Origin of the sequence: Marinobacter sp. X15-166B (assembly GCF_001752365.1) — a bacterium.
GTDB lineage: Bacteria > Pseudomonadota > Gammaproteobacteria > Pseudomonadales > Oleiphilaceae > Marinobacter.
In genome coordinates this window covers 2531323-2646665 of sequence record NZ_MEIY01000001.1, presented here as the reverse complement: position 1 = coordinate 2646665, position 115343 = coordinate 2531323, and the positions used below count along the sequence as shown (strand labels likewise).

Below are 115343 nucleotides of genomic sequence, written 5' to 3'. Positions count from 1 at the left end.
GGGTTACGACCGGTGCGCGCAGCACGGTCCTTGACAGAGAAAGTGCCGAAGCCAATCAAGGTAACCTGATCACCGTCTTTCAGGGCGTTGGTTATTGAATTGGTCATAGCATCCAGGGCGCGACCAGCGCTTGCCTTGGAGATATCTGCAGACTCTGCGATTGCATCAATTAGTTCAGACTTATTCACACTAAACCCCTTCGATTTCAGGTTGAAGATGTTATAGGTTGGGTTGTATTTTCAGGACGTTTCCGACTATCGCACAAGCGGTCAGATAATTCCATTCTTCTATATTATTATTCCTTTTCGACTTAAAGCCGACCATGGAAATAGGCATAAACTGCGCGGGAGCCCTTGGTACTGGCTGCTTCACGGCGAAACAGTTATACCAACCGGTTCTCGCGCATGTCAACAAAACTCGCGCCCTTCAGTGTGTATTTATGCGATCTGTGGCGTCGCTCTCATCCTCACGGGGCGCACTTGAGGCCTCGGATTCCGAGCGTGGCTCAGGGGCGTAAGCCAGCGCGATGTCCAACACATCATCAACCCACTTGGCCGGTTTGATCTCCAGAGACTCCTTGATATTATCGGGTATCTCTTTGAGATCTCTAACGTTTTCCTCCGGAATAATGACCGTTGTAATGCCCCCCCGATGGGCCGCCAGCAACTTCTCTTTCAGCCCACCGATGGCCAGCACCCGGCCACGCAAGGTGATCTCACCGGTCATGGCAACGTTGGCGCGTACCGGGATCTTGGTGAGTGCAGACACCAGCGCGGTGCACATACCGATACCGGCGCTGGGGCCGTCTTTGGGGGTCGCGCCCTCCGGCACGTGCACGTGCAGATCGTGCTTTTCATGGAAATCATCGCTGATCCCCAGCCCCAAAGCGCGGCTTCTGACCACGGTTAACGCCGCCTGTATGGACTCTTGCATGACATCGCCCAACGAGCCGGTTTTGACCACCCGGCCCTTGCCTTTGGTCAGCGCGCACTCGATGGTCAGCAACTCGCCGCCCACCTGGGTCCAGGCGAGCCCGGTCACCTGCCCGATCTGGTTGGTTTCTTCGGCCAGTCCGAACTGGAATTTCTGTACGCCGGAATAATCTTCCAGAAGATCGGGCTCAATGACCACGGAGGTCTTCACATTGGCTTCAACGTGTTCGCGCACCACCTTCCGGCAGATTTTGGCAATCTCCCGCTCCAGCCCCCTGACGCCCGCCTCACGGGTGTAATAGCGCACCAGGTCACGCAGGGTCTGCTCGGGCAACTGGATCTCGTCTGCCCGCAGCCCACTGGCCTTGATCTGCTTGGGCAGCAGGTACTTCTGGGCGATTTTCACCTTCTCATCCTCGGTGTACCCGGGAATGCGGATCACCTCCATGCGGTCCAGCAATGCCGGCGGTATATTCATCGAGTTGGAGGTGCACACGAACATCACGTCCGAGAGGTCGTAATCCACTTCAAGGTAATGGTCATTGAAGGTGTGGTTCTGCTCCGGATCCAGCACCTCCAGCAGTGCCGATGCCGGATCTCCCCGGTGATCCATACCCATCTTGTCGATTTCATCGAACAGGAACAGCGGGTTTTTCACGCCCACCTTGGCAAGCTTTTGCAGCAGTTTGCCCGGCAGTGCGCCGATGTATGTTTTACGGTGACCGCGAATTTCGGCTTCGTCCCGCACGCCCCCAAGGGCCATGCGCGTGTACTTGCGGTTAGTCGCACGGGCGATCGACTGCCCCAGGGAGGTCTTGCCCACTCCGGGAGGCCCGACCAGGCACAGTACCGGGCCCTTGACCTTCTTGACGCGGCTCTGCACCGCCAGATATTCAAGGATACGTTTCTTGACCTCATCCAGACCGTAGTGGTCTTCGTCAAGGATCTGGCGGGCCTTCTCGAGGTCGTGGCGGACACGGCTGCGTTTTTTCCAGGGCACGGCCAGCATCCAGTCAATGTAACCGCGGACCACCGTAGCCTCCGCCGACATCGGCGACATCATTTTCAGCTTATTGAGTTCGGACTCGGCTTTCTTGCGGGCTTCTTCCGGCAGACCGGCCTCTTCCAGCTTCTGCTCCAGTTCCTCGAAGTCTCCGCCGCCTTCGCCCATCTGGCCCATCTCTTTCTGGATGGCCTTCATTTGTTCGTTCAGATAGTACTCGCGCTGACTGCGCTCCATCTGCTTTTTGACCCGGCCGCGGATGCGCTTGTCGACTTCAATCAGTTCAATCTCGCCGTCCAGTTTGCCCAGCAACAGATCAACCCGCTGGCTGATGTCCACGGCTTCCAGCAGCTCCTGCTTTTCAGGAATTTGCAGTTCCAGATGGGCAGCCATGGTGTCGACCAGCCGGTCAAGCTCGGTAATACCGGCCAACGCACTGGATACTTCTGCAGGTACCTTTCTGGACAATTTGACGTATTTTTCAAACTCATCCAGCAACGTTTTCATCAATATCTGAGCTTCCCGCTCGGGCAACTCGGGTTCTTCGATGAGCGTGGCGTGCCCGGTCAGGGCTTCGCCTTCGGATACGGCTTCAATCTGAACCCGGGCGTTCCCCTCAACCAGCACCTTGACGGTGCCGTCGGGCAGACGCAGCATCTGCAATACCGTCGCCAGGGTGCCCATGTCAAAGATGTCGTCGGCCCCCGGCTCGTCGGTGCCGGCGTCCCGTTGCGCGACCAGCAGAATCTCCTTACTGCCCTCCATCGCAGCTTCGAGCGCCTGTATTGATTTTTCACGCCCCACAAACAGCGGAACTACCATGTGCGGGAACACCACCACGTCACGCAATGGCAGCATGGGGTATTCTTGTACTGACTCTTCAGGTAGCAGGGTCATAAGGGTTCCTCTGACGTCGTTTCTTTCAGCATACCATCGTTCATTGGGGCGCCGGACTAAATTACAATGCTTGTTTCCGTGAAAAGCCGGCCGGCAAGGCCCCGGACCCAGACAGAAAAAAAGGGCGTTGCCGCCCTTTTTTGTGAAGCCTTTCCATGGGACACGCTTCAGTCGTCCGGCATCGCCTTGGCGCGGTCGGTATTGGCGTAAATTTTGAAGGGTTCGGAATCCCCCAGAATCACGCTTTCGTCGATGACCACCTTGGAGATGTCATTCTCGGATGGGATCTGATACATGGTATCCAGCAAGGTCGCTTCCATGATGGAGCGCAACCCACGGGCGCCGGTCTTGCGCTCCATGGCCTTGCGGGCCACCGCACGCAGCGCCTCTTCGCGGAAATCCAGCTCCACATCTTCCATGTCAAACAGCTTCTGATACTGCTTGGTCAGGGCATTGCGGGGCTGAGTCAGTATCTGCACCAGCGCCTCTTCGTCCAGCTCGGTCAGCGTCGCCACCACCGGCAGGCGTCCGACAAACTCGGGGATCAAACCGTACTTGACCAGATCCTCGGTTTCCACGTCCTTGATGATCTCACCGGTACTCTTGCTGTCATCCTGACTGACCACCGAGGCGGAGAAGCCGATGCTGCTGCGCTCTGAGCGGTCCTGAATAACTTTTTCCAGCCCCGCAAATGCTCCGCCGCAAATGAACAGGATGTTGCTGGTGTCCACCTGCAGGAACTCTTGCTGGGGATGCTTGCGCCCCCCTTGCGGTGGTACCGAGGCGACGGTGCCTTCGATCAGTTTGAGCAGCGCCTGCTGCACACCTTCACCGGAGACGTCCCGGGTGATGGACGGGTTGTCGGATTTACGTGAGATCTTGTCAATCTCATCGATGTACACAATACCGCGCTGCGCCTTTTCCACATCGTAATCACACTTTTGCAGCAGCTTCTGGATGATGTTTTCAACATCCTCGCCCACGTAGCCCGCTTCGGTGAGGGTGGTCGCGTCCGCGATGGTAAAGGGAACGTTCAGCATGCGCGCCAGGGTTTCGGCCAGCAGGGTTTTACCGCTGCCGGTCGGCCCGATCAGCAGAATATTACTTTTGCCAAGCTCAACCTCTGCTTTACCTTCGCCGTAGCGCAACCGCTTGTAATGGTTATAGACAGCAACCGCCAGAACAATTTTCGCTCGATCCTGACCGATCACATACTCGTTGAGGGTGTTGCGGATCTCCTCGGGCGTGGGCAAGCGATCACCAGCATCTTCCTGCGCATTTTCCTGGATTTCCTCACGGATAATGTCATTACACAGATCGACACACTCATCACAGATGAACACCGACGGCCCGGCAATGAGCTTTCGGACTTCATGCTGGCTCTTTCCACAAAACGAGCAGTACAGCAACTTACCATTATCGTCGCTTCTGCCGTTTCTTTCGTCTGCCATTGATTTACCTCTGTTCCGGATTCGCTGACGCAATTATTGATCTGTACGCCAGCTATGGGCGATACGATTAGTTCCAGTATTATTTATTCGAGACGCGCTTATCAAGTATGGAATCGATCAGCCCATACTCTTTAGCCTGTCCCGGATCCATAAAGTAATCGCGCTCGGTATCCCGCTCGATGGTTGCCAGTTCCTGACCGGTATGGTGAGCGAGAATGGTGTTCAGGGTGTTACGGATTTTCAGGATTTCACGGGTGTGAATTTCGATATCCGTTGCCTGTCCCTGGTAACCGCCCAACGGCTGGTGAATCATCACCCGGGAGTTAGGGAGGCAGGCCCGCTTGCCTTCGGCACCGCCGGCCAGCAGAAACGCACCCATACTGGCCGCCTGCCCTACGCACAGGGTGGACACGTCGGGCTTGATAAACTGCATGGTGTCGTAGATAGACATCCCCGCCGTCACCGATCCCCCCGGACTGTTGATATACAGGTGGATGTCTTTGTCGGGGTTTTCAGACTCCAGAAACAGCAGCTGGGCGACGATCAGGTTCGCCATATGGTCTTCGACCTGACCAACCATGAAGATCACCCGCTCTTTGAGCAGGCGCGAGTAAATATCAAACGAACGCTCACCGCGCGCGGTCTGCTCGATAACAATCGGCACCAAACCAGTGTTGGTAATCATTGCGGGACCATCAATGGGTTTCTGCATCATGATGCGCCTGAACTCCTTCTGGACGTGTGTGGCCGTCAGGCCATGTCAGTTGTAATACGCAGGTTGTGTGCGCTGAGCTTACATCAAACACAGATTACAACAACCGCTGCGTGCTACTGTGCCACTCTGAGCCCCAGATGCAAACAGCCGGACATGCCGGCTGTTTGCTTGTTGCCACTCGGGCTCTGCGTCGGTCAACCCTGCTGAGGCTGGGCTGCCTTGATGGCGTCTTCGTACTTCATCTTGGTCTCGGTCACTTTCGCCTGAGCCAGCACGTGATCAACGACGGCATCTTCAAGCACCGTGGATTCGATCTGGGAACGCTGCTCCGGGTTGCTGAAGTGGGCGATCACTTCTTCCGGCTGCTCGTAGGTGGACGCGATTTCCTGTATCTTTTCCTCTACCTGCGCAGGTTCTGCCTTGAGGTCGTTCTGCTTGACGATTTCCTGGAACAACAGGCCGGTTTTGACCCGGCGGGTCGCCTGATCCTGGAAGATTTCTTTCGGCAGCTGCTGGAAATCCACCTGGCCACCAAAGCGCTGTACCGCGTCCTGACGCAGACGGTCGATTTCCTGATCGATCAGTGCCTGCGGGATGTCCAGCTCGGTGGTCTCGAGCAAGCCGTCGACCACGTCGGTCTTGACCTTGGTGGACACTGCCTGCTTCAGTTCGCGCACCATGTTTTTCTGAACTTCGGCACGGAACGCTTCTTCGCTGTCCGCCTCGATACCGAATTTCTTGAAGAGCTCTTCGTCCAGCTCCGGCAACTGAGGCTCTTCGACCTCGTGCACCTTGATTTCAAACTTGGCGGGTTTACCGGCCAAATCTTCGTTCTGGTAATCTTCCGGGAAGGTTACGTCAATTTCCAGCTCTTCGCCGGCTTTGGCGCCTACGATGGCCTTTTCGAAGCCCGGAATCATTTGCCCGGACCCCAGGGTCAGCCGGTGCCCTTCGGCGGCGCCGCCTTCAAACTCTTCACCGTCGATAAATCCTTTGAAGTCGATAACCACTACGTCTTTGTTCTTCGACTTGCGCTTGACCGACTTCATGGTGGCCTGCTGACGACGCAGGTTGTCGATCATGGTGTCGATATCTTTGTCGGTCACCTCGGCGACCGGCTTGTCGACAGAAACCGCGCTCAGATCACCAATGACGATCTCCGGCATAACCTCAAAAATCGCAACGAATTCGAGATCCTTGCCCTCTTCCATGGTCTTGGGCTCAAACTGGGGCCAGCCAGCGGGCGAGATGTCCTGCTCTTCAAGGGCCTTGATGTAGTTATCCCGCATCACCTCACCGACAATTTCCTGACGCACACTGGCTCCGAAACGACGCTTAACGACGCTCATGGGTACTTTGCCAGGACGGAAACCATTCAGGCGTACGGTGCGCGCAGTATCCTGAAGGCGCTTTTGAACTGCAGCGTCTACTTCCTGGGCGGGCACACCAATCGTCATACGTCGTTCGATGTTGGATGTCGTTTCAACAGACACTTGCATGGATGATCCTCAAATTACCGATTCAGTTGGTGAATGAAAATTAAAAGAGGGAGTTTACCACGAGAATAGCCGCCGAGAGAATCACCAACAGCAGGTCTTTTGCAAAATGATTGCGGGATTTCTACGAAGGCTTGACAGGAAGGAAGAAAATGGTGCGAGAGGAGAGACTCGAACTCTCACAGGTTGCCCCGCTGGAACCTAAATCCAGTGCGTCTACCAATTTCGCCACTCTCGCACACGAACCGTAACACTCACCTCGGGCGAGGCTTTGAAGTTTACAGTACCGGAAATCAACTTCCAGGAAATGGGGTGGACGAAGGGGATCGAACCCTCGACCGCAGGAGTCACAATCCTGAGCTCTACCAACTGAGCTACGCCCACCATATCCAGAATTACTACAGAAACACTTTGCTGCTGGCTTGGCACCTGACCCGCGTTTCGAACCAGCCCAGGCACATGGCGCGCCCGGCAGGAGTCGAACCTGCGACCCACGGCTTAGAAGGCCGTTGCTCTATCCAACTGAGCTACGGGCGCTTAACCTTTCGCCCTACACACCAAACAGTGCAGATAAATGGTCGGGGTAGAGAGATTCGAACTCCCGACATCCTGCTCCCAAAGCAGGCGCGCTACCAGACTGCGCTATACCCCGATCAACCTGTGCTGCGTGTGTTCCTCAGCAAAGATGGCGCGCATATTACCGCCTCATTCTCAGTCCGTCAACAAATATTTGATAACTTTATTAAATGAGCCGGCCTTGCCCCAGCCAACGACCGACATGATACCGCTATTACCGCGGAAAAGGCCAGACTCGTTGGAGTGATTTAAAAACCGTGCGACAATAGCCTGCTTGATACCACGCTAATCGAAAAGATGCCGTAATGACCGCCAAACTGATCAATGGAAAAGAAATTGCCGCGCAAGTACGCGCAAAAGTCGCCCAAGGCGTTGAAGCTCGCCGCCAACGAGGGCTGAGAGCCCCGGGGCTCGCCGTCGTACTGGTGGGTGACGACCCTGCCTCTCAGGTGTATGTAGGCAACAAACGCAAAGCCTGCCAAGAGGCTGGCATAGTGTCGTTCTCCTACGACCTGCCCGCAGACACCCCCCAGAGCACTCTGGAAGACCTGATTGACGAACTGAATGAAAATCCCGCAGTTGACGGCATCCTGGTGCAATTGCCGCTGCCGGCCCACCTGGACGCCGATCCGATTCTGGTCAAGATCCGGCCCGATAAGGACGTGGACGGCTTTCATCCCTTCAACATGGGGCGCCTGGCCCAGCGTCGTCCCGAGTTGCGGCCTTGCACACCGGCGGGCATCACCACCCTGCTCGACAGCATCGGCACCCCCTACAAGGGTCAGCACGCAGTCATTGTCGGCGCCTCCAATATCGTGGGCCGGCCAATGGCCATGGAACTGCTGCTGAAAGGTGCGACCACCACCATTACCCACCGGTTCACCGACAGTCTGGAGCAGTTTGTCCGGGAAGCCGACATCGTAATCGCCGCGGCCGGCAAACCCGGCCTGATTAAAGGCGAATGGATCAAACCGGGCGCCACAGTGATCGACGTGGGCATAAACCGGATGGCAGACGGCAAATTGCAGGGGGACGTCGAGTTTGACGCCGCCGCCCAGCGGGCCGCCTACATCACCCCGGTTCCCGGTGGTGTTGGCCCGATGACCATTGCCCACCTGCTGGAAAACACCCTGTACGCGGCGAACAACCTGCACACCGATCAGGACTGAGCCCGGCACCCGGACGCGACTTGCAGCCACAAAAAAATCCCGCCGCAGGCGGGTTTTTTTGTGGCTGTTTGCTTACTGCCCGAATCTGGCTTTGGCTTTCAGACGATACGCATGCAGCAACGGCTCGGTGTAACCGTTCGGCTGCTCACGCCCCTTCAGTACCAGGTCCAGCGCTGCCTGATAGGCAATGCTGTCGTCGAAATCCGGTGCCATATTGCGGTACAGCGGATCGTTGGCGTTCTGGCGGTCGACAACCGCCGCCATGCGCTGCATGGTTTCCACCACCTGCTCTTCGGTGCAAATCCCGTGCAGCAGCCAGTTGGCAATATGCTGGGAGGAGATACGCAAGGTGGCACGATCTTCCATCAGCCCCACATCGTTGATGTCGGGCACCTTGGAACAGCCGACGCCCTGATCAATCCAGCGCACCACATAACCGAGAATCCCCTGGGCGTTGTTGTCCAGCTCTTGCTGGATCTGCTCCGCGGTCAGTGACTGCGGGTCCTTCAGCAGGGGGACCGTGAGGATGTCGTCCAGACTGGCACGCTCGCGCCCCTCCAGCTGTGCCTGCACCTCGGCCACGTTAATCTCGTGGTAATGGAGCGCGTGCAAGGTAGCGGCCGTGGGTGACGGCACCCAGGCGGTGTTGGCGCCCGCTTTCGGGTGGCCAATCTTTGCCTCCATCATGGCCGCCATCAGATCCGGCATGGCCCACATGCCCTTACCGATCTGTGCAACCCCCTTCAGACCGGTCTCCAGACCGATATCCACGTTCCATTGTTCGTACGCCTGAATCCACGGCTCCTGCTTCATCGGTTCTTTACGAATGATCGGGCCCAACTCCATGGAGGTGTGGATTTCGTCCCCGGTGCGATCCAGGAAACCGGTATTGATAAAGACCACCCGGTCTTTGGCTTCAGCGATACAGGCCTTCAGGTTCACAGTGGTGCGACGCTCTTCGTCCATGATCCCGACTTTCAGGGTGAATCGTGGCAAACCCAACGCGTCCTCAACCCGGCCGAAAAACTCATTGGTGAACGCCACTTCTTCCGGGCCGTGCATTTTGGGCTTGACGATATAGACCGAGCCGGTCGCGCTGTTGGTGAACGGACCATTGCCCTTCAGATCGTGAATGGCTATCAGCGAGGTGAGCATTCCATCCAGCAACCCCTCCGGGATCTCGGAACCGTCCTTCAGCAACACCGCGTTGTTGGTCATCAGATGACCCACGTTGCGCACAAACATCAGACTGCGGCCTTTCAACACCAACTCACTGCCATCCACCGCCGTGTACTTGCGATCGGCGTTCATTTTACGGGTAATCTGCTGACCGCCTTTTTCGAAACTTTCCTGCAGATCCCCCTTCATCAGCCCCAGCCAGTTACGGTACACCAACGTTTTGTCGTCCGCGTCCACCGCCGCAATGGAATCTTCACAGTCCATGATGGTGGTCAGGGCCGACTCCACCAGGATGTCCTTGATGCTGGCTCCATCGTCCTTGCCGATGGGATGGGTGGCATCAAACTGAATTTCGAAATGCATGCCATTCTTGACCAGGAGGACGCCATTGGGCGCATCTGCCGCACCGGAGAAGCCCACCAGCGCCGACGGATCTTGCAGCCCGGTGGTGGTGCCATTTTGCAGGGTCACCACCAATTTGCCGCCGTCGACCGCATAGCGGGCGGCGTCTTTATGACTTCCCGACGCCAGCGGTGCAGATGCATCCAGTACCCTCCGGGCATACTCGATCACTCGGGCACCACGCACCGGGTTGTAACCACGCCCCCGCTCCGCGCCGTCCTCTTCCGACAACACATCGGTGCCATACAGGGCGTCGTAGAGACTGCCCCAACGGGCGTTCACTGCGTTAAGGGCAAACCGGGCATTCATCACCGGGACAACCAACTGGGGACCGGCCAGGGTGGCGATTTCAGCGTCAACATTCGCGGTGGACACTTTGAAAGGCGCCGGCTCATCCACCAGGTAACCGATCTCTTTCAGAAACGCCTTGTATTCGTCCATGCTGAAGTCCTGCCCCTTGTGGGCACGGTTCCAGCTGTCGAGTTTTTCCTGGAGGGCTTCACGCTTGGCCAACAATTCCTTATTGCGGGGCGCCAGTTCATGAACAATTTTGTCAAACTCTGCCCAGAACTTGTCAGCATCAACGCCGGTGCCCGGTAGCGCTTCATTGTTCACGAAATCAAACAGGTTTTTTGCGACCTGCAGGCCGCCGGCTTGCACGCGTTCAGTCATTGTTGTGTACCTCAATTGATTATTGTGTGCCCGATGCTTCTTATAACAGACGACCCGCTTATCGCGCCATCACCTGCAGCACCTTATAATTCGAATGCATAAGTCTACGTCATTTTAAGCCAGATTTCATTTATCCATCCGACTTTGGTCCTAACCACGCCGCCAACTGGTGCCCTCCCGGGAATCGTCCAGGATGACACCGTGCGCCAGCAGTTCGTCACGGATACGGTCCGCGCCGGCAAAATCCCTGTTTTTACGGGCCTCTGCACGGGCCTGAATCCGGGCTTCGATCTCGTCCGCAGACAGATCGCCCTCCCCCCCGCCATGGAAGAACGCTTCCGGATCCTGCTGCAGCAGACCCAGCACGTCTCCCAGACGCTTCAGCACGCCGGCCGCCTGCGCCGCCTCTGCGTCGCGCCCCTCGCGGCGATGCTGATTGATGTCGTTGGCAACGCGGTGCAACACGGCAATAGCACCGGCCGTATTGAAGTCATCGTTCATGGCCTCGGCAAACCTCTGGCCCGCCTCACCAAGCGCCTCCGGCGCGACCGGAGCGACGCCCCGCAAGGCATGGTACAGCCGGGTCAGCGAGCGCCCGGCCTCCACCAGACTGTCCTCCGAGTAATCCACCTGACTGCGATAATGACTCGACACCAGAAAATAGCGAACCACTTCCGCCGGGTATTTATCGAGTATTTCGCGGATGGTGAAAAAATTGCCCAGAGACTTGGACATCTTTTCTTTATTCACCCGGATGGCGCCGGCGTGCATCCAGGTGTGCACAAAGGTCTGTCCGCTGGCGCATTCGGATTGGGCGATTTCGTTTTCATGGTGAGGGAACAACAGATCCGGGCCGCCCCCGTGGATGTCGAAGGTGTCCCCCAGGCAGCTGGCCGACATGGCCGAGCACTCGATGTGCCAGCCGGGCCGTCCGGGCCCCCAGGGGGACTCCCAGCTCACCTCGTCGGCGGCAGCCGCCTTCCACAGAGCGAAATCCGCCGGGCTGCGCTTGGCCTGCTGCACGTCCACGCGGGCCCCGGCCACCAGATCTTCCAGCTTTTTTTTGCTCAGCTTGCCGTACTCGGGGAACGTGTCGACCGCAAAATAAACGTCGCCACCGTCGACGGCGTAAGCGTGGCCCTTGTCGATCAGCACGTCGATCAGGCGGATGATGTCGGCAATGTGCGCCGTGGCACGGGGTTCCTCCGTCGGCGGCAGCACCCCGAGTCGGGCAGCATCTTCATGCATGGCGACTATCATGCGCTCGGTGAGGTCGGTGTACACTTCGCCGTTTTCATCCGCCCGGCGCAGAATCTTGTCGTCGATGTCGGTGATGTTCCTGACATAGTGCACCTCATACCCGCAATGCCGCAGGTACCGGGTAATCACATCGAACGCAACCAGCACCCGCGCATGGCCGAGATGACAATAATCATAAACGGTCATCCCGCACACATACATGCCCACCTTCCCGGGCGTGATGGGTTTAAACTCTTCTTTGCGCTGAGTCAGGGTGTTATGAATTCTGATCACGTTTCTATGGTTCCTTTCTGACAGATGTCCACTGGGCTGACAAACCTATGCCGGGCGGCGAGGCGGATCGCATCCTGCCCCGCCGCCCGGGCCTTCAGGATTTGGCTTTACTCCAGGAATCCCGGAGGGTAACCGTCCGGTTAAACACCGGGCGGCCATTGGCACTGGCACTGGCTTGCGCATCGAAGAAGAAGTAACCCTCCCGTTCGAACTGGTAGGGCAGATCCTGCCGCGGCTGGGCCAGACTTTTTTCCACCCGCACCCCGGTCAGCCGCTTGAGCGACTCCGGGTTGATGTGATCAAGCAGATCGCCATCCTTGTCACTGTCCGGAAACTCATGATTGAACAGCCGATCATAGAGGTTGACGTCGGCTGCCACGCTGTCGGAGGCGGAGACCCAGTGAATCACACCGTTGGCTTTATAGCCTTCAGGGTTCACGCCAAGGGTGTTGGCATCGTACTCGCATTTGAGTTCGACAATCTCGCCGGACGCGTCTTTCACCACTTCGCGACAGGTGATGACGTAGCCACCGCGCAGACGCACCGCCTGACCGGTGGCCAGACGCTTCCATTTACGGGGGGCCTCTTCCACAAAGTCTTCCCGGTCGATAAACAGCGTACGAGTCCAGGGCACTTCACGGGTGCCCATATCCGGGTTCTGCGGGTGCACCGGCAAGGTCAGGGTTTCCTGCTGCCCTTGCGGGTAGTTTTCCAGCGTCACTTTCAGCGGGCGCAGCACGCACATGGCCCGCGGGGCCCGGGCGTTCAGATCCTCCCGTACCGCAAACTCCAGCATGCCCACGTCCACCGTGCCGCTGGCCCGATTGACGCCAACCATGTCGCAGAAGGCACGAACCGACTCGGGGGTATAACCGCGCCGACGCATACCGGATATGGTGGGCATGCGCGGGTCATCCCAGCCGTCCACAAATCCTTCATCCACCAGGCGCTTCAGTTTGCGTTTGCTGGTCACGGTGTAATTGAGGTTCAGCCGGGAGAATTCGGTCTGCACCGGCTGGCAGGGGGCGGAGATGTTGTCCAGCACCCAGTCGTAGAGTGGGCGGTGATCCTCAAACTCAAGCGTGCACAACGAGTGGGTAATGCCTTCCATCGCATCGGAGATGGGATGGGTGAAATCGTACATTGGGTAGATGCACCACTTGTTGCCGGTCTGGTGGTGTTCGGCATAGCGGATGCGGTACAGAATGGGGTCCCGCATATTCATATTCGGCGACGCCATATCGATTTTCGCCCGCAGCACCAGCTCCCCGCTCTGATACTTGCCGTCTTTCATGTCGCTGAACATTTGCAGATTTTCAGCGACCGGCCGGTCGCGATCGGGGCTGTTTCGGCCCGGCTCGGTCAGCGTGCCGCGGTAGGCCGTCATTTCCTCAGCGCTCAGCGCACACACATAGGCCTTGCCTTGCTCGATCAGCTCCACGGCAAAGTTGTACAGGTCGTCGAAGTAATCCGATGCGTAACGGATCTCACCCTGCCACTGGAACCCCAACCACTGCACATCCTTGCAGATGGCATCGATATACTCCTGAGATTCTTTCTCCGGGTTGGTATCGTCAAAACGCAGGTTGCACTCGCCCTGAAAGGTTTCAGCGATGCCGAAATTCAGGCAAATGGATTTGGCGTGACCGATATGCAGATACCCGTTTGGCTCAGGCGGAAAACGGGTTACTACTTTTCCGGTGTGCTTGCCATCACGAATCTGGTCTTCAATCAGGCTTTCAATAAAGTTGTGGGCTTTCTTGGCATCAACGCTCATACGGTCTCGATCAAGTAAAAAGATGTGACTTAAACGGGGCATTATACGCATTCAGGAAACCATCGTCGCTTTAATCATGCACGCAGGCAAACTCTTACGTACAATGGGCGAAAATCTTGGTCCATTCACCCTGACGGAATACCCCTATGATCCAGCTAACCACCAACCTCGGCGACATTTTCATCGAACTCGATTACGACAAGGCGCCGGAAACAGCGAAGAACTTCGAACAGTATGTACGTGACGGCTTCTTTGACGGCCTGATCTTCCACCGGGTGATCAGCAACTTCATGATCCAGGGGGGCGGCTTTGAACCGGGCATGCAACCCCGCAAAACCCGCGAACCGATCAGAAACGAAGCCAACAACGGCCTGAGCAACATGGCCGGCACCCTGGCCATGGCCCGCACCATGGATCCGCACTCAGCCACCGCCCAGTTTTTCATCAACGTTGAAAACAACGGCTTCCTGGACCACACCGCCGAGACGGCCGAGGGCTGGGGTTACACCGTATTCGGCAAGGTCGTTGACGGCATGGACACGGTCAACGCCATACGCGCGGTCCGCACCACCACCCGCGCCGGCCATCAGGACGTGCCGGTGGATGACGTGATCATCGAAAAGGCGGTGGTAACCGAGGACGGAGGCGCAGCGTGAGCAGAACGCTGTTTATCTCCGATCTGCATCTGGAGGAAAACCGCCCGGACATTACCCGGGCGTTTTTTGAGTTTTTGCAACAACAGGCACCCGGCGCCGAACGCCTTTATATCCTGGGGGACTTCTTTGAAGCCTGGATCGGGGATGACGAACAGACGCCGCTGCAAAATCAGGTGGCGGACGCCCTGCACGCCCTGGCGACGTCCGGCACCGAGGTGTTCCTGATGCACGGCAACCGGGATTTCCTGATCGGCGAGACCTATTGCCAGCGTGCCGGCGCCACGCTGCTGCCCGACCCCACGGTGATCGATCTGTACGGCACGCCCACATTGCTGATGCACGGTGACAGCCTGTGCACCGCCGATGTGGAATACCAGAAGTTTCGCGCCACCATGCGCAACACCCAGTGGCAGGACATGTTCCTGCAACGTCCCCTCGAAGATCGCCAGACCACGGCTCGCCAGCTGCGGGAAATCAGCATGGCGAAAAACCAGGGCAAGGCGGAATTCATCATGGATGTGACACCGGAAGAAGTGATCCGGGTCATGGAAGCCCACGATGTGCAGCACCTCATTCACGGTCACACCCACCGTCCGGCCATTCACCGGCTGGAGGTCAACGGGACCGACGCCACACGCATTGTGCTCGGGGACTGGGATCAGCATGCGTGGTGGCTGGAAACCGGACCGGACCGGCAAGCGCAACTGCTGTCCCACCCCTTGGGATGACGCCGCACCGCCCCCCAAGGGTTAACCGCCGATCGGCGCAATCCGGTATTCGATGACCGAGCCATTTTTCTGCAGCGTCTCCGCCAGCTGGGAGGCGCTGTTCCGATCCAGCGTCCACAGCACCATTTTGTGGCGGCGCACCCTCTTCTCGGCGTACAACCGATAACTGAAGTTGGCCACGCTGAAACCGTGGCGGGCTATAAACTCCCGCAACAGGGCCTCGGTCATGTCGGTGGCGGGGACAAACTGTACGTCAAAATGGTAAAAAATCTGCGACGGCACCCGGCTTTCCACCCACCGGAAGATCGACAACACCACAAACACCAGCACCACCGAGATCGTCAACGGAAAATAGAAGCCGATACCCGCCAGTATGCCGATGGCCGCGGTAACCCAGATGGACGCCGAGGTGGTCAGACCTTTTACCGAGACGCCCTCTTTCACGATCACCCCGGCGCCGAGAAACCCGATTCCGGTCATGATGCCCTGCGCCATGCGCGTGGGGTCCAGACGGATCACACCATCCGGCGCACTCATCCAGTGGGATTGATACACCGTGACCAGCATCAGCATGGCTGACGCCAGACACACCAGCATGTGCGTGCGAAAGCCGGCAGGCCGGCCGTGAAAGGAGCGCTCATAACCAATGATCGCGCCGGCCATCAGCGCGGCGAGCAACCGCATCACAATTTCCTGCTGTTCTCCGGTGATCAGCCCCACTTCTGCACCTCCCAGGCAAACCGAACCGCCCTTGGTTCCGCCGACCGGTTTTAAAGCGGTGGCGCACTCTGGCCCGCAACCTCCGGTGTGCGTGTGAACCAACTCAAGCGCACATCCACCGTGACCTGCAGTGACTGGAGGGCTGCGGCTTTGGCGCGCCCCTCTGCACTGGCCCGGTACAGATGCGGCGTCATCGCCAGCAAATCGGCAATCGACTGCGCGTCGTCAAGGGCCAGCGAATAACACACGCGCTCAACCCCTTCCGGTGAAAATCCTGCGGGCACCGCCGCTTCACCGGTTCGGGCGGCCTTTATTGAAGGGTAGATGATTTCTCTGAGCTCGCGCAGGTGATCCGGCCCGGCATCCACCTGGATCAACACCCCGCCCGCGCGCAGCACCCGGGCGAACTCGGCGTAGACGGGAAACCCGAACACGCACAGAATCCGATCAACGCTCGCCGGCTGCACCGGCAGATTAGCGTTACTGCCGACCACCCAGCGGGCCTGCCGGCTCTGTTTCGCCGCCGCCACGATCGCCCACTTGGAAATGTCCAGGCCGAGCATTTGCCACACGGGCTGCGCATCGGTTGCGCCCATCAGTTCACGCAGGTAGTAGCCCTCACCACAGCCGGCATCCAGGCAACTGACGGTTTCGGCGGGCGGCAGACCCAGCGTTGCCAGGCGGGTGACCGCCCGGGCGATGGGCTGGTACCAACCGGCGTTGAGGAATCGCTGGCGGGCGGCAACCATCTCCTTGCTGTCACCCGGATCACGGGTGCGCTTGTTCTGCACCGGCAACAAATGGAGATACCCTTGCCGGGCCACATCAAAATTGTGGCCGCCGGTGCAGCGCCACGACGCCCCCACCGGCTCCAGGGGGTGACCGTCTAGGGGGCAGACCAGGGCCTGAAACGGTGTAACAGTCATTATGCAAGGGTCCTGAGTGAGATCGGTGTGAGCCATGGACTATAAGATATTGTCTGCCCGTACAAAACAAAAACCCCGGAAATTGTCATTCCGGGGTAGTGGGCCGGTGCGGCCGCTTGCATGGGGAGGCGGGGGGGGGTTACTTTTCCACAAACGCCCGCTCGATCACGTAGTGGCCCAGATCACCGTGACGGGCTTCCTTGAAACCCATGCCGTCGAGAATGGCGCAGGTGTCTTTCAGCATGCTGGGACTGCCGCACACCATGAACCGGTCACGCTCCAGATCCACTTCGGGCAACCCCAGATCCGCACTCAGTTTACCACTGGTCAACAAATCGGTTACCCGTCCCTGATTACGGAACGGTTCCCGGGTGACGGTGGGGTAATACAGCAGCTTGCCTTTCACCATCTCGCCGAAGTATTCGTTCTCCGGCAGGTTGCTGATGTCCTGCTGATAGGCCAGCTCAGACACATAACGTACCCCGTGGGTGAGGATGACCTTATCAAAGGCTTCATAGATCTCGGGATCTTTGATGATGCTCAGAAAAGGCGCCAATCCGGTACCGGTGCTGATCAACCAGAGGTGTTTCCCCGGCAGCAGGTTTTCCTGGATCAGGGTACCGGTCGGTTTGCGACTGACCAGGATTTCATCACCCACTTCAATTTTTTGCAGGCGCGAGGTCAGCGGGCCGTCTTCCACCTTGATGGAAAAGAACTCCAGTTCTTCCTCGTAATTGGCACTGGCCATGCTGTAGGCACGCATCAACGGCTTGCCGTCCGTTTCGAGTCCGATCATGGTGAAATGACCGTTTTTGAAGCGAAACCCCGGGTCACGGCTGGTGGTAAAACTGAACAAGGTGTCGTTCCAGTGACGAACACTGGTAACACGCTCCACATTTAGATTGCTCATACAATTCCCTACAAACGGTGCGGTCTCAAGCTATACCTGTCGATTTTATTGTACCTATAATAACTTAACGCCAACCTATCGATGAAATAGTTTGTTTTTATATCCTTATTCGGAATTACAGATTATGCGATACAGTTTCCGTCAGTTAGAGGTGTTCCAGGCGGCGGCCCGGTTCGAGAACATTACCCGCGCGGCCGAATCGCTGGGCATGTCGCAATCCGCCGCCAGCAGCGCACTCAAAGAGCTGGAAAACCAGTTTGCGATTCAGCTGTTTGACCGTGTTGGCAAGCGCCTGCAACTTAATGAGTTGGGCCGGCTGTACCGCCCCAAAGTGGAAGCGTTGCTCGCCCAGGCGTGTGAACTCGAACAAGCCCTGAGCCTGCACACGGACGTGGGGGCACTGAAAGTGGGCGCCACCCTCACCATAGGTAACTATCTCGCAGTGGGGGTCATGGCCCAATACATGAATACCGCAACCCGCCCGCGGGTTTCTCTGGAAGTCGCCAACACCAGCAACATTGCCCGGCGCGTGCGTGACTTTGAACTGGATATCGGCCTGATCGAAGGTGAATTACAAGCTCCGGAGCTGGAAATCATCCCCTGGCGACGGGATGAACTGGTGATTTTCTGCGCCCCCGATCACCCGTTGGCCCGGCAACCCGCCCTGAGCGACGACGACCTGCTGCAAGCCACCTGGATCATGCGGGAACCCGGCTCCGGCACCCGCCAGACCTTCGACCGCAGTATGCACGGTTTGCTGCCCGAGCTGGAAATCCTGTTGGAGCTTGAACATACCGAGGCCATCAAACGCGCGGTGGAGGCCGGTCTGGGGATTGGCTGCCTGTCGCAGGTCTGTCTGGCCGATGCCTTCCGCAGGGGCAATCTGGTGCCCTTAAGCGCCCCCGCGCACCGCTCCCTGGACCGGCAATTTTATTTTATCTTGCACAAACAGAAGTATCGCAGCGCCGCGATCGAGCGCTGGATAAGCCTGTGTCAGGATCTGTGAGCCACATCGGTGGCGCGGTTAACCAAGTGGACCGCTGTGAAAACGAAACTCGCGGTCGGGTCGCTCGATCAGTCCCTGCTCGATCGCCAGGAACACCTCCAGGCGATCGCCCACGTCGCCGCCGGCGGCGGTTTCCGCCAGGGTTAAGTAGTCGCGGTAATGGCGGGCTTCGGATTTCAGCAGGCCGGTGTAAAAATCCCGCAACTCATCGTCCAGATGCGGTGCCAGCGCCGCAAAGCGCTCGCAAGAGCGGGCCTCGATAATGGCCCCCACCACCATGACATCGACCAGGCGGCCGGGATCCTCGTCCCTGATTGCCTTGCGCAAGCCGGCGGCGTAGCGCGCCGGCGTCAGGTGACAGTACTGCACCCCCCGATTTTTTGATGATCGCCAGGACCTGCTCAAAATGGCGCAGTTCTTCCCGCGCCAGGCGGGACATTTTATTGAGCAGGGCGTAATTGTCGACGTACCGGTACATCAGGCTCAGAGCGGTGGACGCCGCCATTTTTTTCACAGTGGGCGTGATCAATGAGCATCAGATCCTGATTCTCCAGCGCGTTTTCAATCCAGCGGTCCGGCGTCCGGCAGGGTAAAAAATCGTGAATCTCAGCAAGCGCAGCTTTCATAGGGATGTTCAACCATAAAAATCAGCAAGGCCGCTGATTATACACAACTCCATTGCCCGTACCGATCTCCGCCCAGCTTAACTTTTAAGGGGGATTGCTATAGAATGCAGCGCCAGTTCGCGGCCTTTTCCGCCAAAAACAACTCCCGTAAGGCATCGTTGCTACCAAAAGCGGGACATTCCAACTGATGAGGGTCCATATCGTGTTAGAAGCCTATCGTGAACACGTCGCAGAACGTGCGGCTCAGGGCATTCCACCCAAGCCCCTGAACGCCGAACAAACGGCTGCTTTGGTAGAATTACTGAAAGCACCGCCTGCAGGAGAAGAAGAAACCCTGGTAGATCTGCTTGAAAACCGTATCCCACCGGGGGTCGACGAAGCCGCTTATGTAAAAGCCGCTTTCCTGACCGCCATTTTAAAGGACGAAGCAAGCTCCCCCCTGATCGACAAGCCCAAAGCCATTCAACTGCTGGGCATGATGCAGGGTGGCTACAACATCACCACGCTGGTGGAATTGCTTGATGACGCCGAACTGGCCGAACTGGCCGGAACCGAACTGAAGCACACCCTTTTGATGTTTGACGCGTTCAACGACGTCAAGGCAAAAATGGACGCCGGCAATGCCGTCGCCAAAGCGGTCATCGAATCCTGGGCGGCGGCCGAGTGGTTCACCAAGCGCGACAAGGTTGCCGAAAGCATTAAGATGACCGTCTTCAAGGTCACCGGTGAAACCAACACTGACGACCTGTCGCCGGCCCCGGATGCCTGGTCACGGCCGGACATTCCCCTGCACGCCCTCGCCGCCTACAAGATGGAGCGCGATGGTCTGCAGCCTGACGAGCCGGGCGTGAAAGGGCCGATGGCCCAGATCGACGAAATCAAGGCCAAGGGTTTACCGGTCGCCTTCGTCGGTGATGTGGTGGGCACCGGCTCTTCCCGGAAATCGGCCACCAACTCGGTCTTGTGGTTCTTCGGCGATGACATCCCCGGGGTACCCAACAAACGCGGCGGCGGTGTCTGCATCGGCAGCAAGGTTGCACCAATCTTTTTCAACACCATGGAAGACGCGGGTGCACTGGTCTTTGAGGCACCGGTCGACAACCTGAACATGGGGGATGTCATCGACATCCGTCCGTACGAAGGCAAGATTCTGAACGAGAATGGCGACGTCATTTCCGAGTTCGAATTCAAATCCGACGTCATCCTTGACGAAGTACAGGCCGGGGGTCGTATACCGCTGATCATCGGCCGCGGCCTGACCAACCGGGCCCGCGAAACTCTGGGGCTGGGCGCCACCGACACCTTCCGCCTGCCCGCCGATCCCGAAGCCGGCACCAAGGGCTTCACCCTGGCCCAGAAAATGGTCGGTAAGGCTTGCGGTCTCGAAGAAGGTCAAGGCGTGCGCCCGGGAACCTACTGTGAACCGAAGATGACCACCGTCGGTTCGCAGGACACCACCGGCCCCATGACCCGCGACGAACTGAAAGATCTGGCGTGTCTGGGCTTTCAGGCCGATCTGGTGATGCAGTCGTTCTGTCACACCGCGGCCTACCCGAAGCCGGTCGATGTGGAAATGCAGCACACCATGCCGGATTTCATCCAGACCCGCGGCGGTGTATCGCTGCGCCCGGGTGACGGTATTATCCACTCCTGGTTGAACCGCATGCTGTTGCCGGATACCGTGGGCACCGGTGGTGACTCCCACACCCGTTTCCCCATGGGTATTTCCTTCCCGGCGGGTTCTGGTCTGGTGGCCTTCGCCGCCGCAACCGGAGTCATGCCGCTGGACATGCCGGAATCGGTGCTGGTGCGCTTCAAAGGCAAAATGCAGCCGGGCATCACCCTGCGTGACCTGGTACACGCCATCCCGCTGTATGGCATCAAGAACGGCATGCTGACGGTCGAGAAGAAGGGCAAGATCAACGAGTTCTCCGGTCGGGTACTGGAAATCGAAGGCCTGGAGCACCTCACCGTTGAGCAGGCGTTTGAGTTGTCAGACGCGTCGGCCGAGCGCTCTGCCGCGGGTTGTACCATCAACCTGTCGGAAGAGTCGGTGGCCGAGTATCTGCGCTCCAACATCACCATGCTGCGCTGGATGATCGCCGAAGGTTATGGCGACCCCCGCACTCTGGAGCGTCGTGCCCAGGGCATGGAAGAGTGGCTGGCCAACCCGCGTCTGATGCGTGCGGACAAAGACGCCGAGTACGCCCACGTCATTGAAATCGATCTGGCCGACATCAAGGAGCCGATCGTGTGCTGCCCGAACGATCCGGACGACGCCCGCTTCCTCTCGGAAGTGGCCGGCGACAAGGTCGACGAAGTGTTCATCGGGTCCTGCATGACCAACATCGGTCACTTCCGTGCGGCGGGTAAACTGCTCGAGCAGAACAAAGAGCCCCTGAAAACCCGTTTGTGGATGTCACCGCCGACCAAGATGGACCAGGCGCAGCTGATGGAGGAAGGGTACTACAACACCTACGGCACGGCGGGTGTACGCACCGAAATGCCGGGCTGCTCCCTGTGCATGGGTAACCAGGCGCGGGTGGCACCCAAGTCGACGGTGCTGTCCACCTCCACCCGTAACTTCCCCAACCGTCTGGGTGATGGTGCCAACGTGTACCTGACCTCAGCGGAACTGGCGGCGGTGGGCGCGGTTCTGGGCAAACTGCCCACGCCGGAGGAATACATGGAGTACGCCAAAGACCTGGACAGCATGTCCGCCGAGATCTACAAGTATCTCAACTTTGACGAGATGGAGAACTACACCAGCAAGGCAGCGGAAGCGACCGTCGCTTAAGCGCTGACCTGCAAGGTTCAGTTCCACCAAAACGCCAGCCTCCGGGCTGGCGCTTTTTTGTTGCGGTTCCCTGCAAGCAGCGTTGCTTACCGGGTGATGTGCTGGTACTCGCCGGCATCCTCGGTGGCCAGACTCACCACGACAATGGCGACCCAGGCTGCGATGAAACCGGGAATGATCTCATAGACACCCGGCCCCCCCATGAAGGTGCCGTTCCAGCCCAGTGAAATCCACACGATGACCGTGACGGCGCCCGCAATCATGCCGGCGATGGCTCCCGCCCCGTTGGTGCGCGACCACATCAACGACAGGATGATCAGCGGACCGAAGGCTGCCCCAAAACCGGCCCAGGCGTTACTGACCAGGCCCAGCACCTGGGAATCCGGATCGGAGGCGATCACCGCCGCCACCAGCCCCACCAGAACCACACACACCCGCCCGATATTGACGCACTCCCGATCCGACGCCTGCTTGCGCAGGAACAAACGATAGAAGTCTTCCGTCAGGGAAGACGAAGACACCAGCAACTGACTGGAGATGGTGCTCATCACCGCAGCCAGCAACGCCGCATACAGGAAGCCGGTAATCAGCGGGTGGAACAGCAGATCCGCAAGAATGATGAAAATGGTTTCCGGATCCGCCACATCGAGGCCATTGCGCACTGCGTAAGCGCGGCCGAACACCCCGAGGGCAATCGCCCCGGCCAGGGAAATACCCATCCAGCTCATACCAATATTGCGGGCAATGGGCACATCTTTCAGGGTGCGAATGGCCATGAAGCGCACGATGATGTGCGGCTGGCCAAAATAACCCAGCCCCCAGGTCACCGCAGACAGCCAGCCGATAAAGGTCAGCCCTTCGGTCCAGGACAACAGGGTGGGATCCACCTCATTCAGGGTCTGCGAGGCCTGCGCAAAACCACCGCCGCCTTCACCGAACAGGACCACGGCCGGCATGATGACCAGTGCCAGCATCATGATGCACCCCTGGACAAAGTCGGTCATGCTCACTGCCAGAAACCCGCCCACTACGGTGTAGGCCAGCACCACCCCCAGGGTGATCACGATACCCACCGCGTAGTCGCTGAGCCCGCCGAAGTTGAACAGGCCGGCAAACGCACTTTCAAACAGCTTGCCGCCCGCTACCAGGCCCGATGCGGTGTACACCGCGAAGAACACCACGATCACGATCGCGGATACGGTGCGCAACGACAACGACTGGGTCGGGAACCGGTTCGCCAGAAACGACGGGATGGTGATGGCGTTACCGTAATGCACGGTCTGCTCACGGAGCCGGGGGGCCACCAACAGCCAGTTAAAAAACGCCCCCACAAACAGCCCGATGCCGATCCAGGCCGACGCCAGGCCGGTCACATAGAGGGCCCCCGGTAGCCCCAGCAACAACCAGCCACTCATATCCGAGGCACCCGCCGAGAGCGCCGCCACCTTGGGACTGAGGGCTCGCCCGCCCAGCATATAGTCCTCCGAGGAAGACGTAGACCTGCGCATCGCATAAATGCCAATGGCAATCATGAGCGCAAAATAGGCAAACAGACTGATCCAAACACCAATGGCCATAAGGCTCCTCCGGTTCCCTGAGTCGGCCAGGGGCCGCTCGTTGTTATTGTTACCTGTTGTACTTAACTATCTGATTATGCATAACTATGCCACACAAATCCCGGCGTTGCGTCCGCCAGCCTCTCCGACCCGCTGCCCGCCAGCCACTCACCGTCCCACCTCTTCCACCCCCAGGGACAGTAGCGAGGCATTCCCGCCCACCGCGGTGGTGTTGATGGTGCGGGTGCGTTCGGTGCCGAATCGCAACAGATAATGGGGGCCGCCGGCTTTCGGCCCCGTGCCGGACAGCCCCCGGCCACCAAAGGGTTGCACCCCAACAACCGCGCCAATCTGATTGCGGTTGATGTAGGCATTGCCTACTTTGACCCGCTGTTCGATATAGGCGGCGGTCGCCTCACTGCGACTGTGGATACCGAGGGTGAGCCCGTAGCCGGCGCTGTTGATCGCGTCGATGACCTCATCCAGACGCTCGGCGGCGTAGCGCACCACATGGAGTACCGGCCCGAAATGTTCCTTTTTCAGCTGGTTGATACCGTCGATGCCAAAGGCGGTGGGCGCCACAAAAAACCCTTTCTGGCAGGAGGCGGGCAAGGGTGTCTCGGCAATTTTCCGGGCCGAAGCGGCCAGCCGTTCGAGATGGGTCTGCAACCCCTGGCGTGCCTCTTCGTCAATCACCGGACCCACATCGGTGCTGAGTAACGCGGGATCGCCCACCGACAGCTCCTGCATCGCCCCCGCCAACAAAGCTTCCACCCGGTCCGCCACGTCTTGCTGGATATACAGCACCCGCAGGGCAGAACACCGCTGCCCGGCGCTGGCGAACGACGAGGCCAGCACATCGCTGATCACCTGCTCGGGCAAGGCACTGCTGTCCACGATCATCGCGTTCTGCCCACCGGTTTCCGCAATCAGGGGCACGATTGCACCTTCGCGGGCCGCGAGGGCGCGATTGAGGATGTGCGCAACCTGGGTGGAGCCGGTGAACACCACGCCGGCAATGCGCGGGTCGGGCACCAGCTGATCACCGATGCCCGCACCGTCCCCGGGCAACAACTGGATCACCTCCGGCGGGAATCCCGCTTCCAGCATCAACTGCACCGCCCGGTGGGCCACCAGACTGGTCTGTTCGGCCGGCTTGGCCAGCACCGTGTTGCCGGCCACCAGCGCAGCCATGATCTGGCCGGTAAAGATTGCCAGCGGAAAGTTCCAGGGGCTGATGCACAGGAACACCCCGCGCCCCTCCAGATACAGCTCATTGCTTTCTCCCGTGGGACCGGGGAGCAGCTCGGCAGCCCCAAAACGGGCCCGCCCCTGGATGGCGTAATAGCGACAGAAATCGACGGCCTCGCGTATTTCATCGATGCCATCCTGCATGGTTTTGCCGGCCTCCCGACAGCAAATCGCCATCAGCTCTTCCATATTCGCTTCCAGCAAATCTGCAAAACGTTCAAGGCAGCTTGCACGCTCTTCCACCGGGCGTTCGTTCCACGTCGGGAAGCCTTCCGTCGCAGCAGCCAGGGCGTGCTCAACGTGGTGCGCGTTCGACCAGACCACCTGGCCGACCGTGCGGGTCTGATCCTGGGGGGAACGGATGTCGCTGCGCTTGCCATCCCGCTGGGTCTGTCCGCGGATAACCGGCCCCGCTTCCCAGGTGGTGTCCGCCCAGCGGCCAAGCTGGCTCTTCAGGGGATCCAGATCCGCGTCCACATGAATATTCATCCCCCGGGAGTTTTTGCGCGCGGTGCCGTAGATATTGGACGGCAGGGGAATGCGCTCGTTGGGGAGCGTGGGGTAATTCAGCAGCTCCTTGACCGGGTTGCGCACCAGATCCTCCACCGGCGTCGCCGCATCGACCAGCCGATGGACGAACGACGAGTTGGCACCGTTCTCCAGCAACCGCCGCACCAGATACGGCAGCAGATCCTTGTGGGCGCCCACCGGCGCATAGATGCGCACCGGGTAATCGTATTGCTGCAACACCGTGTTATACAACGCATCCCCCATGCCGTGCAGACGCTGGAACTCCAGTTTGCGGGGGTTGTTGTTGGCCATCGCCAGCGCCGACGCCACCGTGTGGGCGTTGTGACTGGCGAGCTGCGGATACAGGGCACCGCGGGTGTAATCACTGAGCAGAAATCGCAAACAGGCCAGATAGGAAGTGTCCGTGGCTTCCTTGCGCGTAAAGACCGGGTAGCCGTCCACACCCAGTTGCTGACAGATTTTGATCTCGGTATCCCAGTAGGCGCCTTTCACCAACCGGACAGGAATTTCATCGCCCTGTTCACGAGCCAGCTTGTTCAGCCAGCAAAGCACCGGCAAGGCGCGTTTGGAATAGGCCTGGACCACCAGACCCAGCCCGCCCCACCCCTGTACTGCGGAGGATGTATAGATTTTTTCAAACAGCCGTAACGACAGCTCGAGCCGGTCCATTTCTTCAGCGTCGATGGTGATGGCGACACCTTGCGCCCGGGCCGTCTTCATCAAGCCGATCAGGGTCTCGTACAACTCTGCCAGCACCCGCTCTTCCTGTGCCACCTCATACCGGGGGTGCAACGCGGACAGTTTGATGGAGATTGAAGGCGCCGGGGCGTCTGTGGCGGGAAACGTGTCCCCGCCCACGGCGTTGATGGCGTGCACGTAGTCCTTGAGGTAGCGGCGGGCATCGTCTGCGGTCATCGCTGCCTCGCCAAGCATATCGTAAGAATAGGTGTAACCTTTTTTACGGTAGTCGTTGCCGTTTTTAAGCGCCTCCCCGATATCCCGACCGAGCACAAACTGCTTCCCCATGATACCCATCGCCCGGTACATGGCACTGCGAATCACCGGCTCGCCACTGCGTTTGACCAGACGTTTCCAGACGCTGGACGGCGAACCGTCCAGACGCCGGTCCATCTGTACCACATGGCCGGTCAATAACAGTCCCCAGGTGGAAGCATTCACCAGGGTTGATTCACTGCGTCCCACGTGCTTTTGCCAATCCGCCACCGACATCTTGTCGTGAATCAATGCGTCTGCTGTCTGTTTATCGGGAATCCGCATCAAAGCTTCAGCCAGACACATCAGCAGGATCCCCTCCTGGGTGTCGAGGCTGTATTCCTGCAAGAGCGCGTCCACCATGTGCACCGAGTCGTCCTGTTTGCGTACCTGCCGGATCAACCGGGTGGCGGTGTCCGTCACCTCACGCAACTCTGTCGGGTCACTCTGGGCCAGGGGTATCAGTTCCTGGAGGTAGGCCGCCTCATCGACAGCGTAGTTGCCGGTAATGGCCTGCCAGAAGAACGGCCGCGACTGTTCCTGAAACGCGGGCTCCAGTACCTTGCTTGCCTTGAACATGGCGTGCCTCCTGACGCGTGATCAGAGTGAGGGGGTATGCACAGTTCCCCTAAAGATAGACCCAAAACCTGGGTTTTACCTCCATAAAACAGAGTTTTATTGGAGTTTTTAAGGTCGGGGCGCGAAGGGGATGAAGGAAAAAAAATAGACCGCGCCGGGCCGACGGAAGAATTTCCCGCCGGCGCGGATGGGTGTTTTCAGAAAGAGGAATACCGCGACAGGAGTTAGCGACGATCCAGCATGGCGTGCAGGTGTCGGCGGATATCCGCAGCCACCTGCTCCAGGGGTCGGGCGGCGTCAATGAGTTGGTAGCGGTCGGGCTGCAATGCAGCGCGCACACGATAACACTCCCGTACCCGCTGGAAAAACGTCACTGCTTCTTGTTCAAACCGATCCAATGCGCCGCGGCTTCTGGCCCGCGCCATTCCGGTCTCGACGGGGGCGTCCAGCAAGAACACCTGGTCCGGACGGACATCGTCCTGAACCAACTGCTCCAGAACCGCAATGCGCTCCCGGCTTACCCCACGCCCCCCACCCTGATACGCAAAGGTGGCATCGGTGAAGCGGTCGCACAGCACCCATTGCCCGGCATCCAGAGCAGGCAGGATGCGGGTGTGCAGATGCTGCGCGCGGGCGGCAAACATAAGCAGCAGTTCGGTCAGCTCATGCACCGGCTCATCGCGGGGTTCCAGCAACAGGGCCCGTATCGCCTCAGCCATGGGCGTGCCGCCCGGTTCCCGGGTCACCAGCACGCTGACACCGCGGGCTTGCAGGGCTGCTGCGGCCCGGGCGATCTGGGTGCTCTTGCCCACTCCCTCGGTGCCTTCGAAGGTAATAAACTGCCCGCGGGTCACTGTGTCCCTCCTTCGGTGGTCACCGGCGCCGCCGGCGATGAACGGTAATCGGCGCGGCGGTTCAGCTGGAACTCGCGCACGGCGCGCTGGTGTTCGCGCAGGGTGCGTGAAAACTTGTGGGACCCGTCACCCCGGGCGACAAAATACAGGCTGTTGCCGTCCGCCGGATGCAGCGCTGCATGGATAGCCTCGCGGCCCGACAGCGCAATCGGTGTGGGCGGCAAGCCGCTGATCGTGTAGGTGTTATAAGGCGTAGGGGTGCGCAGATCCTGGCGCGTTATGCGCCCCTTGTACGCGTCTCCCATACCGTAAATGACGGTGGGGTCGGTCTGCAAGCGCATCCCTTTTTGCAAGCGCCTTACAAATACACCGGCAATTTCCCCGCGTTCGTGGGGCACGCCGGTTTCCCGCTCGATAATCGACGCCATGATCAAGGCTTCATAGGGCGTTTTGTAGGGAGCGTCCGGGGATTTGTTGGCCCACTCCTCGGCGAGCACCTGTTCCATGCGCGCGAACGAGCGCCGCAGCAGATCCAGATCGCTGTCTTTGCTGGTAAACAGATAGGTATCGGGGAAAAACAACCCTTCCGGATGTTGCCCGTGGGCTCCCAAGGCCTCCATGATCCGGGCGTCGCTCCAGTCGACGGTGGTCTGCCGGAGCCGCTCGTTGCTGGCAAGCGCGGCGCGCACATCCTTGAAGGTCCAGCCTTCGATGAAACGGATCACCCAGTGCTTCACCTCGCCGGCTACCATGCTGGCGAGCATGTCTTTGGCGGTCATACCACTGGTCAGCTCGTATTCTCCGGCCTTGATGCGGGCCTGTTCAGGGTGCAGCCGGCCATAAAGCCTCAGCCACAGACTGCGCTCAATCAGCCCCAGCGCCTCCATCTCTCCGGCCACCCGACTCAACCCGGACCCAGGCGGGACATCAAACAGTACCGGTGCAGCCAGGGTCCGGGGCTGATCCAGTGTCTGCAACCCCTGCCAGACCCACAAGCCGGTGCCAGCACCCGCCAACACCACCAAACCGATTACCGTTAAAAAAAGAGTGCGCATCAAGCTGATGATTTCCCAATTGTTTCAAGGGGGCAGATTGTCGCAAGCCGATCAGTCAATGGCAATTCAAAACAGCCGATATTGCGCACCGGCACGGCCCCGATCACACTGTTGAGCAGATAAAGCCCCTGACACACCGGGCTCCGCAGGTGGGCAAGGCTGACCGGCCGTTCGCGAACGCGCTCCCCCGCGCGGTCCAGAGCATCGCTCACGGCCGCGAGCATTACCCCGCGCACCGCCAGTTGCGCCTGCGGAGGAGTTACCCAGACAGAGCCCAGATCGAGCAGCAGATTGGTTCTGGTTCCTTCCACCAGCCGCCCTGCCCCGTCGGTCAGAATGGATTCATACACCCCCCGGGGATGGGTCAAAGTGGCCATCACCTGATCCAGACGGTTGAGGGTCTTCAGACCGGCAAGCTGCGGGGACACATGAACCTGGCTGGGGGACAGGGCCGCGGACACCCCCTCCCGGCCGGGCACGGCCGGCTTGGGATGGGCGGACAGGATCAGCCGCGGGGCAGCAACCACCGGGACGCCATACCCCCGACCGCCGCTGCCGCGGGTCAGGATCAGCTTCAGGATCCACTCCCCTTCCCGGGCATAGCGGTCCAGGGCCCTGGCTACCGCCGCGTGCAACAGATCACCACCGACGGGGATGCCGAGGCGACGCGCTCCTTCCTGCATCCGGCGCACGTGGCGGTCGAGCAACAAGGGTTGCTGCGCACAGACACGGATGGTCTCAAACAACCCATCCCCGTAGGCCAGGCCGCGATCACTCGCCGGCACCCCGTTCTGCTCGGACCAGATCAACTGTGCCACGGCAGCCTCACTCCCCGAACCGGCGGAAGATCAGGGTGCCGTTGGTACCACCAAAGCCGAAGGAATTGGACAGTGCCACGTTGATGGCTGCCGTGCGACTGGTGTGGGCCACAAAGTCGAGGTCACAACCCGTGTCCGGGTGATCCAGATTGATGGTGGGCGGCAGCACCCCCTCCTGCAAGGCCAGCAGACAAAAGATCGCTTCCACCGCCCCCGCCGCCCCGAGCAAATGCCCGGTCATGGATTTGGTGCTGCTCATGGCCAACTGGTAGGCATGGTCACCAAACACCTGTTTCACCGCCTCCACCTCCATGACATCCCCCGCCTGGGTCGAGGTGCCATGGGCGTTGATGTAGTCAATGTCGGCGGGCTGAATAGCGGCATCACGAATCGCATTGGCCATTGATTTGGCGGCACCCACACCGGATGGCGAGGTGATGTGGTGGGCGTCGTCACTCATGCCAAAACCGATGACTTCACCATAAATTGGCGCCCCACGTTGCCGGGCATGGGTCAATTCTTCCAGCACCAGCACACCGGCACCATCGCTGAGAACGAAACCGTCCCGGTCCCGATCCCAGGGGCGACTGGCCTGCTGTGGCTCGTCATTTCGGGTCGACAGTGCCCGGGCGGCCGAAAACGCCGCAATACCGGTGCGGGTGGTGGCCATTTCGGCACCACCAGCCAGCATCACATCGGCGTCGCCGTAGGCGATGGTGCGGGCGGCGTACCCGATGTTGTGGGTGCCGGTGGTGCAGGCGGTTGCAATGGCAATATTGGGCCCCTGAAAACCGAACCTGATGGCCACGTTACCGGAAACCATGTTGATGACCGAAGCGGGCACAAAAAACGGCGAAACTTTACGGGGGCCGCCCTCGTGCAACGCCACAACGCTCTTTTCGATGAACTCCAACCCGCCAATGCCGGACCCGATGGCCACGCCAACGCGATCCTTATCCAGTTGACTTGCCTGCTCCAGGCCACTGTCCGCGACGGCTTGCTGGGCGGCGATCAGGCCGTAGTGGATGAAGGCGTCTGTTTTACGCGCATCCTTCGCCGGCAGGTACCGCTCCAGATCGAGGTTGCGCACGGCGCCACCGATGCGGGTGTTGTAGGCGGTCGCATCGAACCGGTCAATGGGGCCGATACCGCTGCGCCCCGCCTTGACTGCTGCCCAGGATGAGTCGGTATCGTTGCCCAACGGGCTGAGCATCCCCAGCCCGGTAATTACCACACGCCGTTTCGCCATAACGCACCCCATCTGGATTCTGGTTGGTTGCACCACCTGATAAACGCCAACAAAAAAGCCGTCCGGGATCAGATCGCGGGACGGCTTTTGCTTGGCAAAAATTCAGTCTGAAGTATCAGCTATTTGCGACGATGTAGTCGATCGCGTTCTGAACACTGGCCAGCTTCTCTGCTTCTTCGTCAGGAATCTCGGTTTCGAACTCTTCTTCCAGCGCCATGACCAGCTCAACGGTGTCCAGTGAGTCAGCGCCAAGGTCCTCTACAAAAGAAGATGAATTCTGAACTTCGGACTCTTTAACGCCCAACTGCTCACACACGATCTTCTTTACGCGCTCTTCAACTGTACTCATAATTTCCTCACTTTCGTATTAACCAAGCAATTTTGGGATTGCCAGTTTAGTTTAAAGTCTAGCGGCAAACAAGCCGCAGACGGTCTAAGAACTTGCCGGGAAAAGGCTTGCCTTCTTGCCCCGAAAGGGTTACCCCATGTACATTCCACCGTTCACGTTGATGGTGTCACCCGTCACGTAAGCGGCAGCATCAGAGGCCAGGAACGCCACCACCGCTGCGACTTCTTCTGGCTCCCCCAAACGACCCGCGGGGATGATCTCGGTCATCGCCTCGCGCTGCTTGTCGTCCAGTTGTTTGGTCATATCCGTATCGATGAACCCTGGCGCAACACAGTTGGCGGTAATGCCACGATTGGACATTTCTTTTGCCAGGCTGCGGGTAAAGCCCTCCACGCCGGCCTTGGCCGCACAGTAGTTGGCCTGACCGGGATTCCCCATGCCCGCCACCACGGAACTGACGTTAATAATGCGCCCCCAGCGAGCCTTCGCCATACCCCGCAGCACCGCCTTGCTGAGGCGATAGACGCTGGCCAGGTTGGTCTCGATAACGCTCGACCAGTCGTCCTCTTTCAGCCGCATCAGCAGGTTGTCGCGAGTGATTCCGGCGTTATTGACCAGAATCGTCAACACACCTGCCTGCTCTGCGATCTGCTTCAGACCTTGCTCGATGCTCTCGGGATCAGACACGTTCATTACGATGCCGAAGCCGTTAAGCCCGGCGCTGCTGAAATCGTCTGAAATGCTCTGGGCCCCCGCTTCGCTGGTTGCTGTTCCAACCACCTGAGCGCCCTGTTCCGCCAGCGCACGTGCGATGGCTTTGCCAATTCCACGGGTTGCACCGGTTACCAGCGCAACTTTACCCTCAAGTGACATGAATCACTCCCATACCTGCAATCGGAGATCAGGAAGCCTTGACATCAGCTACAGCCGCCGCGAGGGCCTCCTGGGTTTCAATCGTGTGTACCGGCAAACCGCGCTCGATGCGCTTGATCAGTCCCGCCAGCACATTGCCGGAACCGCACTCGACCGCAACCTGTACATCGTTTGCAATCAGCGTCTTGACACAGTCCGTCCACAGCACCGGCGAGTATAACTGGCGCACCAGATTCGCCTTGATGACGTCACGATCCTGCTCGGCGGTGGCCGTCACGTTCTGCACCACCGGAATGACTGCGTCATTGAAGGTGACTTCGTTCAGGGCTTCCGCCAATTCTTCGGCAGCCCCGGTCATCAACGCACAATGCGAGGGCACGCTGACCGGAAGCGGTATGGCCTTGCGGGCACCCCGCTCCTTGCACAGCTCGATGGCCCGGTCGACCGCGGCGGTATTGCCGGCAATGACCACCTGACCCGGGGCATTGAAGTTGGCGGCGGCGGCGACTTCAGTCCCGGAGGCTTCCGCACAGGCGGCAATGACCGCGGCGTCGTCCAGCCCCAGAATAGCGGCCATGCGGCCAACGCCCTTGGGCACTGCCGACTGCATCAACTCACCGCGCAAACGTACCAGTTTGACCGCATCAAAAAAGTTCAGGCTTTCGGCGGCCACCAGGGCACTGTATTCGCCCAGACTGTGACCGGCGAGAAATTGCGGCGCCTCGCCGCCGGCCACGAACCATTCGCGCCACAGGGCGACACTGGCGGTGAGCAGCGCGGGCTGGGTGACGGCCGTCTGATTCAGTTCTTCAGCCGGACCCTGCTGACATAGTTTCCAAAGATCGAAGCCGAGCAGGTCCGAGGCTTCCGCAAATGTTTGTTCGACAATAGGCCAGTTACCTGCAGCACCACTGAGCATGCCAACAGACTGCGAACCTTGTCCGGGGAATATAAAGGCTGATTTCATAGCGGGAATCTTACCGTGATTGTGTATTATTGAAGATTAGCCAATAGTACAAGGTAGGCCGAAAATCGTGCAGCGCCAAGCTTGTCAGACCATTAAATCGTCCAGACGCTCGTTAATGCGGCTGGGCACTTCCAGCTGGACCTCAAGCACAGCCTGCCGGATGGCCGCCAGCATGGCACGCTCATTGGCGTTGCCGTGACTCTTGATTACCACACCCTGCAAACCCAAAAAACTGGCACCGTTATGCCGGGAGGGATCCACCTGCCGCAACACCCGGCTGAGCACCGGCCTCGCCAGCCAGCCAACGAGGCGACCGTACACACTTTTGGAGAAAGCCTTGTCGAGCACCTCGATCAGCAATCCGGCAACCCCTTCGCCGGTTTTGAGCGCAATGTTGCCGACAAAACCATCACAAACCACCACATCGGCAACATCGGCGAACAGATCACTGCCCTCGACATACCCGATGTAATTAATGGTGTCGCTCTGCGCCAGCAGGTGGGAAGCGAGCCTCACCTGCTCATTACCCTTGATCTCTTCCTCACCCACGTTCAGCAGCGCCACCCTCGGCTCAGCAAGGTTACTGACCGCGGTCGCCATCAGCGAACCCATCAGCGCATACTGATACAGGTTTTCGGCGCTGGCATCCACATTGGCGCCCAGATCCAGAACGTGACAGTGGCCCCGCAGGGAGGGGATCAACTTGGTGATCGCCGGACGCTCAATACCCGGATACATGCGGATGGTCGAACGACCGAAGGCCATCAGGGCGCCGGTGTTTCCGGCACTGACGCACCCTTGAGCCTTACCATCCCGCACCAGCCGCAAGGTCACCGCCATGGACGAGTTTTGCTTGTGACGCAGCGCGTGGGACGGCCGCTCGCTCATGCGCACCACATCGGCCGCTTCCACCACGGAAACCCGCGGGTGCCCGGAAGACAACAAAGCCTCGAGTTCACGCCGGAATCCCACCAGAATGATACTCAAGGCTTTGTTTTCTTTAACCGCCGCAAGAGCCGCGCAGACCACGACGGCCGGACCGCGGTCCCCGCTCATAGCGTCAACGGCAATGGTGATTGAGTTCACCCCTGGCGCATCCGACATGAGCACGACCTCAGCAGCAAAAATTACTCGTCGCGTGCTTCGATGACCTGCTTGCCACGGTAGAAACCATCTGGCGACACGTGGTGACGACGATGAACTTCACCGGTAGTGGAATCGACTGACAGGGTTGCAGCAGTCAATGAGTCGTGGGCACGACGCATACCGCGCTTTGAGCGGGTTTTTCGGTTTTTCTGTACAGCCATGATTACTCTCCTGACCTGTAAAACTAACGTTCCCAAAGAACGTGCGTTTGTATAAGCGGCTTGCCGGTTTCGCTTGTGAAGGCCACACCGACGCCTGCGTGATTAATGCTTCTTCTTCAGGTTCGCAAGAACACTGAATGGGTTTTCCCGCTGCTGCTCTTCGGGCTCAGGCTCTGTTTCGCCCGGCTCAAACGCTTCCAGCTGCTCCCTTGCGGGGCACTCACTGCGGTCGTGTAGCGGAAATGGTGGCAGCACAAGCAAGAGTTCGTCCTCCACCAGCGTCCACAAATCTGCGCTAAACTCATCTGTCAAAAACGGCTCGAGTTCCCGTGGTAAATTCTGGGCCTGCTCATCCGTGGTGACCAGCCCCAGCGTGAAGCTTGACGCCAACTCCGCAGTCATCGGCGTCAGACAACGCTGACACTGCAGGGTCACACTGGTTTTCAGCTCACCCGACACCAGTCGCCGACGCATGTCATCCATGTAGAATGACAAACGCACCTGACAGCTCTCCTGTTCCGCAGCCCCCAGGATGCTTTCATAAAACCGGCGCATTTTATGCACAGGGAGTTCCCCGTCCACAATGACGCTTTGGGCCGCGAGCCGGTAGGGATCGACGGTCTTTGGTAACTCGGTGTTTGACATAAGCGCGCAATTTTAGGGGGCGGACACGCCCCTGTCAAAGATTTCGTTGCGTTTTGTCCGCAATTGTTGCTGAATCCGTATCTTTACACGGGTATTTCTCCATTCCCCCTCTGCACAGGAGCCGCTGCATGCCAACCCCCCGACTTGTCCTCGCCTCCTCCTCCAAATACCGGCGCCGACTGCTCGAAACTCTGGGGCTGCCGTTTGTGCATGCGTCTCCCGATATCGACGAAACCCCCCGACCGAACGAACCCGCGCAGACGCTGACCATGCGTCTGGCACAAGCAAAGGCCCGCGCCCTGACCGAGCGTTTCCCTGATCACTGGATCATCGGCTCGGACCAGGTGGCCACCCTGAGCGATGGCAGCTTGCTGAGCAAACCGGGCACCCACCGTCGCGCGGTCGAGCAACTCAGTCGCTGCAGCGGCCAATGCGTGACCTTCCATACCGGCCTGGCGCTGCTGGACGCGGCAACCGGCGTATGCGTGCGCCACTGCGAACCCTTCGAGGTGCACTTCCGCGAGCTGACACCACAGGCCATTGAGCGGTACCTGAGAACCGAGCAACCCTACGACTGCGCCGGCAGTTTCAAAATGGAAGGTCTGGGCATCGCCCTCTTTGCGGCCCTGCAAGGCCGCGACCCCAACAGCCTCATCGGCCTCCCGCTGATTGCCCTTACCAGCCTGCTGTCGAACTGGAAGTACGACGTGTTGGAACAGGCTTACCGCAACTCCAGCCGCGACTGAAACACGCTGCGGGCAATACCGGCCCCCACGGACACCCCCAGGCGGTCGATCAACTCCCGGAACGGGGAAACGCCGCGACTGTAGTCTATAAGATTTTCCTGACCGACAATGTTGCGCGCTACATAGGAAGTACTGCCGAGACCGTCTACCAGACCCAGCTCCAGCGCCTGCTCGCCGGTCCAGATCAACCCTGAAAACACCCGCTCGTCCTCGGCCAGGCGGTCCCCGCGCCCCTTGCGGACCTGATCAATAAACTGCTGATGCGTGGTCGCCAGCACCTGCTCCCAGAAAGCCACCTCGTCCGCCCGCTCGGGCGAGAAGGGATCCAGGAACCCCTTGTTCTCGCCGGCGGTATACAGCCGGCGCTCAATGCCGAGCTTGTCCAGCGCGCCGGTGAACCCGAAGCCGCCACCGACCACGCCGATTGAGCCCACCAGACTGGCCTTGTCGGCGTATATTTCATCCGCCGCAGCGGCGATGTAATAAGCGCCGGACGCGCCTATGTCGGCAATCACCGCGTACACTTTCTTGTCGGGGTACTCGGCCCGCAAGCGAACGATTTCATCGTACACATAACCCGCCTGAACCGGACTGCCCCCCGGACTATTGATGCGCAGAACCACGGCCTTGGCGGCAGGCTCTGCAAACGCCTCCCGCAAGGCGCCGACAATGCTATCGGCGCTGGCATACTCCTCGGCGGAAATCTCGCCACTGACCTCCACAACCGCAGTATGATCCCCCACCACGGTGCCGAAGCTGTCCAGCGTGGGCAGCACGAACAGGTACAGCAGGACAAACAGATAGGCAAACCCCATCAGCTTGAAAAAAATCCCCCAGCGCCGGCTTTTGCGCTGTTCCGCCTGCACCGACAACACCAGCTTCTCGATCAGCTTCCAGTCCCGTTCGTGCCCGGCCTCTTTCGATACACCCTTGGCTGGCGTGCCCCATCCGGCTTTGCCCTGTGGCTCCCACTCTGACATGTAACCTTCCTGTTTCCGTTTGTTCGCAGCTGCCTGTCGGGCTGCAATTAAAGCGCCAGTGCCTGGCGCAGATCCGCCACACTGTTGACCACCGCCCGGGGCGCGTACTGCCCGAGAATGTCGCGGCAATGCACCCCCCGACTCCACCCCGATAGACGGCATCCCCAGACGCTGCGCCATCTCCAGGTCGTAACGGGTATCACCAATCATGACCGCATCCTCCGGACCCACCTGGTAAAAGTCGAGAATTTCAACCAGCATCGTCGGATCGGGCTTTGAGCGGGTCTCATCCGCACACCGGGTCACGCCAAAGTGCGCCCCCAGCTCGCTGCTGATCAGCGCAGCGTCCAGACCACGACGGCTCTTCCCCGTCGCCACCGCACAATCGCGTCCGGCGGCGCGCAAATCCGTGAGCAAATCATGAATCCCGGCAAACACGTTTTGTGGTGTGGTCAGTTGCGCGAAGAAATAACGGGCGTACCCGTCCCGGATCCCCTCCCTCTCCTCCGCACTGAGCCCCGGATACAACACCTCCAGCGCCTCCATCATCCCCAACCCGATGATGTCCCGGTAGGCACTCCGCTCCAGCGCCGGAAAGCCCAACTCGGTCGCCGCCTGATGCAGGCTGTCGGTAATGTGGTCCACCGAATCCACCAAGGTTCCGTCCCAATCAAAGATCACAACTTTCTGACTCATGCGCCCTCCCGGAGCTACCGAATCTGGTTACTGCTATTACCCTGCACCCTTGCGCCCGCCCAGCCTGTTCAGGAGCGACGCGAAGGCGTCATCGTACGGCGCCTCCAGCCGTACCGGATCGCCACTGGCGGGCAAACGGAATTCCAGCGCCTGAGCATGCAGCATCAACCGCTCGCCGCCCACCGCCCGGAATGCCTTGAAACTGGAGCTGTCCATGTATTTATCGTCGCCGGCAATGGGATGCCCGGCAAAGGCACAGTGGACCCGAATCTGATGCGTGCGCCCGGTAACCGGAGAGGCCTGCACCAATGAATACCCCTGGTAAACACCGAGCACCCGATACAGAGTGAGGGACTCCTTGCCGGCTTCATCCACTTTCACCCGCCGCTCCCCCGACTGCAATTCGTAGCGCAACAAGGGCGCGGTGACCCGATCCACACTGGCGGGCCACTGCCCCGCCACCAGGGCATGGTAATGCTTGCGCACGCGCCTTTGCCGTAATTCATCCTGCAAAAAACGCAAGGCCGAGCGATTTTTTCGCAATCATGACCAGCCCGGACGTGTCCCGGTCCAGCCGGTGCACCAATTCCAAAAAATGCGTCTGGGGCCGGGCCGCCCGCAAAACTTCAATCAACCCGAAACTCAGCCCGCTGCCACCGTGCACAGCAATGCCCGCTGGCTTATTCACCACCAGCATGTGCTCATTCTCGAACACCACCGCGCCTTCCATCACCCCCTGCACACGGGTACCGGGCACGACCCCGGCCGGCCGGGCCTTCCGGGCGACCGGGGGAATCCGCACCTGATCCCCGGCGTTGAGACGCGTATCGGGGCGCACCCGCCCTTTATTAACGCGCACTTCGCCCTTGCGAACAATGCGATAGACCACGCTTTTGGGAACACCCCTGAGCTGTGCCAGTAAAAAATTGTCGACCCGCTGACCGTGATTGTCGTCGGTGATGGTTACCCAGCGAATTTCGCTGCGGACCTCCGTCGCTGCGCCCGCGCCGGAGCGCCCGGCGGGTGACGTTGACTCCGCTTGCGGGCCTGGAGGTGTACGTTTACGAGCTGAAGCCATGAGACCCTTTGCAACAAGACAGGACTGGTGGATTGATGGGCTTGAAGAATGCTGTTATATTCCGACGAGTTCTACCGTTTGTCTACGGCCTGGCAATACTGCCAACCGCCGGAGCGGTAGAAGTATACCGATACTATTAAAGAGTTTGAACGCCAACGGGCCAATCGTATCTGCCCGAGGCGCGCAAAACAGCTTCCGGAAGTACCCTGCACATCTGATGTACGATGGCGCACATACACCGGAACCAGATGGCAACCGTACGGAAAACCGACGGGCAACATCGCGAAGAATCTTTACCAGCATGCAGGGCCGGGCCGTCCAGAACACGGATATGACGTGAGACCCAGGCACCCGTATGAACTTGAATTTGGATGACATGCGCCAACAGACACCAAATCTGCAAGGTCACCCGCCGTCTCAGGACAGCCGGAGCGCCTACGGTTTATTTCAGCCGAGCGGAGCCTCATAGCGCCCCGATCTGATTCGTCTGACTGTCAGCGTGTTCGCTGAAAGTACGCAAGTTTTACTTCGCACTGTTTCGTCTGCGGTTTTCTGTCCCACTTAAACGACAGGAAACAATTCTTTCCATGAAAAGAATGCTGATAAATGCAACTCACCCCGAAGAGTTGCGCGTTGCATTAGTTGATGGCCAACGCCTTTTTGATCTCGACATCGAATCCAGCTCCCGCGAGCAGAAGAAGGCCAACATCTATAAAGGACGTATAACCCGCGTTGAACCCAGTCTCGAAGCTGCGTTTGTCGATTTCGGCGCCGACCGCCACGGATTCCTTCCCTTAAAAGAAATTTCCAAAGAATACTTCAAGAAGTCACCCGGCCAGATCGAAGGCAAGATCAACATCAAAGAGGTGGTTTCCGAAGGTCAGGAAATAATCGTTCAGGTTGACAAGGAAGAGCGCGGCAACAAAGGCGCAGCCCTGACCACCTTTGTCTCCCTGGCTGGACGCTATCTGGTACTGATGCCCAACAATGCCCGGGCCGGTGGTATTTCCCGCCGTATCGAAGGGGAAGAGCGCGCCCAACTGCGCGAGGCAATGAGCAACGTAAATGTGCCCAAGAACATGGGCATCATTGTACGCACCGCCGGGATTGGCCGCACTTCCGAAGAGCTGCAATGGGATCTGGACTACCTGGTGCAGTTCTGGGAAGCCATTACCCAGGCCGCCGGCGAACGTAAAGCGCCCTTCCTGATTCATCAGGAAAGTAACGTTATCATCCGTGCCGTGCGTGACTACCTGCGGCAGGATATCGGCGAAGTGCTAATTGACGCAGCCAATGTGCATGAAGACGTACTGAACTTTGTACGCGCCGTGATGCCGTCCTTCGAAAACAAGATCAAGCTGTACAAGGATGAAATCCCCCTGTTCAGCCGCTATCAGATCGAAGGCCAGATCGAAACGGCGTTCCAACGCGAAGTCAAACTGCCTTCCGGCGGCTCCATCGTGATCGACCCGACGGAAGCCCTGGTGTCTATCGACATCAACTCGTCCCGCGCCACCAAAGGCCAGGACATCGAAGAGACGGCTCTGCAGACCAACCTGGAAGCCGCCGAAGAGATTGCCCGTCAGTTGCGCCTGCGTGACATGGGCGGACTGATTGTTATCGACTTTATTGACATGACGCCGGCAAAACACCAGCGGGAAGTCGAGCAGAAGATGCGCGAGGCTCTGGAAATCGACCGCGCCCGCGTTCAGGTTGGCAAGATTTCCCGCTTTGGTCTGCTGGAAATGTCCCGCCAGCGCCTGCGCCCCTCGCTGGGCGAAACCCGCAGCGAAGTCTGCCCCCGCTGTGAAGGCCAGGGCACCATCCGCGGCATTGAATCCCTCGCGCTGAGCATTATGCGCCTCATCTATGAAGAGGCCTCCAAAGATAAGACCAATGAAGTGCATGCGGTTGTACCAATCGCCGTAGCGACTTTCCTGTTGAACGAAAAGCGCAAACAACTGGCCGACATCGAAGCCCGTCAGGAAGTCACCATCCTGGTGGTACCGGCCCCGCACCTGGAAACGCCCCACTACGAGATTGTCCGGGTCCGTGACGACGAAAACGGCACCGAACGGATATCCAGTGTCGACGTCGCGGAAAGCTACACTCCACGGGAGGAAGAAACGGTTGACAGCCCTGCCGCCCGCGAGCCGGTTCGTCAGGAAGCTGCGGTCAAATCCTTGCGGCCGGTAGCGCCGCCACGCCCGCCGGCACCGGCAAAGAGCACAGAACCGGCCTCGGACAGCGGCCTGTTCAGCAAACTCTCGCGCAAGATTTCCAGTTTCTTCAGCCCTGAAGAGCCGGCACCGGCCAGCGCCAAACGCCCGGAACCGGCAACCAACAAGCGCCGCCCGCAAGAGCGCCAGGAGCGCCGCAAATCCCGCGTGGCCCGGGATAACGCGCGCACGGACAACCGCGGTGGCGCCGATAGCCGCCGGACACCGCAAAGACGCAACGACGACGAACCGAACCGGAACCGGAGCAACCGCGATACCGCACGGTCCGATAACGGCGGCAACCGCAATCGCGGACGCAACCAGGCGAATGACGGCCGCCGCGAAGCAGGCCGTACGGCATCAACCGCGCGCACTCAGGAACGAAGCCAGGAACGGGGTCAGGAACGAAAGCCCCAGAGACAAGCCCCGGCGGCCTCCGAGCCGCAGGCCACCAATGGCAACGGCAGCGGCCAGAGCACCAGTGAAGAAAGGCGGCGCAAACCCCGCCGGCCCCGCAACCGCGACGGCTCGCCAACGTCCACACCGGCCAGTAATCCAGCGGATCGCAAAGCGGTACGCAGCGAAAAGCACCAGAAGGACACGCAGCCGGAGCAAGTGCAGGAAACCGCCGCTGCCCAGCAAACCGCGACCGTAAAGGCTGCCGAAACCGGAACTCAGAATAGCGCAGCGGCTGCAAGCAAGGCCCCGGAATCCCGGGCCGCCGAAACCAAAGCGCCGCAGCCCAAGACTGCAGGAACCAAGACCTCCGAGTCGAGAGCCGCTGCAACTGAAACGGCCGAGCCCCAGACTGCCGAAACCAGGACGCCGGCGTCCAAACGCAACGAGTCCAAAACGCCCGAGACCACCGCTGCCGACGCCAAATCAGCGGCGCCCAAGGTGACAGAAGCCAAGACCGACGACGCCCAGCCCAAGGCCACCGAGGCCAGGCCGGTCGAGCCCCAAGTCGCTGACGCCAAGGCCCCTGAAGCCAAGGCGACCAAACCCAAGTCGGAAGGGACCAAGGCGTCTGCAACCAAGGCACCGCAACCCAAACCTGCCGAAAAAGCAGACAGCAAACCTGACAGCCAGGTGACCGACGCCAAACCGGCGAAAGCCGATGCGCGCGCACCCAAGACCGATCAGTCCGGGGCGACACCGGCCAGCGCACCGGAGCAACCGGCCTCCGCGAGAGCGGCGGAAGACAAACCCGCCACTGAAGGGCCTGCAGCGGCTTCAACCCCGCCCAAAGCGGACGCAGGTGAATCGCAACAACAGCCGGCCGCCAAACCTGCTGCCAAAGCAGTCAGGAGCAAGGCATCCGGCGGTGCGAAAGCCGCACCCAAGCAAGAGGCAGACACCTCGGCCAATGCCGGCGCCGGCGACACGCCCAAAGCTGTTGCAGAACCTAAGCCAAAAACCAAGCCTGCCGGCAGTGAGCCCAAGGCGGCCACCCCGGTGCCGCCGGTGACGCCGGGCCGCGCGTATAACGACCCGAGGGAAGTGCGCAAACGCCAGAAAGCGGCGGAAGCGGCCAAAAAGGCGGAAGGAAACTAAACCATGCTGTCCAGCAATGAAATTGAAGCGCTAGAAGACGTTCTGTTCGCCGCCCCCTGGGGGGACGATGCGCTGGATTTCTTTGGCTTGCATGGGGTGGTCTGTGCCAGCGTGGTAGGCCCGGTGTCCCAATCAGTTGATGAGATTTTTCAGCTGGCCACCGGTGTCGAGGAGTTGCCCGCCAGCGGCACTCCTGCCGCGTTTGCGCAAGCGGTAGAACGCCTGCGCAAACACCTGGCGGGGTCACTCGATCTGGGCCAGCCCCTGCAATTGCCGGAGCCGGAAGACGGCGACCCCATGCACGCCCTGGAAAACTGGTGCGCCGGGTTCATTGATGCGTTCATGGAACATGAAAGCGAATGGCTCACGGTCAGCGAACAGGAGATTGGCGAGCTGCTGGTGCCCATGCTGACCCTGTCGGGGCTGTTTGAAGACGAGGACTTCCAGAAGGTGCGGGACAGCGCCAGGTTGTCAGCCACCATGGCCGATGCGATACCCGACGCCCTCACCGACCTCTACCTGTTGTATCACGCTCCGGACTGATCGCCGGTTGCCGCAATGGGTTGGCGAAAATAATGCCAGACCGGCGCAAGCCCGTCTGGCAGTTTACTGATACGCCCCAGCTCACTCCAGGCCGCGCCCGGAAAATGGAAGTCGCTGCCCTGGGAGGCCCACAGATTTTCTTTCTTGCAGAGTTCCGCCAGAAAGGCCATATCCGTTGCCGTTTGCCCCGAGGTGGACACTTCCAGTGCCTGCCCTCCCGCGCGCCGGAAATCGGCCACCAGCTGGCGTAATTTCGTCGCCGTCAGCCGATATTTCTTCGGGTGCGCCAGCACCGCGATGCCGCCGGCCTCCACCAGCCAGCGGACCACCTCATCCAGTTCCGGCCAAAAAGCCTTTACATCGCCGGGCTTACCAGCCCCCAGATGCCGTTTGAAGGCCTGATTGATATCTTTGACAACGCCTTGCTCCACCAATGCCCTGGCGAAGTGTGGCCGCCCCGGTACATCATCGCCTGCGTGGGCCGTGGCCAGTGCCAGCAAGGCGTCGGGGTTGCGCCGGGACAGTTTGCCGGCGATGGTGCGCGCACGGCGCCAGCGGTTCTCATGCTGACCGTCCAACGCCGCAAGAAAGCGTACGTCCTGGTGGTCAAAGTCGAGACCGACAATGTGAATGGTGTGGCTGCGCCACACGCACGACAGCTCCACCCCGTTGATCAGGGCTACCCCCAACTGGTGCGCCGCATCGCGGGCCTCGGCGAGCCCCGCCAGGGTGTCGTGGTCGGTGACTGCCAGGTGGGTGACCCCCATCTCGCTGGCACGTTCCAGCAGCGCCCGGGGCGACAAGGCTCCGTCAGACGCGGTGGAATGACAATGAAGATCAATACACAGAGGTAAGGCTTGCGGTATAGTCACTCGGTTACTCGATGATAGTACGGTGTGTAAACACTAGGTGTATCATAGCTTACCATCAAACAACAGGAGCTCGAATGTACTACGCCATTATCAGTGACGACGTGGACAACAGCCTGCCCTTGCGCAAATCGGCACGCCCGGCCCACATCGCCCGCCTGGAACACCTCAAACAGGAAGGCCGCTTGCTGGTTGCCGGCCCCCACCCTGCATTGGACACCCTCGAACCCGGCGACGCAGGCTTTAGCGGCAGTCTGGTGATCGCCGAGTTCAACTCACTGGAGGAAGCGCAGGCCTGGGCCGACGCCGATCCCTACGTGGACGCCGGCGTTTACCGCGCGGTAACGGTGAAACCGTTCAACCCGGTATTGCCATAGCACCACCGCACCATCCACCATGAGCGGATTGTAATAAAGCCCTGCTTGATTGCGGGGTTATCTGTGACAAAATTGCCGTTTTACCATTCGAATCAGGAAACAATATTCGTGACTCCACATCGCCTGTTTGCCGGCTTGTTGCTGCTCATGATGGCCAGCACTGGCCTCCATGCGCAAACCGTATACATTGACGACACCCTACTTGCGCCGATTCGCAGCGGCGAAGGTCTCCAGTATCGCATCCTCCACAAAGGGGTGCGCAGCGGTACCCCGGTGGAACTGATCACCAGCAACCGCGAATCGGGTTACAGCAAGGTACGGACCCGTGAAGGGATTGAAGGCTGGATACCCACCCGGTTCCTGACCAACACCCCCATCGCCCGCGACCGGCTGGCCAAAGCCACCCAGGAACTGGAGCGGGCCAAAACTCAGTTGGCAACCCTGCAGGAAGAACTCAACACTCTCAAAAGTGAGCGCAATGAGCTGGCTTCCAGCGAACAGGACCTGGAGAGCAAAAACGCTGCGCTGAGCGAGGAGCTGAGAAACATCAAGTCGATTTCTGCCAACGCACTCAATCTGGATCGTCGCAACAGCGAGTTGCGGGAGGAAAACCAGAAGATCAGAAACGAGCTGGAAGTATTGTCCGCGGAAAAAGAACGGCTGGAAGCAAAAAGCGAATCGGATTTCATGCTCCTGGGGGCCGGGCTGGTGTTGCTGGGTATCTTACTGGCGGTCCTGATTCCGTGGCTCAAGCCGACCAAGAAGAGCGACAACTGGGTGTGACGTGCCACTCGCCCCCGGTTCCGGAGGACGCTATCAACCATTTCGCCGATAGCGTCTATACTCCAGGAACAACCATCAGGGAGCGACGGCGATATTTATGAAGGACTATACCGAAAAACGCAGCTTTTATCGCATGCGGGTCAACTCCGAGATCACCCTTACCGACAAGCACGGCTACACCCGTACTGGAATATGCCGTGACCTCAGTGGCACCGGTATGCAGCTGCAGGTCAGCCGCGCGTTTGCGGAAGGCACCGAGCTGCACACCTCATTGCCGGCCGCCAGCGATCAGTTTTCACCGTTTCAGACCGTCTGTACGGTGTTGCGCTGCACCGCCGCCAACGACGGCTATGTGCTTGGTCTGGCTATCAACAAGGTCAAGCACGGACCCGGGTAATCGAAGCCGCTGTTAAGTGCCGGTTAACGGCCGCTCCGACAGGATAATGCCGTTGTTATCGGCGTACACGAACTGCCCCGGTCGGAAGGTCACGCCGCCAAAGGTCACCGGCACATCCAGATCCCCCTGGTTGCGTTTTTCGGTCCTGCGCGGGTGGGTGCCCAGCGCCTGGACACCCAACTGGGTCTGCCCGATAACGTCCACATCACGAATGCAGCCGTTGATGATCAGGCCGGCCCAGCCATTGCTGGCAGCCTGCGCCGCCAGCATGTCGCCCAGCAGGGCCGCCCGCCTGGAACCACCACCGTCGACCACCAGCACCCGCCCCTTCCCGGGCAGCCCGACCTGGGCTCGCACCACGGAGTTGTCTTCGAAACATTTGACGGTGACCACCTCACCGCCAAAAGCACTGACCCCGCCATAATTGCGAAAGCCCGGTTCAACCACGACAACGTCCGGGAATTGATCACACAAATCAGGTGTTACCACTGGCACTTGAGAAGCCTCCCAAAGGGTCATTCAATTTTTTCGTCGGCGAGGAAGAACCAGGTATCGAGCACTGAATCCGGGTTCAGAGACACCGAATCAATCCCCTGATCCATCAGCCACTTGGCCAGATCCGGGTGATCCGATGGCCCCTGACCACAAATACCGACGTATTTTCCTGCCCGCTTGCACGCCTGGATGGCGTTCGCCAACAACACTTTCACGGCCTCGTTCCGTTCATCAAACAGGTGGGCAATGATGCCGGAATCGCGATCAAGTCCCAGGGTCAACTGGGTCAGGTCGTTAGAGCCGATGGAAAAGCCGTCAAAATGCTCCAGGAACTGATCCGCCAACAGCGCGTTGGCCGGTAACTCACACATCATGATCAGGCGCAGCCCGTTCTCGCCGCGGTGCAGACCATTCTCAGCCAGCAGGTCAACCACCTGACTGGCTTCTCCCACCGTGCGCACGAACGGCACCATGATCTCCACGTTGGTAAAGCCCATCTCGTCCCGGACGCGTTTGAGGGCCCGGCATTCCAGTTCGAAGCAGTCCCGGAAGGTCTCGGAGATATAGCGGGATGCGCCCCGGAAACCCAGCATGGGATTCTCTTCGTCGGGCTCGTACAGGGTCCCGCCAATCAGGTTGGCGTATTCGTTGGACTTGAAATCCGACAAGCGCACAATCACCTTCTTCGGGGTAAACGCCGCGGCCAGGGTGGAAATCCCTTCAACCAGCTTGTCAACGTAAAAGTCCACCGGCGACTGATAACCGGAAATACGTTTCTCCACAGCCTGGCGAACATCCCCCGGCAGGCCGTCAAAGTTGAGCAGTGCCTTGGGGTGCACACCGATCATCCGGTTGATAATGAACTCCAGCCGGGCCAGACCAACGCCCTCATTGGGCAGCGACTGGAAATCAAACGCCCGGTCCGGGTTGCCCACATTCATCATGATCTGGAAGGGAATGTTGGGCATCGAATCGACGGTATTCTCTTTCAGCTCAAAATCCAGACTGCCGTCGTAGATTAAACCGGTGTCGCCTTCGGCGCAGGAGACGGTCACCAGCTGTCCTTCTTTGAGCCGCTCGGTCGCGTCACCGCAACCTACAACCGCCGGTATGCCAAGTTCCCGGGCGATGATGGCTGCGTGACAGGTACGTCCGCCACGATCGGTGACAATAGCCGACGCCCGTTTCATCACCGGCTCCCAGTCCGGATCGGTCATATCGGTCACCAGCACGTCGCCCGGGTTGACCCGGTCCATCTCGCTGATGCTGGTCACCAGCTTGACCGGACCACTGCCGATTTTGTGACCGATGCTGCGCCCTTCCACCAGCACTGTACCCTGCTCGTTCAGCAGGTAACGCTCCATGACGTTGGCCGACGCACGGCTTTTGACGGTTTCCGGCCGTGCCTGGACGATATAAATCCGGCCGTCGTCGCCGTCTTTCGCCCACTCTATATCCATAGCGCGGCCGTAATGCTGCTCGATGATCATGGCCTGCTTGGCCAACTCCGACACCTCGGCGTCATCGATGCTGAAGCGATTGCGCTCCGCCGGATCCACTTTGACGGTTTCGACAAAGGCGTCGGCGTCGCTGGCGTACACCATCTTGATGGCCTTGCTGCCCAGATTGCGGCGTAACACCGCCGGGCGCCCAGCCGACAAGGTAGGTTTGTGCACGTAAAACTCATCGGGGTTGACCGCCCCCTGCACCACCGTTTCGCCCAGCCCGTAGGACGAGGTGATGAACACCACATCCCGGAAGCCGGACTCGGTGTCCAGGGTGAACATGACCCCGCTGGCGGCGGTCTCGCTGCGCACCATCTTCTGGATACCGGCCGACAGGGCGACATTTTTGTGGTCGTACCCCTGGTGCACCCGATAGGAAATGGCCCGGTCGTTAAACAAGGACGCGAACACTTCCTTGACCGCGGTTTTGACCTGCTCCAGTCCGACCACGTTCAGAAACGTCTCCTGCTGTCCGGCGAAGGACGCATCCGGCAGATCTTCGGCGGTGGCGGAGGAACGCACCGCCACCGCCATGTTGTCGTTACCGCTCTTCAGTTGGCCGTACGCCTCTTCCAGCGCAGTTTCCAATGGCGCCGGCAGGGGGGTCTCGGTGACCCAGCGACGAATCTGGGAACCAACCCGGGCCAGTTCGTTGACGTCGTTGATGTCCAGAGCGTTTAACGCGGTATCAATACGCTCATCAAGTCCGTCTTTGGCCAGAAATTCCCGGTAGGCGTGGGAGGTGGTTGCAAAACCGCCGGGTACCGAAACACCTGCGTTGGCGAGATTACTGATCATTTCACCGAGGGACGCATTTTTCCCCCCGACCCGGTCGACATCAGACATTCCCAGGTTTTCAAACCAGATAATGTAATCTTCCAAAACGCCTCTCCCCTGAATCGAAAAATCAAAGAGTTGACCATCGGCAATACGGCACGACCCACTGCAAGTCACCCCGAAAGACCGCGCAGACTCTCGAACTTGCCCCGTATCATACTGTAACCTTCGTGGATTACCTAGGGGGAGAGGTTCATGAAACGTACTGCTTTTTTCATTTCAGACGGCACCGGACTCACCGCGGAAGCCTTGGGGCACAGCCTTCTGACCCAATTCGAGAAGATTCATTTTGAGCGCATCACGGTGCCTTATGTAGACGACATCGACAAGGCGAACGAATTGGTTCAGCGTATCAATGCGGCCGCCGATCGGGACGATGCCAAGCCCCTGGTGTTCGATACGATCGTCAATTCCGACATCAGGGCGGTCATCAGCCAAGCCAATGGGTTCATGGTGGATATCTTCGGTACCTTCCTGCACCCGCTTGAAAAGGAACTGCAGGCCTCGTCCTCCTATACCGTAGGGAAAACCCACTCCATCAGTAACGACAGCAGCTACGAGCGGCGCATTCACGCGGTCAACTTTGCCCTGGACAATGATGATGGCGCCCGCACCCGGCAATACCATGAAGCGGAGCTGATTCTGGTGGGCGCCTCCCGCAGCGGTAAAACCCCCACCTGTCTCTACCTCGCCCTGCAATATGGGGTCAAAGCGGCGAATTACCCGATCACCGAAGAGGATCTGCTGGACCAGCAGTTGCCCGGGGTGCTGCGCCCCCACAAGGAAAAAATTTTCGGTCTGACCATCGAGCCTGAACGGCTGGCCACCATCCGCAACGAACGGCGCCGCAACTCGCGCTATGCCTCCATCAATCAATGCATGCACGAGATTGAAGAAATCGAATTGATGTATCGCCGCGAGCGTATACCCTACCTGAACACCACGGCCTACTCGGTGGAAGAAATTTCCACCCGCATCATGGTGGCGACCGGTCTGGAGCGTAACCGCTGAGTGCGGCTACGCCCTGTCAACACGACCTGGGTTACAGCTCTTCGATGCTGAACCCCAGAGACTCGGCCAGCGCGCGGTTCTCCTGACTGGTCACCACCGCCAGGCTGGCGCGCTCAGGCAACAGCCAGTGCGTGGCAACCCGCTTGAGATCGTCAAGGGTGACTTCCAGCACTCGTTTGCGGAACCGGGCCTGCTGCTCTGCTGAACGGCCAAACAAGCGGTTATGAAACGCATGGCGGGCTTCCCCGGCCGGGGACCGTGGCTTATCCAGCTGACCGATCACCCCGAGAATGGACTCTTCCAGATCCTGGGGGGCATGGTCGGTGGTCTGCAGCCATTGCAGGGCCTGATCGAAATCGTCCAGGGTTTCTGCGAAGCGCGGATCCCGGTATGAGAAAAACCGGAAGCTGCCGTTGACGCTGTCCTGTCCGGCACCGCCACCGTAGGCACCGCCTTGCTCCCGGATGGCGCGGTGCAGATACCCGTTCCGTAAAAACCCGCCGAGCACGGTCAGGGCCGCCGCATCGGGATGATCCACCGCAACCGTGGGGTAGGCTTTGGCGCAGAAGTTGACCTGGGTGGTTGTCAGCCAGGCCTGGCGGGTCTGATAGTCGACCGGCGCCACCGCCCAGGCCTCAGCGGACGGTTCGGGCAGCGCACCAGCCTCCGCGGCCTGCAGGTGGGTCAGCAGGGGATCCAGTTCGGCCTCTTCCGCAATCAGCAGGTATTGACGGTGCTGTTGCTGGATGCGCGCGTGCAGATCAGCCAGGCGCTTGCAGAAGCGCGCCAGTTCCGCCGGTTCCTGCAGGGCATCATCCAGCGCCTTGATTCCCCGGATGGCGTCCAGCCCACCCAAGCGGAAAGCCAGCCAGGCTCCGGCGCTGTGTCCCTGGGAGGCGGCATTCATTGCCAGCGCATGACCGCTGCCGGTGACCGCTTGCTCCCGACGCGCGCGCATTTGCGCCACCAGCTCCCGGATGCGCCCGGTTTCATCAAAACGGGCATGCGCCAGCACGTCCTCAAGCAACGCAACCAACGCGCCCTGATGGCGCACCAGCGCCTTGCCGTTCAGTAACAGGTACCCCGACAGATTCTGCACATCATCAACCCGCCCACGGGCCGACGTGCTGGCCGCGATGCCCCCGGACACGGCCGAAATGCGATTCTGCATTTGCAGATAATCCAGCTCGCCACACCCCACCTCGGTGAGGCAGGCGGTGTACAGGGGCAACAGCAGCAATTCGTCGTCCGTCATGGGTGGCAAGGGCACCACCACCTGCTCGTAGACCAGACCGTTGGTTCCCTGGGCGTAGAGCGTGGCCGGCAGATCATGGGCCTGACGGGCCTCGGGTTCCGGTAATTGCAGCGGAACGTCGCTCAGATCAACCTTGGGCAAGATGGAATCGTCGTCCTGTTGTTGCTGGCGGCGGGCCAGTGCCGCGGCCTGGTCCACAATCGCCTGTTGCTGTGCCGCAGTGAGCTGCGCCTTGCGTTCCGCCAGCGCCTCGCGGATGGCCGCCTGCCGGCGCCCCTCAAGTTGCTCGTCGGGGCGCAGCACCAGTGTGACCCGGTGGGGGTTATCAAGCAGCATCCGGCGCAACAAACCGGGCACATAGTCCGGATCGGCAATTTTTTCCCGCAGGGTAGCCAACACCGGTTCAAGGTCGAGCAGAGCGACCGGATCCCCCCCGTGCACCATGGGTGCAATCGAACTCATGATCAATTGCAGCCCGTAAGGGAACTGGCCACCGGTGATCTCCCGCTGGTGCAATTCGAGCTGGTGCAGAATGGCCTCGAGACGCTCCTGGCTGACGCCCTCCTCGGCCACCCTGGCAATCACTCCCTCCACCAGGCGCTCCAGATCCGGCCGTTTGTCGGGCTCGCTGCCTTCGATGCCGCACACCAGAGTCATTTCCCGATTCGAGTCTTCCAGCCCGCACAGGGGCGAAGGCGACTGACCGATATCGCTGGTTTCCAGCGCATGCATCAGTGGCGAGGCGCTGTTTTCCATCAGCACATTGGTCAGCAGGTGCGCCTCCAGATTCTCCATCAGATCGAAGCTGTGGCCCAGCAGCCAGCCCATCACGATGTGGGTCTTGCTGGTGGTGGGCTCACCCTCCGCAACGGCATACGCCTGCTCCACACTGATCGGTGCAAACATGCGTTTCTCATCCCGTACCGGCAACCTGATGTCCTGCCGTTCAAACCGGCCGAGGGCCAGTTGCTCGAATTTCTGATGGTGCTCATGGGCCGGGATATTGCCATAGGTGGCAAAAATGGCATTACTCGGATGATAATGGTGCCGGTAAAACTCCACCAGATCGTCATAGCTCAGATCAACGATGTGTTCGGGCTCACCACCGCTGTTGTGGTGGTAGGTGGTGGTGGGAAACAAATAGCTCGACAGGTGCTGCCACAACTGGGAGGTCGGCGCACTCATGGCCCCCTTCATCTCGTTATACACAACGCCCCGATAGACCAGCGGTGTTTGCGGGTCGTCCGGGGTTTCAAATTCAAGCCGGTGCCCTTCCTGGGCGAAATCCAGCGGATCCAGCTTGGAGAAAAACACCGAATCCAGATAGACAGCCAACAGATTATCAAAATCCTTGCGGTTCTTGCTGGCGAACGGGTACGCGGTCCAGTCACTGCTGGTAAAGGCGTTCATGAAGGTATTCAGGGAGCGCCGGATCATCATGAAAAACGGGTCGCGCACCGGGTACTTTTCGCTGCCACACAGCGCCGTATGTTCCAGTATGTGGGCAACCCCCGTGGAATCCATGGGAAAGGTCCGCAAGGCCACAAAGAACACATTCTCATCGTTGTCGGTCGCCAGATGCAGATGGCGGGCGCCGGTTTTCCGGTGACGGTACTCTTCAACCGTCAGATTCAGCGTATCAATACGATGACTGCGCAACGGCTCGAACGCCGGATGAGTGACATTTTCTGTAACTGCCGTCATTTAACTTTCCTGTCATTCACATAAAGGGGTATGTAGGGTAGCACGTAGTATGAACTATGATGCAGGTTAACACCCGCTGCACGGGTATGCTCACGAAGCCTGACACAGGCACAACCGACCGGAGTTTATAGTTGCTGACCATGATCGATCAAACAACCACGACCACCTCCGAACCAACCTCCCCGGTGATGCGGACCTCGGCCACCCTGTCGGCCGCGGAGGTCGCGGCCTACTGGGCCGAGCGCCGGAATTACCTGAAACAGCTGCGCACGTCCCCGGAACTGAAGCAGCAGTACCGGAACGCGGTGCTGGCCTATCTGCTCAGACGCCTGCTCTGGTCATTTGGTTTCTTTCCCGTGGCCCTGGCGTTCTGGCTGCCACTGGTGTTTGCCAGCTTTAACCCCGTCGTTATGGTGGGCAACCTGATGCCAATGCTGCAGTCGTTCCTGGATGCCAATCCGGAGGTACAGGCCACCACCATCAGTAACCTGACCCTCGCGTGGCTGTCAATCGGGCTGTTTTTCCTGGTATTTGACCTGATTCTTACCCCCTTCAAATCTCCCTACCAGTACGAGGCCGACGTTCACATGCGTTCCTGGGAACTGCTCAATCAGGACAAACTTGCCGACAAAGTGTGACCTGTTCAGCAATCCCGCAAAACATCCCTGACTTGGGCTCCCTGCCGCCAATACAACCCGCTACTATTTTGGCTCAGGCCCATCCGGACAGTCACCCGGTCAAAGCTGCACACCCCAGGATTACCGCAACTGGCTAAGGGTTATGTAATGGCGATCAAGAACGCACTTTTGGTGGATGACTCAAAAGTAGCCCGCTTCGCACTGAGCAAACTGCTGGAAGGTCATGATATATCGGTCGACATGGCTGCATCTGCAGAAGAAGCGCTGCGTTTTCTGGCTCAGCAGCGCCGCCCCGACGTCATTTTTCTGGATCACCTGATGCCTGGCATGAATGGCCTGGAAGCGGCCCGGGCCATCAAAAACGATCCGGACACGGCGGACATTCCCATCATCATGTGCACCTCGCACAAGGCCCAGCCCTTTCTGGACGAGGCCCGCGCCACTGGCGTGCACAGCATCCTGAGCAAACCGACGCACGCTGACAGCCTGACCGCGGCCCTCGATCAATTGGCCCGCGACATCACGGAAGGCAAACTGCCGGTGATGCCGGCCGCGGCAGGCAGCGCCGCGCCGGCGGTCGACCAGCCACCCTATGACCACACCCTTGCGGAGCAGCTCAATGATCGCCTGCATGAGTTGCTGAACTCGGTGTTTGATGAACAGTTTGCGCACCTCAATCGCGCGCTGGACGAGTCCGGGCAGAAACTGCAGTTGGCCTGCCAGGAACAACTTGAATCCCTGTCGACACTGGTGCGCGAGCTTACCCGGCACTTGCCGAACGACCCGTCCACCGAGGTCGATTCCAGCGTCGCGGATGAAATCGAGGTCATCAAAAAAGACCTGGCGGCCAGCCGTGCGTTCACCCGTGAACACATGTCCGAGCTGAAGGATCACATCACCACGGTACAGACCCTCGATATGGAAATCTGGCAAAGGCTGCAGTCGGAAGCCCTGCAACAGGCCCACGCGATCTTCCAGGAGACGGCCGAAGATCTTGCCCAACGCACCCTCGACCTGTACGTATCCCGGCAGCGGGCCGCTGCCTCACGCCTCTACAAACTGGGGCTTGGCATCAGCCTGGGGTTCGCCACGTTCGGAGTCGCCTGGCTGGCGGGTTTATTCGGCTAGCAAATCCCCTTACTGCTTGCCGAGCTGGTTTTTGTTAAACTTCCGGGGCCATTCAGCTCAGTTTTAACCGGAACCAGTCAATGAACCACCTTTTTGTAGACAACCTTACTGTGATCGATTTCGCCTATCTGGACCCGTCGCGGGGCCTGGTCGGGGAAAGCTGGATCGCCGATGTGATCTTAAGCGGCGAGCTGGATGATCAGGGTATGGTGTTTGACTTCAGTGACGTCAAACGCACCATCAAGCGGGTGATTGATGACCAGGTCGATCACTGCCTGTTGATACCTTCCCGGTATGCCGGCCTGACACGTCTGGAAGGTCACCAGGACACCTTTGAGTGGCAACTTGAGGATGGCAGCACCATTCACCACAGCTCGCCTCAGCAAGCCGTCGTCTGGCTCGACAGCGACCACATCACCACTTCGGACGTGTCCGCCCTGCTCGCCGCGGAACTGAAAGCCGCACTGCCCGACAACGTGACCGGCATCCAGCTGGAGTTGCGGGAGGAGGAAATCAGCGGGGCCTTCTACCACTACGTACACGGCCTGAAGAAGCACGACGGCAACTGCCAGAGAATCGCCCACGGTCACCGCTCCCCCATTCGCATTGACCGCAATGGTCATCGCGACCTTGAACTGGAACGACAGTGGGCCCAGCTATGGCGGGACATTTACATAGGTACAGAAGAAGACGTCAGCCGCCGCTTTGTCGGCGAGGACGGTGTGCATTACATCCGCTTTGACTACCAGGCCAATCAGGGCGCGTTCAGTCTGACCCTGCCGGAAAACCGGGTTTACATGCTGACAACCGACACCACCGTGGAGCTGATCGCCGCGCACATCGCCGATGAATGCAAGGCCGTGTACCCGAACGACCGTATTCGGGTGAAAGCCTATGAGGGCGTCGGCAAGGGCGCCATCGCCGAGCGTTAAACTCCGACCAAGCGGCGCCGCCGCTTTTTTTACGCCAGAATTATTGCAGACACAAAAAAATCCGCCCGAAGGCGGTTTTTTTGATGGCTGGCCGGTGGACTAAACCGACAAGCCGTATTGGCGTCCCCTAGGGGGTTCGAACCCCTGTTGCCGCCGTGAAAGGGCGGAGTCCTAGGCCACTAGACGAAGGGGACTAGAAATTGGTGGAGCCAAGCGGGATCGAACCGCTGACCTCAACACTGCCAGTGTTGCGCTCTCCCAGCTGAGCTATGGCCCCCAACGGATGCGTATACTAAGGATCCGCCCCCCCGCCGTCAACCCTTTATTTCAACTTTTTCAATATAATGGCAAAACCGTACACAAAGCGAGCAACTCGACCGAAAAACGATCAATCGAGCGCCAGCGCGGCGAATTCTTTTTCCACCCGCCTGGTTTCTTTCTTGGAAAAACCGCCCAACACTTCCAGGGCGTGGCGCAAACGTGAGCGGGTCATATCCGGCCCCAGCGCGGCCATGGAGTCCATCACCGACCAGGAGTTGGGGGTGCCCGCGATGGCCACAAACACGGGGAACATGAACTCGCCCATTTTGAGCCCCATCGCCTTGGCCAGCGCTTTCACATCGGCAAAGATGGTTTCCTTGCTCCAGTGGCGCTGGGCTTCCAGGCGCCAGAGGGCAAACTGCAGGACCCGTTTCACCTGCGCCTCGTCCAGTTTGTTGTGCGCAAACTGCTCCGGCGTCAGTGGCAACATGCCCGCGAACATGAACGCGGCCATGGGCGCCACATCGCTGAACACTTCCGCACGTCCCTTAATGTGGGGGATCAGCGCCGCCAGATCCTGTTCGTTGAACCACCAGTCGCGCAACCGGCTGACAAACTCGTCGTCGCTCAGGTCTTCCCGCAACCACAGGCCGTTCAGCCAGCGCAGTTTCTCTATGTCAAAGATGGGGCCACCCAGTGACACCCGCTGGATATCAAAGTGTTCAATCATGTCACTGACCGAAAACTTTTCACGCTCATCGGGCATGGACCAGCCCATGCGACCCAGATAGTTGATCACCGCTTCCGGCAAAAAGCCCATACGCTCATAAAAATTGATGCTGGTGGGGTTCTTGCGCTTGGACAATTTGCTGCGATCCGGGTTGCGCAGTAACGGCAAGTGACACAACACCGGCATGTCCCAGCCAAAGTACTCATACAGCAGTTGGTGCTTGGGGGCCGAGTTGATCCACTCTTCCCCACGCAGCACGTGGGTAATGCCCATGAGATGATCGTCCACCACGTTGGCCAGATGGTAGGTGGGCATGCCATCCGATTTCAGCAAAATCTGACAATCCACCTGTGCCCAATCGATTTCAATACGGCCCCGCAGCATGTCGTCAATGACGCAGACTCCGTCGTTGGGGACCTTCATGCGAATCACATGGGGCTCGCCTGCGGCCAGCCGCTGTTGCACTTCGTCTGCCGGCAACTCCAGATCGCCCTTGATGCCGGTGTTCAAACCGGCGGCCCGGCGTTCTTCCCGGATGGCGTCCAGCTCTTCCGGGGTGCGGAAACAATAAAAGGCGTGTCCTTTGTCAACCAGGTCCAGGGCGTACTGGCGATAGTCGGCTTTGCGCTCCGACTGGCGGTAGGGGCCGTGGGGGCCACCTACGTCCGGCCCCTCGTCCCACTCTAATCCCAGCCAGCGCAGGGCGTTGAGAATATCCTGCTCGGATTCCGGCGTACTGCGCGCCTGATCCGTGTCTTCAATTCTGAGAATAAACTGACCGCCGTGCTGGCGCGCAAAACAGAGGTTGAATAACGCGACATAAGCGGTGCCGACGTGGGGATCACCGGTGGGTGACGGCGCAATACGGGTACGTACGGTCATGTAGGACATCCTGGTTGACGGCTGCGCAACCGCAGCCAGTGTGTGTAATGGCGGGCATTATACCGGCCCGGTGCAAAATTCGCATAAGCAACATCAGTAACACAAACCGCTTTTACCCGGACCCGAGCTGTTATATTATAACGTACCAACAGAACCTTAAGAGACCTGGACACCATGTTGATTTTACGCCGTATACTGCTGGCATTCAGCCTATTGCTTCTGAGTGCCGGCGCCGCCTCCGGTTATGCCGCTACCCCGGCTAAAGTGGCGACCTCGATCAAACCCATTGCCCTGCTCGTGGCGGCCATTGCTCCTGCCGACACGCAGATAGAAATCCTGGTGCCCCCGGGTGGCAGCCCGCACACCTACCAGCTGCGCCCTTCCCAGCGGCAAATGCTGGAAGGGGCCGATGTGATTTTCTGGGTGGGGCCGGACATGGAAACCTTTTTGGTCAGGCTGTTTGCGATGCCCGGGTTGCGTGATAAAGCTGTCACCCTGGCCCCCACCGACGCCCAAACGGACGGGGACGAACACCAGGATACCGGACACCACGACCACGACCACCACCATCATGCCGGTGAAGACCCGCACATCTGGCTGGACCCGGGCATGGCACGGGTGATGGCCCGGAAGATTCATGGGGCGCTGAGCGCACGGCCCGATGCGGATCAGGCCCTGCTGGACGCCAACCTGCGCGCGTTTGAACAAGCTCTGGGCCACCAGGAAGCACAACTCCTGCAGACGCTGGCGCCAGCCAAGTCGTTGAGTCTGTTCAGCTACCACGACGCCTTCCGGGGCTTTGCCGAGCATTACGGCCTGCATATGGCGGGCGTGCTGACCCTCAACCCGGAACGCAGCCCCGGCGCCCGTCACATCGCGCAGACGCAGCAGCGTCTGCGGGCGGCGGAGCGGGTGTGCTTGATGATTGAACCGCAATTCAGTCGCCAGTGGTGGACCTCGATCACCGAAGGCCTGGACCTGAAGATCAGCACCTGGGATCCGCTGGCAACCGAGGCCCCGATGGACCGGTCCGGCTACCTTGAGTTTCAACAATCCCTGGCTGACGCAGTGCTGCAATGCCTACCAGAGCCAGCCCAGCACTAACGGCAGCGTGATCACCGCCAGCAGGGTCTGGCCGCTGATGATGCCCGCCATCAGGGGGGCATCACCACCCAGCTGGCGGGCCAGAATATACGCCGAGGTCGCAGTCGGCAGAGCTGCCAGCAACACCGCAACCTGCGCCAGAATCCCGTCAATCCCCAACGCCAGCACCAGCCCGGCGGTCATCAACGGAAACGCCACCAGTTTGGCGGCGGACGACACCACAAATGCACCGGACGCACCCTTCAGAGCCTTCATCTGCAGCCCTGCCCCGACGGTCATCAAACCGAGAGGCAGCGCCAGATTACTCAGGGGCTCCAGAATGCCCGCGAAGATGGGGTGAAAGCCGATGCGGAAGTAACTCCAGATAATCCCGATCAACGAGCCGATGATCAGCGGGTTGGTGATGATCGTCCGAACGACGGGCCACAGCCGCAGACTGCCATCGCCGACTGCCAGCGAGAACATCACAATACAAAACAAATTGACCAACGGCACCATGACCGCCACGCAGACCGCCATCAAGGCCAGCCCGGTGTCGCCCAGCAACATGCCGGTGGCCGCCAGGGCTACGTAGGTGTTAAAACGCAGCCCCCCCTGGTACACCGAGGAAAACACCGGCCCCGGCCAGCGCCCAATCAGCTGGGCCAGCAGCAGCAGCAGGGTCATACCCGCCAGCATCAGCGCCACCAGCATCAGGATTTCACTGTAGGCCTCCCCATCGAGCCGGGCCTGCCCCAGCTTGAACACCAGCATGACGGGGAACAGCACAAAATAGGTCAAGCGTTCTGCCTGCTGCCAAAAGCCCGCGCCGGGGAACTGCCAGCGCTGCATCAGATGCCCCAGAATGATCAACGCAAAAACGGGCGCTAACGCCTGCACCATCATCGACATAGCAAGGTTCCGGTCAATTTAAAACGGGCAGTTTATCAGCACAGCTAAAACAAGGCACTGGCAACTCTGGAGTCGATTGACCAGGCGTAGTGGCAATATCGATAAGCCCACAGGGTTGCTCAGGGCAGCAGTCAAAACCCGGCTGTTCGAACACATCAAAGCGGGCTGCCGATACAAGAGCAAGGGATTCACGGCATATGCCTCATAGCTGGAACCGGGACACCAGCGTCCGCAATTCGCTGCCGAGTGTGGCCAGTTCCGCACTGGAACGGGCTATCTGATCGGAAGAAACCGCAGAGTGCGCGGTCACATCGCGAATGCCACTGACGTTCTGATTTATCTCCTCCGCCACCGACGTTTGTTGTTCTGAGGCAGTTGCAATCTGGTTGTTATACTGACTGATTTCGTCTACCGACCGGGCGATGCGTTCAATCGAGGCGCCTGTTGCGGTGGCGCGCGCGAGGGTGTCGGTTGCGAGCGTGGCGCTGGACTCCATCGCGGCTACGGATTCTCCGGCACTGTTTTGCAAAGAAGTCACCAGCGACTCGATTTCCTCAGCTGAACTCTGGGTTCGCTGCGCCAGCGAGCGCACTTCGTCCGCAACGACGGCGAAGCCGCGCCCCTGATCACCGGCCCGGGCCGCTTCAATCGCAGCGTTCAACGCCAGCAGATTGGTCTGTTCGGCGACCGATTTGATGACATCCAGAACGGTTCCTATGTCGGTTGTTTCCTGCTGCAGACGCTGAATGATGGCCATACTTTGATTGACCTCCAGCGACAGGCTGTTTACCTGGTTCACCGTTTCGGTAACCTCTTGCTCCCCTTCGGTGGCCTGATTGGCCGCATCGGAAGCAACCGTAAATGCCTGCTCCGCGTTGCGGGCAATGTCAGTGACAGTTGCCGTCATCTGGTTCATCGCAGTGGCTACCTGATCGGTTTCCCGTTGCTGGCGATGAATTCCTTCGCTGGTCTGGCTGGTAACCACGGACAGTTCTTCTGCAGACGCCGCAATGTTCGTCGCGCCGGATTCGATACGTCGGACCAGGTCCCGCAGACCGCCAACCATGGAGGCCAGGGCCGCCATCAGCCGACCGATCTCGTCGCTGCGGTCGGTGGCGATGTCACCCGCCAGATTCCCGGAAGCCACTGCCGTGGCAATGGCCACGGCCTGGTTGAGACGCGCCGTGATCGCCCTGGTGATCAGATACGCCATCAACACACCCAAAAACACCGCTACGCCGGTTGCACCAAAAATCAACGTTGTGGCGTGTTGGCGGTCCGTTTCCATCGCACCCGCCTGCCGTGCGCGCAGGCCGTTTGCCAGATCGATCACCCGGCTGGCCGTTGCGACCATATCCTCAGACAGCTGTTCACTGGATTCGATCAACCTCACGACTTGCTGGAATTCGCCCGTGTAGGCTTCCAGTGCCTCGGTAATGGGGGTCTTGTCCTCCGCGCTGATAGCGGCGGAGGCCAGGGTACCCCGCAACCGTTTTGCGTCCTCAAAATAACCGTCAATGCTGCTGGCATCCCGCGCCACCAGGAATCTTCGTTCCGCGCGGCGCATGTCTTCATACATCGCCGAGGCAAAAAACAGTGAGCTGTGTGCATTGAGGGACGATCCCAACACTCGGGATTTTGTTTCCAGTCCGGCGAGCGCGTCCTCCCGTTGGCTGGCGTTCGCTTCCACCTCACTCAACAGGGTCTGGTATCGTTCAATATCGGTGCGAATATTTTCCAGCGTATTGAGATCTGCACTGACCGTAATCAATGGTTCAAGGCGACGGATAATTTCGAGAACTTCATCGCCATAGGTGCGCGAGACGAGGACGTGGTCCGCCTCCCCCGTCAGTACAAAATTTTTTTCTTCAACGCGGGCTTCGGTCAGGCCAGTGTGCACCAGGCCCAGCTGGGACACTATGTGAGAACGATGGCTGTAGGTCTCCAGGGCCCGGTTGCCGATGAGCCCCACCACCAGGGTGAGCAGCAACAGCAAAGTAAAGCCGGCTGTCAATTTGCTGCGGATGGGCAGGTTGTCAAAGAAGGTTGCAAAACTCATAGGGTTTCTCAGACTCAATTGAGGACCGTCTGCGCCGTATCGGTGATTGGACAGGGGGTCAACGAGGGTCCAGAGCCGAACAGGCAGAGGTCGGTATTGTAGTTATGTCTGCATTAAGGCGAATTTCAGAGCGGGATACCAGTGGCTTCTCGTAACGATTGATTGCTGGACGTTCACATACGCCATGATGCGGATAACACACCGCACTGGCGGCGGTGCACCTGGATGATATTGAGGTGACCACAATCTTCGCCAATGCCCTACAGCCACGCCCCCTGTCTTCCTGATAAACTGGTGCCGAATCCTTTTTGAACTTGAGCACGTAATGACCGAGCAAGCCCACTCAGCCGATACTCCTGTCCCAGCCCTGCCGAACACTATAGAGCCCTCGCGCCGCTTCTGTGTGGCACCGATGATGGACTGGACCACCAGCCATTACCGCTACCTGGCTCGCCAGCTCAGCCGCCACACCTTGCTGTACACCGAGATGATCACCACCGGCGCGTTGATTCACGGCGATACCGCCCGGTTTTTGCGCCACAACGAGGCGGAATACCCGCTGGCGTTGCAGCTGGGGGGCAGCAATCCGGCGGAATTGGCCCAGTGCGCCCGGCTGGCGGAGCAGTATGGGTTCGACGAGGTCAACCTGAACGTGGGTTGCCCCAGTGACCGGGTGCAGAACAATATGATTGGTGCCTGCCTGATGGCCCACCCTGACCTGGTCGCCGAGGGCGTGCGGGCCATGCGCGACTCCACCGCCCTACCGGTGACGGTCAAGCACCGCATTGGCATCAACGGGCGCGAATCCTGGGATCAGTTGTGTGAATTTGTCGAGAAAGTGGCCGCCGCCGGCTGCCGCACCTTTGTGGTGCACGCCCGCATCGCCATCCTTGAAGGCCTGAGCCCGAAAGAGAACCGGGACGTGCCACCGCTCAAGTACGATTGGGTCTACCGTCTCAAGACGCGCTACCCCCACCTGGAAATCATCATCAACGGCGGCATCAAAAGCATGGAAGAGTGCCATCAACATCTGCTGCATACCGACGGTGTGATGCTGGGGCGTGAGGCCTATCACAACCCCTGGTTGCTGACCCGGGTCGACCCGCAGCTGTTCGGCGAGCCGGCCCCTGTGGCCAGTCGCCATGAAGCCCTGCGGAGGATGATGCCGTTTATTGAATCCGAGCTGGCACGGGGGGTGTATCTGGGGCACATCAGCCGCCACCTCCTGGGGTTGTTTCACGGTCGCCCCGGGGGCCGGCAATACCGGCGCCACATCAGCGAGAACGCTTACCGGCCCGGCGCCGGCGTTGAAGTGATCGAAGCCGCGCTGGCGTTGGTGCCGGAACAACCGCCGGAACGCGCACCGGCGGAGTGAGATTGCCATCGTTCTTGTCCCGGTCCCGGTCGCCGGTTATGGTAGAAGCAGGCCTTGCAGCGGCCAGACCCTATCATTCAATTCAATCCGATCAGGACGACAGGACGCATGACCAACAAGCTTGAACAGCTCAAATCCATGACCACCGTGGTTGCCGATACCGGCGATCTGGACGCAATCGCCCAGTGGCGCCCACAGGACGCCACCACCAACCCCTCCCTGTTGCTGAAAGCCGCTGCCTCTGACCGCTACCGTCCCATGCTGGACGCGGCAATCAGCGACGCCCTGTCAACCGCCGGCTCCAGCGCCGAACAACTGGCCTACGCCACCGACATGCTGGCGGTGCGGGCCGGAGAAGAAATACTGCAGCTGATTCCCGGAGTGGTGTCCACTGAAGTGGACGCACGGCTGTCGTTCGATACCGAGGCCACCCTGAGCCGGGCGCGCCGGCTGATTGAACTCTATGACCAGCGCGGCATGGATACCAGCCGGGTGCTGATCAAGATCGCCTCTACCTGGGAAGGCATCCGCGCCGCCGAGCAGCTGGAGAAAGAAGGCATCCGCTGCAATCTGACGCTGCTGTTTTCCTTCGTTCAGGCGGCGGCCTGTGCCGAGGCCGGGGTGTTCCTGATTTCCCCCTTCGTGGGCCGGATTCTGGACTGGCACCTGGCCAACAGCGGACGCTCCTCCTACCCCGCGGCGGAAGATCCGGGTGTGCAATCCGTGACCCGCATCTATAATTTTTACAAGGCCAACGGGTTCGATACGGTGGTGATGGGCGCCAGTTTTCGGAATCTGGGCGAGATCGAAATGCTGGCGGGCTGTGACCGGCTGACCATCAGCCCGGACTTATTGGCAGAGTTGCAGAACGACCGTGGTTCGCTGCGCCGCCGCCTGTCCGCGGAACAGGCCAGCAGTGCGGATCAACCCTTCGAGGTCAGCGAAGCCCGATTCCGCTGGGAATCCAATGCAGACGCCATGGCCACCGAGAAACTGGCCGAAGGTATTCGCCGGTTCGCAGCCGATCAGGTCTCCCTGGAAAAGCAGCTCCAGCGCATGGCCAAAATGGGCTGACGAACGAGTTATCGAGAGCGGTTTGGGACGGTATGCTGAAACAACTGAAAGCATTGTTTGATCAACGCGCAGGGGCAAACGCCCCCGCTGCGGCGCCCGACAAGCATCAGATTGCCGTCGCCGCCACGGCGCTGATGGTACAACTCGCGTACATCGACCAACAGGCGGACCCCAGGGAGTTGGCCACCATTGTGGAGTGTGCGACCAAAATCCACCAGGTGACCGCCGCTGAGGCCAAAGCCATTCTCGACGACGCCATGGCCGGGGCCCGGGACGCCACCTCGCTCTACCAGTTTACCGGCCTGATCAACGAGCACTTTGATCAGGCCGCCAAGCTGACCCTGCTGACCCATATCTGGCAGGTCGCTTTTGCCGACGGCCGCATCGACAAATACGAGGAACATCTTATTCGCAGAATTGCCGAATTACTGCATCTTAACCACCGGGAATACATCCTCGCCCGCCACAACGCCGGGCAGGCCGGAACCGTCTGAAGGAGCCGCTGATGCTAGCCATTCTTCACCCCAACACCTCGCTAGAGAGTGAAGCCTACCGCCACACCCTGGATTTTCTCGAAAACCTGCCCGGGGTATCCATCCGCATTCACGAGGTTCAGGGCGTCAGTCAGAGGTTGACCGAAATCTATCTGCTGGGGGACACCAAACCGGTCGATGAGAATGAAATTGCGGCGCTGCCAGCGGTGGAGCGTGTGGTGCGCATTTCCGAAGACTATCGGATTCTTGGCCGTCACCACGACACCATGCGCCAGAACGGATTCACCTACAACGGTGTCACCTTTGATCAGCACAACCTCAACGTGTTTGCCGGCCTGTGCGCCGTCGATGTGCCCGAGCATGTGGAAACCATGATGAAGGCGTTGCAGGCCCACGGCCAGCAATGCACCCGCATGGGCGCGTACAAGCCCCGCACCAACCCCTATTCGTTTCAGGGGCACGGCAAAGGCTGCCTGCCGTGGGTGTTCGAAAAAGCGGGCAAGTACGGGCTCAAGGTGATCGCCATGGAAATCACCCATGAATGTCACATCGAAGAAATCGACGAATGCCTGGAAAAACTCGGACGGCCTACCGGGGTCATGTTGCAAGTGGGCACCCGCAACACCCAGAACTTTGAACTGCTCAAAGCCATTGGCCGTCAGCGCACTTACCCGGTACTGCTCAAGCGTGGCTTTGGCATTACCCTGAACGAGTCCCTGAACGCCGCCGAATACCTGGCGAGTGAAGGCAACGCCAACGTCATTTTCTGCCTGCGGGGCATGAAGACCGAAGCCGGCCAGCCGCACCGCAACATGGTGGACTTCGCCCACGTGCCCGTGGTCAAACGTCTGACCCGCATGCCGGTATGTGTCGACCCTTCCCACTCGGTCGGCACCCGCGCCGGGGCCCCGGATGGCATTCTGGATGTCATGCACACCACCGCGCAAGGGGTGATTGCCGGCGCCAACATGGTGCTGGTCGACTTTCACCCCCAACCCGAAAAGGCGCTGGTGGATGGCCCCCAGGCGCTGCTGATGGAGGAGTTGCCCGCCTATCTGGAGGACATCCAGTTATGCCACGACACCTGGAAGAAACGCCAGCAAATCTACAACCGCCAACACCCCCGTCAGGAACCGCACGCTAAATGATTATATACGGACACCGTGGCGCCAAGGGTGAAGCCCCGGAGAACACTCTGGCCGGTTTCGAGCATGCCTATCGCCACGGCATTCGCCATTTCGAACTGGACCTGGTGCTGTCGAAGGACGGCGTGCCGATGGTGCTGCACGATCTGACTCTGGAACGCACCACCGGTCAGGCCGGCAAAGCCGCCGACTACACCGCCGCAGAACTCCGCGGCATGGACGCCCGGCGCAACACCACCACCTGGCCCCGGGTGACCACCATACCAAGCCTCACGGATGTGCTGGCGGCCTGCCCGGACTGCGAAAGCCTGCAACTGGAGGTGAAAACCGACAGCCGGGCCCGCCTCAACGTACTGGGCAACCGCGTGACCGAACTGATCCAGCGGGAAAACCTGTACGACCGCGTGGTGGTGACCTCAAGCGATGCCTGGTTTTTGCAGGAGATCCAGCGCCGGGATCGCCGAATCCGCCGGGGTCTGGTGGTCGAGCGGCGCTTTCCAAAAGCCACCACGGCCGCCATCCGGCTGCAGTGCGACTACCTGTGCCTGAACTGGAAAATCTGCTCCGCCGCCCTGGTGGAAGAGGCCCACCGGCGCGGGATGCATGTGTCGGTGTGGACCGTCAACCGCATCCACGACATGCTGGAGCTGGAACGTCAGGGCGTCGACAGCATCATTACCGACTTCCCTACCAGCACAAAGATGTATTTCGACAACCGCGCCCGGGCACCCCAATTGCCACGTCCTGCGGACGACCCCGGATTGAGTGCGGCGGAAATTGCCGCCGCCACCCGGCAGGAATAATACCGTGCGCGGCGACCGCCCGCAGTGTGCGGGCGGCACACCGGGTCTCAGAAAATACGGTTCAGACCGTTAAGAGCCGCCACCCGATAGGCTTCCGCCATGGTGGGGTAATTGAACGTGGTGTTGATAAAGTAATTGAGGGAGTTCGCCTCACCCGGCTGATTCATGATGGCCTGGCCGATGTGCACGATTTCAGCCGCCTGGTCACCAAAGCAATGGATCCCCAGAATTTCGCGGGTTTCCCGGTGGAACAAAATCTTCAGCATGCCCACCGCTTCGTTGGTAATCTGGGCGCGCGCCAGATCCTTGAAAAACGCCTGCCCGACTTCATAAGGCACCTTGGCTTCGGTCAGTTCCCGTTCGGTGCGACCGACCGAACTGATCTCAGGAATGGTATAAATACCGGTTGGCACATCCGACACAAACCGGAAATAGTCATCACTGACAATATCCGAGGCCGCAGAACGCCCCTGATCGTAGGCCGCACTGGCCAGGCTGGGCCAGCCGATGACGTCACCCACCGCGTAGATATTGGGCACTTCGGTGCGGTAATGCTCGTCCACGGGCAACTGCCCCCGGCTGTTGGGCTCCAGCCCCACGTTTTCCAGGCCAAGACTGTCCGTATTGCCGGTCCGGCCGTTACACCACAAAAAGGCGTCGGCACGAATCTTTTTACCCGAACGCAACGACAGCACCACCCCATGGTCGTCGCCCACTACCGATTCGTATTCCTCATTGTGGCGCACCAGCACCCCATTGTTCCTGAGATGGTAACTGAGGGCATCGGAAATCTCGTCATCCAGAAACGACAGCAGACGGCTGCCGGGGTTGATCAAATCCACTTTGACCCCCAGGCCCGAAAAGATCGACGCGTATTCGGACCCGATGACCCCCGCGCCGTAGATGATCAGAGTCCGCGGAGTGTGGGACAAGTTGAGGATGGTGTCGCTGTTATAGATCCGCCGATGGCGAAAGTTGACGTCGGCGGGTTGGTACGGCCGGGAACCGGTCGCCACCACAATGGTCTTGGCGTGCAGGATATCGTCGGTTTTTCCGCCGCGGACTTCGATCCGGTTGGCGTCCAGAAAATGGGCGCGGCCACGGATCAGATCCACCCGGTTACGGGCGTAAAACTGGGTACGCAGCTTGACCTGCTTGCCGATGACCTTCTGCGCACTTTGCAGCACCTGGGGAAACGAGAACCACCGTGGTTCGCCGATGTCCCGGAACATCTGATTGGTGTTGAAGGTAATGATCTGTTTGACGGAGTGGCGCAGTGCCTTGGACGGAATGGTGCCCCAATGGGTGCAGTTGCCGCCAACGGTCGGCTTGTCCTCAATAATGGCCACACGCTTGCCACTTTTGGTCGCATTCATGGCTGCGCCCTCGCCGGAGGGGCCAGCCCCTATCACGACCACGTCGTAATGATGTTCTGCCATGCCTGCAGTAACTCCCTATCTGCGTCATTGGACGACTACACAGTGACTTGCCGGGCAGGAATGCCACCATTCCTGCCGGATTAACGGATCGGCCTAGCGACGATCTGCCGCGGTTGCATCATAAGCCAGCAGTTCTGCAGTCTTGCCCTCGCCGGCAAGGCGCTGATTTTCTTCTTCACACTTGCGGGTATCACCGCCACAAATGTCGCAGGCTCCGTCCAGCCCCAGCGCGCCGATGCCACCGCAGGTTCCGGCGATCGGCTTGCCACCGAAGATAACGCCAATGGACATGGCGGCCAGCAACACGCCGACAATCACAAACACCAATAAAAAGACACCCATTTGTCTGTCTCCCGTTCGCTTTACTATTCGGTCAAAAAAGAGGAAAACGCCGGTGTGTGGTAAGCAGCAAACCCGTCCTCTTCGCGCACAATAAAATAAACCGCCATGTTTTCCCTGGTCGCCAGGGCCCGAGATTGTTCGTAGCCGAGCACCGTAAAGGCGGTGGCGTACCCATCGGCCAGCATGGCGCTCTCCGCAATAACGGTCACCGAGGCGAGCGTGTGACTGACGGGTTTTCCAGTCGATGGATCTATTGTATGGGAATAACGCTTGCCTTCCGATTCGTAATAGTTCCGATAGTCACCCGAGGTGGCCATGGCCTGACCATCCAGGGCCACGATGCGGTTGATCCGGCGTGCATCGCTTACCGGCTCCTCAATCGCCAGTCGCCAGGCGTCACCACCGGGCTTGCGCCCGCGAGCGCTGATTTCGCCCCCCACTTCCACCAGAAAGGATTCGATACCCGCGTCGGTTAGATAGCGCGCCACCGCATCGGTTCCATACCCCTTGGCGATGGCCGACAGGTCCAGATACTGCGGCACGCTGGTACGAACCGCGGGCGGATCGGCCCGCAACTCAATATGGCGGTAGCCGGTTTGCGCCATACGTTCGGCCAGCAGCGCCGGCTCGGGCACCGTCTCGGGTGTCGCCTCGGGCCCGAAGCCCCACAGGTTGACCACCGGACCGACGGTGATATCAAAGCTGCCGCCACTGAACTCCGACAACTGCAAGGATGCGCTCAGCACCTCGTACAGGGGCGTTGATATGGCGAACCACTGGCTTTGGTCGGCGGCATTGTTGAAACGGGACAGTTCGGAATCCGGACGCCAGGTCGACATGGACGCGTCGACCCGTGCCAGTGCCGCGTCAATTCCTTCAGCCAGTGCTGCCAGCTGATCGGTGTCCTCCGGCAGCACCACTTTAACATGGTAGCTGGTGCCAAAAACCGGCCCGGAGATCTCCCAGATTTGTTGTTCTGGCTCAAACGAACAACCCGCCAGGGCTGCAATCACCAGCGCCATCACGGCGCTGGTGATCACTGCCCGGGCGGGCCGTAACATGCAGGATGTCATCTGGACCGATTACCCTCCAAAGTCATCCAGCATGATATTTTCATCTTCCACGCCAAGATCTTTCAGCATCTTGATGACCGAGGCGTTCATCATGGGCGGTCCGCACATGTAGAACTCACAATCTTCCGGAGCCGGATGATCTTTCAGGTAGTTTTCGTACAACACGTTGTGGATGAATCCGGTCGGCCCTTCCCAGTTATCACTCGGCAGGGCGTCCGACAGAGCAACGTGCCACTCAAAGTTGTCGTTTTCCCGGGCCAGCATGTCGAAATCTTCGACGTAGAACATTTCACGGACACTGCGGGCACCGTACCAGAAGCTGACCTTGCGGTTGGTCTTCAGCCGCTTCATCTGGTCGAAAATATGGGACCGCATCGGCGCCATACCGGCACCGCCGCCCACAAACACCATTTCGGCGTCGGTATCCTTGGCAAAGAACTCACCAAACGGCCCCATAACCGTTACCTTGTCACCCGGTTTCAGGTTAAACACGTAACTGGACATGATCCCAGGCGGGTAGTCCGTGCCCGGCGGCGGCGTGGCGATCCGGATGTTGAACTTGAGGGTACCTTTCTCTTCCGGGTAGTTCGCCATGGAGTAGGCGCGCACGGTTTCTTCTTTGTTGATGGCCTTATAGCGCCAGATGTCGTGCTTGTCCCAGTCTTCGTGGAACTCTTCTTCAATATCGAATTCCTTGAAATCGATTTCGAAGGGGCCACACTCCAGCTGCACATAACCACCCGCGCGGAAATCTACTTCTTCCCCTTCGGGCAGCTTCAGCACCAGTTCCTTGATGAAGGTCGCCACGTTGTGGTTGGACAGGACCTCGCACTCCCACTTCTTCACCCCGAAGAACTCTTCCGGCACTTCCACCTGCATGTCCTGTTTTACCGGGACCTGACAGGCCAGCCGCCAGCCTTCTTTCTCTTCACGGTTGGTAAAGTGAGTGCGCTCGGTGGCCAGCATGGCGCCGCCACCGTCCAGCACCTTGCACTTGCACTGGGCACAGGTGCCCCCGCCGCCACAGGCGGAGGACAGAAAGATACCGCTATTCGCCAGAGTACCCAGCAGTTTGCCACCGGCTTCGGCGACCACTGTGTGCTCGGGGTCATCATTGATTTCAATAGTCACGTTTCCGGTACTGACCAGTTTCGAGCGTGCCGCCAGGATAACTGCTACCAGCGACAGCACGATAACGGTGAACATGACCACGCCGAGAATAATTTCAGTATTCATGATCTCGCCTTTTCGTTAGTCCGATACACCGGGTTGGTTAGAGTGAAATGCCTGAGAACGACATAAAGCCCAAGGACATCAAACCAACCGTAATGAAGGTGATACCCAGCCCCTGAAGGCCGTCGGGAACATCGCTGTACTTCAGTTTTTCACGGATTCCGGCCAATGCTACGATCGCCAGCGCCCAGCCCAGTCCGGCTCCGAAGCCGTACACCACACTCTCGCCAAACGTGTAATCACGCTCGACCATGAACAGTGAAGCCCCGAGGATGGCACAGTTCACTGTTATCAGTGGCAAAAACACACCCAGGGCGGAATAGAGTGCGGGGATGTATTTATCCAGCACCATTTCCATGATCTGCACCAGCGCTGCGATCACACCGATGTAGGTCAGCAGCCCCAGGAAGCTCAAATCAATGTTGGGCAGGCCCGCCCATGACAAGGCGCCTTCCCGCAAAACATTGTTGTAAATCAGGTTGTTAACCGGCACGGTTACCATCAGCACGACGATAACGGCAATGCCCAACCCGACGGCGGCTTCAATTTTTTTCGAAATCGCCAAAAACGTACACATGCCCAGAAAGAAGGCCAGCGCCATGTTTTCAACGAACACGGCCTTCAGGAGCAGGCTGATATAGTGTTCCATCAGAACGCCTCCTTGGTGGTATGACGGGACATTTTGTACTCCGGCGCCTCAACCTGCTCAGGTTTCCACGCGCGCAGTGCCCAGATCGCCAGACCAATGATGAAAAACGCACTGGGTGGCAACAGCAGCAGGCCATTGGGGACATACCAGCCGCCCTCATTCACCACCGGCATCAGGGCATACCCGAACAGGGAACCCGCACCCAGCAGCTCGCGGAAGAAGGCCACCAGAATCAGCATGACCGAATAGCCCAGGCCGTTGCCGATGCCATCCAGAAAACTCAGCCAGGGGCCGTTCTGCATGGCAAATCCTTCGGCGCGCCCCATCACGATACAGTTGGTGATGATCAGCCCGACGAAGACCGACAGCTGTTTGCTGATTTCGTAGGCAAAGGCTTTGAGCAGCTGGTCGACCACAATAACCAGCGACGCAATAATGGTCATCTGTACGATGATCCGGATACTGTTGGGGATCTGGGCACGCACCAGCGAGACCGCCAGGTTAGAACAGGCGGTAACCGCAATGACCGAGAGGCACATAACCAGCGTCACGCTCATGCTGGTGGTGACCGCCAGGGCCGAGCATATGCCCAGTATCTGCAGTGCGATCGGGTTGTTCTTGAATATCGGTTCGAAAAGAACCTGTTTGGCTGAAGCCGCTTCTGACATGATCAGACCTCCCCTTGACGCAGTTTTTTCAGATACGTGGCGAAGCCGCGGTCACCCAGCCAGTAATTCACCAGCTGCTCAACGCCCCGACTGGTGATGGTCGCTCCGGACAGTGCATCGACCTTATGCTCCTTATCCGCTGCATTGGCATCAACACCGCCCTTGACCAGGCGTATGCCGGGTTCGGTCAGATCGTCACCGTAGACTTCTTTGCCTACCCACTGTTGTTTCCAGCGCGGATTGTCCACCTCTCCGCCCAGTCCCGGGGTTTCACCATGATCGTAAAAGCCCAGCCCTTCGATGGTGTTGACGTCGCCTTCGAGGGACACAAAGCCGTACAGGGTGGACCAGAGGCCATAACCGCTGATCGGCAAGACCACCCGTTCAAGCTGGTCGCCCGAGTTCAGAATGAACACCCGGGCCACGTTTGGACGCCGCTTGATTCCGGCGGGGTCCTCGGTGGGTGGAATCCGGGTCGACATGGCGGGGTCCGACGCGGCCTTGTACATATCGTATTTCATCGGGTCTTCCACCCCGACACTGGCCGGATCGACGTATTCGCCGGTGTCCAGATCGACCAGGCGCACGTCGAATTGCTGGAACGTTTCCTCGATTTGGTTGGCACTTGCACCGGGTTCCAGCATGCCGGCTGCCGCCAGTATGTTGGATTTGATATCCAGCGTCTGGTTGACCACCTGTGCCGGCCTCAGCATCACGGCGGCGGTCGACACGACCACCGAGCACGCGATACACAGAGCCAGTGCGACCATAAGGGTCCTGGAGACGGTTTCCTTGGGTTTAGACACGGGCAAGCCTCCGTTTGATATTAGCCTGAACCACATAGTGGTCGATCAGCGGCGCAAAAAGGTTGGCAAACAATATGGCCAGCATGATGCCCTCCGGGAACGCAGGGTTGATGACCCGGATCAACACCGTCATCACACCCACCAGAATACCGAAGCACCAGCGGCCGGTATTGGTCATGGAGGCGGACACCGGGTCGGTCGCCATGAACATCATGCCGAACGCAAACCCGCCCATCACCAGATGCCAGTGAGCCGGCACGGCGAACATGGGGTTGGTGTCGGAGCCGATGACGTTCAGCAGCAGGGTCATGGCGATCATGCCGATCATCACCCCACCGACGATGCGGTAGGAGGCAATTTTCATGACCAGCAGCACCAGACCACCGATGAGCACCGCCAGGGTGGAGGTTTCACCGACGGACCCCTGGATGGTACCCAGAAACGCGCTCATCCAGCCGATGTGCTGTTCCAGCGCTTCCACACCGCCACTGGCGGCCCAGCTCAGCGCGGTCGCGCCGCTGAAGCCATCCACCGCAGTCCACACTGCGTCACCGGAAATTTGCGCCGGATAGGCAAAGTACAGAAAGGCACGACCAGTCAGAGCCGGGTTCAGGAAGTTCTTGCCTGTGCCACCAAACACTTCCTTGCCGATCACCACACCAAAGCTGATTCCCAGAGCCACCTGCCACAGCGGGATGGACGGGGGGCAGATCAGGGCGAACAGAATGGAGGTGACGAAGAAGCCTTCGTTCACTTCGTGACGGCGCACCGTTGCAAACAGGACTTCCCAGAACCCGCCCACAGCAAAGGTTACGAAATAGATGGGTACAAAGTACGCCAATCCGTAGACGAAATTGTCCCACACACCGGCCCCGGCGCCGGTCACCGCCAGAGCTTGAATAAAGGCCGTTCGCAGCCCGCCGTCCGCCACCAGCGCATCCGGGTTGGCCGCCAGAAAGCTGTTGGCGTGGTAACCGATGTTCCACATTCCGAAGAACATGGCGGGAAACGCACACAACCACACGGTGATCATGATGCGCTTGAGGTCAATACCGTCGCGCACATGGGAGGTTGTGGAAGTGACATAAGGCGGCGTGAAGAACATGGTGTCCGCCGCTTCATAGAGCGCGTACCAGCGCTCGTACTTACCACCTTTCTCAAAGTGGTGCTCGATGCCATCGAGAAATTGCCGAATTCCCATCGTAGTTTAGCCCTCGATCTCGATTCGGGTCAGATTCTCACGGAGAATCGGACCATACTCGTATTTACCCGGGCACACAAACGTGCACAGTGCCAGATCTTCTTCGTCCAACTCCAGTGCACCCAGCTGTTGTGCCGACTCGGTGTCTCCCACAATCAGCGCACGCAAGAGCTGCGTGGGCAGGATATCCAGCGGCATCACCTCTTCGTACGCGCCGATCGGAACCATGGCCCGCTCACTGCCGTTGGTGGTGGTGGTGAAATCGAACAATTTGTTGCGCTTCAACTTCGACAGATAGATATTCATCACCGAGAAGCGGTTGACGCCCGGTGTCAGGTACCCGAGCAGATTGCGTTTACGATTCTCTTCCAGGACGCTGACCTGGTTGGCAAAACGGCCCAGATAGGCGCAGGTGCCGGAACCGCGGCGCCCACCAAATACCGACCCGGAAATCAGCCGGACATCGCAATCGGTGGCGATTTCGCCGTCGCACAATTCGGTCAGGCTGGCGCCAACACGGGTGCGCACCAGGCGTGGCTTGAGCGCCTTGGGACCACCAATGGCGACGATCCGCTCGACCGGCAGTTCACCGGTTTCAAACAGTTTGGCAATATCGATGACGTCCTGATAACCGATCGTCCACACCACCTTGGCGCCGACCACCGGATCCAGATAGTGAATGTGGGTCCCCACATTACCGGCGGGGTGCACGCCATCAAACTGGTGCACTTCGATGTCGTCGGACTTGGGTACGGGAATGTCCGTACCGGGTTTGCCGGTTACAAACACCTTGCCGTTGGTCAGTTTGGCGAGAAGGGTCAATCCCCTGCTGAAGGCGGCGCTGTTTTCACGGATGATGACGGCGGGATCGGCGGCCAGAGGATTCGTGTCCATAACGGACACGAAAATGGAATGGGGGGTAGTGTCTATTTCCGGGACCTTGCTGTAAGGACGTGTGCGCAAGGTTGTCCACAGTCCGGATTCGACCAGATTATCAACAACTTGCTGACGCTCCAGACTGGCAAACTCGGACTCACTGTACCGGGCAAATGTTTCCGCCTCATCGCCATCTATCTCGATAACAATCGACTGAAACACACGGCGTTCACCCCGGTTTACCTCTTTCACCACGCCGGCGGCAGGTGATGTATAACGTACGCCCTCGGTCTTCTTATCCGTAAACAGCAGCGTACCCCGCTTAACGCGGTCTCCCTCTTTGACAACCATGGTCGGCTTCATGCCGTTGTAGTCAAAGCCGATCAGTGCCACATGGCGAACGGTATTGCCGTCGGTGATGGTCTGTTCGGGAGCGCCACTGATGGGAAGATCCAGGCCTTTTTTGATCGTGATCATTAGCCTCGCCCATTCATCAGGTTCTTTCGATGGATTTGCCACGCCTGCCACTGTACAGCCAAAACCAACAACAGAATTGCACTCCAACGCAGAGTTTCACCGTCATCAGCACGTATCTTTTGGACGCGAAGTGTCAAACGTACCTAAAATCGCGCCAATTATAGAGACTCGAAGCCATCATTGCCACCGGATCCAGCCAAACTTTGTAGCTATACGTAATCTGGTCAGACACGAAAAAACCCCGACAGTTTCCACTGCCGGGGTTTCTTCAGAATGATGACGCTGTTAACCGCTACCGGTCAACCATGCCCCCTATCAGCGTACCCGTTCCGGGAACACCGGGTGGGACACCGCAGCCATCTGATTCACCATGCGAATGACCTGGGCGCTGTAGCCAAATTCGTTATCGTACCAGACATACAGGATCAGACGCTTGCCGCCGGCAATGGTGGCCTGAGCATCGACCACACCGGCGTGACGGGACCCGACAAAGTCCGTGGACACCACCTCCGGCGAATTGACGAAGTCGATCTGCTTTTGCAGTTCGGAGTGCAGCGCCATCTCGCGCAGGTACTCGTTGACCCCTTCCACCGTTACTTCTTTGTCGAGGTTCAGATTAAGGATGGCCATGGACACGTTCGGTGTGGGCACGCGAATCGCGTTACCGGTCAGCTTGCCTGCCAGCTCCGGCAGCGCTTTTGAGACCGCCTTCGCCGCACCGGTCTCGGTAATCACCATATTGAGCGGCGCACTGCGACCCCGGCGGCTGCCCTTGTGATAGTTGTCGATCAGATTCTGGTCGTTGGTGTAGGAGTGCACAGTCTCCACATGCCCGTCTTCAATGCCGTACTCGTCGTTAATGGCCTTCAGAACCGGCGTGATAGCGTTGGTGGTGCAGGACGCCGCGGACAGAATTCTGTCCTCGTCGGTGATCCAGTCGTTGTTGACCCCGAACACCACGTTCTTGATCTCACCCTTGCCCGGCGCAGTCAGCAGCACCCGGCTCACCCCTTTGGACTTCAGGTGCAGCCCCAGACCCTGCTCGTCGCGCCAGATACCGGTGTTATCCACCACGATGGCGTTGTCAATGTCGTACTGGGTATAGTCCACCTGGTCCGGACCATCCGAGTAGATCACCTGAATGTAATTGCCGTTGGCAATGATGGCCGAGCGCTCTTCGTCCACCTTGATGGTGCCATTGAAGGGACCATGGACAGAATCCCGTCGCAGCAAACTGGCGCGCTTTTCGAGATCGTTGTCGGCACCGCCCTTACGCACCACAATCGCGCGCAAACGCAGATTGTTCCCGCCGCCGGCTTTTTCAATCAAGATACGCGCCAGCAAACGGCCGATACGACCGAAGCCATAGAGCACCACATCTTTGGTACCGTTGGCGGCATTTTCTTCCGACTCCGCGCCGTACTGACCGACGATCGGCCCGATTTCACGCTTGAGGAAGTCCTCAATGGGCTCTGCCTTACCTGCCAGCTCGCGCTTAACTGCGAGCTTGCCGATATCGACGTGACCACAACCCAGCTCGAGTTTGTCCATGGCTTCCAGAAACGGCAGCGTGTCGTGCACAGATAACTCGCTGTCTTCAACCTGACGCACATAACGGTGCGCGCGCAGAATATCGATCACTGACTGGTTGATAATGGGGCGACCGTAGACGGACGTCACCACGTTATTTTTACGATAAAGACGACCAATCAACGGGATCATCGCCTCGGCAATAGACTCCCGTTCCGTCCAGTCCGACAGGTGCTCATTAATCTGTTCGTGACTCACGCTTCAACCTCTGCAGTTTGCACTCGAAATTTGGGGGCGCACATTATCCATCTTAATACATCGGATCGCAAATGCGCCCGCCCTGGCCGCCCCCGCGCGTATGGTTCATGACAGCACCGTACGGGACCGGTAGAATAGCCCTCCTTTCCCGGAACACCGCAGCACAGCCCAACGCTAGGAGTACCAGTTTCCCATGTTCCCAGGCTCATCCTCAACCCCCGCACAACCCTCGCTGCTGGCGCCGCCCTTCCCCGGCAAAGCGGCCGATCACCGTATCTGGAGCGGGCTGTCTGGCACCAGCAGTGCCCTGGCCATTTGCGAGAGCGCACGCCAGCATGACGGATTGACGCTGGTCATCACCGAAGACACCGAACAAGCCATCCGCATCGAACAGGGCATCTGCTTTTTCCTCGGCCTGCCTTACGACGACCACCAGGTCGCCGTGTCTGCGGACGGACTGGAACTGTTGTCGCTGCCAGACTGGGAAACCCTCCCTTACGATCTGTTTTCACCCCATCAGGACATTACCTCGCGGCGCCTGCGCACCCTGCACCGTCTGCCGACCACCCGGCGCGGCATCCTGGTGGTCCCGGCCCGCACCCTGATGCACCGCCTGCCACCGGTCAGCTACCTGCAGGGCAACACCCTGCTCCTGGAAGTCGGCCAAACCCTGCTGATTGAACAATGGCGACAGCAACTCGAATCCGCCGGCTACCGCCACGTGGACAATGTCTACGAGCACGGCGAATACGCCACCCGGGGGGCCATACTGGACATTTTCCCCATGGGCTCGCCATTGCCCTACCGGATCGATCTGTTTGACAACGAGATAGAGACGCTGCGCACCTTCGACCCGGAAACCCAGCGCTCCCTCGACCGCATCGAGCGTATCGAGCTGTTGCCCGCCAACGAATTCCCCTGGGACAAAGCGGCCCGCTCGGAGTTTCGTAACCGCTGGTTCGAGCAGTTCCCCGGCGCCGACAAAAGCGCACCGGTCTACGCGGACGTGACCCAGGGCATCGCCACCCCCGGTATTGAGTATTATTTGCCGCTGTTTTTCGATCACACCGCCACCCTGTTTGATTATCTGCCGGCGCAGACCCGGGTATTCACCTCCCACAACCTCCACGCGGCGGTAACCCAGTTTCAGGATGACGCTCAGGCCCGGTACGAGGAGCGCCGTCACGACCGGTTGCGCCCGATACTGCCTCCGAAACGCCTGTTTCTGTTAACCGAAGAGCTGTTCAGCAACCTCAAACCCTTGCCCCGAGTGACCCCGGCTGCCTCCGTCCCTGACGGCGCCAATGCCAACAAAGTGGTGAGCTGTGACAGCGCGCCCTTACCGGACGTCTCCTTTGAGGGTCGCAGCAGCGAACCCGCCGCACGCCTGAGTCAGTTTGCCGACGGTTTTAACGGCCGAATTCTGATTTGTGCGGAATCCTCAGGGCGCCGTGAAGCGCTGATCAGCCAACTCCACGAGCACGGCCTGCGGGCGGTGGAAACCGCCGGCTGGGAGGCCTTTCTCGCCGACCCGGACTGTGCCCTGGGGATCACCGTAGCGCCGCTTGAAGACGGCATGAACCTGCCGGAACACGGCATTGCCCTGATCACCGAAGCGGCGCTGTTTGGCGAACGGGTGTTGCAACGGCGCCGCCGCGGCCCAACCACCCAATTGGATGACGATGGCTTTCGCGACCTGTCGGAACTGCGACTGGACGCTCCGGTGGTGCACATCGATCATGGCGTGGGGCGCTACAAGGGGTTGGAAACGCTGGATATTGACGGCGACCAGGCGGAGTTTCTGCTGCTGGAGTACGCCGACAACGCCAAACTCTACGTGCCCGTCTCCAGCCTGCACCTCATCTCCCGCTATGCGGGCGCGGATGCCGAACACGCCCCCTTACACAAGCTCGGCAACGATCGCTGGAACCAGGCCAAACAAAAAGCGCTGGAAAAAATCCGCGATACTGCGGCCGAACTGCTCGACACCTATGCACGCCGGGAAGCACGCACCGGATTCAGTTTTGACGACCCGGGCGAACACTACCGTGCGTTTGCGGCCGGATTTCCCTTTGAAGAAACCCCTGACCAGCAAGCCGCGATCGAAGCTGTGCTTGCCGACATGACCGGCACGCGCCCCATGGATCGCCTGGTGTGCGGGGACGTCGGTTTTGGCAAAACAGAAGTCGCCATGCGGGCCGCGTTTATCGCCACTTATTCGGGTAAACAGGTCGCCGTGCTGGTGCCCACCACCCTGCTGGCCCAACAACATTTTGAATCCTTCCGCGACCGGTTCTCCGACACTGCGGTCACCGTGGAGGTGCTGAGCCGGTTCCGCAGCGCCCGCGAGTCAGGTGCCACCCTGGACAAGATCGCCGGTGGCCAGGCCGACATAGTAATCGGCACCCATAAGCTGTTGCAGGGCGATATCCGCTTCAAAAATCTGGGCCTGGTGATTATAGACGAGGAACACCGGTTCGGGGTCCAGCAAAAAGAGAAACTGAAAGCCCTGCGGGCCGAAGTCGATATGTTGACGTTAACCGCCACCCCCATTCCCCGCACGCTGAATCTGGCCATGGGCCACTTGCGGGATCTGTCCATTATCGCCACCCCTCCGGCCCGGCGCTTGTCGGTGAAAACCTTTGTGCGCCAGCGGGATGCAGCGCTGATCAAAGAAGCGGTGCTGCGGGAAATTCTCCGTGGCGGTCAGGTCTACCTGCTCCACAACGACGTCAGCAGCATTCAGCGTGCCGCCGAGGAACTCAATGCGCTGGTTCCGGAAGCCCGGGTGGCGGTCGCCCACGGCCAGATGCGCGAGCGCGAACTGGAACAGATCATGTCTGATTTCTATCACAAACGCTTCAATGTGCTGGTGTGCACGACCATCATCGAGACCGGTATCGACATCCCCACGGCGAACACCATCCTCATTGAACGCGCCGACAAATTCGGTCTGGCCCAGTTGCACCAACTCCGGGGCCGGGTGGGCCGCTCGCACCACCAGGCCTACGCCTATCTGTTGACGCCGCCGCCCAAAGCCATCAGTCGCGACGCCCAGAAACGTCTGCAGGCCATCTCCGAAGCCCAGGACCTGGGATCCGGGTTCATGCTGGCCACCCACGACCTGGAAATCCGCGGGGCCGGCGAATTACTGGGCGAGGAACAGAGCGGGCAGATCGAGAGCATTGGCTTCACCCTGTACATGCAACTTCTGGATGAAGCCGTCAAGGCCATTCGCGAAGGCCGGACACCAAACGCCGAGCTGCCGCTGGGTCATGGCTCCGATATCAACCTGCGCATTCCCGCGTTGATACCCGACGAATACCTGCCTGACGTGCACAACCGGTTGATGCTGTACAAGCGCATTGCCAGCTGCAACACCCAGGACGCATTAAAAGAACTTCAGGTGGAGATGATCGACCGCTTTGGTTTGTTACCGGAGCCGGTCAAAAACCTGGTGCGACAAACCGAGTTGCGGTTGCAGGCTGAGGCCCTTGGCATCACTAAAATTGACGCCGGTAACCAATGGGCGCGGTTCGAATTCGGCGCCACTACGCCGATTGACCCGCTGGTGCTGGTTAACAAAGTGCAACACGCGCCGGACCGCTATCGCCTGGAAGGGGCGAATAGTTTCCGCTTCCGGCTGAAGGACACAACGACCGATGGTAAACTCAACGGCGTTGCTGACATGCTGGGCCAACTTGCCGGCTGATGCTGCTCAGCCACCGGCGTTATGGGTGAACACTTGATGAATCTGGAGACTATCTTGCAACCAATCAGACGGATGCTGTTATTGCGGCACTGGCTCGGCGTTTCTGCAACCCTGCTGGCCATGACCGCCACCCTGTCCCCGGCTGCGGCCCAGCCTGCAGCCGACACCTACCGGGCCGAGATAGTGGTGATCGAACGCAAGGTCAGCCCGGACAGCGTGATCGAGCAAATGGCGTCACGGGCGCCGGCACCGGCAACCGGTCTGCCCGAGCAGTTGTGGGTGGAAGACGCCAATGGAAGCCGCGTCTCCAGTGTCAACCTGGCCCCCCGATCGCAGATGCATCTGCACTCAGCGGCCACCAGGCTGGAAAACAGCGGCCGTTACCGGGTATTGATGAGCGCGGCCTGGTACCAGTCGTTCCCACCGGACTACAGCGGTCAGCCCATGCACGTCAGCATCGGCGACTGGCTGCCCGCAGCGGCGCACCGGGCCGTGGAAGGCCAGATCACCATCGACCGCAAGCGCTACCTGCATGTCAATGTGGCCCTCAATCACTGGCGGCCGGTTACCACTGCGTCGACTGCCGTGACAACGCCCCCTTCGGGTGACCCGGCTGATATCACCACCGCGCTGGCGGCGGACGGAAGCCCGGTTGCAGAACCTCGTGCACAGCTCCTGACGTGGATTCGTGAAACCCGCAGAATGCGCAGTGAAGAAGTCCATTTTCTGGACTCCCCCACCATCGGTGTGTTGGTGTTTTTCAAAAAGATGGGAGACTGAAGCGCGCGGGCTCAGTGCGCCGCTTTGAGCCGACTGAGCCCGGCGATGGAGGCTTTGAGAATGGCGGTGACATCCGCCATCCCTTCCGCGAGGGCGGCTTCGATTTCTGCCATGGTAATGATGCAGTCGGTTTTGCCGGCCGCCCAGTTCACCACCAAAGCCAGGCACGCGTAATTCAGCCCGGCCTCCGCCGCCAGTGCGGCTTCCGGCATCCCGGTCATGCCCACCAGATGACAGCCGTCCCGTTCCAGGCGCGCGATTTCCGCCGCCGTCTCCAGGCGTGGCCCCTGGGTGGCGGCGTACACGCCAAAATCCACCGCCGCAATCTGTTCCTGCCCCGCCGCCTCAAGCAGCACCTGACGCGCCGCCTCCGCATAGGGAAAACTGAAATCGATGTGGGTCACGGCGTCCAGTTCTCCCTCGAAGAACGTCCCCGCACGCCCCCAGGTGTAATCGATCAACTGATCGGGAATGACCACCTGGGCAGGCCCCATGGCTTTATGTATACCACCCACCGCATTGACCCCCACCAGGGTGATGACCCCCGCATCTTTCAGCGCCTGGATGTTGGCGCGGTAATTCACCTGGTGGGGCGGGATGCAGTGGGGATTACCGTGGCGCGCCAGAAACACCACCGCGACGCCATCAAGGACCCCGAACACCAGCGGTGCCGAGGGCGCCCCCCAGACCGTCGTCACTTCCTTCGTGGCGGTGATTGCCAGACCCGGTAACTCGGTCAGTCCGGTGCCGCCGAGAATACCAACCAGGCCAGTTTGCGACTGTGTTGATGTCATTGATGCATCCCCATGGAAGGTGTTGTTAAATTTGCTCCTGCTCGGGCTTGCGCTGGCGCGACTCCTTGGCGCCCCTATCCCCGTCGTGGGCGCCCCTATCCCCGTCGTGGTTGCCGTTGTTCGCCGTTTGCGCCGCCGGCCCGGCCACCCTGACCTCGTCGGCCAGATGCAAGGTGCGTGTCGGGAAGGCAATCTCCGCGTCGTAACTCTGGATGATATCGCTGATTTTCAACAGCACATCCTGCTTTATCCCGTGAAACTTTACCCACTGGGTGGTCTTGGTGAAGGTATACACCATGATATCGAGGGTGGAGTCACCAAAGGCCAGAAAATTGACCATCAAGGTCTGGTCCGTATCTATCTCGTCGTGCTCTTCCAGCATGGTGCGGATATCCGCCACTATGGCGTCCATCTGCCGGACGTCGGCGTAGCGGATACCAAACACTTCATAGATCCGCCGGTTGGTCATCCGCGACGGATTTTCCACCGCAATGGTGGTAAAGGCAGCATTGGGCACATACAGCGGGCGCTTGTCGAACGTGCGGATGGTGGTCAGGCGCCAGCCGATCTTTTCAACCGTGCCTTCGATGCTGCGATCGGGGGAGCGTATCCAGTCCCCGACTTTGAACGGACGGTCGAAATATATGATGAACCCGCCGAAGAAGTTCGCCAGCAGGTCCTTGGCGGCGAACCCCACCGCAATGCCCCCGACTCCGCCGAACGCCAGCACCCCGGAAATGCTGTATCCCAGTGACTGCATCACGATCAACACCGCCGTGATAATGACCACCGCACGAGTCAGCTTGCTGACCGCCGAAATGGTGGTTTTATCCACCGGACGGCGCATCTTGGCGGGCGACGCCAGGGTCTCTTCCGCTTCCTTGATGACCCCCAGCAAGGTCCACACCAGCAACCCGATGAAGCCCAGTTTCAGCAGGTACTCATTGGCGGTAAAAATCTCGGCTTCAGAGTAGCTATGCGCCGCTTCTGCAGCCCAGTAGACCCCCTGCAACCAAACAAACGCAATGGCGGGTTTGCGCACGGCATGCAGCAGTGCATCATCCCAGAAGTTGTCGGTGGCTTCACAGCGGCGCTCCACCATCAGAATGATACGGCTGACCACAAAGGCAACGATCGCGGTCGCCGCCACCAGGATAAAAATGGCGACGGTCACCCGCCAGCCTTCATTCAGCATGCTCCAGCCGTTTATCCAGCGGACCAGCATTCCCGATACATCGTCACCCATTGTTACTCTCTCACTTGATTAGAACCCGTGTCCCCGGCGCAATCAGGCCGAACAACTCGATGAGATCTGCGTTTCTCATGCGCACACAGCCATGGGAGCGTGGCACCCCCATAGGCTCGGAATCCGGCGTACCGTGGATGTAGATAAAACGCCGGAAACTGTCCACCCCCGCGCCGCGGTTGCGGCCACTTTCGAGGCCGCACAACCACAAAATACGGCTCAGTATCCAGTCCCGGCCGGGAAACTGCGCCGCCAGCTGCGGGGTGTAGAGTTCACCGGTTGGCCGGCGTCCGACGAATACCGTATTGGCGGGCAGGCCTGCGCCGATGGCAGCGCGGATGTAATGCCGGCCCCGGGGGGTACAGCCGCTGTCAGCGCGCTCGCCGGCTCCGTTCAAGGCCGTCGATACCGGGTAGGACCGGCTGAGCCCGGGCGAACCGAAGTTCGCCCGCAAAAGCTGACCGGCGAGGTCTATTTCCAGGTCGGTGGCCATCTCGGCCCGGGGGGTTACCACAAATTACTCACTGTCTGGTCGCGGAATTTAGTCAGTGAGGGTAGCTGATCAGGCGTCCTTCAGGCAACAGAGGTTTTGGAAGACGGGAGTACGGCTGGCTCGGCCTGCATGCCGGCGGCCAGAAACGGCACCAGCCGGGCGGCGATTTCCTGGATGGTGGTTTCGACTTCCAGCTTGTTATACAGGATATCCCGCAGGGCATCGCTGCTGGACATGGTGAAGGCAGTGGCACCCAGCATGAACTGGATACGCCAGTAACGCTCGACCGCAGATAATTCGGGGGTAGCCTCCTTCAAAAAGGCCATGAACCGGCCGAAGGAGTGACTGTACTCTTGCTCCAGGTACTTGCGCAGGTGGCCTTGCGACTGGGTGTACGCCAGACCCAGCAGACGCATGAAAATCGACATGCCCTCTTCGTTTCGTTGGGGCATGCGCACCGCACTTTCAATCAGCGCCCAGAGAATCTGATCCAGAGCCGGTGGCTGGCCGGCACATTGCTGCTGCAAGTCGTCAAACGCACCATCCAGGGTCGCGGCAAACGGCGTCAGAAAGCGGGCAAAGACCGCCTGTATGAGCGCGTTTTTGGAACCGAAGTGATAATTAACCGCGGCCAGATTGACTTTCGCCTTGCCGGTGATCATCCGCAGCGATGTCTCTGCGAAGCCCCGCTCAGCGAACAACTCCTCCGCTGCGTCCAGAATGCGATCAACGGTATCAGATTGCGCCATACTCAAACCCATGCCACCAACAAACGTTCGTTTAAAACATACGTTTGACGCTTTGGGTTGTCAAGAATTTCCCGAGGTCTTGGTGACAACCTCCGACCAGCCCTGATCGATGGCGGCCTGATTGGCGTCAAAGAACGCTTGTTGTAACCGATCATACGCTTTTTCCGCCTCAAGCATAAACACCAGGTACAACCGTACATGCTCCCGCCGGGTAAGCGCGCCACTTAAGGCGTGGCGCGCCGAGAGTTCAACCAGTTCGCGAAACCGCGGAGACTTCAAGGCCGGATTGAACTCGCTCATCCGGGCGCATTGCCACGCAAGCCCCACCTCGCCCTCCAGATGCGCGATGTGCTTGCGGGCATCCCGCAGCAGCTGCCGGCGCCGCGCCAGCAGGTCCAGATAGGACGGGCGATCCGTATACAGGGTCCGGACCAGGGGTACCCCCAACAACACAATCACCGCAAAAGCGCCAAAGCCGCCCCCGGCTAGCCAGGCCGGCACACTGCCAGTCAACCCACTCAGAAACACGGCCGCCGAGAGGCACGCCCCGAGCAGCCAGAAGTCCCGTTTTTTGCGTGCCAAGGCCAGGGCGTAATTGTCCGGCCACTCGGGCATGGCCAACAATTGGAAATCCAGCAGCACCACCCGGTCGCACTGCCGCATCATCAGGCGCCATTTGCGTTGACGGAGCCGCGCCATGTCGGCGTCGGAGGCGACGGCATCCGGGGTGTCTTCGCGATCGGCCAGATCGTCCGGAATTGCTGCTGTTTGCGCTTCAATCGTCACCGGTTCCTCCCCGGCGCTGGCCCCTGCAGGTTTGTCTGCGGGACGCCCGGGGTTCAACGTCGGCCCCATCTGGGGCCCCTGCCTCGCGTCCGGCTTGTCATTCCGTTCTACCATGCCCACGTACCTGCCACCTCTGTATACCGGTTATCGACCAACGGCGGTGCATCTTGAACGCACCGGACGGTTTCACTCTTCCCCTCTTGGCACCCACCCCTGCCGCCCGTTATGCTTGCGCCAAACAACCCGACTGTGGAGACCCTATGTTTACCGGTATTGTGCAAGGTATTGCCCGCATCGACGAGGTGGTAAGCCTGACCGGCCTCAGCACCCTGCGAATCGAGTTTCCCGATAAGCACCTCCATCGGGTGCAGATCGGTGCCTCCGTTGCCATTGACGGCGCCTGCATGACGGTCACCCGTCAGGAGGGCAGCTGTCTGCTGTTTGATGCCATGCAGGAAACCCTGGATCTGACCACGCTCGGCGAACTCAAATCGGGCCACAAGGTCAATTTCGAACGGGCGGCGCGGTTCGGCGATGAGATTGGCGGCCATATGTTGTCCGGCCATATCCATACGACCGCCCGAGTTGTCGGCATCGAGCGGCCCGAAAACAACTGCACCCTGACGTTTGAACTGCCGGAACAGTGGTTGCGCTACATTTTTCCGAAAGGATTCATAGCCATCAATGGCGCCAGTCTCACCGTGGGTACAGTGAGCGATACCGGGTTCAACGTTCACCTGATTCCGGAAACCCTGCGGGCCACCACCTTCGCAGACCTCGTCGTCGGCGACCGGGTCAATATTGAAGTGGACAGCCAGACTCAGACCATTGTCGACACCCTCGACCGACTGGGCTACACCCGGCCGGCCGGTTGAGCCTCGAACACCACAAATTTCGGATCAGCGGCGCACTGGGTAACCCGGGGGAAGTAGCGTTTCAGGGTCTTGTGATAGCCCAGATGGCGATTACCGACCACCAACAGACGGCCCGCGGGCCCCAGATGATGACTCGCCTCCCGGAACAGGCGCAGCGCTATGTGATCTCCCACGGTGCCGCCTTCATGGAAGGGCGGGTTGAGCAGGATCAGATCGAACAGCCCGGCATCCGCAGGCACTCCGTCGCTGTGATGAAACCGAGCCGCCAATGCAGGGTTGAAGGTCTGCACATTGTGCCGGGCACTCAACACCGCCTGACTCGATACGTCCGTGAAAGTGACGGCCACATCCGGCCGCTGCGCCAGCACTGAAACACCGACCACCCCATTACCGCACGCCAGATCCAGCACCCGTGCCTCTGGTGGCAGGTGTGCCACCAGACGCTGTACCTGGGGAAGAAACAAAGCGGTGCCCCGGTCCAGCCGGTCACGGGAAAACACCGCCGGCAAGGCGGTGATCGGGTCCGGCAGAGCCGCCAGCTTGTAGCCCTGCCATTCCCCCTGCCACCCGGCCAGCGTGGCTTCCCCCGCCGCGCACACTACCACCCGGGCTTTTTTACGGGCAGGCAAAACCTGCCGGGTCACTACCAGGCGCTCGAACGTCGCCGCACAGCGATCCGGCAGGTGTTTGATCATGCCCCCGGCGAGCACCTGCCCGCCCGGTCGCAATGCGCTGTTGGCCCAGCGCAGGAGGTACTCCAGATAACCCAGCTGACGGGGGATGCGCAGAACAATCAAATCGTAGCGGCCGGCACCGACGGTGGCCCAGTTGCCGGGCACCGGGGCGGCGCGACCGTTGTCGGTTGCGTTGCTCCGCAGCGCAGCAACCAGAGTGGCGCTGTCGGCAAGCACATCCGGCTTCAGCGGCTCCAGGGCCAGCGTCAGGGCCCCAAAATTATCATCCACAATCAGCACCCTGTGCTCCGGTGCTGCGTACGCCTGGGCGCTCTCGATCAGCAATTCATCCGCCGCATCCCAGGCCCGCAGACTGCGCCCCTGACTGCCGGGGCGTCGCAAGGCCAGTTTGCCGGCCGCGGTCGGCAACATCTCTGGTTCCACCGTCATCTTCCTCGGATCCTCCCCCGTCTGTCAGCGTCTGGCACGGTATACAGTAAACCGTTTGTCCTGAAACAGGACGTCGACGGGGCCGATGTGGGTGGCGATGGCATTCTGGTACGGCAAGAAGGTGTTGGCCACCAGCCGCAGTTCGCCCCCCGGTAACAGGTGACGCTTTGCCTGCTGCAAGAACCGGGTGGTCATCGAGGTGTCGGTGCGCACGCCGGCGTGAAACGGTGGGTTGGTGACGATGGTGCGGTAGCAGCCCTGCAGTTCTGCCAGCCCGTCGCCCGCAATGATGGTCCCCTGGGCCTGGGCTTGCTGGTAGCTTTTGCGGGCACAGGTGACCGCCTGGGCCTGTACGTCGATGCCGTCTACCACAAGGCCGTGCTCGCTGGTTTGTCGGGCGCGACTTTCCAGCCAGGCGCCAACCACGCCCGCGCCACAGGCAAAATCAAGCACCGGCCCTTTGACCGGATGCGACGCGAGGGTATCGAGCAGGTGGCCGGTGCCTTCATCCAGCCGGCCATCACTGAAGATGCCGGGCAGTCCCGCCACGCGGATGTCGAGGCCGGCAACACTAACGGTGTGCCAACTGAGCCAGTCGCTCACTTCCAGCGCGCGGCCGGTCTGGGCCGGGTAGCCGGCCCAGACCTGACAATGTCGGGCGCTGTCCACCTTGAGGGGCGTCGGTGCAATCGTTGCCAACACCCGGGAGGCGCTCGCGATGCCCTCTTTCTTCTCCCCGATCACCAGCACCTTGCCACCAGCGGCCAGCAACGAGGCCGCCAGCGCCAGACGCAAGGCCAGCTCAGCTTTCGCTTTGGGCATGAACACCGCCACGGTATCCAGCGTACCCAGTGCGGCCGCGGGTTCCAGATACCCGAAGACCGGCGTCCACTGGCTGGCGGCGGGCTGTTGCGCCAGTTGCTCAATCTCGCGGAAGCATCCGAAATGGTCAGTGAATACCAGCCCGCCGGGGCTCAGCCGGGGCAACACCGCCGCAGCGGTGACGCCGATCAGTGCCACACGGCCCTGCAGCTGCGCCTGGTTTTTCAGCAAGGCGGCGTGGGAGTTTGGTATCGCGGTCATCAATGGCAATATCCCGTCAGTCAAATTAATCGGGCTACTTTAACGGGATTCTGCCCCAGAGTCTCGCGGTGCCGTTACCGGTCCGGGTTACAACCGCTCAGTTGCCTCCAGCGACCGTCCCCACCAGGGGTACGTCTTCCGCCGACGGTGCACAACTGCCCTGCTCCGACGAGGCGCGCAAGGCACTCTGGGCCAGATCCGTCAACTCCCGCAGGGCCACCGAAAACATGGGGTACTCCGGTTCACGCACCCCTTTCAGTTCGGTCAGCATGACCCGCCAGCGCTCAATCATGGGCTGGAAATCCGCAAGCCAGCGAGCCACACAGGCGTCGATGTTTTCCACTTGACCCGCCCGGTTCAGCACCGCGGTGGTCAGCGCGCTCTGCTGCCAGTCCAGATCTTCCTTGAAGCTTTCCCGCGCCAGCGCCTGCCAGTGGGAACTGGGCGCCAGTTTGGTAATGGCGTCGGCAAACCAGTCCAGTTCCAGCCGATCCGCCAAACTGTAGTAGAGGTTGGCGACGTTCTTCAACGGCATGCCGGTGGTCTGATGGGCCTCGATGATGCCCAGCGCCGAGTACAGGTGGGTGGTGCCCGCCGCAACGGCCGCCAGATCCTCCGGCAGCCCCAGTTTGACCAGCACGTCATTTTGCTTCTGCCAGTCTTTCCGGGCATCGCCTTCGAGATAATCCGGCAAGTCCGCGGAGACCTCAAGAATGCTGCCCGCAAAACGGTCCAGACACCCCTGAACGTCAAGCTCGCCCCGCCGGTTGCGGATCAGCCACCGTACCGAGCGACGGATCAGACGCTTGAAATCGTTCATCAACGACATCTGCACATCGGCGGGCACTTTGAAGTCAAGCGCCTCGATTTTTCGCCACCACAGATCCAGCTGAAAGATATCGCGGGCCACAATCCAGGCTATCGCCACCGCCGCAGAGGTCGCGCCCGTCGACTGGACCAGCCGGTCCACAAAAGTGATGCCCATGTGATTCACCATGTCATTGGCAACCTGGGTGGCAATAATTTCGCGACGCAACTGGTGATTGCCCAGCTCTTTACTGAACTTTTTGGTCAGCACCGTGGGGAACCCTTTGAACAGTTCGGCCGCCAGCATGGGCTCGTCGGGCAGATCACTTTCAATGAAGGTTTGTTTCAGATCCGCTTTTACATAGGCCATCAGAATGGCCAGCTCGGGGCGGGTCAGGCCTTTTTTATCCAGTTTGCGCTCCGACAGGGTCTCATCATCAGGCAGATACTCCAGCGGCCGGTTGAGTTTCTCCTGTGCCTCGAGACTGATCATCAGACGACGATATTCTTCCGTTGATTCAGCCGCCTCCGCCTTGGCTACGCTCAAGGCCTGGGTCTGGCGATAGTTGTTGCGCAACACCAGAGCGGCCACCTCGGCGGTCATGTCTTCCAGCAACAAATTGCGCTGTTTCTGCGTCAAATCGCCACTGGCCACGGCATTATTGAGCAGGATTTTGATGTTGACTTCGTGGTCAGAGCAGTCAACCCCACCGGAATTATCAATGAAATCGGTGTTCAGTCGTCCGCCTGCCAGAGCGTATTCGATCCGGCCCAGCTGGGTCATTCCCAGGTTGCCGCCTTCACCGATGACGCGGCTGCGCACGTCACTGCCGTTTACCCGCAAAGCGTCGTTGGCCTTGTCACCGACATCGTTGTGGCTTTCATGGGTGGCTTTGATGTAGGTGCCAATGCCGCCAAACCACAACAGGTCTACCTTGGCTTTGAGGATGGCAGATATGAGCGTATTGGGCGGCACCCGATCTGCCTTGAGCTGCAACAGCGTTTTCATTTCGGGGGTGAGGGTGATGGATTTGGACGAACGGCTGAACACCCCGCCCCCCTTGGAAATCAGTTTGGTGTCGTAGTCGGACCAGGCCGACCGGGGCAGTTCGAACAAGCGCTGCCGTTCCGCGTAGCTTTGCGCCGGATCAGGGTTGGGGTCAATGAAAATATGCTGGTGATTGAAGGCCGCGACCAGCCTGGCGTTGGCGGAGCGCAACAAACCGTTGCCAAACACGTCGCCGCCCATATCCCCCACACCGACCACCGTAAACTCATCTTCCGCCGGGTTGAGCCCCAATTCCCGGAAGTGGCGTTCCACCGACACCCAGGCGCCTCTGGCGGTGATACCCACTTTTTTTGTGGTCGTAGCCATTGCTGCCGCCCGAGGCAAACGCATCACCCATCCAGAAACCGTACTCCGCCGCCAAGCCGTTGGCGATGTCGGAAAATGTGGCCGTTCCTTTATCCGCCGCGACGACCAGGTAGTGGTCGTCGCCATCATGACGTACCACCTGCTCCGGCGGCTGTATGCCGGCGTCGGTCAGATTGTCGGTGATGTCCAGCAAACCACGAATAAAGGTTTTATAGGCCGCCACACCCTCCTGCTGCCAGGCTTCACGGTCCGATGGGTCCGGCAATTGCTTGGCAACAAACCCTCCTTTGGCACCCACCGGTACAATGACCGCATTTTTGACTTGCTGCGCCTTCACCAGCCCCAGAATCTCGGTACGGTAGTCCTCGTAACGGTCCGACCAGCGCAAGCCGCCCCGGGCCACACGGCCGCCGCGCAGGTGCACGCCCTCCACCCTCGGTGAGTAGACATAAATTTCAAACATCGGCGCGGGCAGCGGCATGTCCGGGATACCCGCCGGGTCAAACTTGATGCTGATGTAGCTTTTATTTGCGCCCTCGGCATCGGTCTGATAGCAGTTGGTGCGTAACGTCGACCGCATCAGCTCCAGATACAGCCGCAGCACCCGGTCTTCACTGAGGTTCGCGACACTTTCCAGAGCGGTGTGGAACCCGGCTTCCAGCTTTTGTTCGGCGGCGCGGCGATTGTCATGGTCCGGGTAGCGGTCCGGATTAAAACGAACATCGAAAAACCTGAGCAACAGCCGCGCCAACTCCACGTGGTTTACCAGTGTGTTGGAGATAAACGTCTGGCTGTTGGAAAAACGAATTTGCCGCATGTACCGGGCGTAAGCCCGCAGCAGCGCGATCTGGCGCCAATCCATATAGGCAGACAACAGCAACCGGTTAAAACTGTCGTTTTCGGCTTCGCTGTACCACACCCGTCGGAACAGGTCTTCGAAGATGGGTTTGATGCGATGCAGATCCACCACCACCCCGCTGCCCGCATGCAGCGAGAAATCGTGGATCCACACCCGCTGACCGTTACGGTTATTGACCTCGAACGGGTGCTCCCCCAGGACCCGGAAGCCGAGATTGTCGAAGATCGGCATGATGTCGGACAGGGGCAGCGGTTCATCTGGATGGAACAGCTTGAAATGGAGCGTGTTTTCACTCTCTTCCAGAGCGCGATAAAAACTCATGGCCAATTGGTTGCGTTCCGTAGCTTCGGCAATGTGTTCCAGGTCAATGGCGGCACGGCGGGGTGAAAACATTTCCTGGTAACCCGCCGGGAAACCCTGCCGGTAGAGCCGGTACAGCTCGTTCCCGTATTCTTCTCCGTAGGCTTCATTGAGCGATTCAGCGAGGCCGTCAAACCAGGACTGGGCGAGTCCGATCATGCGTTCCTGCAGTTCGTCCACCGGCAGTTCACGGTGCTCGACCTGACGCACCCGGATCGTGAACTGCACCCGTGCCAGTACGGATTCGGAAAAGTGGGTTACGAACTCGATGTCTTCCGCCTCAAGGCGCTCAAGCAGCATTTGCTCGACACGCAGCCGCAGCTCCGTGGTGTAGATATCCCTGGGGAAGTACGCGAGGCAGGTCACAAACTGGCCGTAGACATCCTCCCGCATGAACAGCTTCATGCGGCGCCGTTCCTGGATATGCAGAATGTCCAATGCATTGGCCAGCAGTTCCTGCTCACCGATCTGAAACAGATCGTCGCGGGGGTACACATTAAGAATCTGCTCAAGCTCCTTACCCGAATAATCGTCGCGCAGGAAGCCGGACTGCTCCATGACCGCTTCAAACTTGCGCCGCAGCAGTGGTATGTCGGTCAACCGTTCGTTGTACGCCCGCGAGGTGTACAGTCCGAGCAGGCGCCGTTCGCCGACCACCTCGCCCTGGTCATTGAACTTTTTCACGGCGATATAGTCCGGGTAGGCGGGCCGGTGCACCCGGGAGCGCTGGGACGATTTGGCAAAAATGAAGATATTGTCGGTGCGGGTCATTTCATAACGGGTGCGCTGGGGCAGTTCATTCAGCAATACCTTGGCGGGTCGTTCGTTGTTCACCCGTAAAATGCCCAGCTCGGATTTGGCCACCCGGCGCACGACCGTGTCGTCCGGGGAGGTCAGAAAATCGTATTCGTCGTACCCCAGAAACGTAAAGTGGTCACTGACCAGCCATTCGAGAAAAGCCTGAGCTTCGCTCCGGTCCTCATCGCTGATCTTGGCCACGGTGGTGTTCAGCTCCTCCAGCATGCCAGCCACCTTGTCCTTCACCAGCGGGAAGTCTTCCACCGCAATGCGCACTTCGTGGAGTACCCGGCTCAGCTCCTCTTCAAGAACTTTCCGATCCTGCGGATCACTGTGACGGTCGATTTCCAGTACAATGAAGGCCTCGTAATCAGGCTTGGAACTCTTGAGCTTGCCGCCGCGCAGTTTCTTGAGCTGGCCGGTCCGGTCCCGGTCTGCCTGTACGATGCAGTGATTGATGGAATGGGTACGCACTTCCCGTTGATTGATGGCAATGCGCAGCGAATCAATCAGAAAGGGAATATTGGGGTGCAGGATAAAGATAATGGTGTGAGGTGACTGCCAGCCGTCGCTTTCCAGGTCCGGATTGAACACCGCCACCGGCGCTTCATCCGGCTGGCGTTTTTGCAGAAACTGCCAGGCAGCCAGAACCGCCCCGTAGGTGTCCGAAAAGTGCCTGGTCAAGAGTTCGTCCAAGGGCACATGATCGAGCAGCCGAACGGCAAAATCATTGATCCGTTTTGCTTCCTTCGCTTCGATTTTTTGCTCGACCGCCGTCCTCAGCTGCTCAAAAAACTGATCTTTGCTGGCCACCGTGCGCACATTCATAGTCAACCTCTGAATAGTGTGAAAGGACCGTAATAAAACCGGCGAACATCGTGGCTGATGAGCAACCACGCGCTGTTACTGCAGAGCGCTTTTCTGCACAGGCTCCAAAAAACAACACGACTGTCACACAAGCATAGTCAAGCCCTTGATTTTTGCAGCTCTTGCCCACAAAACTAGTGCTGCTTCGTCATCAACCTATTCGGGCCAAGAGGCATCTATTGTCCATGTCGTTACAGCCAACCTTCAGTGAGTTGCAAGCTCAGCTCAAACAACGTGTCATCGGTCAGGAGCGCCTGGTTGAGCGCTTGTTGATAACCCTTCTGGCGGACGGCCACCTGCTGGTTGAGGGAGCACCGGGTCTGGCCAAAACAACCGCGGTAAAAGCCCTGGCCGATCACCTGCAGGGTGATTTCCACCGGATCCAGTTCACCCCGGACCTGTTGCCCTCTGACGTGACCGGCAGCGAGATATACCGTCCCGAAACCGGACAGTTCGAGTTCCAGCGTGGCCCCATCTTCCACAACCTGGTGCTGGCCGATGAAATCAACCGGGCACCCGCCAAGGTTCAGTCGGCGCTGCTGGAAGCCATGGGGGAGCGACAGGTCAGTGTGGGCCTCCGTACCTTCGCGCTTGATCGTCTGTTTATGGTTATGGCGACCCAAAACCCCATCGAACAGGAAGGCACCTACCCCCTGCCGGAAGCCCAGCTGGACCGGTTCATGATGCAGGTGTTGATTGGCTACCCCGATGCCGCTTCCGAACGGGCCATTCTTCAGCTGGCACGCAACGATTACCGGATGGGCCAGCCGCAAGCGACCGTCCGGATCAGCGCTGAGCAGGTGTTTGCAGCGCGTCAGGCGGTGGCGGACGTGTACATGGCGGAGGCCGTTGAAGACTATGTGCTGGCGCTGATTCTCGCCAGTCGCGATGCGGCGGCACTCGATCCGGAGCTGGCCCGCTGGATTGCCTACGGGTCCAGCCCCCGGGGAACCATTGCGCTGGACCGGTGTGCCCGCGCGCTGGCCTGGTTGCAGGGCCGGGATTATGTCACCCCCGACGATGTGCGCGCGATGGCGTTTGATGTGCTGCGCCACCGGCTGCTGCTGACCTTCGAGGCGGAGGCCGAAGGGGTCACTACCGATCAGGTCATTCAGCGGCTGATTGAGCACCTGCCGGTAGCCGCGTGAGTCTGACATGCCCGCCCTGATCGCCACCGACCAGTCCACCCGCATCGGTCTCACCAGACTGATCAGCCTGCAGGCCGACGCGCGGGCGTTACGCCTGCCCCCGGCCAGCAGCGTCCGCCGCCAGGCCGGTGCCCGCCGGTCACCCCACCGGGGCCGGGGCATGGTGTTTTCGGAAGTCCGTCCCTATCAGCCCGGTGACGACATCCGCAGCATTGACTGGCGGGTGACAGCACGGCGTCAGGCTCCCCACACCAAACTCTTTGAAGAAGAAAAAGAACGGCCGGTGTTGCTGATCTGCGATCTCGGACCCAGCATGTTTTTCAGCAGCACCGGGGCCTACAAACAGGTTCGCGCGGCACAGCTGACCGGCATTCTGGCGTGGCTGACCCTCTGGTCCGGTGACCAGGTGGGCGGCATCGTCTTCAATCAGGATCAGATTGTGACCCAGCGTCCGGCACGCCGGAAGAAGTCGGTGCTGGAGTTGCTCGGCACCCTGGCTGCCTTGCAACAAGACGGGACCGACACGGGCCGGTCGCGGTCCGCTCTGGCCCTCGACACCGCGTTGCAGGAGGCACGGAGGGTCAGCCATACCGGCAGCCGGGTCTTTGTGATCAGTGATTTTATGCGCGTCACGGATGACACCCCCAGTCTGCTGGGTGCGCTGTCGCAACACAACGACGTTACGGCTGTTCGCATCGTCGATCCGCTGGAGCGCCACCTGCCCGACAAGGGGCGGTTTGCCGTCGCAAGCCCCGAGGGTCCCGTGTGGTTCGATGGCGCCAACCCTGAATTCCAACGGGCCTTCCAGCACCGGGTACGCACACACGAAGCCCGTTTGACGCGGTGTTTTTCGGCGACCGCGACCCACCATCACACCGTATTTACCGACGAGGACCCGGCCCCGGCGCTGCAACAACTGCTGGGCCCACGGGGAACCATCGGGTAGCCGGGAGCCGCATGATGACACCAGACCCCCTCAGCCAGCTGCGAGACATCCACCTGCCCATGCCCGGCGGCGTCTGGCCGCCCGCCCCCGGCTGGTGGTTGTTGGCCGCTGTGCTGCTTGTGATTATCTGGGTCCTGGTCGTGCGGTTGAGGCGCCACTACCGCCGTAATCGCTGGCTCAAAGCGGCGAAGGCTGAACTTAACCGCCTGCATGAGGCACAGGTTTTCGACACTGCCTGGTTTGGCGAGCTCAACGGTCTGCTCAAACGCTGCGCCCGCACCCGCTACCCCGAGCGTCAACCGCACAGCCTCAGTGGCCGGGCCTGGGGGGAGTTTCTGCTGCAAACCGGCGGGCACACCCCTCCTCTGTGCACCGCGGTCATTGACGCGATGGTGGCCGCCAGCTGGCAAGCCACGCCTGAGTGTGATCCGCAGCAGGCGCTTGCCCAGGCGCGTCTCTGGCTCCGGAGACAGCGATGTTGACGCTGGCTTATCCCTGGTTGTTGCTGCTGCTGTTGCTGCCGCTGCCCTTGCTGTACAAACGTCGGTCGATCCGACCGGTGGCGGCACCCGCCATGCCGGTCGGTCACTGGCTGGCCGATTTGCCCGGGGTCAGCAAAACCGGCCACCGCAGCCCCCGCTGGCAACAATTGATGCTGCTGACTGCCTGGGGCCTGCTGGTAGTGGCCATAGCCCGGCCACAGCAGGTGGGCGATGCTGTCGACCTGCCGGTGAGCGGGCGTGACTTGTTGCTGGCGGTGGATTTGTCGCCCAGCATGCAGGAGCGGGACATGGTCTGGCAGGGGCGCAGCATTAATCGTTTACACGCGGTGAAAGCGGTGGTCAACGATTTCATCAGCCAGCGCGAAGGCGACCGCTTGGGTTTACTGTTATTTGCCACCGAGGCCCATATGCATGTCCCCCTGTCGTTCGACCACGCCACCCTCGCCACCCTGCTGGACGAGGCGGAAATCGGCATGGCCGGGCGCGCCACCGCGATCGGCGATGCCATCGGCCTGGCGGTCAAACATCTCCGTGACCGTCCCCAGGAGCAACGGGTGGTAATTTTGCTCACCGACGGGGCCAACACCGCCGGGGCAGTGACCCCCGACAAAGCCACCGAAATCGCCGCCGCGACGGGCGTGCGCCTCTACACCATCGGCATAGGCGCTGAAACCATGATCCAGCGTGGCTTGCTGGGACCGAGACGCGTCAATCCGTCCGCTGACCTCGACGAACCGCTGCTGATACGCATGGCGGAACAGACCGGGGGCCGCTACTTCCGGGCACGCAATCTGGCGGAACTGGAAAGTATCTACGCCAGCATCAACCAGCTGGAGCCCATTGAACTGGAGGGTCAATCCTACCGCCCGACCGATGAGCTGTATGTCTGGCCGGTGGCCGGGGCATCGCTGTTATGGCTGCTGTCCCTGTTGCTGCGCAGCATCGGTCACGTTGCATGGAGGCGAACCCGTGACTGAGTTTCATTTCCTGCGGCCCTGGTGGTTGCTGGCGTTGATGTTCCTGCCGCTGCTGCCTTGGTTGTTACGCCACGGGCTCAGACAGGACAGTGGCTGGCGCCGGATCATTCCACCCCACCTGCTGGCCCCGCTGGTCGGCGCCCGGGGCCAGCCCGCCGCTACCGGCCGTGTCGCCGGGGTGCTCCCGGTCTTGATGATCGCCTTGGGTGCTGTCACCCTGGCGGGACCGGCCTGGCGCGAGGCACCCACGCCTCTGCAGCAGCAAAACGACAACCTGGTGATCGTCCTCGACTTGTCGCTGTCCATGCTGGCAACCGACGTCAGCCCCGACCGCCTGACCCTGGCCAAACGCAAAATTCGGGATCTTCTCGAAGCCCGGCCGGGCAGCCTGACTGCGCTGGTGGTGTACGCAGCTGATGGCCATGTGGTCACCCCCCTGACCGACGACCGGCGCACCATCGAAGGCATGCTCGTGGCACTGGATCCGTTCACTATGCCCGCTGCGGGTAACCGTGCGGATCTCGGTGTCGCCCGGGCCGTCACCTTGCTGGATCAGGGCGCTCGCGGCCAGGGGCGTATTGTTCTGATCGCCGATGACCTTGCGGACACCTACGCCCAGCGGATTGAGCGGCAGCTTGCCAAAACACCCTATACCTTGAGTACGCTGGTGGTAGGCACTGAAGAGGGCGGCCCCATGCCCCTGCCGAAACACGGCTTCATCCGTGACAACGACCGGATTGTGATGGCGCAGGCCCGCCCCGCCGCACTGGCGGCCCTGGCCCGTGCCAGCGGGGGAGCCAGTCATGCCCTGACACTGGATGACCGCGATATCCGTGCACTCCGGTTGCGTTCGGCCGACAGCGACAACTGGCAACAGACCGAACGCCAACTGACCGTAAGCCGCTGGCAGGATGACGGTTATTGGCTGCTCTGGCTGTTGCTGCCGCTGACCCTGTGGAGTTGGCGCCGAGGCACACTGCTACTTCTGTTGGTTGTGCTGCTACCGGCGCTGCCACGGCCCTCCCTGGCCCTGGATTGGGCCGGTCTGTGGGCACGACCCGACCAACGCGGCTCGGACCTCATCGAACAGGATCCGGAACAGGCGGCCCGCCGGTTTACGGATCCCGCATGGAAAGGAAGCGCGCTCTACCGGGCCGGCGAGTACGCGGCCGCCGCCGAGCAATTCGGCTTGCAAGACCATGCCGATGCGCACTATAACCGGGGTAATGCGCTCGCCCGGGCGAACCGTCTGGAAGAAGCCCTGCGCGCCTATCAGACTGCTCTGAAAAAGGAGCCGCGTCATGCCGACGCCCGGGCCAATGCAGAGCTCGTGCAATCACTGCTTGAACAGCAACAGGACCAACAGGGCCAGGAGGGCCAGGAGGGCGAACCCCAGCCGGGGGACGCCAGTCAGGCCGGGCAGGACAATCAGCGGTCCACAAACGGTGACTCTGAATCACAGCCAGGCCAGTCACCTGCCCCGTCGGCGCCCGACAGCCCGGCAGGTTCCCCCCCCGATGTGGCAGAAGGCGATGCCCCCGGCAGTTCCGACGAGCCTGATGGCGTGCCTGCCAAGCCCCCCGCCGCAGACTCCCCTCGGGGCGGCGACGCAGGGGCAGCAGACCAGCCGGCTGACCTGACCCCCTCGCCACTCAACCAGGAACAGGAGCAATGGCTGCGCCGGATACCGGACCACCCCGGCAGTCTGTTGCAACGCAAATTTCTGCAGCAGTACCAGTCCCGCAAGACGCAACCAGACGAGAGTGATACACCATGGTAATACGGCAGTTGTTAACCCTGGCGCTCGTGTTGTTGTGGGCCTCGGCGACCCTCGCCCAGACCACCCTGACCGTGGAGCCCAGCCGCACCGAATTGCATGAAACCGAAACCCTGACCCTTACGGTCACCGGCACGCTGGCACTGTCACGGAATCCCGGCGGCGTGTTCGACCTGAACCTGGCCGAGTTGCCGTCACCCGACCTCAGCGGGCTGGAACACCACTTCAAAATCCTGTCCCGCAATCAGCAATACAGCATGCGCACCGTCAATGGCCAGTCAAGTGGCGAGCTTGTCTGGACCTATCACCTGGCCCCCCTCAGCAGCGGCGAGTTGCTGATTCCTCCGCTCACCTTCAAAGGGGCCACCTCCAGCGCCCACACCATTTCGGTCAAACCCGGCGCGCCTGCCACCGGCGGCGCACCGGGGGAGCGTCAGGCGTTTATTGAATTGGTTGCAGATAAAGACTCGGTCTATGTGCAGGAGCAGCTCCGGCTCACCGTACGTCTGTATTTCAGCGGTAATCTGCTGCAGGGAGAACTCAGCGAGCCCTCCCATGCCAGTGCGTTGATTGAACCCCTGGGCAAGCAGCGTGAATTCCGCCGTTTTCGGGATGGGCGTGAGTACCGCGTGGTCGAGCGTCGCTACGCGGTGTTCCCACAGCAGGTCGGGGAGTTCTCGCTCGCTCCCATTGAATTTCAGGGCCAGGTGAGAGACCCGTCCGGACGGCTCCAGTTCCTTCGGGACAGCGCCCGGTTTTTCGATGTGCCGGTCAAAGCCCCCCCGGGCAGCTTCAGCGGGGACACCTGGTTACCGGCCCGCAGCCTGACTCTCACCGAGTCCGGCATTCCCGATGGCCTGTCGCTGCAGCAAGGCGACAGTCTGACCCGGACGCTGACCCTGAGGGCCGAGGGTCTGACCGCGGAAGTGCTCGCCGTGCCCGAAACCGGCGGCACCGCCGGGCTGAAGAGCTACCCGGAGCAGCCCCGGCGCGTGACCGATCGCGACCTTGACGGCCTCACTGGCACCCTGATTACTGAGTCCGCCCTGGTCGGCGTGACGGCGGGCACCACCACCCTGCCGGAAATCCGCATTCCCTGGTGGGACACCACCACCGATAGTGAACAGCTGGCGATTCTGCCTGCCAAAACCATCACCATTGTCGCGGCTCCCCCAACCCCCACCGCAGCGCCACAACCCACCGACGGCAGCGGCGCCGGCGAACTGCCATCCGGGAGCACGGCGGACAACGGGGTGCCGGCGGTATCCCATCGATGGCTCTGGCTTGCGGCCATCATGGGCGCCGGCTGGCTGGTTACCCTGTTGTTGTGGGCACGACAGGTCCGGCGTCCGGCACCCGTCCGTACGGCCCTGATGGACGACCGCGAGCCGCAGCTGTACGCGGAATTGACTGCGGCGGCGAAAAGCGGGGAAGCCCGGGTGTTCAGTCTCCTGCCCGCATGGATGGGCCTGCGGGTAGCGGGAGCAACCTTTACCAGCGTCAATGACGTGCTTGCCTGGGCGGACGATCCGCAGCTGAGGACAGCGATCCAGCGGCTGGAACGGCGGGTGTTCGGGGCGCACCAGCAACCCGCTGCCGGCCCGTGGGACGGTCAAGAATTGGTGAACGGGTTGCAACGGTTGCGGGCACACCAGCCGGCGGCCCGCGCGCAATCGTCCGGGCTGCTGCCACCGCTGTACCCGCCGGCGCTCACCGACCGGCGCTGAACCGGCCGGCCGAGAGGGACCGGGTTAGCGCAGACGCTGATCGATCACGATGCGAGTGTCCGGCCCGGAGTCGTCCGTCACCTCCAGCAAGTCGGCCGCTTGTCCCTGCCAGTCGCCCGGTTGTGCCGACGGGTTGCCCGACCGGCTTAGGCGAGCCACCACCCGCACTCGCTCCGCGTCCGACAGGCGGGCGCTCGGGGTCATGTTGTAACGGTCATCCAGGCGCAGGGTGTGCGGCAAGTCGGCTGCGGTCAACCGGGCGACCGCCAACGGGGGGGCACTGCTATTTCCCGGCTGGCGGGCGAACACAAACAAGACCGTATCATCGGGTACTTCCGCCGCAAACGCATCCGCCAGCTCAATAGTGACGGTGACGCCGGCTGCGCTGACCGCGTCCGGGCGATCCACCGCTGCATCCGGCATCGCCCGGCCAAGATTCGCATACGCCTGTTTGATACCCTCGCGAATGGATTCCAGTTGTGGATGATCCGGCGCCACGGCAACGATGCGCTCCCAGTACTGGATGGCGTCCTCATAGCGCTGCTCGCCGAATGACCGGATACCTAAAAGTCCCAGTGCATTCACTTCGTCCGGATTGAGAGCCCGGGCTGTGTCCACCGCACCGTTCACCGCGGCGGTCCACTCGCCCCGACTGTCGAAAAACCGGGCCTGGGCCACCAGCCCCCAGGCCGCTGCCCGGGCGCCGGCTTCATCCACCTGCTCCGCCAGGCGTTCAAAAGCCCAGGCGGCGTCGGCGTATTGTTCAATGCGCATGTAGGAGCGCGCCAGCATGGCCCAGCCGTCCGGGTTGGCGGGACTGGCTTCCAGGCGCTGTCGCAACTGCTGGGTCAGTTCCACCATCTGCGCCATGCGGCCAGCCCCGGTGGCCGACATCTCGGTCATCGTCTGCCACTGCTCCAGCCGTTCCATGGCCCCCCATTGCTGGTACAGATACACCGCCGCGGCCGGCACCAGCAACACACTCGCCAGTACCACCACTATGGCTGCGGTGCGGCGCGAATCCACCGCACGGGGGGCGGTTTCCAGTCCGGACACGTCGTCCAGCAAGCCCCCCGCCAGCTCGTCTTTCAGTTGCTGGTAGTTGTCGTCATCCACCAGGCCGGCGGCATACTCGGTATCCAGTTCCGCCAGCCGGGAGCGGTAGGCCATCAGGTTGTGGTTGCGCAAATCGGACTGGGCCCGTTTTGCCGCGCGGTTAAAGAACAACGGGTAGAGAATGAACGCCAGTGCCAGTGCCACCAGCAAAGTTGCGGTAAGCCAAAACGTGGTTGTCATAAAAAGCCATTGGTTGATCAGTAAAGCGGGTGAACTTACGGCTTCGGATTGCCGTCTTCCAGTATCTGTTGCGCCCGTTGACGCTCTTCATCCGTCAGGGTAGCCGTCGCTTGGGGTTGACGTTTAGCGCGCACCACCGTGCCGATGACCACCAGCAAGCCGATCAACACCACGATGATGGGAGTGGTCCACAGCAAGGCGGTGCGGCGGTCAAACTGGGGTTTGTAGCGGACAAACTCACCGAAACGGGCGATCAGGGCTTCAAAGACTTCTTCATTGCTGGCGCCGTCGCGCACCATCCGATAGGTCTCGTCACGCATATCCTGCGCAATGGGGGCGTCCGAATCGGCAATGTTCTGGTTCTGGCACTTGGGGCAACGCAACTCCGCCAGCAGCCCCTGGAAGCGCTCCCGTTCCTCCGCCGTGGCTAACGGATAGACTTCCGTCGCGGCCAGCAGACTGCTCGGCAGGAGGGCCACCAGAATGAATAAAAAGATGAGATTACGCATCAACCTTGCTCCTGATATTGGCGTACCACCGGTTCCAGCAGCTCCCGCCAGACCTGCTCTGTCACCACGCCCACATGACGAAAGCGCACAATGCCGTCACCGTCGATCACGTAGGTTTCCGGGGCACCGTACACCCCCAGATCAAACCCCACCCGGCCTGCCGGGTCATACAGGGTAACCGCGTAGGGGTTACCCAGACCGCTCAGCCACTGCAACGCCAGATCCCGTTGATCCTTGTAGTTGAGCCCGACAATGCGCACCCCTTCGCTGCGAGCCAGACGTACCAGCTCGCCATGCTCGTCCCGGCAGGCCGGACACCAGGTACCCCAGACGTTCAGCAAAGATACCTGGCCCTTGAATACTTGCTCGTCCAGCTGTTCCCCGGGCGCCAGCAAATTGGTCAACTCGAAGGCCGGTACCGGCTTGCCGATCAAGGCCGACTCGAGATGACTGGGGTCTTTACCGATGCCGGCAAACAACACCATCCCAAGGGTGACCGCCAAAATGACCGGAATGAACAGTAATAAGCGCTTCACGACCGCGCCTCCACAACCGGGCCGCCAGCTGCGAGTGTCCCCGGCTGGCCGGCGGTGACCGGTGCTGTTTGCCCGGCCCGGTCGCGAATCCGGTACCGCCGATCGGCAACCGCCAGGCAACCGCCCAGCGCCATCAACAGCGCCCCCAACCAGAGCCAGCGAATCAACGGCTTGTATTGCACCCGTACCGCCCAGGCGTCATCGGCCACCTGCTCGCCTACGGCGATGAACAAATCGCGGAACAGGCCCGCATCTATGCCCGCTTCAGTCATGGTGCTGCGCTGCACCAGATACTGGCGTTTCTCGGGATACAGGGTGGCCACCCTGCGGCCATCGGCGGTGATCTCAAAGCGGCCGTACTGAGCGGTGAAGTTGGCCCCCTGGCGTTGCCCCACCTCGGTGAAGGTGAACTGATAACCCGCCAGTTCGTAACTGTCGCCCACAGACATGCGCACATCCCGCTCAATCCCGTAATTGGACACCACCGTGGCACCGGCCATGGTCAGAGCCAGCCCGATATGGCCGAGTACCATGCCGTAGTAACTTCTGGACTGACGGCGCAGACCGTGCCAACGCCCCTTGCGGGAAACCGACTTCTGCCACAGATCGGCCAGCGTGGCCACCACCACCCAGGAGGCAGACAGGCAACCGAAGAAGGCCCAGGGGTTGAAATCACCGTGGGCCAGCATCACCGCGGTAGCCACAATCACACTGATCGCCGCGGGCCACAGCAGCTTGCGCCCCAGCCAGCCACCGTCGGTTTTTTTCCAGCGGGAGAAAATACCGGCCCCTACCAAAAAGCCGACTGCGATGGCCAGGGGACTGAAGGTCAGGTTGAAAAACGGTTCGCCGATGGACAGGCGCCCCATGTCCAGATAATCCAGCACCAGCGGATACAGGGTGCCCACCAGCACCAGCAAGGTGGCTGCCACCAGCAACACGTTGTTGAGCAACAGGAATACTTCCCGCGACAGAGCCTCGTACTGGGTGCGGGCGTGCACCACCGGGGCACGGAACGCATACAGCGCCAGGCTGGACACCACGGTAATGGCCAGCAGCGCCAACAGGAAGGTCCCGCGCGTGGGGTCGGAGGCAAACGAATGCACCGACGTCAGTACTCCCGAACGCACCAGAAACGCGCCCAGCAGACTCAGAGAAAAGGTGACAATGGCCAGCAATACGGTCCAACTCTTGAACACGCCGCGTTTTTCGGTCACCGCCAGAGAGTGCATCAGTGCGGTCCCCGCCAGCCAGGGCAACAGGGAAGCGTTTTCCACCGGATCCCAGAACCACCAGCCCCCCAGCCCAGCTCGTAGTAGGCCCACCAGCTGCCCAGCGCAATCCCCATGGACAGGAACGCCCAGGCCACGGTGGTCCAGGGGCGGGTCCAGCGCGCCCAGGCCGCATCCAGACGTCCATTGATCAATGCCGCAATGGCGAACGCGAACGCCACCGAAAAACCCACATAGCCCATATAAAGCATGGGCGGGTGCACGATCAGGCCAAAATCCTGCAACAGCGGGTTCAGATCGGCGCCATCAGCGGGCACATTGGGGAGGAGCCGATCAAACGGATTCGACGTGAGCAGAATAAACAACAGGAAACCCACGCTGACGATGCCGAGCACCGCCAGGACCTGAGCAATCATCACCGCAGGCAGGCGCCGGCTGAACACCGAAACCGCCAGGGTCCACCCGGCCAGCATCAACATCCACAACAGCAAGGAGCCCTCATGGCCCCCCCAGACCGCACTGAATTTATAATACCAGGGCAGCAGGCTGTTGCTGTTGTTGGCCACGTACGCCACGGAAAAATCGTCGGTCATGAACGCATGGGTCAGAAACACAAAGGATATGGCGACAAACACAAACTGCCCCGCAGCCAGTGGACGGGCGAACGCCTGCAGACTGTCACGGCCGCTGAGCGCCCCAACCAAAGGCACGACCGCCAGCAACACGGCGATCAACAGTGCCAGAATCAGCGCGAAATGACCTACTTCCGGATACATAATTCCCCCTTGCTAAAGCCTCGTCGTGGCTGCGCTCAGTAGCCCGCGCTGGATGTGGTGGCGGCCGCCGCTTTTTTGGCTTCGGCACGCTGGATCGCCTCGTGCACTTCCGGTGGCATATAGTTCTCGTCGTGCTTGGCCAGTACCTGATCCGCCACAAAGGTGCCGTCGGCGCGCAGCCGCCCCATGGCCACTATGCCCTGCCCTTCGGCAAACAGATCCGGCAATATGCCTTCGTATTCCATGGCCACGGACGAGCTGAAATCGGTGACCCGGAAGCGCACCAGCAAGCTGTCTTCATCCCGGCTCACCGAGCCGTCTTCCACCATGCCCCCCGCCCGTATGCGCACGTCATGGGGTGCCTCACCGGAGGCTATCTGGCTGGGATCGTAAAACAGATTGATATTCTGTCGAAACGCATAGGTGGCCAGTCCCACGGCCAGCCCCAGTCCTGCGACCAGAAAAAGGATGATGGTTAACCGTTTTTTTCGTACCGGATGCATGTAAAAAATCACTCTGCGTCAAGATGGATGAATGCGTGAAAAGCTTGCGGCGGGAGTTCCGCTCCCGTCGGTTGCCGTGTGAGCGTCAGCGCTGGCCTGCCGGCGCTCGGCGCGCAGCTGGGCATGGTACTGCTGGCGAATGACCGCAGTGCGTTGCTTCAGCGACCACCACGCCAACCCCACCAGGGCCAGGGTGAACACGGCGTAACAGGTCCATACATAGGGCCCATGCCCTTCCATAAACAGAAAGGCCGCGAACGAGTCAAACTGCATAACCTTTAAACCCCTTGAGACCTGACCAGTGCTCGGACCCAACTGGTGCGGTGTTCACGCACCAGAATCCCGGTTTGCATGCGCACACAGGTCAGCCAGCCAAACAACAAATACAACCCGACAACCGACAGCAACAATGGCGCCCACATTTCCACCGGCATGCTGGGACGTTTCGTCAACGTAAAGGTGGCCGGTTGGTGCAGGGTGTTCCACCAGTCAACGGAATACTTGATGATCGGAATGTTCACGACCCCGACCAGTACCAGCACGGCAACCGCCCGCGCCGACGACTTTTCGTCGGCAATGGCCCGTCCGAGAACGATTACGCCGCAATACAGAAACAGCAGTATCAGCATGGAGGTCAGGCGTGCGTCCCACACCCACCAGGTGCCCCAGGTCGGCTTGCCCCACACGGCGCCGGTAAACAGGGCCAGGAACGTCAACAGCGCGCCAACCGGTGCCATGGTCTGCACGAACACATCCGCCAGTTTCATTTTCCACACCAACGTGACCACCGCCGCCGACGCCATCATCAGATACACCGACTGGGCCAGAAACGCACTGGGAACGTGAATGAAAATAATGCGGTAGCTGTTGCCCTGCAGATAATCCTGGGGTGCAAAGGCCAGCCCCCAGACCAGCCCGGTCAGCAACAGGACCAGGCCCGTGCCCAGCAGCCAGGGGATCAGCCGGGAGGCTATGTCAAAAAACCATTTCGGGGAACCGAATTTATGAAACCATCGCCACATGGACATGAGGCCACTACCCTCTTCTTAACTGTTCGACAGACTGATGCGCAACGCGGCCGCTGACGCAAACGGCGCCAAGGTAACCGACAGCACCAGAAATGCCCCCATGAGTGCCAGATAGGCCCCCACCGAGGCACCTCCGGCGGCCGCCGCTACGGTGCCGGTACCAAAAATCAGCACCGGGATGTACAGAGGAATGATGAGCAGCGATAACAATACACCGCCCGACCTCAGTCCCAGAGTCAGCGCCGCACCTACCGAACCGATAAAACTCAACACCGGTGTGCCGATCAGCAACGTTAGACATAATATCGCTATGGAGTTCCCCTCAAGGTGCAGCATCACCGCCAGCACCGGGGCGAGCAGCACCAGTGGCAAGCCGGTCACCAGCCAATGGGCCAGAGTCTTCGCCAGCACCAGCAAGTAGAGTGGCTGTGGCTGCAGCACCAGTTGTTCCAGGGTACCGTTGTCAAAATCATGACGGAACAGGTGATCCAGCGACAGCAGCGTCGACAACAGCGCCGCCACCCAGAGAATCCCGCTGCCGGACTGGCGCAAAAAAGATTCCTCCGGACTGACCCCGAGGGGAAACAGGGTCACCACCATCATAAAAAACAGCAGCGGGTTCAATAAATCCTGCGGTTGGCGGAAACTGGCCTGCAAATCCCGCCGCACCACCCCGCCCATGGCAGCCACCACCCCCACGGGTACGGTGGTTGCAGCCTGCAACTTTGCGGTCATACAGCCACCTTGTCCGGAACCAGCCGGATTCTCTGCATGCCGGGCACCTCCAGATCGTGGTGAGTGGTCACCACCACGGCACCGCCTCGCTGGGCATGATCGCTCAGTAACCGTTCCAGCGCCGCGACGCCATGGGTATCCAGCGCGGTAAACGCTTCATCCAGAATCCACAGGGGCTCGTCCGAGATCAACAGTCGGGCCAGGGCCACGCGCCGCTGCTGGCCCGCCGACAACTGGCTGCAGGGGACGTCCTCGTAGCCCGCCAACCCGGTTCCCGCCAGGGCGGCACGCAGCGTGGCAGCCGACACGGCGTGACGGCCCGCCATCAGCGCGGCCAGGTTTTCCTGTGCGGTCAAGGCGGCTTTAATACCCGTCCGGTGGCCGATGTACAACAGATTGCGCTGAAACATTTCCCGCTGTGCGGCTCTGGGGGCGCCCAGCCAGTGCACCTCGCCGCTGTAGTTTTCGTTGAGCCCGGCCAATATTCGCAACAGTGTGGTTTTTCCCGCGCCATTCGGACCCTCGACACGGGTCAGGGTCGCGGGCATTATGGTCAGGGACAGGTCATCAAACAGAACCCGTCCGTCACGTTCACATTGTAGATTGGTCGCCTGTAATAGCGGCTTGGACATCAGCGCCTCAAAGCATGCGGTCTGACCACACCAGCAGACCAGAAATTGACAACACAGCAGACAGCCCCGTCTGGACCGGGCCGGCTGGACAACACGTTTTCCAGCGCGGCACAGTATAACGAAAGCGCGACAAGATTACTCTTTTCTGACATCGATTCGACACCATGAAACTACCGGACACACAGCCACCCCCGCCTGCCGGGCTTCATACGGAACGCGGTACGCGCAGTGCGGCCCCGCCGGCAGCCAATGCCGAGCTGCTGGCGGTCGCCCGCCGGCAGCTGGACCAGCTTGACCTGGTGCACCAGCAGACGGTAACGGCCCGGGTTACCGAGGTGTTGGTCACCCGCAAGGGCTTGCCGGAACAGCTCACTCTGGATATTCAGGGGCGCAGTCTCAGGGTGCAGGCCGCGCTTGGCGACACCGCCCTTGAAGCCGGTGATCTGGTCAGACTGATGCGTTCCCACAATGAGCTGCAGCTGATTGGCAAGCTGGCCGCAACCAGCCACCAGCAAGTGGCACAGGCGCTGGCCCAAAGATTAGCCTGGCAGCACCGGCCGGACACTGCGCTGGCCCAGCTGCTCGCCGCTGTGGATCAGGGGGTCAGAACGCCAACGTCGGCGCCGGGCACGCCACCACAAGCTTTGCCCGTCGAGGTTCGGCAAGCAATTCAGGGGTTGCTGGCCCTGGTGCCCGGCAGCACGGAGTTGACGTCCGAGGCGGGCAATACGGGGACCCGATCGGGGCTGATTAAACAATGGCTGAAGGGCAGCGGGTTGTTCGCCGAGTCGCAGCTGGTGCGCACACCCGAGACAGCAACCACGGACACCAAGTTCGCCATAGGGCGTATTATCACCGCGTTGCTTGCCAGCCAGCAGGCGCCCCCGACAGAGTTCAACCGCCTCACGCCCCTGGCCAGCCACGAGCTGGTCCAGGCCCCCCTGCAATTTCCCAACACCCTGCCAGCGCCCGCGCCGATGGCCTCACACCCGCCCCCCACTGCAGGGCAACTGCTCAAACTGATGGCGGGCGTGCTGAACCGGCTCACCGTCAATCAGTTACACAGCCAGATTCTGAGTACCCGTGGAAGCAGTGACGGCCCCGCCCAAGCCACCTGGCTATTCGATTTGCCCTGGCTGTCCCCTCTGGGGGAACCGAAGCTGGCACAGATCCGCATTGAGCACCAGGACCACCGCGGACCGCAGACGTCCGCAGCCCGCGCCACAGTGACCGAGTGGTACCTGAACCTGGCCCTGGAACCGGACCATACCGGCCCGCTGCATTTCGAGGTGAGACTTCGACAGGAATCGGTGTCTGCCCGGGTGTGGGCGGAGCGGCCGGCGACCCTCAGACGCATCCACGACGGGTTACCGGCGTTGCGTCAGGGGCTTGGTGCGCTTGGTCTGGAGGTGGGAGAGGTGGACTGTAAACAGGGTAGCCCGCACAACCGACGCACCCAACTGGAACAACGAATGGTGGACACCAAAGCATGAGCACACAATCCAGGGCCCCGGCGGCGGTGGCACTCACTTACGGGGGCCAGACCGCGCCAACCATCAGCGCCACGGGCACCTTCGAACTGGCCGACGAAATCGTCCGGATTGCCCGGCAACACGGCGTGCCCCTGTATGAGAACCCGGAACTGGCTGGCCTGCTGTCCCGCCTCGCCCTGCACGACGAGATTCCTGAAACCCTGTATCAGGTGATCGCCGAAATTCTGGCCTTTGCCTTTCATTTGCAGGGCAAAACACCGGACGATCCGGTCTGATCGGTCGCCGCTCAGGCAACCTGTTTGCGTTTCAGCGCAGAGACCAACTCGGCTTCCGGGCGTGAAATGCCACAGGTGTTCATCAGATCGTCAATATCCGCGCCGAGTTCGACCAATCGTGACGCTTCATCGTAGGTCACCCGCAGCGGATCATTCTGGCGCATTTCCTCCAGCGTCCGACGCAACTCATGCAGCTGACGCTCACAGTCAACGATTCGGTGCCCCATGCCAACGTTGCCACTGACGTTGGCATGCAGTTCCCGCCCCAGCAGATCACAGCGCTGTTTGAGCTGCGCCTCCAGCGCCAGGATGCGGCGACGGGACACCACAATGTGCACCAGCAAAAGCGCGCCGACCCCGGCGGCAAGCAGTAAAGGTAAATGGGTTGCCCATGGTGCCAACATAATGGCCACTCCTCCGGTTCAAGATTCCACGCCTGGGTGACTGTCGGGCAACTGATTCCAGCTATTGGCCGTGTTACAGCGCCGCGATCTCATCCCATTCGTGCTCTGACAGCATTTTGTCGAACTCAACCAGAATGATGAGTTCGCCATCCTTGTTGCACACGCCCTGGATAAACTTCGCGCTTTCTTCGTTACCCACGTTCGGTGCAGTTTCAATTTCGCTGGCCTTGAGATACATCACTTCCGCAACCGAATCGACCAGAATCCCCATCACCTGATCCGCCGACTCCATGACCACGATGCGGGACGCATCGGTAATGCTGGCTTCGGCAAGACCAAACCGGGTGCGCGTATCAATCACCGTGACCACATTGCCCCGCAGGTTAATGATGCCGAGCACGTATTCCGGAGCCCCCGGTACCGGCGCTATCTCGCTGTAACGCAACACCTCCTGGATCTGCATCACATTGATGCCGTAGGTTTCCTCATCCAGACGGAAGGTTACGTACTGCAGTACGCGATCGCTCAAATCCTGACTCTGTTGTCCGATTGCGGATGTCATATTGCTGTATCTCCTCGGCAGGTCACCAGGGTGGCAACCTGATCGTCAAAAAAACATCTTCGTTGCCCCCGCATCAAACAGGAGCACAAACCGTGCCAGCGTGGTCTGACTGCAACCACATGCCGGGTGTAAGCAAGCCGCTACTCCAGGCTCAGGTGCTGCTCCCGCTCAGCCCGGCTCAGCAAGGACGCCATGGCCCCTACATCGATGAGCGCACACATGTGGCTGGTCACCGTACCCGCCAGCCAGGGTCGCTTGCTGCGGGCGGTACGCCATTTGACCTGTTCGGGGCGCAGGGTGAAAGATTGCGCAACCTGGTCACAGGCGAGCCCCCACTCACTGTCGTTCAGGCGGATCACGAACCGGTAATCGGCGCGCGCATCTGCCGGCACGCGGCCGGCCATCACCCACTGTGCGGTATCGACCACGCGGATATTGCGGTCCGCCCCCGGCAGCATGCCCATGTACCATGCGGGGCTGCCGGGCAATGGGGTGACCGCATCGTCCAGACGCTGGATGGCTCCCAGCAGCACCAGAGGCACCGCCAACTGCAGCCCGGCCACCTTGAAAATCAGGCATTCAAACGGGCGTCCGGCCCACTCGGGCTGATCCGCTGGTTCGTGTATGTCTGGCCGACCAGTCGACTCCGGCAACGCTGCGGGCTCCGCCGCTGCCGGTATCGGCAGCGCCGTGACAGGTGCGGGCGCCACCACCGGCACCTCCTCCGCCAGCACCCGATCTTCTTGCGCCGCTTCCTGGGTGGCGGTTTTCAACAAGTCGTCCAGATAGCTGCTCAGTGCATCGGCCGGCTCAAAAGACTCGTCCACCAGGCCGGCAACCGGTCCGCGGTCCCGGGCTGTCAATTTATCGACGCCGGTCATTGCGCCTCCGCTCCCGAGTGACTCTCGGCCAGCAATTCATCCAGCAGGTGCCGGTAGGCCCGCACGCCGTGGGTGGTGCTGTCCAGCGCCGACGGTACCACCCCCGCCTGACTGGCGTCGCGGAACTTGGTATCAACGGGCACCGCAAAGCGACTGAGCGTGTTCGGGTAGTCCTTGCGCAACTGGTTCAGGCTTTTGACGGAAGCCTGGGTGCGCCGGTCAAACAGGGTGGGCACCACTGTGTGGGGCAGGACGTTTTTTTGTGAGCGCATCACCATCTGCAGGGTGTGCAACATGCGTTCCAGGCCCTTAATCGCCAGAAATTCCGTCTGCACCGGAATCACCAAATGACGGGCGGCGGCCAGCGCATTGACCATCAGCACGCCCAAAGACGGCGTGTTATCCAGCAGCACGTAATCATAGTCATCCCAGAGCTGCGCCAACGCGCGGGAGACGATCAGCCCCATGCCTTCCACGCCCACCATTCTCCGCTCCAGGGTGGCAAGCGCAGTATTGGCGGGTAGCAGGGACAAATTGGCGCAACCGGTGCTGGTCACCAGCTGGGCGGGCAAATCCGCCGGCACCTTGCCCTGGTGCTGGAACAGATTGAAACTACTGTTGCTGATGCTGTCCGGGTCATACCCAAACCAGCTGGTCAGCGAGCCATGGGGATCCAGATCGACCACCAGCACCCGGTGCCCGCGCTCGGCCAGCAACCCCCCGAGGGTCACGACAGAGGTCGTTTTACCCACCCCCCCTTTCTGATTGGCTACAGCCCAGATTCGCACGTCGTGTTCTCCAAGGAATATCCATAACGGTTACCGGTTATGCCGGGTTAACGGCACGGCCGGACATAACTTTAAGGGTTCGCCGGGGTTAGCGTACCGCCCCGCGGATGCCGGCCTCACGGGAAATCAGCACCACCACCCGCCGATTGCGGCTGCGGCCTTCAACGGTGTCGTTGCCGGCGACCGGCTGGAACTCGCCGTAACCGATGGCGGCCATGCGATCAGGCGCTACCCCGTCCATGGCGAGCATTCGCACCACGGCCGCTGCCCGGGCACTGGAAAGCTCCCAGTTGGACGGGTATCTGCCGGTGTGAATGGGCTGATTATCGGTAAAACCTTCCACCCGGATGGCGTGTTCCCGCCCCCGCAAAACCCTGGCAATGCGTTTGACCACCTCGAAGGCGTCGTAATGGGGTTCGGCGTCACCGCTGGCAAACAACAAACTGCCCCGCAACCCCAGCTCCAGCCAGTCGTCGCTGATTTCCAGGGTGGCGACGCCTTGCTGAATCAGCTCACCAAATTCCGCCGCCAGGGCGTCCGCCATGGCCCGCATGGCCTCTGCGCCGTTGTGCCGATCCGTTACCGGGCTCTGCCCGGGGCGGGCCACCGGCAGTGACACCAACTCCGTCCCCGCGGGAAGCGCATTGGAACCAGGCGGTGTGCCGTCGGCCTGTACCGGAGTGATGGCGCGCTGAGGGGCGTTGAACACCCCGGTCAACGAATCCGACAGCACCTTGTACTTACCTTCATTCACCGATGACACCGAGTACATGACCACAAAAAAAGCGAACAAGAGGGTGATAAAGTCGGCGTAGGAAATCAGCCACCGCTCTTGGTTAGGGGGCTCTTCTTGCCATCGCCGTCTGCGACTCATGGCAAAAACCCGCGCAGACGCATTTCAATGGCGCGGGGGTTTTCCCCCTCCGCAATGGCCACTATGCCGTCAACCATCATGTCCTCGTACAGGGAACGTTCCCGGGCGATGCTGCGCAACTTGTTGCCGACCGGAAAAAACAACAGGTTCGCCAGAGCCACACCGTAGATGGTGGCCACAAAAGCGGTGGCGATGCCGCTGCCCAATGCGGCCGGGTCCTCCAGATTGGTCATCACCTGAATCAACCCCATGACCGCGCCGATAATCCCGATCGTCGGCGAGTAGCCGCCCATAGCGTCAAACACCCGGGCGGAATCCAGATCCCGCTGTTCCCGCGCACTCAGATCCACCTCCAGAATGCTGCGGATGGTATCTGTTTCCGCGCCGTCCACCAGCAACTGCAGCCCTTTGCGGGCGAACCGCTCGGGCTCGAGTTCCGCCAGCCCTTCCAGCCCCAACAGCCCCTGCTTGCGGGCTTTGACACTCCAGTCGACCACCTTGCCGATGCCGTCTTCCAGATCCAGGTAAGGCGGGACAAACACCCAGCGCGCTTGCACCACGGCACGGCGTAACACGGGCCAGGACGTCTGCAAGACGGTGGCGGCCAGCGTACCGCCGATAACAATCAACGCGGCAGGGCCGTTGAACAGTGAAGCCAGGGCACCCCCTTCCAGCAGGTTGCCCCCCAGAATCGCGGCAAAGGCGAGCACCATCCCCCAGCAGGCTGAGTATATCCATCAGTGCACGCCATCCAGCAGCCGCGGTCCGAACTCCTCCAGCGACAACACCTCGTCACTCAGGCCCGCCTTGGCAACCGCCATGGGCATGCCGTAAATGACCGACGACTGCTCATCCTGCGACCAGACCACCGAACCGGACTGTTTCATCAGCCGACAGCCTTCCCGGCCGTCCGCTCCCATGCCGGTGAGCACAATGCCCAGGGTTTCCCCCGGGAAGCTGCGGGCCAGCGAGCCAAAGGTGAGGTCAACACTGGGCTTGTAGTTCAGCCGATCATCCCCGGACAGGATCCGCACCCGCCCCCGCCCGCCGCGCTGCTCGACCATCATCTGCTTGCCACCGGGGGCCAGCAATGCCAGGCCGGGTTCGAGCAGATCGCCATCTTCCGCCTGTCGGACGTCAATCCGACACAACTTGTTGAGGCGCTCTGCAAACGCCGGGGTGAAACTGGCGGGCATGTGCTGCACCAAAAGCAGCGGCGCCGGGAAGTTTGCGGGCAAACCGGACAGCACCCGCTGCAGGGCGATGGGGCCGCCGGTGGAGGTGCCAATCCCCACCGCACGGTAGCGGCGGGAGGCGACCTTACGGGCCGCGGTCCTTACTGGCGTTCCGGGCACAGCATCCGCGGCCTCTGCGCTGGTCTCCCGGCGGGGCGCCCGCACCGCAGGGCGCACCGGGGCGACGGGCGTCGGCGTTACCGGGCGGGGCGCGGCCGCCAGGCGCTGACCGGGGCGGCTGCGCGCCACATCCAGGATGCGGTCAATGAGGATTTTCTGGAGCTGACTGGAATTCCCGGCGATTTCTTCAAAGTTTTTCGGCAAGAAGTCGACCGCCCCCGCCTCCAGCGCGTCGAGGGTGACCCGGGCGCCTTCGTAGGTCAGGGAGGAGAACATCAGCACCGGGACCGGCCGGCGCTTCATGATTTCCCGAACCGCCGTGATGCCGTCCATGACCGGCATCTCGTAGTCCATAGTGATGACATCAGGGCGCAACTGTTCCGCCAGTTCCACCCCTTCCCTGCCGTTACGGGCAGCACCCACCACCTTGATTTTATCGGAGGCATTGAGGACTTCGGTCAGTCGCTTGCGAAAGAAGCCTGAGTCATCAACGACCAGAACAGACACTGCCATCGTCCTTTCCCTTAAACGAATTATCAGTCCGCGCGGCGTCAGCCGTAATGTTGCAAGAGGCTGGCCACATCGACAATCAGTGCAACGCGCCCGTCACCGGTAATGGTGGCGCCGGCGACCCCCGGGGTGCCCATCAGTCCGCGCCCCAGGGGTTTGATCACCACCTCTTCCTGGCCGATCAACTGATCTACCACAAACCCTACGTGCTGGGTGCCCAGGGCAACAATGACCACGTGACCGTTCACCGGTGACGACTCACCCGTTGCCCCTTTGACCAGCCAGCGTTTGATATGGAAAAGCGGAAACACCTTGTCACGCACCACTATGCATTCGCGGCCATCCACAATGTTCTTCTTGGTGAGATCAAGATGAAAAATCTCCACCACGTTCACCAGGGGCAAGGCAAAGGACTGATCGCCCAGCATGACCATCAAGGTGGGCATGATGGCCAGGGTCAGCGGCACTTTGATGACAATCCGTGAGCCTTCGCCCAGCTTGGACTCAACATTGAGAATGCCGTTCAGCTGGTTGATTTTGGTTTTTACCACGTCCATGCCGACCCCACGGCCGGATACGTCCGAAACCTCGGTTTTGGTGGAAAAACCTGCCGCAAAAATCAGGTTGAAACAGTCAGATTCAGTCAGGCGGTCGGCGGCTTCCTGGTCGTACAGACCTCTCTCAACGGCCAACCGACGCAATTTATTCGCATCCATACCGGCACCGTCGTCCGCAATGGTCAGCAGAATGTGATCGCCCTCCTGCTCGGCCGTCAGGGTCACGGTGCCCACCCGGGGCTTGCCGGCTTGCTCGCGCGCGTCCGGCATCTCGACGCCGTGGTCCACCGCGTTGC

General features: G+C 60.1%; 95 protein-coding genes, 6 tRNA genes and 6 pseudogenes (2 of these 107 only partly in view). 32 read left to right on the top strand and 75 right to left on the bottom strand.

Going from position 1 to position 115343, the window contains the following annotated elements; all coding sequences use genetic code 11:
- From BG841_RS12400 to BG841_RS12360, 9 genes are all read right to left on the bottom strand, one after another.
- Nucleotides 1-188, bottom strand: partial view of an HU family DNA-binding protein gene (locus BG841_RS12400; RefSeq protein ID WP_070057940.1) — the 5' portion only. The gene continues 85 nt to the left of window position 1, outside the view; 188 of the gene's 273 nt are visible here — the first part of the coding sequence; the start codon lies at nucleotides 186-188; its stop codon lies off the left edge, out of view.
- Nucleotides 189-426: 238 nt separating this feature from the next.
- Nucleotides 427-2832 (bottom strand): endopeptidase La, encoded by a 2406-nt coding sequence (gene lon / locus BG841_RS12395; protein WP_070057939.1) that lies wholly within the window; start codon nucleotides 2830-2832, stop codon nucleotides 427-429.
- Between the two features lie 167 nt (nucleotides 2833-2999).
- Nucleotides 3000-4283, bottom strand: coding sequence for an ATP-dependent Clp protease ATP-binding subunit ClpX (clpX, locus tag BG841_RS12390; protein WP_070057938.1), 1284 nt, complete (start codon nucleotides 4281-4283; stop codon nucleotides 3000-3002).
- A 79-nt stretch (nucleotides 4284-4362) separates the two neighbouring features.
- The gene (clpP, locus tag BG841_RS12385) at nucleotides 4363-4998 is read right to left on the bottom strand and encodes an ATP-dependent Clp endopeptidase proteolytic subunit ClpP (RefSeq protein WP_070057937.1); all 636 of its coding nucleotides are present in this window, start codon (nucleotides 4996-4998) and stop codon (nucleotides 4363-4365) included.
- A gap of 194 nt (nucleotides 4999-5192) precedes the next feature.
- Entirely contained in the window at nucleotides 5193-6497 is a 1305-nt protein-coding gene (gene tig, locus BG841_RS12380; protein WP_070057936.1) for a trigger factor, read from the bottom strand.
- A 150-nt stretch (nucleotides 6498-6647) separates the two neighbouring features.
- A tRNA-Leu gene (locus BG841_RS12375) sits at nucleotides 6648-6732 on the bottom strand.
- A gap of 70 nt (nucleotides 6733-6802) precedes the next feature.
- Nucleotides 6803-6878, bottom strand: a tRNA-His gene (locus BG841_RS12370).
- A 76-nt stretch (nucleotides 6879-6954) separates the two neighbouring features.
- Nucleotides 6955-7031, bottom strand: a tRNA-Arg gene (locus BG841_RS12365).
- Nucleotides 7032-7069: 38 nt separating this feature from the next.
- Nucleotides 7070-7146 (bottom strand) — tRNA-Pro (locus BG841_RS12360).
- Nucleotides 7147-7375: 229 nt separating this feature from the next.
- Between BG841_RS12360 and folD the strand changes: the two genes are divergently transcribed.
- The gene (gene folD, locus BG841_RS12355) at nucleotides 7376-8239 is read left to right on the top strand and encodes a bifunctional methylenetetrahydrofolate dehydrogenase/methenyltetrahydrofolate cyclohydrolase FolD (RefSeq protein ID WP_070057935.1); all 864 of its coding nucleotides are present in this window, start codon (nucleotides 7376-7378) and stop codon (nucleotides 8237-8239) included.
- 72 nt (nucleotides 8240-8311) lie between these two features.
- Here the strand turns inward: folD and BG841_RS12350 are convergent, their stop codons facing one another.
- The 3 genes from BG841_RS12350 to BG841_RS12340 all read right to left on the bottom strand — a co-directional run bounded on the left by BG841_RS12350 (nucleotide 8312) and on the right by BG841_RS12340 (nucleotide 13802).
- Nucleotides 8312-10492 (bottom strand): malate synthase G, encoded by a 2181-nt coding sequence (locus BG841_RS12350; protein ID WP_070057934.1) that lies wholly within the window; start codon nucleotides 10490-10492, stop codon nucleotides 8312-8314.
- A gap of 150 nt (nucleotides 10493-10642) precedes the next feature.
- Entirely contained in the window at nucleotides 10643-12025 is a 1383-nt protein-coding gene (gene cysS, locus BG841_RS12345; RefSeq protein ID WP_070057933.1) for a cysteine--tRNA ligase, read from the bottom strand.
- A 94-nt stretch (nucleotides 12026-12119) separates the two neighbouring features.
- Nucleotides 12120-13802 carry a glutamine--tRNA ligase/YqeY domain fusion protein gene (locus BG841_RS12340; RefSeq protein ID WP_070057932.1) on the bottom strand — a complete coding sequence of 561 codons (1683 nt, stop codon included), beginning with the start codon at nucleotides 13800-13802 and terminating at the stop codon, nucleotides 12120-12122.
- Nucleotides 13803-13948: 146 nt separating this feature from the next.
- On the opposite strand from BG841_RS12340, the gene BG841_RS12335 reads away from it, so the two are divergent.
- Together BG841_RS12335 and lpxH are read left to right on the top strand one after the other, a co-directional pair.
- Nucleotides 13949-14458, top strand: a complete 510-nt coding sequence (locus BG841_RS12335) for a peptidylprolyl isomerase (protein ID WP_070057931.1) — start codon at nucleotides 13949-13951, stop codon at nucleotides 14456-14458.
- A complete protein-coding gene (gene lpxH, locus BG841_RS12330; RefSeq protein ID WP_070057930.1) occupies nucleotides 14455-15186 on the top strand; it encodes a UDP-2,3-diacylglucosamine diphosphatase in 732 nt (243 codons plus the stop codon). The genes BG841_RS12335 and lpxH overlap by 4 nt, the downstream gene beginning before the upstream one ends.
- Nucleotides 15187-15207: 21 nt before the next feature.
- Here the strand turns inward: lpxH and BG841_RS12325 are convergent, their stop codons facing one another.
- The 3 genes from BG841_RS12325 to BG841_RS12315 all read right to left on the bottom strand — a co-directional run bounded on the left by BG841_RS12325 (nucleotide 15208) and on the right by BG841_RS12315 (nucleotide 17742).
- A complete protein-coding gene (locus BG841_RS12325) occupies nucleotides 15208-15906 on the bottom strand; it encodes an MgtC/SapB family protein (RefSeq protein ID WP_228141657.1) in 699 nt (232 codons plus the stop codon).
- Between the two features lie 50 nt (nucleotides 15907-15956).
- A complete protein-coding gene (locus BG841_RS12320; protein WP_070057929.1) occupies nucleotides 15957-16832 on the bottom strand; it encodes a putative RNA methyltransferase in 876 nt (291 codons plus the stop codon).
- A 139-nt stretch (nucleotides 16833-16971) separates the two neighbouring features.
- The gene (locus BG841_RS12315; RefSeq protein WP_070057928.1) at nucleotides 16972-17742 is read right to left on the bottom strand and encodes a ferredoxin--NADP reductase; all 771 of its coding nucleotides are present in this window, start codon (nucleotides 17740-17742) and stop codon (nucleotides 16972-16974) included.
- 124 nt (nucleotides 17743-17866) lie between these two features.
- Between BG841_RS12315 and BG841_RS12310 the strand changes: the two genes are divergently transcribed.
- Nucleotides 17867-18748, top strand: a complete 882-nt coding sequence (locus tag BG841_RS12310; RefSeq protein ID WP_070057927.1) for a LysR family transcriptional regulator — start codon at nucleotides 17867-17869, stop codon at nucleotides 18746-18748.
- An 18-nt stretch (nucleotides 18749-18766) separates the two neighbouring features.
- On the opposite strand, the pseudogene BG841_RS12305 reads toward BG841_RS12310, so the two are convergent.
- Nucleotides 18767-19374 (bottom strand): annotated as a pseudogene (locus tag BG841_RS12305) (tRNA-(ms[2]io[6]A)-hydroxylase).
- 202 nt (nucleotides 19375-19576) lie between these two features.
- Between BG841_RS12305 and acnB the strand changes: the two are divergent.
- Nucleotides 19577-22171: a bifunctional aconitate hydratase 2/2-methylisocitrate dehydratase gene (gene acnB / locus BG841_RS12300; protein ID WP_070058815.1), complete on the top strand. Its 2595-nt coding sequence runs from the start codon at nucleotides 19577-19579 to the stop codon at nucleotides 22169-22171.
- A gap of 86 nt (nucleotides 22172-22257) precedes the next feature.
- Here the strand turns inward: acnB and putP are convergent, their stop codons facing one another.
- The 12 genes from putP to BG841_RS12245 form a co-directional block, all read right to left on the bottom strand.
- Entirely contained in the window at nucleotides 22258-23748 is a 1491-nt protein-coding gene (gene putP / locus BG841_RS12295; RefSeq protein WP_070057926.1) for a sodium/proline symporter PutP, read from the bottom strand.
- 147 nt (nucleotides 23749-23895) lie between these two features.
- Nucleotides 23896-27081, bottom strand: a complete 3186-nt coding sequence (gene putA / locus BG841_RS12290; RefSeq protein ID WP_070057925.1) for a bifunctional proline dehydrogenase/L-glutamate gamma-semialdehyde dehydrogenase PutA — start codon at nucleotides 27079-27081, stop codon at nucleotides 23896-23898.
- 224 nt (nucleotides 27082-27305) lie between these two features.
- The gene (gene tmk / locus BG841_RS12285; RefSeq protein ID WP_070057924.1) at nucleotides 27306-27935 is read right to left on the bottom strand and encodes a dTMP kinase; all 630 of its coding nucleotides are present in this window, start codon (nucleotides 27933-27935) and stop codon (nucleotides 27306-27308) included.
- Nucleotides 27932-28993, bottom strand: coding sequence for an endolytic transglycosylase MltG (gene mltG, locus BG841_RS12280; protein ID WP_228141656.1), 1062 nt, complete (start codon nucleotides 28991-28993; stop codon nucleotides 27932-27934). Before mltG ends, tmk begins: the two co-directional genes overlap by 4 nt.
- On the bottom strand, nucleotides 28990-29808 hold the full coding sequence (locus BG841_RS12275; RefSeq protein WP_070057922.1) for an aminotransferase class IV: 819 nt from the start codon (nucleotides 29806-29808) through the stop codon (nucleotides 28990-28992). Before BG841_RS12275 ends, mltG begins: the two co-directional genes overlap by 4 nt.
- A 7-nt stretch (nucleotides 29809-29815) precedes the next feature.
- Complete coding sequence (gene fabF, locus BG841_RS12270; RefSeq protein ID WP_070057921.1) at nucleotides 29816-31057, bottom strand: beta-ketoacyl-ACP synthase II; 1242 nt, start codon at nucleotides 31055-31057, stop codon at nucleotides 29816-29818.
- A gap of 115 nt (nucleotides 31058-31172) precedes the next feature.
- Nucleotides 31173-31406: an acyl carrier protein gene (acpP, locus tag BG841_RS12265; RefSeq protein WP_070057920.1), complete on the bottom strand. Its 234-nt coding sequence runs from the start codon at nucleotides 31404-31406 to the stop codon at nucleotides 31173-31175.
- A gap of 129 nt (nucleotides 31407-31535) precedes the next feature.
- The gene (fabG, locus tag BG841_RS12260; protein ID WP_070057919.1) at nucleotides 31536-32279 is read right to left on the bottom strand and encodes a 3-oxoacyl-ACP reductase FabG; all 744 of its coding nucleotides are present in this window, start codon (nucleotides 32277-32279) and stop codon (nucleotides 31536-31538) included.
- Nucleotides 32280-32307: 28 nt separating this feature from the next.
- Complete coding sequence (gene fabD / locus BG841_RS12255) at nucleotides 32308-33246, bottom strand: ACP S-malonyltransferase (protein WP_070057918.1); 939 nt, start codon at nucleotides 33244-33246, stop codon at nucleotides 32308-32310.
- A gap of 84 nt (nucleotides 33247-33330) precedes the next feature.
- A complete protein-coding gene (gene plsX / locus BG841_RS12250; protein WP_070058814.1) occupies nucleotides 33331-34332 on the bottom strand; it encodes a phosphate acyltransferase PlsX in 1002 nt (333 codons plus the stop codon).
- 41 nt (nucleotides 34333-34373) lie between these two features.
- Nucleotides 34374-34553 carry a 50S ribosomal protein L32 gene (rpmF, locus tag BG841_RS16550; protein ID WP_074454346.1) on the bottom strand — a complete coding sequence of 60 codons (180 nt, stop codon included), beginning with the start codon at nucleotides 34551-34553 and terminating at the stop codon, nucleotides 34374-34376.
- Between the two features lie 102 nt (nucleotides 34554-34655).
- On the bottom strand, nucleotides 34656-35198 hold the full coding sequence (locus tag BG841_RS12245) for a YceD family protein (protein WP_070057917.1): 543 nt from the start codon (nucleotides 35196-35198) through the stop codon (nucleotides 34656-34658).
- A gap of 128 nt (nucleotides 35199-35326) precedes the next feature.
- Here BG841_RS12245 and BG841_RS12240 point away from each other — a divergent pair, with 128 nt between their 5' ends.
- Nucleotides 35327-35944, top strand: coding sequence for a Maf family protein (locus tag BG841_RS12240; protein ID WP_070057916.1), 618 nt, complete (start codon nucleotides 35327-35329; stop codon nucleotides 35942-35944).
- Here the strand turns inward: BG841_RS12240 and BG841_RS12235 are convergent.
- From BG841_RS12235 to rluC, 3 genes and pseudogenes are all read right to left on the bottom strand, one after another.
- The gene (locus BG841_RS12235; RefSeq protein WP_070058813.1) at nucleotides 35920-36924 is read right to left on the bottom strand and encodes a S49 family peptidase; all 1005 of its coding nucleotides are present in this window, start codon (nucleotides 36922-36924) and stop codon (nucleotides 35920-35922) included. The genes BG841_RS12240 and BG841_RS12235 overlap by 25 nt on opposite strands.
- A 183-nt stretch (nucleotides 36925-37107) precedes the next feature.
- Nucleotides 37108-37620, bottom strand: a pseudogene (locus tag BG841_RS16545) (HAD family hydrolase); the annotation flags it as partial.
- 36 nt (nucleotides 37621-37656) lie between these two features.
- Nucleotides 37657-38698 (bottom strand): annotated as a pseudogene (rluC, locus tag BG841_RS12230) (23S rRNA pseudouridine(955/2504/2580) synthase RluC).
- A gap of 587 nt (nucleotides 38699-39285) precedes the next feature.
- Between rluC and rne the strand changes: the two are divergent.
- The gene (gene rne, locus BG841_RS12225; protein ID WP_070057915.1) at nucleotides 39286-42471 is read left to right on the top strand and encodes a ribonuclease E; all 3186 of its coding nucleotides are present in this window, start codon (nucleotides 39286-39288) and stop codon (nucleotides 42469-42471) included.
- Nucleotides 42472-42474: 3 nt separating this feature from the next.
- Nucleotides 42475-43014 (top strand): YecA family protein, encoded by a 540-nt coding sequence (locus BG841_RS12220; RefSeq protein ID WP_070057914.1) that lies wholly within the window; start codon nucleotides 42475-42477, stop codon nucleotides 43012-43014.
- Here BG841_RS12220 and BG841_RS12215 read toward each other — a convergent pair.
- On the bottom strand, nucleotides 42999-43886 hold the full coding sequence (locus BG841_RS12215) for a PHP domain-containing protein (RefSeq protein ID WP_070057913.1): 888 nt from the start codon (nucleotides 43884-43886) through the stop codon (nucleotides 42999-43001). The two genes, BG841_RS12220 and BG841_RS12215, sit on opposite strands and share 16 nt — an antisense overlap.
- A gap of 74 nt (nucleotides 43887-43960) precedes the next feature.
- On the opposite strand from BG841_RS12215, the gene BG841_RS12210 reads away from it, so the two are divergent.
- The 3 genes from BG841_RS12210 (at nucleotide 43961) to BG841_RS12200 (ending at nucleotide 45440) form a co-directional block, all read left to right on the top strand.
- Entirely contained in the window at nucleotides 43961-44260 is a 300-nt protein-coding gene (locus BG841_RS12210) for a YciI family protein (RefSeq protein ID WP_070057912.1), read from the top strand.
- 108 nt (nucleotides 44261-44368) lie between these two features.
- Nucleotides 44369-45043 (top strand): TIGR04211 family SH3 domain-containing protein, encoded by a 675-nt coding sequence (locus tag BG841_RS12205; RefSeq protein ID WP_070057911.1) that lies wholly within the window; start codon nucleotides 44369-44371, stop codon nucleotides 45041-45043.
- A gap of 97 nt (nucleotides 45044-45140) precedes the next feature.
- Nucleotides 45141-45440, top strand: coding sequence for a PilZ domain-containing protein (locus tag BG841_RS12200; protein WP_070057910.1), 300 nt, complete (start codon nucleotides 45141-45143; stop codon nucleotides 45438-45440).
- A 12-nt stretch (nucleotides 45441-45452) separates the two neighbouring features.
- Here the strand turns inward: BG841_RS12200 and rraA are convergent, their stop codons facing one another.
- Together rraA and ppsA are read right to left on the bottom strand one after the other, a co-directional pair.
- Nucleotides 45453-45935 (bottom strand): ribonuclease E activity regulator RraA, encoded by a 483-nt coding sequence (rraA, locus tag BG841_RS12195; protein WP_228141655.1) that lies wholly within the window; start codon nucleotides 45933-45935, stop codon nucleotides 45453-45455.
- Nucleotides 45936-45955: 20 nt separating this feature from the next.
- Nucleotides 45956-48322 carry a phosphoenolpyruvate synthase gene (gene ppsA, locus BG841_RS12190; protein ID WP_070057908.1) on the bottom strand — a complete coding sequence of 789 codons (2367 nt, stop codon included), beginning with the start codon at nucleotides 48320-48322 and terminating at the stop codon, nucleotides 45956-45958.
- Nucleotides 48323-48472: 150 nt separating this feature from the next.
- Between ppsA and BG841_RS12185 the strand changes: the two genes are divergently transcribed.
- Nucleotides 48473-49288, top strand: coding sequence for a pyruvate, water dikinase regulatory protein (locus BG841_RS12185; RefSeq protein ID WP_070057907.1), 816 nt, complete (start codon nucleotides 48473-48475; stop codon nucleotides 49286-49288).
- Between the two features lie 31 nt (nucleotides 49289-49319).
- Here the strand turns inward: BG841_RS12185 and BG841_RS12180 are convergent, their stop codons facing one another.
- The gene (locus BG841_RS12180) at nucleotides 49320-52247 is read right to left on the bottom strand and encodes an insulinase family protein (RefSeq protein ID WP_070057906.1); all 2928 of its coding nucleotides are present in this window, start codon (nucleotides 52245-52247) and stop codon (nucleotides 49320-49322) included.
- Between the two features lie 140 nt (nucleotides 52248-52387).
- Between BG841_RS12180 and BG841_RS12175 the strand changes: the two genes are divergently transcribed.
- The 3 genes from BG841_RS12175 to BG841_RS12165 all read left to right on the top strand — a co-directional run bounded on the left by BG841_RS12175 (nucleotide 52388) and on the right by BG841_RS12165 (nucleotide 54945).
- Entirely contained in the window at nucleotides 52388-52885 is a 498-nt protein-coding gene (locus tag BG841_RS12175; protein WP_070058812.1) for a hypothetical protein, read from the top strand.
- A 147-nt stretch (nucleotides 52886-53032) separates the two neighbouring features.
- Nucleotides 53033-54013 carry a response regulator gene (locus BG841_RS12170; RefSeq protein ID WP_070057905.1) on the top strand — a complete coding sequence of 327 codons (981 nt, stop codon included), beginning with the start codon at nucleotides 53033-53035 and terminating at the stop codon, nucleotides 54011-54013.
- Between the two features lie 80 nt (nucleotides 54014-54093).
- Nucleotides 54094-54945: a 6-pyruvoyl trahydropterin synthase family protein gene (locus BG841_RS12165; protein WP_070057904.1), complete on the top strand. Its 852-nt coding sequence runs from the start codon at nucleotides 54094-54096 to the stop codon at nucleotides 54943-54945.
- A 118-nt stretch (nucleotides 54946-55063) separates the two neighbouring features.
- Here BG841_RS12165 and BG841_RS12160 read toward each other — a convergent pair.
- The 3 genes from BG841_RS12160 to gltX form a co-directional block, all read right to left on the bottom strand.
- A tRNA-Glu gene (locus BG841_RS12160) sits at nucleotides 55064-55139 on the bottom strand.
- A 7-nt stretch (nucleotides 55140-55146) separates the two neighbouring features.
- Nucleotides 55147-55222, bottom strand: a tRNA-Ala gene (locus tag BG841_RS12155).
- 111 nt (nucleotides 55223-55333) lie between these two features.
- Nucleotides 55334-56818: a glutamate--tRNA ligase gene (gene gltX, locus BG841_RS12150; protein ID WP_070057903.1), complete on the bottom strand. Its 1485-nt coding sequence runs from the start codon at nucleotides 56816-56818 to the stop codon at nucleotides 55334-55336.
- A 174-nt stretch (nucleotides 56819-56992) separates the two neighbouring features.
- On the opposite strand from gltX, the gene BG841_RS12145 reads away from it, so the two are divergent.
- Complete coding sequence (locus BG841_RS12145; RefSeq protein WP_070057902.1) at nucleotides 56993-57922, top strand: zinc ABC transporter substrate-binding protein; 930 nt, start codon at nucleotides 56993-56995, stop codon at nucleotides 57920-57922.
- Here the strand turns inward: BG841_RS12145 and BG841_RS12140 are convergent.
- Nucleotides 57899-58813, bottom strand: a complete 915-nt coding sequence (locus BG841_RS12140) for an AEC family transporter (protein WP_070057901.1) — start codon at nucleotides 58811-58813, stop codon at nucleotides 57899-57901. The genes BG841_RS12145 and BG841_RS12140 overlap by 24 nt on opposite strands.
- A gap of 202 nt (nucleotides 58814-59015) precedes the next feature.
- Nucleotides 59016-60872, bottom strand: a complete 1857-nt coding sequence (locus tag BG841_RS12135; RefSeq protein ID WP_070057900.1) for a methyl-accepting chemotaxis protein — start codon at nucleotides 60870-60872, stop codon at nucleotides 59016-59018.
- Between the two features lie 325 nt (nucleotides 60873-61197).
- Between BG841_RS12135 and dusA the strand changes: the two genes are divergently transcribed.
- From dusA to BG841_RS12110, 5 genes are all read left to right on the top strand, one after another.
- On the top strand, nucleotides 61198-62247 hold the full coding sequence (dusA, locus tag BG841_RS12130; protein WP_070057899.1) for a tRNA dihydrouridine(20/20a) synthase DusA: 1050 nt from the start codon (nucleotides 61198-61200) through the stop codon (nucleotides 62245-62247).
- Between the two features lie 108 nt (nucleotides 62248-62355).
- Nucleotides 62356-63321: a transaldolase gene (tal, locus tag BG841_RS12125; RefSeq protein ID WP_070057898.1), complete on the top strand. Its 966-nt coding sequence runs from the start codon at nucleotides 62356-62358 to the stop codon at nucleotides 63319-63321.
- Nucleotides 63322-63353: 32 nt separating this feature from the next.
- Entirely contained in the window at nucleotides 63354-63815 is a 462-nt protein-coding gene (locus BG841_RS12120; RefSeq protein WP_070057897.1) for a TerB family tellurite resistance protein, read from the top strand.
- A gap of 11 nt (nucleotides 63816-63826) precedes the next feature.
- On the top strand, nucleotides 63827-64963 hold the full coding sequence (locus BG841_RS12115) for a hypothetical protein (RefSeq protein WP_070057896.1): 1137 nt from the start codon (nucleotides 63827-63829) through the stop codon (nucleotides 64961-64963).
- Complete coding sequence (locus BG841_RS12110) at nucleotides 64960-65763, top strand: glycerophosphodiester phosphodiesterase (protein ID WP_070057895.1); 804 nt, start codon at nucleotides 64960-64962, stop codon at nucleotides 65761-65763. Before BG841_RS12115 ends, BG841_RS12110 begins: the two co-directional genes overlap by 4 nt.
- A 47-nt stretch (nucleotides 65764-65810) precedes the next feature.
- Here BG841_RS12110 and sthA read toward each other — a convergent pair whose 3' ends face one another.
- The 10 genes from sthA to BG841_RS12060 all read right to left on the bottom strand — a co-directional run bounded on the left by sthA (nucleotide 65811) and on the right by BG841_RS12060 (nucleotide 76300).
- Nucleotides 65811-67202: a Si-specific NAD(P)(+) transhydrogenase gene (gene sthA / locus BG841_RS12105; RefSeq protein ID WP_070057894.1), complete on the bottom strand. Its 1392-nt coding sequence runs from the start codon at nucleotides 67200-67202 to the stop codon at nucleotides 65811-65813.
- A gap of 93 nt (nucleotides 67203-67295) precedes the next feature.
- Nucleotides 67296-67544 carry a (Na+)-NQR maturation NqrM gene (nqrM, locus tag BG841_RS12100; protein ID WP_070057893.1) on the bottom strand — a complete coding sequence of 83 codons (249 nt, stop codon included), beginning with the start codon at nucleotides 67542-67544 and terminating at the stop codon, nucleotides 67296-67298.
- 23 nt (nucleotides 67545-67567) lie between these two features.
- Nucleotides 67568-68617: an FAD:protein FMN transferase gene (locus BG841_RS12095; RefSeq protein ID WP_070057892.1), complete on the bottom strand. Its 1050-nt coding sequence runs from the start codon at nucleotides 68615-68617 to the stop codon at nucleotides 67568-67570.
- 9 nt (nucleotides 68618-68626) lie between these two features.
- Nucleotides 68627-69853 carry an NADH:ubiquinone reductase (Na(+)-transporting) subunit F gene (gene nqrF, locus BG841_RS12090; RefSeq protein ID WP_070057891.1) on the bottom strand — a complete coding sequence of 409 codons (1227 nt, stop codon included), beginning with the start codon at nucleotides 69851-69853 and terminating at the stop codon, nucleotides 68627-68629.
- Between the two features lie 37 nt (nucleotides 69854-69890).
- Nucleotides 69891-70499 carry an NADH:ubiquinone reductase (Na(+)-transporting) subunit E gene (gene nqrE, locus BG841_RS12085; RefSeq protein ID WP_070057890.1) on the bottom strand — a complete coding sequence of 203 codons (609 nt, stop codon included), beginning with the start codon at nucleotides 70497-70499 and terminating at the stop codon, nucleotides 69891-69893.
- Entirely contained in the window at nucleotides 70499-71167 is a 669-nt protein-coding gene (locus tag BG841_RS12080; protein WP_070057889.1) for an NADH:ubiquinone reductase (Na(+)-transporting) subunit D, read from the bottom strand. Before BG841_RS12080 ends, nqrE begins: the two co-directional genes overlap by 1 nt.
- A 2-nt stretch (nucleotides 71168-71169) precedes the next feature.
- Nucleotides 71170-71973, bottom strand: a complete 804-nt coding sequence (locus BG841_RS12075; protein ID WP_070057888.1) for a Na(+)-translocating NADH-quinone reductase subunit C — start codon at nucleotides 71971-71973, stop codon at nucleotides 71170-71172.
- Nucleotides 71966-73174 carry an NADH:ubiquinone reductase (Na(+)-transporting) subunit B gene (locus BG841_RS12070; protein WP_070057887.1) on the bottom strand — a complete coding sequence of 403 codons (1209 nt, stop codon included), beginning with the start codon at nucleotides 73172-73174 and terminating at the stop codon, nucleotides 71966-71968. The genes BG841_RS12075 and BG841_RS12070 overlap by 8 nt, the downstream gene beginning before the upstream one ends.
- A gap of 6 nt (nucleotides 73175-73180) precedes the next feature.
- Nucleotides 73181-74527 (bottom strand): Na(+)-translocating NADH-quinone reductase subunit A, encoded by a 1347-nt coding sequence (locus BG841_RS12065; RefSeq protein ID WP_070057886.1) that lies wholly within the window; start codon nucleotides 74525-74527, stop codon nucleotides 73181-73183.
- A gap of 315 nt (nucleotides 74528-74842) precedes the next feature.
- Entirely contained in the window at nucleotides 74843-76300 is a 1458-nt protein-coding gene (locus BG841_RS12060; RefSeq protein ID WP_416202631.1) for a glyceraldehyde-3-phosphate dehydrogenase, read from the bottom strand.
- 208 nt (nucleotides 76301-76508) lie between these two features.
- Between BG841_RS12060 and mfd the strand changes: the two genes are divergently transcribed.
- Both mfd and BG841_RS12050 read left to right on the top strand, forming a co-directional pair.
- Complete coding sequence (mfd, locus tag BG841_RS12055) at nucleotides 76509-80027, top strand: transcription-repair coupling factor (RefSeq protein ID WP_070057884.1); 3519 nt, start codon at nucleotides 76509-76511, stop codon at nucleotides 80025-80027.
- 54 nt (nucleotides 80028-80081) lie between these two features.
- On the top strand, nucleotides 80082-80807 hold the full coding sequence (locus BG841_RS12050) for a CsiV family protein (protein WP_158007611.1): 726 nt from the start codon (nucleotides 80082-80084) through the stop codon (nucleotides 80805-80807).
- 11 nt (nucleotides 80808-80818) lie between these two features.
- Here the strand turns inward: BG841_RS12050 and BG841_RS12045 are convergent, their stop codons facing one another.
- The 5 genes from BG841_RS12045 to BG841_RS12025 form a co-directional block, all read right to left on the bottom strand.
- Entirely contained in the window at nucleotides 80819-81601 is a 783-nt protein-coding gene (locus BG841_RS12045; RefSeq protein ID WP_070057882.1) for an S-methyl-5'-thioinosine phosphorylase, read from the bottom strand.
- A 25-nt stretch (nucleotides 81602-81626) separates the two neighbouring features.
- Nucleotides 81627-82847 (bottom strand): mechanosensitive ion channel family protein, encoded by a 1221-nt coding sequence (locus BG841_RS12040; RefSeq protein ID WP_070057881.1) that lies wholly within the window; start codon nucleotides 82845-82847, stop codon nucleotides 81627-81629.
- A gap of 10 nt (nucleotides 82848-82857) precedes the next feature.
- The gene (locus tag BG841_RS12035) at nucleotides 82858-83340 is read right to left on the bottom strand and encodes a L,D-transpeptidase (protein ID WP_070058811.1); all 483 of its coding nucleotides are present in this window, start codon (nucleotides 83338-83340) and stop codon (nucleotides 82858-82860) included.
- 80 nt (nucleotides 83341-83420) lie between these two features.
- The gene (locus BG841_RS12030) at nucleotides 83421-84089 is read right to left on the bottom strand and encodes a TetR/AcrR family transcriptional regulator (protein ID WP_070057880.1); all 669 of its coding nucleotides are present in this window, start codon (nucleotides 84087-84089) and stop codon (nucleotides 83421-83423) included.
- Nucleotides 84090-84149: 60 nt separating this feature from the next.
- Nucleotides 84150-84989: a hypothetical protein gene (locus BG841_RS12025; protein ID WP_070057879.1), complete on the bottom strand. Its 840-nt coding sequence runs from the start codon at nucleotides 84987-84989 to the stop codon at nucleotides 84150-84152.
- A 146-nt stretch (nucleotides 84990-85135) separates the two neighbouring features.
- Between BG841_RS12025 and BG841_RS12020 the strand changes: the two genes are divergently transcribed.
- Nucleotides 85136-85750: a riboflavin synthase gene (locus tag BG841_RS12020; protein WP_070057878.1), complete on the top strand. Its 615-nt coding sequence runs from the start codon at nucleotides 85136-85138 to the stop codon at nucleotides 85748-85750.
- On the opposite strand, the gene BG841_RS12015 is transcribed toward BG841_RS12020, so the two are convergent.
- The 3 genes and pseudogenes from BG841_RS12015 to BG841_RS12005 all read right to left on the bottom strand — a co-directional run bounded on the left by BG841_RS12015 (nucleotide 85729) and on the right by BG841_RS12005 (nucleotide 92984).
- On the bottom strand, nucleotides 85729-86874 hold the full coding sequence (locus BG841_RS12015) for a class I SAM-dependent methyltransferase (protein WP_198929187.1): 1146 nt from the start codon (nucleotides 86872-86874) through the stop codon (nucleotides 85729-85731). The two genes, BG841_RS12020 and BG841_RS12015, sit on opposite strands and share 22 nt — an antisense overlap.
- A gap of 24 nt (nucleotides 86875-86898) precedes the next feature.
- Complete coding sequence (locus BG841_RS12010; RefSeq protein ID WP_070057877.1) at nucleotides 86899-87957, bottom strand: methyltransferase; 1059 nt, start codon at nucleotides 87955-87957, stop codon at nucleotides 86899-86901.
- 97 nt (nucleotides 87958-88054) lie between these two features.
- Nucleotides 88055-92984 (bottom strand): annotated as a pseudogene (locus BG841_RS12005) (NAD-glutamate dehydrogenase).
- Nucleotides 92985-93208: 224 nt separating this feature from the next.
- Between BG841_RS12005 and BG841_RS12000 the strand changes: the two are divergent.
- From BG841_RS12000 to BG841_RS11975, 6 genes are read left to right on the top strand one after another with little or no spacing between them, the layout of a single operon-like run.
- Nucleotides 93209-94171 carry an AAA family ATPase gene (locus tag BG841_RS12000; protein WP_070057876.1) on the top strand — a complete coding sequence of 321 codons (963 nt, stop codon included), beginning with the start codon at nucleotides 93209-93211 and terminating at the stop codon, nucleotides 94169-94171.
- Between the two features lie 7 nt (nucleotides 94172-94178).
- Nucleotides 94179-95117 (top strand): DUF58 domain-containing protein, encoded by a 939-nt coding sequence (locus tag BG841_RS11995; protein WP_070057875.1) that lies wholly within the window; start codon nucleotides 94179-94181, stop codon nucleotides 95115-95117.
- Nucleotides 95118-95131: 14 nt separating this feature from the next.
- Nucleotides 95132-95599 carry a DUF4381 domain-containing protein gene (locus BG841_RS11990; protein ID WP_228141653.1) on the top strand — a complete coding sequence of 156 codons (468 nt, stop codon included), beginning with the start codon at nucleotides 95132-95134 and terminating at the stop codon, nucleotides 95597-95599.
- Nucleotides 95593-96597, top strand: a complete 1005-nt coding sequence (locus BG841_RS11985) for a vWA domain-containing protein (RefSeq protein WP_070057873.1) — start codon at nucleotides 95593-95595, stop codon at nucleotides 96595-96597. Before BG841_RS11990 ends, BG841_RS11985 begins: the two co-directional genes overlap by 7 nt.
- The gene (locus tag BG841_RS11980; protein ID WP_228141652.1) at nucleotides 96590-98377 is read left to right on the top strand and encodes a VWA domain-containing protein; all 1788 of its coding nucleotides are present in this window, start codon (nucleotides 96590-96592) and stop codon (nucleotides 98375-98377) included. Before BG841_RS11985 ends, BG841_RS11980 begins: the two co-directional genes overlap by 8 nt.
- Entirely contained in the window at nucleotides 98371-100101 is a 1731-nt protein-coding gene (locus BG841_RS11975) for a BatD family protein (protein WP_070057872.1), read from the top strand. Before BG841_RS11980 ends, BG841_RS11975 begins: the two co-directional genes overlap by 7 nt.
- A gap of 24 nt (nucleotides 100102-100125) precedes the next feature.
- Here the strand turns inward: BG841_RS11975 and ccmI are convergent, their stop codons facing one another.
- The 9 genes and pseudogenes from ccmI to ccmA form a co-directional block, all read right to left on the bottom strand.
- Nucleotides 100126-101397, bottom strand: a complete 1272-nt coding sequence (gene ccmI, locus BG841_RS11970) for a c-type cytochrome biogenesis protein CcmI (protein ID WP_070057871.1) — start codon at nucleotides 101395-101397, stop codon at nucleotides 100126-100128.
- A 35-nt stretch (nucleotides 101398-101432) separates the two neighbouring features.
- Entirely contained in the window at nucleotides 101433-101906 is a 474-nt protein-coding gene (locus tag BG841_RS11965) for a cytochrome c-type biogenesis protein (RefSeq protein ID WP_070057870.1), read from the bottom strand.
- Complete coding sequence (locus tag BG841_RS11960) at nucleotides 101906-102442, bottom strand: DsbE family thiol:disulfide interchange protein (protein WP_070057869.1); 537 nt, start codon at nucleotides 102440-102442, stop codon at nucleotides 101906-101908. Before BG841_RS11960 ends, BG841_RS11965 begins: the two co-directional genes overlap by 1 nt.
- Nucleotides 102439-104450: pseudogene (locus tag BG841_RS11955) on the bottom strand (heme lyase CcmF/NrfE family subunit). The gene BG841_RS11960 and the pseudogene BG841_RS11955 overlap by 4 nt, the downstream one beginning before the upstream one ends.
- A 35-nt stretch (nucleotides 104451-104485) precedes the next feature.
- Nucleotides 104486-104953, bottom strand: a complete 468-nt coding sequence (gene ccmE, locus BG841_RS11950) for a cytochrome c maturation protein CcmE (RefSeq protein ID WP_070058808.1) — start codon at nucleotides 104951-104953, stop codon at nucleotides 104486-104488.
- A gap of 18 nt (nucleotides 104954-104971) precedes the next feature.
- Entirely contained in the window at nucleotides 104972-105226 is a 255-nt protein-coding gene (gene ccmD, locus BG841_RS11945; protein ID WP_070057868.1) for a heme exporter protein CcmD, read from the bottom strand.
- A 5-nt stretch (nucleotides 105227-105231) separates the two neighbouring features.
- Nucleotides 105232-105975, bottom strand: a complete 744-nt coding sequence (locus tag BG841_RS11940) for a heme ABC transporter permease (RefSeq protein ID WP_070058807.1) — start codon at nucleotides 105973-105975, stop codon at nucleotides 105232-105234.
- A 24-nt stretch (nucleotides 105976-105999) separates the two neighbouring features.
- The gene (gene ccmB, locus BG841_RS11935; protein WP_070057867.1) at nucleotides 106000-106716 is read right to left on the bottom strand and encodes a heme exporter protein CcmB; all 717 of its coding nucleotides are present in this window, start codon (nucleotides 106714-106716) and stop codon (nucleotides 106000-106002) included.
- Nucleotides 106713-107348: a cytochrome c biogenesis heme-transporting ATPase CcmA gene (gene ccmA / locus BG841_RS11930; protein ID WP_070057866.1), complete on the bottom strand. Its 636-nt coding sequence runs from the start codon at nucleotides 107346-107348 to the stop codon at nucleotides 106713-106715. The genes ccmB and ccmA overlap by 4 nt, the downstream gene beginning before the upstream one ends.
- Nucleotides 107349-107512: 164 nt before the next feature.
- Here ccmA and BG841_RS11925 point away from each other — a divergent pair, with 164 nt between their 5' ends.
- Entirely contained in the window at nucleotides 107513-108841 is a 1329-nt protein-coding gene (locus BG841_RS11925) for a flagellar hook-length control protein FliK (RefSeq protein ID WP_083260255.1), read from the top strand.
- Nucleotides 108838-109116 (top strand): EscU/YscU/HrcU family type III secretion system export apparatus switch protein, encoded by a 279-nt coding sequence (locus BG841_RS11920; protein ID WP_070057865.1) that lies wholly within the window; start codon nucleotides 108838-108840, stop codon nucleotides 109114-109116. The genes BG841_RS11925 and BG841_RS11920 overlap by 4 nt, the downstream gene beginning before the upstream one ends.
- 11 nt (nucleotides 109117-109127) lie before the next feature.
- Here BG841_RS11920 and BG841_RS11915 read toward each other — a convergent pair whose 3' ends face one another.
- The 8 genes and pseudogenes from BG841_RS11915 to BG841_RS11880 form a co-directional block, all read right to left on the bottom strand.
- On the bottom strand, nucleotides 109128-109520 hold the full coding sequence (locus BG841_RS11915) for a DUF2802 domain-containing protein (RefSeq protein ID WP_070057864.1): 393 nt from the start codon (nucleotides 109518-109520) through the stop codon (nucleotides 109128-109130).
- A gap of 73 nt (nucleotides 109521-109593) precedes the next feature.
- Entirely contained in the window at nucleotides 109594-110082 is a 489-nt protein-coding gene (locus BG841_RS11910; protein ID WP_070057863.1) for a chemotaxis protein CheW, read from the bottom strand.
- Nucleotides 110083-110222: 140 nt separating this feature from the next.
- A complete protein-coding gene (locus tag BG841_RS11905) occupies nucleotides 110223-110963 on the bottom strand; it encodes a chemotaxis protein CheW (protein WP_083260254.1) in 741 nt (246 codons plus the stop codon).
- On the bottom strand, nucleotides 110960-111751 hold the full coding sequence (locus tag BG841_RS11900) for a ParA family protein (RefSeq protein WP_070057862.1): 792 nt from the start codon (nucleotides 111749-111751) through the stop codon (nucleotides 110960-110962). Before BG841_RS11900 ends, BG841_RS11905 begins: the two co-directional genes overlap by 4 nt.
- An 88-nt stretch (nucleotides 111752-111839) precedes the next feature.
- Complete coding sequence (gene motD / locus BG841_RS11895; RefSeq protein WP_070057861.1) at nucleotides 111840-112625, bottom strand: flagellar motor protein MotD; 786 nt, start codon at nucleotides 112623-112625, stop codon at nucleotides 111840-111842.
- Nucleotides 112622-113363 (bottom strand): annotated as a pseudogene (locus BG841_RS11890) (flagellar motor protein). Before BG841_RS11890 ends, motD begins: the two are co-directional and overlap by 4 nt.
- Nucleotides 113363-114493: a protein-glutamate methylesterase/protein-glutamine glutaminase gene (locus BG841_RS11885; RefSeq protein ID WP_070057860.1), complete on the bottom strand. Its 1131-nt coding sequence runs from the start codon at nucleotides 114491-114493 to the stop codon at nucleotides 113363-113365. The pseudogene BG841_RS11890 and the gene BG841_RS11885 overlap by 1 nt, the downstream one beginning before the upstream one ends.
- 38 nt (nucleotides 114494-114531) lie before the next feature.
- A protein-coding gene (locus tag BG841_RS11880) for a chemotaxis protein CheA (RefSeq protein ID WP_070057859.1) crosses the window boundary here: on the bottom strand, nucleotides 114532-115343 show its end. 1303 nt of this gene lie beyond the right edge of the window; 812 of the gene's 2115 nt are visible here — the last part of the coding sequence; the start codon falls outside the window, past its right edge; the stop codon is at nucleotides 114532-114534.

Bases quoted from the DNA above. Each gene is read 5' to 3' on its own strand.
- lon (WP_070057939.1), bottom strand. From the start codon at position 2,832: ATGACCCTGCTACCTGAAGAGTCAGTACAAGAATACCCCATGCTGCCA.
- clpX (WP_070057938.1), bottom strand. From the start codon at position 4,283: ATGGCAGACGAAAGAAACGGCAGAAGCGACGATAATGGTAAGTTGCTG.
- clpP (WP_070057937.1), bottom strand. From the start codon at position 4,998: ATGATGCAGAAACCCATTGATGGTCCCGCAATGATTACCAACACTGGT.
- tig (WP_070057936.1), bottom strand. From the start codon at position 6,497: ATGCAAGTGTCTGTTGAAACGACATCCAACATCGAACGACGTATGACG.
- folD (WP_070057935.1), top strand. From the start codon at position 7,376: ATGACCGCCAAACTGATCAATGGAAAAGAAATTGCCGCGCAAGTACGC.
- BG841_RS12350 (WP_070057934.1), bottom strand. From the start codon at position 10,492: ATGACTGAACGCGTGCAAGCCGGCGGCCTGCAGGTCGCAAAAAACCTG.
- BG841_RS12340 (WP_070057932.1), bottom strand. From the start codon at position 13,802: ATGAGCGTTGATGCCAAGAAAGCCCACAACTTTATTGAAAGCCTGATT.
- BG841_RS12335 (WP_070057931.1), top strand. From the start codon at position 13,949: ATGATCCAGCTAACCACCAACCTCGGCGACATTTTCATCGAACTCGAT.
- BG841_RS12320 (WP_070057929.1), bottom strand. From the start codon at position 16,832: ATGACTGTTACACCGTTTCAGGCCCTGGTCTGCCCCCTAGACGGTCAC.
- BG841_RS12315 (WP_070057928.1), bottom strand. From the start codon at position 17,742: ATGAGCAATCTAAATGTGGAGCGTGTTACCAGTGTTCGTCACTGGAAC.
- BG841_RS12310 (WP_070057927.1), top strand. From the start codon at position 17,867: ATGCGATACAGTTTCCGTCAGTTAGAGGTGTTCCAGGCGGCGGCCCGG.
- putP (WP_070057926.1), bottom strand. From the start codon at position 23,748: ATGGCCATTGGTGTTTGGATCAGTCTGTTTGCCTATTTTGCGCTCATG.
- putA (WP_070057925.1), bottom strand. From the start codon at position 27,081: ATGTTCAAGGCAAGCAAGGTACTGGAGCCCGCGTTTCAGGAACAGTCG.
- fabF (WP_070057921.1), bottom strand. From the start codon at position 31,057: ATGGCGAAACGGCGTGTGGTAATTACCGGGCTGGGGATGCTCAGCCCG.
- acpP (WP_070057920.1), bottom strand. From the start codon at position 31,406: ATGAGTACAGTTGAAGAGCGCGTAAAGAAGATCGTGTGTGAGCAGTTG.
- fabG (WP_070057919.1), bottom strand. From the start codon at position 32,279: ATGTCACTTGAGGGTAAAGTTGCGCTGGTAACCGGTGCAACCCGTGGA.
- fabD (WP_070057918.1), bottom strand. From the start codon at position 33,246: ATGAAATCAGCCTTTATATTCCCCGGACAAGGTTCGCAGTCTGTTGGC.
- rpmF (WP_074454346.1), bottom strand. From the start codon at position 34,553: ATGGCTGTACAGAAAAACCGAAAAACCCGCTCAAAGCGCGGTATGCGT.
- BG841_RS12245 (WP_070057917.1), bottom strand. From the start codon at position 35,198: ATGTCAAACACCGAGTTACCAAAGACCGTCGATCCCTACCGGCTCGCG.
- BG841_RS12240 (WP_070057916.1), top strand. From the start codon at position 35,327: ATGCCAACCCCCCGACTTGTCCTCGCCTCCTCCTCCAAATACCGGCGC.
- BG841_RS12235 (WP_070058813.1), bottom strand. From the start codon at position 36,924: ATGTCAGAGTGGGAGCCACAGGGCAAAGCCGGATGGGGCACGCCAGCC.
- rne (WP_070057915.1), top strand. From the start codon at position 39,286: ATGAAAAGAATGCTGATAAATGCAACTCACCCCGAAGAGTTGCGCGTT.
- BG841_RS12220 (WP_070057914.1), top strand. From the start codon at position 42,475: ATGCTGTCCAGCAATGAAATTGAAGCGCTAGAAGACGTTCTGTTCGCC.
- BG841_RS12210 (WP_070057912.1), top strand. From the start codon at position 43,961: ATGTACTACGCCATTATCAGTGACGACGTGGACAACAGCCTGCCCTTG.
- BG841_RS12200 (WP_070057910.1), top strand. From the start codon at position 45,141: ATGAAGGACTATACCGAAAAACGCAGCTTTTATCGCATGCGGGTCAAC.
- BG841_RS12185 (WP_070057907.1), top strand. From the start codon at position 48,473: ATGAAACGTACTGCTTTTTTCATTTCAGACGGCACCGGACTCACCGCG.
- BG841_RS12180 (WP_070057906.1), bottom strand. From the start codon at position 52,247: ATGACGGCAGTTACAGAAAATGTCACTCATCCGGCGTTCGAGCCGTTG.
- BG841_RS12175 (WP_070058812.1), top strand. From the start codon at position 52,388: ATGATCGATCAAACAACCACGACCACCTCCGAACCAACCTCCCCGGTG.
- BG841_RS12170 (WP_070057905.1), top strand. From the start codon at position 53,033: ATGGCGATCAAGAACGCACTTTTGGTGGATGACTCAAAAGTAGCCCGC.
- BG841_RS12165 (WP_070057904.1), top strand. From the start codon at position 54,094: ATGAACCACCTTTTTGTAGACAACCTTACTGTGATCGATTTCGCCTAT.
- gltX (WP_070057903.1), bottom strand. From the start codon at position 56,818: ATGACCGTACGTACCCGTATTGCGCCGTCACCCACCGGTGATCCCCAC.
- BG841_RS12145 (WP_070057902.1), top strand. From the start codon at position 56,993: ATGTTGATTTTACGCCGTATACTGCTGGCATTCAGCCTATTGCTTCTG.
- BG841_RS12140 (WP_070057901.1), bottom strand. From the start codon at position 58,813: ATGTCGATGATGGTGCAGGCGTTAGCGCCCGTTTTTGCGTTGATCATT.
- BG841_RS12135 (WP_070057900.1), bottom strand. From the start codon at position 60,872: ATGAGTTTTGCAACCTTCTTTGACAACCTGCCCATCCGCAGCAAATTG.
- dusA (WP_070057899.1), top strand. From the start codon at position 61,198: ATGACCGAGCAAGCCCACTCAGCCGATACTCCTGTCCCAGCCCTGCCG.
- tal (WP_070057898.1), top strand. From the start codon at position 62,356: ATGACCAACAAGCTTGAACAGCTCAAATCCATGACCACCGTGGTTGCC.
- BG841_RS12120 (WP_070057897.1), top strand. From the start codon at position 63,354: ATGCTGAAACAACTGAAAGCATTGTTTGATCAACGCGCAGGGGCAAAC.
- BG841_RS12115 (WP_070057896.1), top strand. From the start codon at position 63,827: ATGCTAGCCATTCTTCACCCCAACACCTCGCTAGAGAGTGAAGCCTAC.
- BG841_RS12110 (WP_070057895.1), top strand. From the start codon at position 64,960: ATGATTATATACGGACACCGTGGCGCCAAGGGTGAAGCCCCGGAGAAC.
- sthA (WP_070057894.1), bottom strand. From the start codon at position 67,202: ATGGCAGAACATCATTACGACGTGGTCGTGATAGGGGCTGGCCCCTCC.
- nqrM (WP_070057893.1), bottom strand. From the start codon at position 67,544: ATGGGTGTCTTTTTATTGGTGTTTGTGATTGTCGGCGTGTTGCTGGCC.
- BG841_RS12095 (WP_070057892.1), bottom strand. From the start codon at position 68,617: ATGACATCCTGCATGTTACGGCCCGCCCGGGCAGTGATCACCAGCGCC.
- nqrF (WP_070057891.1), bottom strand. From the start codon at position 69,853: ATGAATACTGAAATTATTCTCGGCGTGGTCATGTTCACCGTTATCGTG.
- nqrE (WP_070057890.1), bottom strand. From the start codon at position 70,499: ATGGAACACTATATCAGCCTGCTCCTGAAGGCCGTGTTCGTTGAAAAC.
- BG841_RS12080 (WP_070057889.1), bottom strand. From the start codon at position 71,167: ATGTCAGAAGCGGCTTCAGCCAAACAGGTTCTTTTCGAACCGATATTC.
- BG841_RS12070 (WP_070057887.1), bottom strand. From the start codon at position 73,174: ATGGGAATTCGGCAATTTCTCGATGGCATCGAGCACCACTTTGAGAAA.
- BG841_RS12065 (WP_070057886.1), bottom strand. From the start codon at position 74,527: ATGATCACGATCAAAAAAGGCCTGGATCTTCCCATCAGTGGCGCTCCC.
- mfd (WP_070057884.1), top strand. From the start codon at position 76,509: ATGTTCCCAGGCTCATCCTCAACCCCCGCACAACCCTCGCTGCTGGCG.
- BG841_RS12045 (WP_070057882.1), bottom strand. From the start codon at position 81,601: ATGACATCAACACAGTCGCAAACTGGCCTGGTTGGTATTCTCGGCGGC.
- BG841_RS12040 (WP_070057881.1), bottom strand. From the start codon at position 82,847: ATGGGTGACGATGTATCGGGAATGCTGGTCCGCTGGATAAACGGCTGG.
- BG841_RS12035 (WP_070058811.1), bottom strand. From the start codon at position 83,340: ATGGCCACCGACCTGGAAATAGACCTCGCCGGTCAGCTTTTGCGGGCG.
- BG841_RS12030 (WP_070057880.1), bottom strand. From the start codon at position 84,089: ATGGCGCAATCTGATACCGTTGATCGCATTCTGGACGCAGCGGAGGAG.
- BG841_RS12025 (WP_070057879.1), bottom strand. From the start codon at position 84,989: ATGGTAGAACGGAATGACAAGCCGGACGCGAGGCAGGGGCCCCAGATG.
- BG841_RS12020 (WP_070057878.1), top strand. From the start codon at position 85,136: ATGTTTACCGGTATTGTGCAAGGTATTGCCCGCATCGACGAGGTGGTA.
- BG841_RS12015 (WP_198929187.1), bottom strand. From the start codon at position 86,874: ATGACGGTGGAACCAGAGATGTTGCCGACCGCGGCCGGCAAACTGGCC.
- BG841_RS12010 (WP_070057877.1), bottom strand. From the start codon at position 87,957: ATGACCGCGATACCAAACTCCCACGCCGCCTTGCTGAAAAACCAGGCG.
- BG841_RS12000 (WP_070057876.1), top strand. From the start codon at position 93,209: ATGTCGTTACAGCCAACCTTCAGTGAGTTGCAAGCTCAGCTCAAACAA.
- BG841_RS11995 (WP_070057875.1), top strand. From the start codon at position 94,179: ATGCCCGCCCTGATCGCCACCGACCAGTCCACCCGCATCGGTCTCACC.
- BG841_RS11990 (WP_228141653.1), top strand. From the start codon at position 95,132: ATGACACCAGACCCCCTCAGCCAGCTGCGAGACATCCACCTGCCCATG.
- BG841_RS11985 (WP_070057873.1), top strand. From the start codon at position 95,593: ATGTTGACGCTGGCTTATCCCTGGTTGTTGCTGCTGCTGTTGCTGCCG.
- BG841_RS11975 (WP_070057872.1), top strand. From the start codon at position 98,371: ATGGTAATACGGCAGTTGTTAACCCTGGCGCTCGTGTTGTTGTGGGCC.
- ccmI (WP_070057871.1), bottom strand. From the start codon at position 101,397: ATGACAACCACGTTTTGGCTTACCGCAACTTTGCTGGTGGCACTGGCA.
- BG841_RS11965 (WP_070057870.1), bottom strand. From the start codon at position 101,906: ATGCGTAATCTCATCTTTTTATTCATTCTGGTGGCCCTCCTGCCGAGC.
- ccmE (WP_070058808.1), bottom strand. From the start codon at position 104,953: ATGCATCCGGTACGAAAAAAACGGTTAACCATCATCCTTTTTCTGGTC.
- ccmD (WP_070057868.1), bottom strand. From the start codon at position 105,226: ATGCAGTTTGACTCGTTCGCGGCCTTTCTGTTTATGGAAGGGCATGGG.
- BG841_RS11940 (WP_070058807.1), bottom strand. From the start codon at position 105,975: ATGTGGCGATGGTTTCATAAATTCGGTTCCCCGAAATGGTTTTTTGAC.
- ccmB (WP_070057867.1), bottom strand. From the start codon at position 106,716: ATGACCGCAAAGTTGCAGGCTGCAACCACCGTACCCGTGGGGGTGGTG.
- ccmA (WP_070057866.1), bottom strand. From the start codon at position 107,348: ATGTCCAAGCCGCTATTACAGGCGACCAATCTACAATGTGAACGTGAC.
- BG841_RS11925 (WP_083260255.1), top strand. From the start codon at position 107,513: ATGAAACTACCGGACACACAGCCACCCCCGCCTGCCGGGCTTCATACG.
- BG841_RS11920 (WP_070057865.1), top strand. From the start codon at position 108,838: ATGAGCACACAATCCAGGGCCCCGGCGGCGGTGGCACTCACTTACGGG.
- BG841_RS11915 (WP_070057864.1), bottom strand. From the start codon at position 109,520: ATGTTGGCACCATGGGCAACCCATTTACCTTTACTGCTTGCCGCCGGG.
- BG841_RS11910 (WP_070057863.1), bottom strand. From the start codon at position 110,082: ATGACATCCGCAATCGGACAACAGAGTCAGGATTTGAGCGATCGCGTA.
- BG841_RS11905 (WP_083260254.1), bottom strand. From the start codon at position 110,963: ATGACCGGCGTCGATAAATTGACAGCCCGGGACCGCGGACCGGTTGCC.
- motD (WP_070057861.1), bottom strand. From the start codon at position 112,625: ATGAGTCGCAGACGGCGATGGCAAGAAGAGCCCCCTAACCAAGAGCGG.
- BG841_RS11885 (WP_070057860.1), bottom strand. From the start codon at position 114,493: ATGGCAGTGTCTGTTCTGGTCGTTGATGACTCAGGCTTCTTTCGCAAG.